This window comes from Mycobacterium sp. IDUB_24 (assembly GCF_055419385.1).
The window spans coordinates 793,674-908,760 of sequence record NZ_JBVAXO010000001.1 but is presented as its reverse complement, the minus strand read 5'-3'; the positions used below and the strand labels follow the sequence as shown (position 1 = coordinate 908,760).

The 115,087-nt window shown below is 66.3% G+C and carries 106 protein-coding genes, 3 tRNA genes and 1 pseudogene (3 of these 110 cut by a window edge); 46 read left to right on the top strand and 64 right to left on the bottom strand.

Going from position 1 to position 115,087, the window contains the following annotated elements; all coding sequences use genetic code 11:
- A protein-coding gene (locus ACZYZF_RS04480) for an MFS transporter (RefSeq protein WP_463834657.1) crosses the window boundary here: on the top strand, nt 1-26 show its final stretch. It extends 1,216 nt beyond the left edge of the window; 26 of the gene's 1,242 nt are visible here — the last part of the coding sequence; the start codon falls outside the window, past its left edge; its stop codon occupies nt 24-26.
- Here ACZYZF_RS04480 and ACZYZF_RS04475 read toward each other — a convergent pair.
- Nucleotides 1-457, bottom strand: a pseudogene (locus tag ACZYZF_RS04475) (nuclear transport factor 2 family protein); its annotated part reaches 23 nt to the left of the window's first position; the annotation flags it as partial. The gene ACZYZF_RS04480 and the pseudogene ACZYZF_RS04475 overlap by 49 nt on opposite strands.
- A gap of 55 nt (nt 458-512) precedes the next feature.
- Here ACZYZF_RS04475 and ACZYZF_RS04470 point away from each other — a divergent pair.
- The gene (locus ACZYZF_RS04470; protein WP_463835133.1) at nt 513-1,733 is read left to right on the top strand and encodes an acyl-CoA dehydrogenase family protein; all 1,221 of its coding nucleotides are present in this window, start codon (nt 513-515) and stop codon (nt 1,731-1,733) included.
- Nucleotides 1,730-2,536, top strand: a complete 807-nt coding sequence (locus ACZYZF_RS04465; RefSeq protein ID WP_463834656.1) for a tyrosine-protein phosphatase — start codon at nt 1,730-1,732, stop codon at nt 2,534-2,536. Before ACZYZF_RS04470 ends, ACZYZF_RS04465 begins: the two co-directional genes overlap by 4 nt.
- A gap of 76 nt (nt 2,537-2,612) precedes the next feature.
- On the opposite strand, the gene ACZYZF_RS04460 is transcribed toward ACZYZF_RS04465, so the two are convergent.
- Genes ACZYZF_RS04460 through ACZYZF_RS04435 form a run of 6 tightly spaced genes read right to left on the bottom strand, consistent with a single transcriptional unit; the run spans nt 2,613 to nt 6,898 of the window.
- Nucleotides 2,613-3,140, bottom strand: coding sequence for a YceI family protein (locus ACZYZF_RS04460; RefSeq protein WP_463834655.1), 528 nt, complete (start codon nt 3,138-3,140; stop codon nt 2,613-2,615).
- Nucleotides 3,137-3,640, bottom strand: a complete 504-nt coding sequence (locus ACZYZF_RS04455; RefSeq protein WP_463834654.1) for a DUF456 domain-containing protein — start codon at nt 3,638-3,640, stop codon at nt 3,137-3,139. The genes ACZYZF_RS04460 and ACZYZF_RS04455 overlap by 4 nt, the downstream gene beginning before the upstream one ends.
- Complete coding sequence (locus ACZYZF_RS04450; protein ID WP_463834652.1) at nt 3,637-4,359, bottom strand: class I SAM-dependent methyltransferase; 723 nt, start codon at nt 4,357-4,359, stop codon at nt 3,637-3,639. The genes ACZYZF_RS04455 and ACZYZF_RS04450 overlap by 4 nt, the downstream gene beginning before the upstream one ends.
- Nucleotides 4,360-4,368: 9 nt before the next feature.
- The gene (locus ACZYZF_RS04445) at nt 4,369-5,064 is read right to left on the bottom strand and encodes a haloacid dehalogenase type II (RefSeq protein WP_463834651.1); all 696 of its coding nucleotides are present in this window, start codon (nt 5,062-5,064) and stop codon (nt 4,369-4,371) included.
- A complete protein-coding gene (locus ACZYZF_RS04440) occupies nt 5,064-6,029 on the bottom strand; it encodes an NADPH:quinone oxidoreductase family protein (RefSeq protein ID WP_463834649.1) in 966 nt (321 codons plus the stop codon). The genes ACZYZF_RS04445 and ACZYZF_RS04440 overlap by 1 nt, the downstream gene beginning before the upstream one ends.
- A 5-nt stretch (nt 6,030-6,034) precedes the next feature.
- Nucleotides 6,035-6,898 (bottom strand): SDR family oxidoreductase, encoded by an 864-nt coding sequence (locus ACZYZF_RS04435; protein ID WP_044514433.1) that lies wholly within the window; start codon nt 6,896-6,898, stop codon nt 6,035-6,037.
- A 226-nt stretch (nt 6,899-7,124) separates the two neighbouring features.
- Here ACZYZF_RS04435 and ACZYZF_RS04430 point away from each other — a divergent pair, with 226 nt between their 5' ends.
- Together ACZYZF_RS04430 and ACZYZF_RS04425 are read left to right on the top strand one after the other, a co-directional pair.
- Nucleotides 7,125-7,292, top strand: coding sequence for a hypothetical protein (locus tag ACZYZF_RS04430; RefSeq protein WP_463743346.1), 168 nt, complete (start codon nt 7,125-7,127; stop codon nt 7,290-7,292).
- A gap of 113 nt (nt 7,293-7,405) precedes the next feature.
- Nucleotides 7,406-7,603: a hypothetical protein gene (locus ACZYZF_RS04425; protein ID WP_454787536.1), complete on the top strand. Its 198-nt coding sequence runs from the start codon at nt 7,406-7,408 to the stop codon at nt 7,601-7,603.
- Nucleotides 7,604-7,670: 67 nt separating this feature from the next.
- On the opposite strand, the gene ACZYZF_RS04420 is transcribed toward ACZYZF_RS04425, so the two are convergent.
- From ACZYZF_RS04420 to ACZYZF_RS04410, 3 genes are all read right to left on the bottom strand, one after another.
- On the bottom strand, nt 7,671-8,603 hold the full coding sequence (locus tag ACZYZF_RS04420; protein ID WP_463834647.1) for a class I SAM-dependent methyltransferase: 933 nt from the start codon (nt 8,601-8,603) through the stop codon (nt 7,671-7,673).
- Nucleotides 8,600-9,562, bottom strand: a complete 963-nt coding sequence (locus ACZYZF_RS04415; RefSeq protein WP_463834645.1) for an SAM-dependent methyltransferase — start codon at nt 9,560-9,562, stop codon at nt 8,600-8,602. The genes ACZYZF_RS04420 and ACZYZF_RS04415 overlap by 4 nt, the downstream gene beginning before the upstream one ends.
- 71 nt (nt 9,563-9,633) lie before the next feature.
- Nucleotides 9,634-10,269, bottom strand: a complete 636-nt coding sequence (locus ACZYZF_RS04410; protein WP_463743349.1) for a TetR/AcrR family transcriptional regulator — start codon at nt 10,267-10,269, stop codon at nt 9,634-9,636.
- A gap of 123 nt (nt 10,270-10,392) precedes the next feature.
- On the opposite strand from ACZYZF_RS04410, the gene ACZYZF_RS04405 reads away from it, so the two are divergent.
- Both ACZYZF_RS04405 and ACZYZF_RS04400 read left to right on the top strand, forming a co-directional pair.
- On the top strand, nt 10,393-10,968 hold the full coding sequence (locus tag ACZYZF_RS04405) for a TetR/AcrR family transcriptional regulator (protein WP_463834643.1): 576 nt from the start codon (nt 10,393-10,395) through the stop codon (nt 10,966-10,968).
- A gap of 11 nt (nt 10,969-10,979) precedes the next feature.
- On the top strand, nt 10,980-13,136 hold the full coding sequence (locus ACZYZF_RS04400) for an FUSC family protein (protein ID WP_463834642.1): 2,157 nt from the start codon (nt 10,980-10,982) through the stop codon (nt 13,134-13,136).
- A gap of 4 nt (nt 13,137-13,140) precedes the next feature.
- On the opposite strand, the gene ACZYZF_RS04395 is transcribed toward ACZYZF_RS04400, so the two are convergent.
- Both ACZYZF_RS04395 and ptsP read right to left on the bottom strand, forming a co-directional pair.
- A complete protein-coding gene (locus tag ACZYZF_RS04395) occupies nt 13,141-14,115 on the bottom strand; it encodes a pirin family protein (protein WP_463834641.1) in 975 nt (324 codons plus the stop codon).
- A 70-nt stretch (nt 14,116-14,185) separates the two neighbouring features.
- Nucleotides 14,186-15,868: a phosphoenolpyruvate--protein phosphotransferase gene (gene ptsP, locus ACZYZF_RS04390; RefSeq protein ID WP_463834639.1), complete on the bottom strand. Its 1,683-nt coding sequence runs from the start codon at nt 15,866-15,868 to the stop codon at nt 14,186-14,188.
- A gap of 102 nt (nt 15,869-15,970) precedes the next feature.
- Between ptsP and ACZYZF_RS04385 the strand changes: the two genes are divergently transcribed.
- Genes ACZYZF_RS04385 through ACZYZF_RS04370 form a run of 4 tightly spaced genes read left to right on the top strand, consistent with a single transcriptional unit; the run spans nt 15,971 to nt 20,005 of the window.
- Entirely contained in the window at nt 15,971-16,738 is a 768-nt protein-coding gene (locus tag ACZYZF_RS04385) for a DeoR/GlpR family DNA-binding transcription regulator (protein WP_463834638.1), read from the top strand.
- Nucleotides 16,735-17,703, top strand: a complete 969-nt coding sequence (locus ACZYZF_RS04380) for a 1-phosphofructokinase family hexose kinase (protein ID WP_463834637.1) — start codon at nt 16,735-16,737, stop codon at nt 17,701-17,703. The genes ACZYZF_RS04385 and ACZYZF_RS04380 overlap by 4 nt, the downstream gene beginning before the upstream one ends.
- Nucleotides 17,700-19,724, top strand: a complete 2,025-nt coding sequence (locus ACZYZF_RS04375; protein ID WP_463834635.1) for a PTS fructose transporter subunit IIABC — start codon at nt 17,700-17,702, stop codon at nt 19,722-19,724. Before ACZYZF_RS04380 ends, ACZYZF_RS04375 begins: the two co-directional genes overlap by 4 nt.
- Before the next feature lie 23 nt (nt 19,725-19,747).
- Nucleotides 19,748-20,005, top strand: a complete 258-nt coding sequence (locus tag ACZYZF_RS04370) for an HPr family phosphocarrier protein (RefSeq protein ID WP_064878625.1) — start codon at nt 19,748-19,750, stop codon at nt 20,003-20,005.
- 2 nt (nt 20,006-20,007) lie between these two features.
- On the opposite strand, the gene ACZYZF_RS04365 is transcribed toward ACZYZF_RS04370, so the two are convergent.
- On the bottom strand, nt 20,008-20,616 hold the full coding sequence (locus ACZYZF_RS04365) for a hypothetical protein (protein WP_463743357.1): 609 nt from the start codon (nt 20,614-20,616) through the stop codon (nt 20,008-20,010).
- 329 nt (nt 20,617-20,945) lie between these two features.
- On the opposite strand from ACZYZF_RS04365, the gene mycP reads away from it, so the two are divergent.
- The 7 genes from mycP (at nt 20,946) to ACZYZF_RS04330 (ending at nt 26,849) form a co-directional block, all read left to right on the top strand.
- Nucleotides 20,946-22,295, top strand: coding sequence for a type VII secretion-associated serine protease mycosin (gene mycP / locus ACZYZF_RS04360; protein ID WP_463743358.1), 1,350 nt, complete (start codon nt 20,946-20,948; stop codon nt 22,293-22,295).
- Complete coding sequence (gene eccE / locus ACZYZF_RS04355; protein ID WP_463743359.1) at nt 22,292-23,689, top strand: type VII secretion protein EccE; 1,398 nt, start codon at nt 22,292-22,294, stop codon at nt 23,687-23,689. The genes mycP and eccE overlap by 4 nt, the downstream gene beginning before the upstream one ends.
- A 46-nt stretch (nt 23,690-23,735) precedes the next feature.
- Nucleotides 23,736-24,074 carry a YbaB/EbfC family nucleoid-associated protein gene (locus ACZYZF_RS04350; RefSeq protein ID WP_463743360.1) on the top strand — a complete coding sequence of 113 codons (339 nt, stop codon included), beginning with the start codon at nt 23,736-23,738 and terminating at the stop codon, nt 24,072-24,074.
- A gap of 178 nt (nt 24,075-24,252) precedes the next feature.
- Entirely contained in the window at nt 24,253-24,969 is a 717-nt protein-coding gene (locus ACZYZF_RS04345) for a hypothetical protein (RefSeq protein WP_463743361.1), read from the top strand.
- A 155-nt stretch (nt 24,970-25,124) separates the two neighbouring features.
- Entirely contained in the window at nt 25,125-25,826 is a 702-nt protein-coding gene (locus ACZYZF_RS04340) for an EspA/EspE family type VII secretion system effector (protein ID WP_463743362.1), read from the top strand.
- Nucleotides 25,827-25,883: 57 nt separating this feature from the next.
- Nucleotides 25,884-26,201 (top strand): type VII secretion target, encoded by a 318-nt coding sequence (locus ACZYZF_RS04335; RefSeq protein ID WP_463743363.1) that lies wholly within the window; start codon nt 25,884-25,886, stop codon nt 26,199-26,201.
- Nucleotides 26,202-26,357: 156 nt separating this feature from the next.
- Complete coding sequence (locus tag ACZYZF_RS04330; RefSeq protein ID WP_463834633.1) at nt 26,358-26,849, top strand: transposase; 492 nt, start codon at nt 26,358-26,360, stop codon at nt 26,847-26,849.
- A gap of 318 nt (nt 26,850-27,167) precedes the next feature.
- On the opposite strand, the gene ACZYZF_RS04325 is transcribed toward ACZYZF_RS04330, so the two are convergent.
- From ACZYZF_RS04325 to ACZYZF_RS04235, 19 genes are all read right to left on the bottom strand, one after another.
- The gene (locus ACZYZF_RS04325) at nt 27,168-28,718 is read right to left on the bottom strand and encodes a PPE domain-containing protein (protein ID WP_463743365.1); all 1,551 of its coding nucleotides are present in this window, start codon (nt 28,716-28,718) and stop codon (nt 27,168-27,170) included.
- A 233-nt stretch (nt 28,719-28,951) separates the two neighbouring features.
- A complete protein-coding gene (locus ACZYZF_RS04320; protein WP_463834632.1) occupies nt 28,952-31,198 on the bottom strand; it encodes a hypothetical protein in 2,247 nt (748 codons plus the stop codon).
- Nucleotides 31,180-32,367, bottom strand: coding sequence for a hypothetical protein (locus tag ACZYZF_RS04315; protein WP_463834631.1), 1,188 nt, complete (start codon nt 32,365-32,367; stop codon nt 31,180-31,182). The genes ACZYZF_RS04320 and ACZYZF_RS04315 overlap by 19 nt, the downstream gene beginning before the upstream one ends.
- A 31-nt stretch (nt 32,368-32,398) precedes the next feature.
- The gene (locus ACZYZF_RS04310) at nt 32,399-33,214 is read right to left on the bottom strand and encodes a hypothetical protein (protein ID WP_463834629.1); all 816 of its coding nucleotides are present in this window, start codon (nt 33,212-33,214) and stop codon (nt 32,399-32,401) included.
- Nucleotides 33,215-33,704: 490 nt separating this feature from the next.
- The gene (locus tag ACZYZF_RS04305; protein ID WP_463743369.1) at nt 33,705-34,001 is read right to left on the bottom strand and encodes a DUF4333 domain-containing protein; all 297 of its coding nucleotides are present in this window, start codon (nt 33,999-34,001) and stop codon (nt 33,705-33,707) included.
- 484 nt (nt 34,002-34,485) lie between these two features.
- Entirely contained in the window at nt 34,486-36,018 is a 1,533-nt protein-coding gene (eccD, locus tag ACZYZF_RS04300; RefSeq protein WP_463743370.1) for a type VII secretion integral membrane protein EccD, read from the bottom strand.
- On the bottom strand, nt 36,015-37,442 hold the full coding sequence (locus ACZYZF_RS04295; RefSeq protein ID WP_463743371.1) for a MinD/ParA family ATP-binding protein: 1,428 nt from the start codon (nt 37,440-37,442) through the stop codon (nt 36,015-36,017). The genes eccD and ACZYZF_RS04295 overlap by 4 nt, the downstream gene beginning before the upstream one ends.
- 130 nt (nt 37,443-37,572) lie before the next feature.
- Nucleotides 37,573-37,860, bottom strand: coding sequence for a WXG100 family type VII secretion target (locus tag ACZYZF_RS04290; RefSeq protein WP_135451381.1), 288 nt, complete (start codon nt 37,858-37,860; stop codon nt 37,573-37,575).
- A 30-nt stretch (nt 37,861-37,890) separates the two neighbouring features.
- Nucleotides 37,891-38,193: a WXG100 family type VII secretion target gene (locus ACZYZF_RS04285; protein WP_463743372.1), complete on the bottom strand. Its 303-nt coding sequence runs from the start codon at nt 38,191-38,193 to the stop codon at nt 37,891-37,893.
- A 91-nt stretch (nt 38,194-38,284) separates the two neighbouring features.
- On the bottom strand, nt 38,285-39,613 hold the full coding sequence (locus ACZYZF_RS04280; RefSeq protein WP_463743373.1) for a PPE family protein: 1,329 nt from the start codon (nt 39,611-39,613) through the stop codon (nt 38,285-38,287).
- Between the two features lie 40 nt (nt 39,614-39,653).
- The gene (locus ACZYZF_RS04275) at nt 39,654-39,947 is read right to left on the bottom strand and encodes a PE family protein (RefSeq protein ID WP_463743374.1); all 294 of its coding nucleotides are present in this window, start codon (nt 39,945-39,947) and stop codon (nt 39,654-39,656) included.
- A gap of 158 nt (nt 39,948-40,105) precedes the next feature.
- Nucleotides 40,106-41,878 (bottom strand): type VII secretion protein EccCb, encoded by a 1,773-nt coding sequence (gene eccCb, locus ACZYZF_RS04270; protein ID WP_463743375.1) that lies wholly within the window; start codon nt 41,876-41,878, stop codon nt 40,106-40,108.
- Complete coding sequence (gene eccCa / locus ACZYZF_RS04265; protein WP_463743376.1) at nt 41,875-44,106, bottom strand: type VII secretion protein EccCa; 2,232 nt, start codon at nt 44,104-44,106, stop codon at nt 41,875-41,877. Before eccCa ends, eccCb begins: the two co-directional genes overlap by 4 nt.
- Nucleotides 44,103-45,545, bottom strand: a complete 1,443-nt coding sequence (gene eccB / locus ACZYZF_RS04260) for a type VII secretion protein EccB (RefSeq protein ID WP_463743377.1) — start codon at nt 45,543-45,545, stop codon at nt 44,103-44,105. Before eccB ends, eccCa begins: the two co-directional genes overlap by 4 nt.
- A gap of 3 nt (nt 45,546-45,548) precedes the next feature.
- Nucleotides 45,549-47,273, bottom strand: a complete 1,725-nt coding sequence (gene eccA / locus ACZYZF_RS04255; protein ID WP_463743378.1) for a type VII secretion AAA-ATPase EccA — start codon at nt 47,271-47,273, stop codon at nt 45,549-45,551.
- The gene (locus ACZYZF_RS04250; RefSeq protein ID WP_463743379.1) at nt 47,266-47,802 is read right to left on the bottom strand and encodes a YbaB/EbfC family DNA-binding protein; all 537 of its coding nucleotides are present in this window, start codon (nt 47,800-47,802) and stop codon (nt 47,266-47,268) included. Before ACZYZF_RS04250 ends, eccA begins: the two co-directional genes overlap by 8 nt.
- 14 nt (nt 47,803-47,816) lie before the next feature.
- Nucleotides 47,817-48,665, bottom strand: a complete 849-nt coding sequence (locus ACZYZF_RS04245; protein WP_463743380.1) for an ESX secretion-associated protein EspG — start codon at nt 48,663-48,665, stop codon at nt 47,817-47,819.
- 15 nt (nt 48,666-48,680) lie between these two features.
- On the bottom strand, nt 48,681-48,992 hold the full coding sequence (locus ACZYZF_RS04240; RefSeq protein ID WP_463743381.1) for a type VII secretion target: 312 nt from the start codon (nt 48,990-48,992) through the stop codon (nt 48,681-48,683).
- Nucleotides 48,993-49,023: 31 nt separating this feature from the next.
- Nucleotides 49,024-50,601 (bottom strand): EspA/EspE family type VII secretion system effector, encoded by a 1,578-nt coding sequence (locus tag ACZYZF_RS04235; protein ID WP_463834628.1) that lies wholly within the window; start codon nt 50,599-50,601, stop codon nt 49,024-49,026.
- Nucleotides 50,602-50,993: 392 nt separating this feature from the next.
- On the opposite strand from ACZYZF_RS04235, the gene ACZYZF_RS04230 reads away from it, so the two are divergent.
- A complete protein-coding gene (locus ACZYZF_RS04230; protein WP_463834626.1) occupies nt 50,994-52,514 on the top strand; it encodes a MinD/ParA family ATP-binding protein in 1,521 nt (506 codons plus the stop codon).
- Nucleotides 52,515-52,524: 10 nt separating this feature from the next.
- On the opposite strand, the gene ACZYZF_RS04225 is transcribed toward ACZYZF_RS04230, so the two are convergent.
- Nucleotides 52,525-53,316 (bottom strand): transcriptional regulator, encoded by a 792-nt coding sequence (locus ACZYZF_RS04225; RefSeq protein WP_463834625.1) that lies wholly within the window; start codon nt 53,314-53,316, stop codon nt 52,525-52,527.
- A gap of 385 nt (nt 53,317-53,701) precedes the next feature.
- On the opposite strand from ACZYZF_RS04225, the gene ACZYZF_RS04220 reads away from it, so the two are divergent.
- Nucleotides 53,702-53,995 (top strand): WhiB family transcriptional regulator, encoded by a 294-nt coding sequence (locus ACZYZF_RS04220; RefSeq protein WP_463743385.1) that lies wholly within the window; start codon nt 53,702-53,704, stop codon nt 53,993-53,995.
- Nucleotides 53,996-54,226: 231 nt separating this feature from the next.
- Here ACZYZF_RS04220 and ACZYZF_RS04215 read toward each other — a convergent pair whose 3' ends face one another.
- Nucleotides 54,227-54,493, bottom strand: coding sequence for a DivIVA domain-containing protein (locus ACZYZF_RS04215; RefSeq protein WP_463743386.1), 267 nt, complete (start codon nt 54,491-54,493; stop codon nt 54,227-54,229).
- A 45-nt stretch (nt 54,494-54,538) separates the two neighbouring features.
- Between ACZYZF_RS04215 and ACZYZF_RS04210 the strand changes: the two genes are divergently transcribed.
- Nucleotides 54,539-55,504: a pirin family protein gene (locus ACZYZF_RS04210; RefSeq protein ID WP_463834624.1), complete on the top strand. Its 966-nt coding sequence runs from the start codon at nt 54,539-54,541 to the stop codon at nt 55,502-55,504.
- Between the two features lie 4 nt (nt 55,505-55,508).
- Here ACZYZF_RS04210 and ACZYZF_RS04205 read toward each other — a convergent pair whose 3' ends face one another.
- The 4 genes from ACZYZF_RS04205 to ACZYZF_RS04190 form a co-directional block, all read right to left on the bottom strand.
- Entirely contained in the window at nt 55,509-56,018 is a 510-nt protein-coding gene (locus ACZYZF_RS04205; protein ID WP_463834622.1) for a pyridoxamine 5'-phosphate oxidase family protein, read from the bottom strand.
- Between the two features lie 83 nt (nt 56,019-56,101).
- Nucleotides 56,102-57,259, bottom strand: coding sequence for a hypothetical protein (locus ACZYZF_RS04200; RefSeq protein WP_463834621.1), 1,158 nt, complete (start codon nt 57,257-57,259; stop codon nt 56,102-56,104).
- A 1-nt stretch (nt 57,260) separates the two neighbouring features.
- On the bottom strand, nt 57,261-59,726 hold the full coding sequence (locus ACZYZF_RS04195; RefSeq protein WP_463834620.1) for a GAP1-N2 domain-containing protein: 2,466 nt from the start codon (nt 59,724-59,726) through the stop codon (nt 57,261-57,263).
- Nucleotides 59,723-61,651, bottom strand: coding sequence for a hypothetical protein (locus ACZYZF_RS04190; RefSeq protein ID WP_463743391.1), 1,929 nt, complete (start codon nt 61,649-61,651; stop codon nt 59,723-59,725). Before ACZYZF_RS04190 ends, ACZYZF_RS04195 begins: the two co-directional genes overlap by 4 nt.
- 196 nt (nt 61,652-61,847) lie before the next feature.
- Here ACZYZF_RS04190 and ACZYZF_RS04185 point away from each other — a divergent pair, with 196 nt between their 5' ends.
- The 3 genes from ACZYZF_RS04185 to rfbA all read left to right on the top strand — a co-directional run bounded on the left by ACZYZF_RS04185 (nt 61,848) and on the right by rfbA (nt 64,244).
- On the top strand, nt 61,848-62,489 hold the full coding sequence (locus tag ACZYZF_RS04185; RefSeq protein WP_463743392.1) for a nitroreductase family protein: 642 nt from the start codon (nt 61,848-61,850) through the stop codon (nt 62,487-62,489).
- A gap of 17 nt (nt 62,490-62,506) precedes the next feature.
- Nucleotides 62,507-63,280, top strand: coding sequence for a 4,5-DOPA-extradiol-dioxygenase (ygiD, locus tag ACZYZF_RS04180; RefSeq protein WP_463835132.1), 774 nt, complete (start codon nt 62,507-62,509; stop codon nt 63,278-63,280).
- Between the two features lie 97 nt (nt 63,281-63,377).
- On the top strand, nt 63,378-64,244 hold the full coding sequence (gene rfbA / locus ACZYZF_RS04175) for a glucose-1-phosphate thymidylyltransferase RfbA (protein WP_463834618.1): 867 nt from the start codon (nt 63,378-63,380) through the stop codon (nt 64,242-64,244).
- 13 nt (nt 64,245-64,257) lie between these two features.
- Here rfbA and ACZYZF_RS04170 read toward each other — a convergent pair whose 3' ends face one another.
- A complete protein-coding gene (locus ACZYZF_RS04170; RefSeq protein WP_463834617.1) occupies nt 64,258-65,172 on the bottom strand; it encodes a sensor domain-containing protein in 915 nt (304 codons plus the stop codon).
- 857 nt (nt 65,173-66,029) lie between these two features.
- A tRNA-Leu gene (locus ACZYZF_RS04165) sits at nt 66,030-66,112 on the bottom strand.
- 274 nt (nt 66,113-66,386) lie between these two features.
- Between ACZYZF_RS04165 and ACZYZF_RS04160 the strand changes: the two genes are divergently transcribed.
- The 7 genes from ACZYZF_RS04160 to pknB all read left to right on the top strand — a co-directional run bounded on the left by ACZYZF_RS04160 (nt 66,387) and on the right by pknB (nt 76,144).
- The gene (locus tag ACZYZF_RS04160; RefSeq protein WP_463834615.1) at nt 66,387-67,856 is read left to right on the top strand and encodes a DUF3662 and FHA domain-containing protein; all 1,470 of its coding nucleotides are present in this window, start codon (nt 66,387-66,389) and stop codon (nt 67,854-67,856) included.
- 132 nt (nt 67,857-67,988) lie between these two features.
- Nucleotides 67,989-68,456, top strand: a complete 468-nt coding sequence (locus ACZYZF_RS04155; protein WP_055119261.1) for an FHA domain-containing protein FhaB/FipA — start codon at nt 67,989-67,991, stop codon at nt 68,454-68,456.
- A 58-nt stretch (nt 68,457-68,514) separates the two neighbouring features.
- Nucleotides 68,515-70,044 (top strand): PP2C family protein-serine/threonine phosphatase, encoded by a 1,530-nt coding sequence (locus ACZYZF_RS04150; RefSeq protein WP_463743396.1) that lies wholly within the window; start codon nt 68,515-68,517, stop codon nt 70,042-70,044.
- Nucleotides 70,041-71,456: an FtsW/RodA/SpoVE family cell cycle protein gene (locus ACZYZF_RS04145; protein ID WP_463743397.1), complete on the top strand. Its 1,416-nt coding sequence runs from the start codon at nt 70,041-70,043 to the stop codon at nt 71,454-71,456. Before ACZYZF_RS04150 ends, ACZYZF_RS04145 begins: the two co-directional genes overlap by 4 nt.
- Nucleotides 71,453-72,931, top strand: a complete 1,479-nt coding sequence (gene pbpA / locus ACZYZF_RS04140) for a D,D-transpeptidase PbpA (RefSeq protein ID WP_463743398.1) — start codon at nt 71,453-71,455, stop codon at nt 72,929-72,931. Before ACZYZF_RS04145 ends, pbpA begins: the two co-directional genes overlap by 4 nt.
- A gap of 73 nt (nt 72,932-73,004) precedes the next feature.
- Entirely contained in the window at nt 73,005-74,276 is a 1,272-nt protein-coding gene (locus ACZYZF_RS04135; protein WP_463743399.1) for a protein kinase domain-containing protein, read from the top strand.
- On the top strand, nt 74,273-76,144 hold the full coding sequence (pknB, locus tag ACZYZF_RS04130) for a Stk1 family PASTA domain-containing Ser/Thr kinase (RefSeq protein ID WP_463743400.1): 1,872 nt from the start codon (nt 74,273-74,275) through the stop codon (nt 76,142-76,144). Before ACZYZF_RS04135 ends, pknB begins: the two co-directional genes overlap by 4 nt.
- Here pknB and ACZYZF_RS04125 read toward each other — a convergent pair.
- Nucleotides 76,122-76,796, bottom strand: coding sequence for an aminodeoxychorismate/anthranilate synthase component II (locus tag ACZYZF_RS04125; RefSeq protein ID WP_463834613.1), 675 nt, complete (start codon nt 76,794-76,796; stop codon nt 76,122-76,124). The two genes, pknB and ACZYZF_RS04125, sit on opposite strands and share 23 nt — an antisense overlap.
- A 31-nt stretch (nt 76,797-76,827) precedes the next feature.
- A complete protein-coding gene (locus ACZYZF_RS04120; RefSeq protein ID WP_463834611.1) occupies nt 76,828-77,577 on the bottom strand; it encodes a DUF881 domain-containing protein in 750 nt (249 codons plus the stop codon).
- Between the two features lie 94 nt (nt 77,578-77,671).
- Between ACZYZF_RS04120 and crgA the strand changes: the two genes are divergently transcribed.
- Both crgA and ACZYZF_RS04110 read left to right on the top strand, forming a co-directional pair.
- Nucleotides 77,672-77,956, top strand: a complete 285-nt coding sequence (crgA, locus tag ACZYZF_RS04115) for a cell division protein CrgA (protein ID WP_463743403.1) — start codon at nt 77,672-77,674, stop codon at nt 77,954-77,956.
- Between the two features lie 155 nt (nt 77,957-78,111).
- Nucleotides 78,112-78,537: a PH domain-containing protein gene (locus tag ACZYZF_RS04110; protein ID WP_463743404.1), complete on the top strand. Its 426-nt coding sequence runs from the start codon at nt 78,112-78,114 to the stop codon at nt 78,535-78,537.
- A gap of 75 nt (nt 78,538-78,612) precedes the next feature.
- Here ACZYZF_RS04110 and ACZYZF_RS04105 read toward each other — a convergent pair whose 3' ends face one another.
- Nucleotides 78,613-79,158, bottom strand: coding sequence for a peptidylprolyl isomerase (locus tag ACZYZF_RS04105; RefSeq protein WP_358021784.1), 546 nt, complete (start codon nt 79,156-79,158; stop codon nt 78,613-78,615).
- 135 nt (nt 79,159-79,293) lie between these two features.
- Here ACZYZF_RS04105 and cwsA point away from each other — a divergent pair, with 135 nt between their 5' ends.
- The gene (gene cwsA, locus ACZYZF_RS04100; RefSeq protein WP_463743405.1) at nt 79,294-79,692 is read left to right on the top strand and encodes a cell wall synthesis protein CwsA; all 399 of its coding nucleotides are present in this window, start codon (nt 79,294-79,296) and stop codon (nt 79,690-79,692) included.
- 15 nt (nt 79,693-79,707) lie between these two features.
- On the opposite strand, the gene ACZYZF_RS04095 is transcribed toward cwsA, so the two are convergent.
- The 13 genes from ACZYZF_RS04095 to dnaA all read right to left on the bottom strand — a co-directional run bounded on the left by ACZYZF_RS04095 (nt 79,708) and on the right by dnaA (nt 94,204).
- Nucleotides 79,708-80,112, bottom strand: a complete 405-nt coding sequence (locus tag ACZYZF_RS04095) for an Rv0361 family membrane protein (RefSeq protein WP_463834610.1) — start codon at nt 80,110-80,112, stop codon at nt 79,708-79,710.
- A 221-nt stretch (nt 80,113-80,333) separates the two neighbouring features.
- Complete coding sequence (locus ACZYZF_RS04090; protein WP_463834609.1) at nt 80,334-81,077, bottom strand: hypothetical protein; 744 nt, start codon at nt 81,075-81,077, stop codon at nt 80,334-80,336.
- A 5-nt stretch (nt 81,078-81,082) separates the two neighbouring features.
- Nucleotides 81,083-81,961 carry a hypothetical protein gene (locus ACZYZF_RS04085; protein ID WP_463834608.1) on the bottom strand — a complete coding sequence of 293 codons (879 nt, stop codon included), beginning with the start codon at nt 81,959-81,961 and terminating at the stop codon, nt 81,083-81,085.
- A 146-nt stretch (nt 81,962-82,107) separates the two neighbouring features.
- Nucleotides 82,108-82,180: transfer RNA gene (locus ACZYZF_RS04080), tRNA-Ala, on the bottom strand.
- Between the two features lie 153 nt (nt 82,181-82,333).
- A tRNA-Ile gene (locus ACZYZF_RS04075) sits at nt 82,334-82,407 on the bottom strand.
- A 56-nt stretch (nt 82,408-82,463) separates the two neighbouring features.
- Nucleotides 82,464-83,360 (bottom strand): DUF3566 domain-containing protein, encoded by an 897-nt coding sequence (locus tag ACZYZF_RS04070; RefSeq protein ID WP_463834606.1) that lies wholly within the window; start codon nt 83,358-83,360, stop codon nt 82,464-82,466.
- A 52-nt stretch (nt 83,361-83,412) separates the two neighbouring features.
- Complete coding sequence (gene gyrA / locus ACZYZF_RS04065) at nt 83,413-85,917, bottom strand: DNA gyrase subunit A (protein ID WP_463743410.1); 2,505 nt, start codon at nt 85,915-85,917, stop codon at nt 83,413-83,415.
- A 35-nt stretch (nt 85,918-85,952) separates the two neighbouring features.
- Nucleotides 85,953-87,965 (bottom strand): DNA topoisomerase (ATP-hydrolyzing) subunit B, encoded by a 2,013-nt coding sequence (gene gyrB / locus ACZYZF_RS04060; RefSeq protein ID WP_463834605.1) that lies wholly within the window; start codon nt 87,963-87,965, stop codon nt 85,953-85,955.
- Between the two features lie 221 nt (nt 87,966-88,186).
- Complete coding sequence (locus ACZYZF_RS04055; RefSeq protein ID WP_463834603.1) at nt 88,187-88,780, bottom strand: DUF721 family protein; 594 nt, start codon at nt 88,778-88,780, stop codon at nt 88,187-88,189.
- On the bottom strand, nt 88,777-89,931 hold the full coding sequence (gene recF, locus ACZYZF_RS04050) for a DNA replication/repair protein RecF (protein ID WP_463834602.1): 1,155 nt from the start codon (nt 89,929-89,931) through the stop codon (nt 88,777-88,779). Before recF ends, ACZYZF_RS04055 begins: the two co-directional genes overlap by 4 nt.
- An 11-nt stretch (nt 89,932-89,942) precedes the next feature.
- Complete coding sequence (gene gnd, locus ACZYZF_RS04045; RefSeq protein WP_463744146.1) at nt 89,943-90,869, bottom strand: phosphogluconate dehydrogenase (NAD(+)-dependent, decarboxylating); 927 nt, start codon at nt 90,867-90,869, stop codon at nt 89,943-89,945.
- Entirely contained in the window at nt 90,862-92,055 is a 1,194-nt protein-coding gene (dnaN, locus tag ACZYZF_RS04040; RefSeq protein ID WP_463743414.1) for a DNA polymerase III subunit beta, read from the bottom strand. The genes gnd and dnaN overlap by 8 nt, the downstream gene beginning before the upstream one ends.
- Before the next feature lie 622 nt (nt 92,056-92,677).
- Nucleotides 92,678-94,204, bottom strand: coding sequence for a chromosomal replication initiator protein DnaA (dnaA, locus tag ACZYZF_RS04035; protein WP_463834601.1), 1,527 nt, complete (start codon nt 94,202-94,204; stop codon nt 92,678-92,680).
- Nucleotides 94,205-94,714: 510 nt separating this feature from the next.
- On the opposite strand from dnaA, the gene rpmH reads away from it, so the two are divergent.
- The 11 genes from rpmH (at nt 94,715) to ACZYZF_RS03980 (ending at nt 102,365) form a co-directional block, all read left to right on the top strand.
- The gene (gene rpmH / locus ACZYZF_RS04030) at nt 94,715-94,858 is read left to right on the top strand and encodes a 50S ribosomal protein L34 (protein ID WP_055119217.1); all 144 of its coding nucleotides are present in this window, start codon (nt 94,715-94,717) and stop codon (nt 94,856-94,858) included.
- A gap of 21 nt (nt 94,859-94,879) precedes the next feature.
- Nucleotides 94,880-95,236, top strand: a complete 357-nt coding sequence (gene rnpA / locus ACZYZF_RS04025; protein ID WP_463834600.1) for a ribonuclease P protein component — start codon at nt 94,880-94,882, stop codon at nt 95,234-95,236.
- Nucleotides 95,233-95,589 carry a membrane protein insertion efficiency factor YidD gene (gene yidD / locus ACZYZF_RS04020; protein WP_463743417.1) on the top strand — a complete coding sequence of 119 codons (357 nt, stop codon included), beginning with the start codon at nt 95,233-95,235 and terminating at the stop codon, nt 95,587-95,589. The genes rnpA and yidD overlap by 4 nt, the downstream gene beginning before the upstream one ends.
- A 43-nt stretch (nt 95,590-95,632) precedes the next feature.
- Nucleotides 95,633-96,655 carry a membrane protein insertase YidC gene (gene yidC, locus ACZYZF_RS04015; protein ID WP_463744147.1) on the top strand — a complete coding sequence of 341 codons (1,023 nt, stop codon included), beginning with the start codon at nt 95,633-95,635 and terminating at the stop codon, nt 96,653-96,655.
- A 39-nt stretch (nt 96,656-96,694) separates the two neighbouring features.
- Entirely contained in the window at nt 96,695-97,237 is a 543-nt protein-coding gene (locus tag ACZYZF_RS04010) for a Jag family protein (RefSeq protein ID WP_463743418.1), read from the top strand.
- 73 nt (nt 97,238-97,310) lie between these two features.
- A complete protein-coding gene (rsmG, locus tag ACZYZF_RS04005; protein WP_463743419.1) occupies nt 97,311-98,027 on the top strand; it encodes a 16S rRNA (guanine(527)-N(7))-methyltransferase RsmG in 717 nt (238 codons plus the stop codon).
- 122 nt (nt 98,028-98,149) lie between these two features.
- Nucleotides 98,150-99,016 carry a ParA family protein gene (locus ACZYZF_RS04000; protein WP_463743420.1) on the top strand — a complete coding sequence of 289 codons (867 nt, stop codon included), beginning with the start codon at nt 98,150-98,152 and terminating at the stop codon, nt 99,014-99,016.
- A gap of 61 nt (nt 99,017-99,077) precedes the next feature.
- Entirely contained in the window at nt 99,078-100,121 is a 1,044-nt protein-coding gene (locus ACZYZF_RS03995; RefSeq protein WP_463743421.1) for a ParB/RepB/Spo0J family partition protein, read from the top strand.
- A gap of 222 nt (nt 100,122-100,343) precedes the next feature.
- Nucleotides 100,344-101,201: an acetyltransferase gene (locus ACZYZF_RS03990; RefSeq protein WP_463743422.1), complete on the top strand. Its 858-nt coding sequence runs from the start codon at nt 100,344-100,346 to the stop codon at nt 101,199-101,201.
- A gap of 211 nt (nt 101,202-101,412) precedes the next feature.
- Nucleotides 101,413-102,012 (top strand): TetR/AcrR family transcriptional regulator, encoded by a 600-nt coding sequence (locus ACZYZF_RS03985; protein WP_463834598.1) that lies wholly within the window; start codon nt 101,413-101,415, stop codon nt 102,010-102,012.
- Nucleotides 102,009-102,365: a DoxX family protein gene (locus ACZYZF_RS03980; RefSeq protein ID WP_463834596.1), complete on the top strand. Its 357-nt coding sequence runs from the start codon at nt 102,009-102,011 to the stop codon at nt 102,363-102,365. Before ACZYZF_RS03985 ends, ACZYZF_RS03980 begins: the two co-directional genes overlap by 4 nt.
- 58 nt (nt 102,366-102,423) lie before the next feature.
- Here the strand turns inward: ACZYZF_RS03980 and ACZYZF_RS03975 are convergent, their stop codons facing one another.
- From ACZYZF_RS03975 to ACZYZF_RS03940, 8 genes are all read right to left on the bottom strand, one after another.
- Entirely contained in the window at nt 102,424-103,617 is a 1,194-nt protein-coding gene (locus ACZYZF_RS03975) for an N-acetylmuramoyl-L-alanine amidase (RefSeq protein WP_463834595.1), read from the bottom strand.
- Nucleotides 103,618-103,728: 111 nt separating this feature from the next.
- A complete protein-coding gene (trxA, locus tag ACZYZF_RS03970) occupies nt 103,729-104,061 on the bottom strand; it encodes a thioredoxin (RefSeq protein ID WP_463743426.1) in 333 nt (110 codons plus the stop codon).
- Nucleotides 104,062-104,095: 34 nt separating this feature from the next.
- A complete protein-coding gene (gene trxB, locus ACZYZF_RS03965) occupies nt 104,096-105,031 on the bottom strand; it encodes a thioredoxin-disulfide reductase (protein WP_463743427.1) in 936 nt (311 codons plus the stop codon).
- Nucleotides 105,032-105,111: 80 nt separating this feature from the next.
- The gene (locus ACZYZF_RS03960) at nt 105,112-105,864 is read right to left on the bottom strand and encodes a hypothetical protein (protein WP_463743428.1); all 753 of its coding nucleotides are present in this window, start codon (nt 105,862-105,864) and stop codon (nt 105,112-105,114) included.
- On the bottom strand, nt 105,815-106,477 hold the full coding sequence (gene sigM / locus ACZYZF_RS03955) for an RNA polymerase sigma factor SigM (RefSeq protein WP_463743429.1): 663 nt from the start codon (nt 106,475-106,477) through the stop codon (nt 105,815-105,817). The genes ACZYZF_RS03960 and sigM overlap by 50 nt, the downstream gene beginning before the upstream one ends.
- A 99-nt stretch (nt 106,478-106,576) precedes the next feature.
- Nucleotides 106,577-110,260 carry a murein biosynthesis integral membrane protein MurJ gene (gene murJ, locus ACZYZF_RS03950; RefSeq protein WP_463743430.1) on the bottom strand — a complete coding sequence of 1,228 codons (3,684 nt, stop codon included), beginning with the start codon at nt 110,258-110,260 and terminating at the stop codon, nt 106,577-106,579.
- A complete protein-coding gene (locus ACZYZF_RS03945) occupies nt 110,260-112,761 on the bottom strand; it encodes a DUF6049 family protein (protein ID WP_463743431.1) in 2,502 nt (833 codons plus the stop codon). Before ACZYZF_RS03945 ends, murJ begins: the two co-directional genes overlap by 1 nt.
- Complete coding sequence (locus ACZYZF_RS03940) at nt 112,758-113,561, bottom strand: NUDIX hydrolase (RefSeq protein ID WP_463834593.1); 804 nt, start codon at nt 113,559-113,561, stop codon at nt 112,758-112,760. The genes ACZYZF_RS03945 and ACZYZF_RS03940 overlap by 4 nt, the downstream gene beginning before the upstream one ends.
- A gap of 84 nt (nt 113,562-113,645) precedes the next feature.
- On the opposite strand from ACZYZF_RS03940, the gene ACZYZF_RS03935 reads away from it, so the two are divergent.
- Nucleotides 113,646-115,087, top strand: the 5' portion of a protein-coding gene (locus ACZYZF_RS03935; protein WP_463834592.1) for a CCA tRNA nucleotidyltransferase. The gene runs 40 nt beyond the window's last position; only the first 1,442 of its 1,482 coding nucleotides appear in the window; the start codon lies at nt 113,646-113,648; the stop codon falls past the right edge of the window.

The window sequence follows — 115,087 nt, the reverse complement described above, 5'->3', positions numbered from 1 at the left end:
CCTCCTCCGGGCGCGGACCGAAGTAGCGCCGCTGCGACTCCTCGATCGCGACATCGTTGATGCTGGCCTCGCGGCGGGCCATCAAACCCTCGGGTGTGAACTGCCACAACTCATTTCCGTAACTGCGGTACCACTGGCCCGGTGCGTCGTGCCACTCGTACTGGAACCGCACCGCCATCCGGTTCTCCCGAAAACCCCACAGGCTCTTGCGCAGCACATAGTCCAATTCGCGTTCCCATTTCGCGGTCAGAAACTCCACGATCTGCTCGCGTCCGACGATGTGTAGGTCGCGGTTCCGCCACTGCGAATCGGCTGTATACGCCCGGCTGACCTTCTCCGGGTCACGCGTGTTCCATGCATCCTCGGCGGCTTGGACCTTCTGCACGGCTGTTTCGAGAGTGAAGGGCGGGAACGGCGGGCGGCTTTCGGGCGGGACGGGCGGGAAGCTTCCGGTCATGCCACCTTTCTACCTGTCTAACCATGTGGCTATCGTGGCTGGCATGGACTTCGCGCTGTCGGCCAAAGCGGCTGATTACCACTCCCGGCTCACCGACTTCATGACCGGGCATGTGCTGCCGGCCGAAGCCTCCTACCACGCCTATCGCGAAGAGAAGGGTCCCAAGGACCACACGGTTCCCCCGGTGGTCGAGGAGCTCAAGGTCAAGGCCCGCGAGCTCGGCCTGTGGAACCTGTTTTTGCCCTCGGAATCGGGCCTGACCAATCTGGAGTACGCGCCGCTGGCCGAACTGTCGGGTTGGAGCTTGGAGATCGCCCCGGAGGCTCTGAACTGTGCGGCGCCGGACACCGGGAACATGGAGACCCTGCACCTGTTCGCCACCGAGGCGCAGCGCAAGCAGTGGCTGGAGCCGCTATTGGCCGGCGAGATCCGCAGTGCGTTCGCGATGACCGAGCCGGCGGTGGCGTCCTCGGATGCCCGCAACATCGAGACCACGATGCTGCGCGACGGGTCCGACTACGTGATCAACGGCCGCAAGTGGTGGATCACCGGTGCGGCCGATCCGCGCTGCAAGATCCTGATCGTGATGGGCCGGACCAATCCCGATGCGGCGTCGCATCAGCAGCAGTCGATGATCCTGGTGCCCGTCGATACCCCCGGGGTCGACATTCAGCGTTCCCTGCCGGTGTTCGGTTGGCAGGACCAGCACGGGCACTGCGAGATCGTGTTCGACAATGTGCGGGTGCCTGCGGAGAACCTGCTGCATGAAGAGGGCAGCGGTTTCGCGATCGCCCAGGCCCGGCTGGGCCCGGGTCGCATCCATCACTGCATGCGTGCCCTCGGGGCGGCCGAGCGGGCGTTGGCATTGATGGTGGACCGGGTGCAGAAGCGCATCGCGTTCGGTAAGCCATTGGCCGAGCAGGGTGTGGTGCGTGAGTCGATTGCCAAGTCCCGCAATGAGATCGATCAGGCGCGGCTGCTGTGTGAGAAGGCTGCCTGGATGATCGACCAGGAGGGCAACAGGGCTGCCCACGTTCTGGTGTCACAGATCAAGTCGGTGGCCCCGCAGATCGCCTGCGACGTCATCGACCGGGCCATCCAGGTGCATGGCGCGGCCGGGGTCAGCGACGATGTTCCGCTGGCCCGACTGTATGCCTGGCACCGCGCGATGCGCCTGTTCGACGGACCCGACGAGGTGCACATGCGGACCATCGCGCGGGCCGAACTGGGCCGGGAGAGATCCCCGCTGGCGACGGCGGCGGTGACGGCGAAATGACCAGCAACGGAACCGACCTGGGCGAACTGGCGGGGGCATGGAACTTTCGGGACGTCGCCGAGGTCGCCGGTATCCGGCCGGGCCTGCTGTACCGCTCCAGTGAGTTGAGCCGGCTCACTGACGACGGTCGCGTGGCATTTCGCGGGCTGGGCATCACCGACGTCGCCGACCTCCGCTCGCATCAGGAGGTGGCACGGCGCGGGCCGGGCCAGGTCCCCGACGGCGTGACGGTGCACATGCTGCCGTTCCACCAGGACGACGACTCCGACCAGGACGCACCACACGAATCGACGTTTCAGCGGGTGATGGCCGAGTCACCCGACGGTGAGGACGTGTCCGCATCTGCGCGCCGCTACATGACCGAGGTCTATGAGGAGTTTCCGGGCCTACCCGGCGCACATACCGCTGTACGGCAGGTGATTTCGCTGCTCGCGGCGAACCGCCCGGTGATCGCGCACTGCTTCGCAGGCAAGGACCGGACGGGGTTCACGGTGGCGACGGTGCTCACCGCGGTCGGCGTGAAGCGCGACGCGGTCATCACCGATTTCCTGCGCAGCAACGACGCAACCTTCGCCCTGCGGGAACGCATCATGGAATCGGTACGGGCCCGCTCGGATTCGGCCGAGGCCATCACCTACGCCGAAGCCCGGTTGTCCGACGACGTGCTGGGCGTGCGTGAGGAGTACCTCGACGCGGCGTGGCGGAAGCTCGACGCGGCCTACGGGTCGGTGCAAGGTTTCCTCGAGGCGTCGGGGGTGTCTGCCGACGAACTCACCGCACTGCGGGCCAGGCTGGTCGGTTAGCGACTTTTCAGCGACAGTCGGGCACAACGCCTGTCACTTCGAAATCGGCACCTGCGACGGCTATGACCCGTCACCCTCAGGCCGGACGGGTCACCGCCAGACTCACCCCGACCTCATCAGCCACCTTCATCGCTCCCATCAGCATCGAGTACGGCTTGAGGCCGAAGTCGGTGTGGCGCACAGTTGCCGCGCCGAGCAGGGAATCGTCGGAAACCTCAACTTCGACGGTCTGCTCAGCGGAGCGGCCGGCAAGGTCGAGAACCCCCACGAGCCGGACCACAGAACCGGAGCGCTCGATCGATGTGGACCGGAAACGGGCCTGCGGAAATTTCTTTGCACGCAACGTCTTCAATGCATTGGATCGAATCAGAATCTTCTCGGCGCCCGACAACGGAGTCATACCGCCCTCGCCCCGCAGCACATCGAGAGAGTCGAGGTCAACCGTCACCTCGACTGCCGACGGGACCTCGCCATCCCAGTCCACCGTCGCTTGCCACGAGCGCATGGCGATGGTCAACCGATGTCCCATCCGGGACGCACTGCCCGTCACGCCGGTACGCAGCAGCAGTTCGCCCGCGTCGGGGCCCAGGGTCCACTGCGTCACGACACGATCACCAGACCCACCACCCAGGTGATGGTCGCGAGTAACGCTCCGGTCAGCTCGACGCCGACTGACAACGCAACGCCCCTGAGCGCGTGCACCGTTGACGTCCAGGCCCGCCGGTAGTCGCGGCGCGAGGCCAACTCGGCCAGGTACACACCGGCGACGAATCCGATCACCAACCCGATCACCGGGATGACGAAGAAGCCGATCAGGCCGAGTATCCCTCCGGCCACCAGGCTCCAGATCCCCACCTCGGCCGCCCGCATCCGCCGGACCGGCCACGCGTACTTGATCACCTCGGCCGTCACGAAGAACACGGCCGCGACGCCGAGCGTGACCCAAGCAACGGTGGCGTTCGTCCCGTCGTTGGCCTCCCAGATCGCCCACACCGCGATTGCGGCGAACACCAGGAATCCGCCGCCGGGCAGGACCGGCAGCACGATACCGAGAAGTCCGATGGCGATCACCAATGCGACAAGAACAATGCCGAGCGTGCTCACGGTTTCTGCCCGCGCACCCACTGCATGGTGCCCATGGACTTGGACCGCACCCTCTCCAGACCCAGCCCCTCGAACCGGTCGGCGAGCTCATCTTCGGAGAAGAAGCGCGCACCGCCCTTCGCCAAGAGCTTCGCCGGCCCCCGGGTGGTCGCCGTCGGCACCATGATCGCCATCCGTCCGCCGGGGCGCAGCACCCGCGCCATCTCCGCCAGTGCCGCCTCGGCGTCCGGGATCAACTGCAACACCGCGATCGACGTGATCGCATCGAAGACGTCGTCCCGGAACGGAAGCTTCTGGGCGTCGGCGCGCAGGAAGCCGACCTGGCGGCTCGCCTCGGCCTCGACCGCGCGGGCCAGCATGGGCTCGGAAATGTCCACACCGAACGCGAACCCGTCCAGCCCCGCCGACCGCGCCAGCGCGGCCGTCACATTGCCCGGACCGCTGCCGACATCGAGTGCGAGGCCGCCGGGCGGAATGTTCAGCCATTCGGTGGGCTCATGCCACGCCGTCATCAGCTTGCGGCCGATCCCCTGAGCGTTGTCGTAAAGCCGCGATCCGACCGGGGACGCCCACACCTTCTGGATGAATCCCGCGTTCTTCGGGGCGTCACTGCCGTCGCCCAAGAGGTCGAGATACCCCTTGCTGACATCCGGCTCGGCCGGCGGATCGATCAGGAGATCCAGGACCTTGCGTAGTGCCTGACTCGATGCGGTGTCCACACCTCTACGCTACGCACCAAGTTGGTCGGCAAGGTCACCAAAATCCGTCGCGACGATGTCGAAGTCGTCGGGTCCCACGGCATGCGGAGGATGATCCGGTGCGTACTCCAGCGGCCGCGCCACGTACGCCGTCCCCAACCCGGCCTCCCGGGCCGCCCGCAGGTCGGAGGGATGGGCCGCGACGAGGGTCAGCTCAGCGGGTGCGATGTCGAGCAACTCGGCGCAACCCTGGTAGGCCTCGGGGTCGGGCTTGTAATGCCGGAACAGTTCAGCGGAGATCACGCAATCCCATGGCAGCCCGGCATGTTTTGCCATGTTGGTGAGCAGTGAGACGTTGCCGTTGGACAACGTCGTGATGAGGTAGCGCTGCTTGAGCCGGGCCAGCCCCGCCACCGAGTCCGGCCACGGATCCAGCCGGTGCCAGGCCCGGTTGAGGTGATCGATCTCGGCAGCGTCTGCCTCGACACCGGCCTGCTCGAGCAGTGAGACCAGGATCGCGCGATGCAGATCGTCGATCCTGGTCCACGGCAGCTCACCGCGGCGCACCCGGTCCATCGCCGGGGCATAGCCGGCCCGCCAATTGTCGGCAAAGGCCGGCCAATCACGTTGCAGCCCGAGCTTTTCACCAAATGCCTCCAGCTCAGCGATAACGCTGGACCGCCAATCCACGACGGTGCCGAACACATCGAAGGCCAGGGCTTTCACTAAGGCTCCAGAACGAGTTTCCCGCGCACCGCACCACTGGCCAGTGCATCGAGCGCGGCCGCACCATCGGACAACGGGAACCGCACCGGTGGAGGCGGACGCAACCCGGCGGCCACCAACTTGGCCAGCTCGGCCCCGACCTGTGCTTGAGCCTCCGGCCGGCGCCGCACGAACTCGCCCCAGCCGACGCCGACCACGCTCACGTTGCGCAGCAGCAGCCGGTTGACCTTGACGGTCGGGATGCCGCTGCCCGCGGCGAATCCGATGACCAGCAGGCGACCTTCGGGAGCCAGCACGCGGATGGCGTCGTCGAAGGCCTCGCCGCCGATGGGGTCCACGACCAGATCGACGCCTTCACCGCCGGTGGCCTCCATGACTGCCTCGCGCCAGCCTTCGGCAAGCGGCAGCACCACATCGGCGCCGAGGGACGAGACGAACTCCTCGGCCCCGGACCGGTGCACCATCGCAATCACCTTGGCGCCCATGGCTTTCGCCAATTGGATCGATGCCGCGCCGATGCCTCCCGCCGAGCCGAGGACCAGGACGGTCTCCCCCGGCATCAGCCCGCCGCGACGGGCCAACGCGAACTGCATCGTGTAGTAGTTGCCCAGCAGCGATGCCGCCTGGCCGTCGTCGAGTCCGTCGGCGGTGGGGATCACGTTGGCCGGCAGGGCCGCCACCTGCTCGGCGTACCCGCCCAGCATCGTCATCGCCGACACCTGCTGGCCCGGAGTGAATCCTGAGCCCTCGGGCGCGGAGCGCACCGTTCCGGCCACCTCCATGCCGGGCGTGAACGGCGGTTCCAGCCGCAGCTGGTACTCACCGCGCAACAACAGCAGATCGGGGAAACAGACGCCGGCGGCGCCGACGTCGATGATCACCGCGTCCGAAGAGACGGGATCCGGCACGTCGACGTACGCCAGCCCGGCCGTACCGGTAAGAGCCTGCGCTACAAGCGCTTTCACTCTTTCTAACCCAGCTTGAAGCTGGCCTGCTGAGCGGCGGACAGATCGGTGATCTCGCCCCACTTGGCGGCGATGTCATCGACCGACGGCACCTCGGTGAAGGTGATGCCATCGTTCTGGAACAGCGCGGTGCGCTGCACCTTGCCGCCACCGACGATGAACACCGAGTCGGTGTCGGGCAGTTCCTCGGTCATCAGGTAAGCCACCACCGGGGCGACGTACTCGGGGGTGAGCTTCTCGAAGACCTCGGGCGGCAGGATGTCCTGCGTCATGCGGGTGGCGGCGATCGGGGCGACCGCGTTGGTCTTGATGTTGTACTTGGCGCCTTCCTGGGCCAGCGTGTTGATCAGGCCGACGAGGCCGAGCTTGGCGGCGCCGTAGTTGGCCTGACCGAAGTTGCCGAACAGGCCGCTGGTGGAAGTGGCGACGACGACGCGGCCGAAGCTCTGCTCGCGGAAGTGCGGCCATGCGGCGCGGATGACGTTGTAGCCGCCGTAGAGGTGAACCTTCAGCACGGCGTCCCACTGCTCGAACGTCATCTTGTGGAAGGTGCCGTCACGCAGGATGCCCGCGTTGCTCACCACGCCGTCGACCTTGCCGAACTCGTCGATCGCCGTCTTGATGATGTTCTCGGCGCCCGCCTGCTCGGCGACGCTGTCGTAGTTGGCGACGGCACGGCCACCGGCGGCCTTGATCTCGGCCACCACCTCATCGGCCATGTTGTGGCCGGCGCCGGAACCGTCGCGGGCGCCGCCGAGGTCGTTGACGACGACGCTGGCGCCCTCACGGGCCAGCGTCAGGGCGTACTCACGGCCCAGACCTCCACCGGCACCGGTGACGACGACGACGCGATCCTGCACTCCTGGCATGGGGATTCCTCCTCGATAACGGGCCGCAAAACGGCTCAGCTCCCCTCCTGTATACGGCGGGCGGATAACTACGGGCCAACCGGGTCGGCTACCGCTCATTCGGGCCCGGCTGACGTGTTTCTGCCAGCGAGCGGTCAATTGCCGCCAACGACGGCGATCCGGAAATCAACCGCTCGCGCCTTTAGTTGAACCAATCAAGAAAAGAGTTCGAGAAGAGGTAGTGAGAATGAAGAAGTTCGGATTCACCGCAATCGTCGCCAGCGGTCTGGCCGCCGCAGTTCTGGGCCTGGCCGGCCCGGCTTCCGCCGATGTGTCCCACCACGATTGGCTGAATCAGATCGGTCCGCACGTGACCGTGCCGCACGTCGACACCACTGTGCACCAGAGCCACTGAGGCTTCGCGGGTCCGGTGACCACCGTCACCCGGCCCGCGCGGTTTAACAGGAATAAACGCGCAGGTCAGCCGGTTGATTTATGCGGAAGTGTTCCCAAAAAGGATAGAAGTAAATGAAAAAGTTCGGAATTCCCGCAGTGCTTGTCAGCGGACTGGCCACGGCCCTTCTGGGGCTGGCCGCACCCGCCTCCGCCGGGGTCGACCACCACCTCTGGGTGCATCAGATGCATCAGAGGGCGACCGCTCCCCAGGTCGACACCACCGTCAAGCACACGAACGTGACTCGCACCAAGGCCACGTCGAACCGCTGATCGGCAACGAAAACGAAAGGGGCGCCCCACAATCGGGGCGCCCCTTTCGTTGTGTCAGAGGTCGGGCTCAGATCTTCTCGGCCGTGACGAACGTGGAGAACGCCCGGGTGTCGTCGTGTTCGATCTCGACGTAGCGGCCCAGCCGGCGCATCTCGTCGAGTGAGTGCACCCCCTCGGCCTGCCAACCGTGGGCACCCAGCCACTCGGCGACATCCGCACGGTCGGGATCCTCGTAGATCAGGTCCTGGATGTTGAGCGCCTGCTCCATGTTGAACTGCGCGGCGAAGCGTTCGAAACGTTCACGCATCTCCTCGCGGCGCTCGCTCGCCGAGATGCCGGCGGTCTCAGCGGCGATCTTGCTTCCCGGCGCGGACAACTCGGTGACGAGCTCGAACAGTCGATCCTGCGCATCGGCAGGCAGGTACATCAGCAGGCCCTCGGCCAGCCAAGCGGTCGGCTGCGCATCGTCAAATCCCGCTTCCCGCAATGCCTCAGGCCAATCCTGACGCAGGTCGATCGCCACCTCGCGACGCTGCGCAGACGGCTGCGCACCGTGGGCGGCCAGCGTTTCGGCCTTGTACTCCAGCACCTTGGGCTGATCGATCTCGAACACCGTCGTGCCGTCCGGCCACTCGAGCCGGTAAGCCCGGGAATCCAGGCCCGAGGCCAGGATGACGATCTGGCGGATGCCGGCCTTGGCGGCGTCGGCGAAGTACTGGTCGAAAAAGTGGGTACGCACCGCCTGGTAGCTGCCCATGTGCTCGAAGATCTTGGCGGCCTCGTCGTCCACTTCGGCGATCTTGGCGGCGACATCCTGATCCAGCAGCGTCTCCCAGAAACCGGTTCCGGCACCGGCGACCAGAACGGCCGCGTACGGGTCACGGATCAACGGGTTCTCTCGCCCGGTCTCCCCGGCCCGGGCGGCGGCGACCATCACGGCCGTCGACCCCACGCTGGTGGCGATGTCCCAGGTGTCGTCGTGGCTGCGAAGTGAGCTCATCGGGATTCTCCGTCCAATCGGGCGCGCAACAGCACGCTGTCCAAGCCGAGTTCAGCCAGTTCGTCGACGTCGGCCGCGCGACCCAACCGGGCCATCTCGTCGGCGCCGGCCACCGCCTCGACCTCCCAGCCGTGTGCGGCGAGCCATTCGGCAGCGTCGGTCCGCTCGTCACCGGTGTACATCAGCGCATCCACATCGATGTCCAACCCCAGCGAGCTACGCATGTGCTCGCCGCGGGCCCGTCGCGCAGCGCGCTTCTCTGCGGTGTAGCGCGCGGGATCGATGACGAACCCCTCGACCGCGACGCGACTGCCGGGTGCGCTGAGTGCGCCGACAAGCTCGAACAGCCGATCCTGGGCCTCGGCAGGCAGATACGGCAGGAGCCCCTCGGCCAGCCACGCTGTGGGCTGCTCAGTGTCGAAGCCCGCCTCGATCAGGGCGGCCGGCCAGTCGTCGCGGAGGTCGATCGGCACCGGGACATGCTCGGCGCGGGCGACGGCCTCGTGCGCCCGCAACGTCTCGGTCTTGTAGTGCAGCACCTTGGGCTGGTCGATCTCGTACACCGTGGTGCCGGCCGGCCAGTCCAGCCGGAACGCGCGCGAGTCCAGGCCCGCGGCCAGGATCACGACCTGGCGGATGCCGTCGTGGGTGACCTCGGTGAAGTAATCGTCGAAGTAGTGGGTGCGCACGGCCTGGTAGTTGCGGGCCATCTCGTGGATGCGATGAGCCTCCGGGTCGTCACCGATCCAGTGCGGTTCGCTACCGGCCAATTGCGCCCACGCCGGACCGGCGGCTGCCACGAGCAGGAAGGCGAACTCGTCGCGAATCAGCGGCTCGGCTTGCGCCGTCTCGGCGGCACGGGAGGCGGCAACCCCCAGCGCGGTCGCCCCGACGCTCTCGGTGATGTCCCAACTGTCGCCTTCGGCCCGACCCGGCCGTACCTCGCTCAGATCAGTCATTTGACAATCAATGCTACCGAAGAACTTAGCCAGTCTATGCGGTATGTGGGGCACCTCACGGCGCCGGCGCGTCAATCGCGCAGTTGCCAGAGCTTGTTCGCCATCAGCAGTTCGAACTTGTCGACGATCACGGCCACCTCGTCACGCTGCCCCACGTAACCGGCGTAAAAGCCCATCCCCCACATCACGGCCACCAGCATCTCCACGATGGCCGGAATGTCGGTGTCGGTGGTGAGCTCACCACCGGTGACGGCCTCATCGACTGCCCACTTGACGAATTCGCGCGAGCTACGCAACGCGTCGTGCTCCTCGGAGACGAGCTCGGGATGGCGCTGCGCTTCCAACACCGAGGTCACCAGGAACGCCGCCGCCGATCGGTCGGTGGACTCGGCATCCATCGCCGCGGCGAAAAACGCCGAAATCCGGTTCAGCAGGCTGGTGGCTTCGCGCGCCTTGGCAATGCCGGTGGCGATCACCTTCGCATTGGTCTGCTCGACCACGTCGCGGTACAGGACACGTTTGCTGCTGAAGTAGTGGTTGATTGCCGGACGGGTGAGATCCGCACGAATCGCGATTGCCTGAAATGTAGCTGCGTCGTAGCCAAGTTCGCTAAAAACTTCGCGGGCAGCACGCACGATGCGCTCACGGGTCTCCGCTGCCTTTGCTGCGGGAGGGCGTCCCGGTCCTCGGCTCGCTGTGTGGGCCACGATCAAATTGTGCCACACGTCACCTGAGAGCCAGGACGCCGTCATGTTTGAGTGCGTTATATGCGGCTGACCAGCAAAGCCCCGCTGCGCTCAAAAATCGATGACGAACTAGCGTGGTCCTTCATGGCGGGGGTTGTTTCACGGGAGTCGTACTTCGAAATCGGTCTGGACGTCTTGTCCGATCGCGGATACGGCGGCCTCAAACTGGCCGAGGTGTGCAACCGGCTGGGCGTGACAACCGGATCGTTCTATCACTACTTCCCCAGCTGGGCTTCCTACACGAAGGAATTGATCGCGCACTGGCAGGAAGCCCGCACCTTGCGAGTGGTCGAGATGGTGCGTGCCGACGAGGATCCGCACCACCGCATCGAGACCCTGATCGGCGAGACACTGGACCTGCCCTACGGCGCCGAGGCGGCGATCCGGGTGTGGAGCTCGCTGGATCCAGACGTCTACGCCGTCCAGGCCGAGGTCGATCAACTGCGCTTCGACATCCTCTTCGAATCCGCACTCGAGCTCATCGGCGACGAGCGCAACGCCCGGTACTTCGCGGCCTGGGGCGTCTATCTGATCGTCGGATTCGAGCAGAGCACCCTGCCGCGCGACTTCGAGGCCCTGCAGTGGATAACCACGCAGATGCGCGACGCGCTGGAATCGGGCCGCTTCACTCCGGCCACCGGATCTGATCAACCGGTCTAACATCGGCGATCATGCTGACCCCGGCGGAGATCTGGCGCCGGGGTGTTGATCGCCTTCGTGACTCATTACGCGCCAGGGATCCCGAGAACGACGCGCTGCGCCGCGCGGTGCGGGCCGCCATCGTCCTGCCCATCGCCGCCGCGATCGGCTTTGCCGTCGGCGGCGATTCCCAGACCCCGTTGTTCGCGATCTTCGGAGCGGTGTCCTTACTGATCACGGCGGACTTCCCGGGCAACCGGCCCGCCCGCGCTCTGGCCTACGGCGGCCTGGCCCTCAACGGGCTGGTACTGATCGTGCTGGGCACGGTCCTGGCCCCGTACCCGTGGCTGAGTGTGGCGGTGATGTTCGTCGTCGGTCTGGTGGTCACGTTCTCCGGGGTGCTCAGCGAGATCGTCGCCGCCGGACAACGCGCCACCCTGCTGCTGTTCGTGCTGCCGCTGTGCACACCCGTCGGCCCCATTCCCGACCGGCTGCTGGGCTGGCTGATCGCCCTGGTGGTGTGCGTCCCGGCCGCACTGTTCCTGTTCGCGCCGCGCCACCACGACGAGCTGCGCCGCGACGCGGCCCGGGTGTGCCGGCTGCTGGCCGACCGGCTGGAAGGCCGGGCCTCGGACCGCGACGTCACCCGCGCGATGAACGCGCTGTACGCGAGCTTCCTCGGCGCCGACTACCGCCCCGTCGCCCTCAGCGCGGGCAGCCGCGCACTGGTGCGCGTCGTCGACGATCTGGGCTGGATCTGCGACCAGGTCACCGACGAGACCGGCGAAATGCTCGGGGCCACGCGCGATCCCACGGTGCGGGTACTGCGCGACAGCGCCGCACTACTGACGATTCACGATCGGGCCGAGCGGGCCGCCCGCGAAGCCGATCTGCGCGCGGCCCTGGCCGAGCAGCGCACGGTGGCCCAGGGCAGTTACCGCGAGGACGTCACCCAGATCCTCGGCATGGCCGACGACGCGGCCGCGGCCAAGGTCGGCGGCGTCCTGCTGAACCGGCGCACCATCTCGGCGATCATCGCGGTCACCGGACGTGTGATCGGCAATGCGGCGCTGGCCGATGCCCGCCCGGTATGGGCCCGGGTGCTGGGCCGGCAGCTGCCGGAAACCGGGGCCGCGGATTGGGTGATGCCCGAGACCGTCGCGGTCGCCGCCATCACCCGCGGCCTGGTGGCGGCGCGCGCCGTGGTGCTGCGCAACAGCCTGCGTACGGGGCTGGGATTGGCCCTCGCGGTGGCGGTCACCCACGTGTTTCCGGTGCAGCATGGGTTCTGGGTGGTGCTGGGTGTGATGTCGGTGTTGCGCAGCAGCGCGCTGAACACCGGGACGCGCGTGCTGCGGGCGGTGGCCGGCACGACGATCGGCTTCATCCTCGGCGCCGTGCTCATCGAGTTCGTCGGCGTGGATCCGTTGGTGATGTGGATCCTGTTGCCGTTCGTGGCTTTCGGGTCTGCCTATGTGCCCAAGGTCGGATCGTTCATCGCCGGCCAGGCGGCGTTCACGATGATGGTGCTGATCAACTTCAACCTGATCGCACCGACCGGTTGGCGGGTGGGACTGGTCCGGGTCGAAGACGTCGTCGTGGGCGCACTCGTGGGGATCGTGGCTTCGGTGCTGCTGTGGCCGCGCGGAGCGACGGCGTCGGTGTCCACGGCGATCGACCAGGCCCGCGCGGTGGGCGCGCAATTCCTCAATGCTGCCGTCCTGCGGGTGACGCGGGGCGCTTCCGAGGCGGCCACCGACCGCGTGATCGCGCTCGGCCACGACACACTCACCGTCACGCGAACCGTTGACGACGCTGTGCGCCAATATCTTTCGGAGACCGGTGGGCCCACCGACCAACGCGCCCCTGCGGTGCGAGCGGCCAACCGGGTCATCCGGGTGAGGGCCGTCGCCGAACTGATCGCCGATGTTGTGCCACCGCCGCTCGGCGTCTATCCGCAGACCCGTTCGGTCATCGAACAGCACGCCGCGGCGATCTGCACCCGGCTCACCGGCGCGGACACCACGTCGGTACTGGTACCGATCGGGGAGAGCTTTGTGGTGTCCCTGCGTGCCGAAGCCACCGGAACCGATCTGGCGGTCTCGGCGGCCTTGCCGTTGGTAACGGCCGCAGCGCATCTCGGCGAGCTGGAGTTGCTTTACCCTCAGCCCGCCGAGTCGGTGAGTTAGTACGTCAGTTCAGCGGCCGGTGCGGCATCAGCGCATTCGGCGGAATCTGGCCGAACTTGCCCGCCTGGTAATCCTCCAGCGCCTGGATGAGCTCGGACTTCGAGTTCATCACGAATGGGCCGTAGTGGAAGACCGGTTCCCGAATCGGCCGGCCGCCCAGCAGCAGAACTTCCATCGCGGGCCGGTGCGAATCCTGCGTTTCCTCGGCCGACACCGTGATCCGGTCACCCGGCCCGAGCACAGCCAGCTGCCCCTGATGGATCGGGTGGCCGACCGAGCCGACGCTCCCGCGGCCGCTCAGTACGTACACCAGCGCATTGAAGTCCCGGTTCCATGGCAGGTTGAGCTGCGCACCCGGTTCAATCGTGGCGTGCGCCAGGGTGATCGGGGTGTGCGTGCTGCCCGGCCCCTGCTCGCCGTCGATCTCGCCGGCGATGATGCGGACCAACGCGCCACCGTCTTGAGAGGACAGCAGTTTGGCGTCGGTGCCCTCGATCGCCTGGTAACGGGGCGTCGCGAACTTGTCCTTCTTGGGCAGGTTCACCCACAGCTGGATGCCGTGGAACGTGCCGCCACTCTCGACGAGCTCGGCCGGCGGGGTCTCGATGTGCAGAATGCCGGATCCAGCCGTCATCCACTGGGTGGCGCCGTCGGTGATCAGGCCGCCGCCACCGTGTGAATCCTGGTGGGCGAACCGGCCGTCGATCATGTAGGTGACGGTTTCGAAGCCACGATGCGGGTGCCAATCGGTGCCTCGCGGCTCGCCGGGCTGGTACTCCACCTCACCCATCTGATCCATGTGGACGAATGGGTCGAGGTCGGCATCGCTCACGCCGGCGAAGGCGCGAACCACTGGGAATCCCTCGCCTTCGTATCCGCGCGGGCCGGTCGTGATCGAGCGGACCGGGCGTTCGGTTTCCGACGCGTGAGCTGCCGCGATGCGGGGCAGGGTCAAGGTGTCTGCGGTGATGGCTGGCATCTCTACCTCCTACTTGTGAAGTCTGATGACAGCTATAACCGGACTGCGGTCCGATTATTCCCCGGGTCCGTCAGTTGAGCGCGGCCGACGCGGCCTCACGGGCCTCTGCGGCTGTCGCGGTGTCGAGGACCGCCTCCGCCGCGGCGCGGCACTGCTGCAGCGTCACCTGCGCGAGCTTCGCACCCACCGCAGCGATGGCAGCCGGTGCCATCGACAACGACGTCACACCCAGGCCCACCAGCACGGCGGCCAACAACGGATCGGCCGCCGCCTCACCACACACTCCGACCGGCTTGCCCGCCGTCGCTCCGGCCCGCGCGGCCATCGCCACCAGCGCCAGCACCGCCGGCTGCCACGGATCGGTGAGCGCGGCCAGATCGGCCGACATCCGGTCGGCGGCCATCGTGTACTGCGCGAGGTCGTTGGTGCCGATCGACAGAAAGTCGACATGCTGCAGAATCTTGTCGGCCAACAGCGCCGCAGCGGGCACCTCGATCATCACGCCCGGCGTGAGCCCATACGAACGCGCTTGATCGGCAAAGCTTTTCGCCTCGGCCGCGGTGGCGATCATGGGCGCCATCACCCACGGCGGGTTGCCGGTTTGCTCGGCGGCCGCGGCGATCGCTTCTAGTTGATGTTTCAGCAGGGCGGGATTGGCGGCGGCGATCCGGATACCGCGCACGCCAAGTGCCGGGTTGGCCTCCTCCGGGTGGCCCGCGAACTTCAACGGCTTGTCGGAGCCCGCGTCGAGGGTGCGGACGACGACTTTCTTTCCGGCGAACGCGTCGAGGACCTCGCCGTAGATCGTGGCCTGTTCGTCGACGGTCGGCTCGGTGTCCCGGTTGAGGAAACACAGCTCGGTGCGGAACAGCCCGACGCCTTCGGCTGGGGTTCCCCGCGCTGTCCTGGCGGCCGCGCCGTCCTGCACGTTGGCCAGGATCGCGACGGTGTGACCGTCTGCCGTCGCGCCCGGACCAGTCCACTCCCGCGCAGCCAGGGCATCGCGTTGAGCGGCGGCGACTGCTTCTGCGGCTTCCGAGGCGTTGGGGTCAGCGGTCACCGTCCCCGCGGTGCCATCGAGAAGAACCATCACCCCAGCGGCGACCGAGTCGAGTCCGCCGACCGCCACGACGCACGGAATTCCGAGCTGGCGGGCAATGATCGCGGTGTGGCTGGTCGGCCCGCCCAGCGTGGTGGCCAGCCCGACCACCAGCTGCGGATCCAGCCCCGCAGTGTCGGCGGGCGCCAGATCCTCGGCGCACAGGATCGACGGGATAACCGGCAGCGGCACACCAGGTTCCGGCAGGCCGGACAGCTCGGCGATGACGCGATCGCGGATATCCCGCAGATCGGTGACGCGTTCGGCCATCAGCCCGCCGAGCTGGGTGAACAGTTCCACGAACTGGTCGACGGCCTCGGTCACGGCGCGGACCGCCGGAGCGCCCGCGGCAATCTTTTTGTCAGCAGCCCCCAGCCAGGCCCGGTCCTGGGCCAGCGTCGCGGTGGCGGCGAGAACTTCCGAGGCCGCGCCGGTTGCGTGCGCTGCCCGGTCCCTCAGCCGGGTGGCCACTTCCGTCGCCGCAGCCGCGAAACGCCCCGCCTCGGCCGGACGGTCCGCCTCAGCGATATCGCCGGCAGGTGCGTGAATCTCGGGGAGCCGGCTGACCCGAATCACCGGTGCGTACTGCACACCTGGGACCACGGGAACCCCACGCAACACGGTGGGTGATGCAACCGAGGATGTAGTGCTCATGTGAGCCAGATTACTAGAAACGATTGACAAGTCAACACAGTCAAGCGTAAAACAACATGTATCAACATTAGATCGGGCTCTAACCCACACAAACGGAGGCTCATGTACGCCGAGGAGCGCCAGCAGGCCATCGCCACGCTGGTCATGAGCAGGGGCCGCGCCTCTGTCGCCGAGCTGGCGCAAACCTACGACGTCACCACCGAGACCGTCCGCCGCGATCTGGCCGTGCTCGACAAAGCGGGCGTCGTGCGCCGCGTACACGGTGGGGCCGTACCGGCCCGGACGCTCCACCTCGTGGAAGCCGGCGTTGGCGAACGCGACACCACCCGAGCCGCGCAGAAAGACGCCATCGCCGCGGCCGCCGTCGACTTCTTCCCCGTCAGCGGTGCCAGCGTGCTACTCGATGCCGGGACCACCACCGCCCGCGTCGCCTCGCACTTGCCGGCGGACCGAGAACTCACCGTGGTGACCAACTCCGTGCCGATCGCCGGCCTCATCGCCCCCATGCCGACCGCCACCCTGCAATTGCTCGGCGGACGGGTCCGCGGCCTCACCCAGGCCGCCGTCGGCGAACAGGTGCTGCGCGTGCTCGAAACCCTGCGCGTCGACATCGCATTCATCGGCACCAACGCGATCAGCGTGCGGCACGGTCTGTCGACCCCGGACACCGAGGAAGCCGCCGTAAAGCGAGCCATGGTGCGAGCCGCGAATTACGTGGTGGTGGTCGCAGACTCATCGAAGGTCGGACAAGAGGACTTCGTCAGCTTCGCCCCCATCGACAGTGTCGACACCCTGATCACCGACAGCGAGATCTCCGCGGCCGACAGGGCAATGCTCACCGACCACGGCGTCGAGGTGGTGATCGCATGATCATCACCGTCACCCCGAACCCCAGCCTGGACCGCACCGTCACCGTGGGATCGCCGTTGACACGCGGCGCGGTGCAGCGCGTCGATTCCGTCACCGTCGAACCGGGCGGCAAGGGCATCAACGTGGCCCGTGCGCTGACCTTGGCCGGTGTCGCCGCCGAGGCGGTGCTGCCGGCCGCGGACTCTGACCCGCTACTCGCGGCGTTGCGTGGTCTGGGTATGCCTTTTGTGAGTGTGCCGATCACCGAGCCGGTCCGCACCAACGTGGCGATCACCGAATCCGACGGCACCACAACCAAACTCAATGAGCGCGGTGCGCTCGTGGACGCCGACGTTCTGGCGGCACTCACCAGCTGCGTGCGGGCCAAGGCTCAGGACGCGTCCTGGGTGGTGTTGTCCGGGTCCCTGCCACCCGGCATACCGGACGACTGGTACGCGCAAGTTGTGAGGCTGCTGGCACCGATCGGTTGCCGAGTGGCCGTCGACACCTCTGAGGCACCGTTGGCAGCGCTGGCCGCCGCGTTCGAGGTCGCCGCGCCCGACCTGATCAAACCCAACGCCGAGGAGTTGGCGGACCTGGCGGGGGTGTCGGCTTCCTATCTGGAAGACGCTGTCGCCCAGGGTGATATGTCTCTGGTCGTGGCGGCGGCTCGTGGTCTCGTCGCACGCGGTGTCGGTGCAGTGCTGGCGACGCTCGGCGCTGCCGGGGCAGTGCTGGTCGACGGCACCGGTGCCTGGCTGGCCACGCCGCCACCCATCGTTCCGCGCAGCACCGTCGGCGCGGGCGACGCCTCATTGGCCGGTTACCTTCGTGCCGCCGTCTCCGGCGCCGAAGCCCCGCAACGACTTCAGATGGCCGTCGCCTACGGCAGTGCCGCCGCGGCGCTCCCCGGATCAGCCCTACCCGGCCCGGCCCAACTCGACCTCGACGCAGTCCGTACCCACCCCATGAAGGTGTCGCTATGACTCAACCGATCATCACTCCCGATCTCGTCCTGCTCGACGTCGACGCAGGGGGCGACAAGGAAGCCGTCATCACCCGTCTGGTCGGCGCTTTGGGCGCGGCAGGCCGCACCAGCGATACCAAGGGCCTGGTGGGCGCCGCGATGGCCCGCGAAGCGCAGTCCGCCACCGGGCTCCCCGGCGGGATCGCGATTCCACACTGCCGCTCCCCATTCGTCGACACCCCCACGATCGGGTTCGCCCGGCTGTCCCCCAAAGTCGACTTCGGCGCCCCGGACGGCCCAGCCGATCTGGTGTTCTTGATCGCCGCACCGGAATCCGGTGGCGCCGAGCACATGAAGCTGCTGTCCAGTTTGGCCCGGGCGCTGGTCCGCAAGGACTTCGTGGAGTCGCTTCGGGACGCCGGCAGTGTCGATGAGGTGGTGACGCTCGTCGACGGTGTCGTGAACCCGGCGCCTGTTTCTGCTGCTCCTGCTGCTCCTGCTGCGGTTTCTGAGCCCGTCAAGGCGGCGTCGATCGTTGCGGTCACCGCCTGCCCCACCGGCATCGCCCACACCTACATGGCGGCCGATGCACTCAAACAGGCCGCCGAGGAAGCCGGAGTTGAACTGGCCGTCGAGACCCAGGGCTCGTCGGGAAGCACACCGCTGTCCGCGGCGACGATCGGCGCGGCGGACGCGGTCATCTTCGCCACCGACGTCGGGGTCAAGGACAAGCAGCGTTTCGCCGGCAAGCCCGTCATCGCCTCCGGCGTCAAGCGCGCCATCAACGAACCCGGAGTAATGATCTCCGAAGCCGTCAGTGCGGCAAGCAATCCCAAGGCACCTCGAGTGGCCGGGTCTGTTGACGAGGCCGCTCCGGCCGCATCGGGCGACGTGGGCTGGGGAACACGGATCCGGCAGATCCTGCTCACCGGCGTGAGCTACATGATCCCGTTCGTCGCGGCGGGCGGTCTGCTCATCGCGCTGGGCTTCCTGTTCGCCGGCTACGACATCGGCAATCCCGTTGAGGGCGCAGAACCACTGTCCTACGGGATGAACTCACTGGGCCACCACATCGCCGTCACCAACACGCTGGCCGACCTACCGCCCGGTGGCCTGACGCAGTATCTCGGGGCAGTGCTGTTCACGCTCGGCGGGCTGGCATTCATGTTCCTGGTACCAGCCCTGGCCGGCTACATCTCCTTCGCGATCGCCGACCGGCCCGGTATCGCACCGGGTTTCACCGCAGGTGCGGTCGCGGTGTTCGTTGGCGGCGGGTTCATCGGTGGCATCGTCGGCGGTTTGATCGCCGGGTTTGCCGCGCATTGGATCAGCTCCTTCAAAGTGCCGCAGTGGTTCCGGGGACTCATGCCCGTGGTCGTGATCCCGCTCGGCGCGTCACTGATTGTCGGCCTGCTGATGTTCCTGTTGCTCGGCCGACCGCTGGCCGCACTGACCACCGGCCTGACCAACTGGCTCAGCGGTATGACCGGAACCTCGGTCGTCATCCTCGGTGTCATTCTCGGTCTGATGATGTGCTTCGACCTCGGCGGCCCGGTCAACAAGGCGGCCTACGCATTTGCGACCGCGGGCCTCAACGTCGCCGACCCCGCCACACTCCGCATCATGGCCGCAGTGATGGCTGCCGGCATGGTTCCGCCGCTGGCGATGGCACTGGCGTCGACGCTGCGGCCGCGACTGTTCACCGAGCCAGAACGTGAAAACGGCCGCGCGGCATGGCTATTGGGCGCGTCCTTCATCTCCGAAGGCGCCATCCCGTTCGCCGCCGCCGATCCCCTGCGGGTGATCCCGTCGATGATGCTCGGCGGCGCCGTCACCGGCGGCCTGGTCATGGCCTTCGATGTCACGCTCAAGGCTCCGCACGGCGGCATCTTCGTGTTCTTCGCGATCGGTAACCTGCTGTGGTTCTTGGTCGCGCTGGTTCTCGGTACCGTCGTCGCCGCACTGGCCGTGGTTGCGGCCAAACAGTTCGCCAAACCCACCGTCGCCACGCCGGAAACACCGGCGCTGGCCACCACCTAAGTCACAACCCTGAGGAGAAAACCATGCCCAGCAAGACTGTCACCGTCGGTTCCGCCATCGGCCTGCACGCTCGCCCGGCCGCGATCATCGCCGAAGCTGTTGTCAACGCCGGAGTTCCGGTCACCCTGTCCATGGATGGCGGCGAACCCGTCGACGCCGGCTCGGCCCTGATGATCATGACGCTCGGAGCCGGCAATGGAGCTCAGGTGACCGTGGACTCGGACGACGCTGATGCGTTGGCCACGGTCGCGGGCTTGGTCGAGCAGGATTTGGACGCGTAGGGCTACCGCTCGGAGTGGCGGGCAATGAGTGCAAGTTCAGCCTCGTCGGCCTGCTCCGGAGTCGAAAACGGGACATTCGTCCCCACGAACTCCCGAGCCTCACGGAAGTCCATGCCCTGCTCGACGAACATGTTCACCGTGCCAACATGCAGCACCGCCGTCGCACGTTTGGCGGCCACCCCGGCCACGAACCGAATCTCGTCGGCCAACTGCGCCTCGGTCAGCGTGGTCACCTTCGGATCCAGGTCCACCTGGGCAACCGCTCCGTTGAGGAAGGCAGTGACAGTGACGGTACCCGGCGGGTTGACTATCTGGACCACCGGAATCTGCTCTTCGTCTTCGGGCTGATCCTCGCCGTCGATGGCGCCGAAGCCGTCGTCTGGGTCTTCGTCGGACTCGTGGCCGGAGTAGTCGTAGACCGCGTCCAGGTCGCCGCCGTCACCGCTGCCAGGGCCTAATTCGGGCGCAGCGTACTCGTGCAGAGCGTCGAGTCCTGATGCATCGTCGAGTACCGGGGTGCCGAAGTCGAACCCGTCGAGGCCGTTGTCGTCGGCGGGGTCGGCGGGGTCGGCGGTGTCGTCGTCCCAGTCGTCCGATCCGTGAGGCGTCATGCGTCAGTGATATCCCATTGCATTCCGCCCGTCGACGGTCGGTCAGTCAAAACCATGGGTTGATCAGCGATGGTCCCGTCTTCCCGATACGTCCTCCGGCTTTAGATGGCACTACGCCTCCCGTTGAGACCCCCTTCTTGCCGGGTGCAACACTCACTGCGGGCACAAAGCGTTATCAGCCTCACCTGGGCACCCTTATGATTGCCTGCGTGCAAATAGCCGGACGGCTTGACGTGAGACGATGCGTTTCTGAACAGGCCGGATATTGTTTGCTGAAAGTGCATCAGCACACTGCAAACGTGTCCGATGTCATTGGGGGAGTGTGAGGCGTGCAGCGCTTAGCCGTGTTGGTGCTGGCAGTTCTGTTGGCCCTTTTCAGTGCGCCGCCGGCGTTCGCAATCGATCCGCCGGCGATCGACGCCGCGGCCGTTCCTCCTGATGAGACCGGCCCCGACCAGCCGACTGAGCAGCGCAAGATATGCGCGACGCCGACGGTCATGCCGAATTCGAACTTCGCCGACAAGCCTTGGGCGGCGGACTACCTGAAGCTGGCCGAAGCGCAGAAATTCGCAACCGGCGCCGGCGTAACTGTCGCGGTGATCGACACCGGGGTCAACGGTTCACCCCGGGTTCCGGCCGAGCCGGGCGGCGATTTCGTCGACGCCGGCGGTAACGGAATGTCCGACTGTGATGCCCACGGGACCCTGACCGCGTCGATCATCGCCGGGCGGCCGTCCCCGACCGACGGATTCGTCGGTGTGGCCCCGGATGCGCGACTGATTTCGCTGCGTCAGACGTCGGTCGCGTTCCAGCCCAAGGGTTCGCGCCAAGATCCCAACGACCCCAACAGCACCCAGACCGCAGGCTCGATCCGCAGTTTGGCCCGCTCGGTGGTGCATGCCGCCAACCTGGGCGCGCAAGTGATCAACATCAGTGAGGCCGCCTGCTACAAGGTGACCCGCCGGATCGACGAGTCCAGCCTGGGCGCGGCCATCAACTACGCGGTGAACGTCAAGGGCGCAGTGATCGTGGTGGCCGCCGGTAACACCGGCCAGGACTGCACCCAGAACCCGCCGCCGGATCAGTCGCTTCCGGCCGATGCCCGCGGTTGGAAGGGCGTGCAGACGATCGTCAGCCCGGCCTGGTACGACCCGCTGGTGCTCACCGTCGGCAGCGTCAGCCAGAACGGTCAGCCGAGCAACTTCTCGATGTCGGGCCCGTGGTTGGGCGCGGCGGCTCCGGGCGAGAACCTCACTGCGCTCGGCTATGACGGCCAGCCGATCAATGCCACCCCCGGCGAGGACGGCCCGGTGCCGCTGAACGGCACGTCGTTCTCGGCCGCGTTCGTCTCCGGTCTGGCGGCGCTGGTCAAGCAGCGCTTCCCGGAGCTGACCCCGGCCCAGGTGATCAACCGGATCACGGCCACCGCACGCCATCCCGGCGGCGGCGTCGACAACTATGTCGGTGCCGGCGTGGTCGATCCGGTGGCCGCGCTGACCTGGGAGGTCCCGGAGGGACCGGCCAAGGCGCCCTTCCGCGTCAAGGAAGTTCCGCCGCCGGTGTACATCCCGCCGCCAGACCGTGGCCCGATCACCGGTGTGGTGGTCGCTGGGGCCGCACTGGCCCTGATCCTCGGGATCGCTGCGATGACCCGACGCGCACTGCGGCGGCGCCAATGAGCTTCCTGCGGCGGCATTTCGGCTTCCGATTCACCACGGGCCACGCCATCTGGGCGGCCACGCTGATCCCGGCGTGCATTGCGGTTTGTATGCACTTCAGGTTGCTGTGGCTGGGGATCACGCTGTCGGTGCTGATCGCAATCTTCTCGGTGCTCACCATCCGCGGATACCGGCTCACCGGCTGGGTCCGAGCGATCTTCGCGTGGCGGCGCCGCCACCGCAGTACCCCCGATGCGCCGTCGGAGCCTGCGGTCGGCGCCACCGTGATGCCCGGCGACCACGTCGCGGTGCGGTGGCAGGGCGACTACCTGGTCGCGGTGATCGAGCTGGTACCAAGGCCTTTCACGCCAACGGTGATCGTCAACGGCGGTGCCGTCTCCGACGACACCGTCAGCACCAAACTGGTCGAGAAGCTGCTGGCAGCGTACTGCCCTGACCTGGAAGCCGACATCGTCTCGGCCGGCTATCGGGTCGGCAAGACCGCTCCCGCGAGCCTCGTGGCCCTCTACGAGCAGGTGGTGGGCCCGTACCCGGCGCCGGCCAACCGGCGGACCTGGATTGTGGTTCGTGCCAACCCGGAGGAGACCCGACGCTCGGCCCAGCGACGCGACAGCGGGGTGTCCGGGCTCGCCCGGTACCTGGTGGCCTCGGCCACCCGTATCGCAGACCAGTTGGCCAGCAACGGGGTTGACGCACAGTGCTCGCGAAGCTTCGACGATTTCGACAAGGCCACCGAGATCTCCTTCGAGAAGGAGACCTGGTCGGTGATCAAGGGCCGCAGCACCTTTACCGCGGCCTACAACGCTCCCGGCGGCCCGGATGTCTGGTGGTCAGCGCGCGCCGACCACACCACTACCTGCGTGCGGGTCCGTCCCGGCGCCGCCCCGACAACAACGGTGCTGTTGACGACGTTGTCCAATCCGACGACGCCGCGCGGGTTTTCCTGCCTGTACGGCGGGCAGCGGGCGGCCCTTCAAGGCCTCACCCCGGTGACCGACAAGCATCATGAGCTGCCGATCGGTTCGGCCGGGGTGCTCGTCGGCGAGACCTCGGACCGCTACCCCGTGTACATGCCGTTCGACAACGTCGACGTCAGCATCAACCTCGGCGACGCGCGCCTGTTCACCCAGTTCGTCATCCGCTCCGCTGCATCCGGCGCCGTCGTGACCCTCGGGCCACAGTTCCGCGAGTTCGCCACGATGATCAACGGCCGCGTCGGGCGGGTGCCGCGCGTGGCGTGGCCGCACTCCACGACGTATCTGGGCCCGCATCAAGGCGTCGGCCGAGTGATCATGCGGCCCAACTTCATCGACACTCCCCGGCACCGTCAGCTGCCCATCACGTTGATCAACCCGCGTGAAGAGAGCCGCTATCAGATGGCGCTGGAGCAGTGACATCAAGCTTCCTGGGAGAGGGGTCCCAGAAAGGTCGGGAGGAACAATGACAGACGAGATACACCCGCAGGTCGCCGCGGTCCTGCGCCAAGCCCAGCAGCTCCAGTCCCTAATGGACGATCAGCTGCACAAGATGAACACCGAAACATTCACCGCGGCAGACGAAGCCAGGAGCGTCGAAGTCACGCTGAACGGGCACCATCATCTGATCGACGTCTACATCAAAGACGGCTTGTTGCGTCTGGGTGCCCAGGCCGTCGAACAACGGCTCAACGAAGCAATTCAAAAGGCTACGGCCGCAGCAACCACCTCGATCGAGGCCGACCGGGAACGGCTCGATGCCATGGTTGCGGAGTTGACGGAGGACGGTATGCCACGGGGCTGAGGTGTTCCGCGATCCGGTGTCGGCTTAACACCGTCGGCCACCGCAGGTCGCGAAGCTCCTTGTGCGCCAATCGCTGTCGGTCGCGTTATCCGGGCTCGCTCTGTGCCGGAGTTCACGCCCGGGCGTTGATTCAATGAGTTGAAACGGAGCTTACGTGGGTGGACTGAGAATATTTTCGATGGCGATCCTGGGCATCTGCGCCGTGGCGTGCGCAGGCTGGGCAGGATTTGCCCTGTACCAGGGTGATTACCTGACCGCGTTGATAGCCGTTGGGGCCACCATATTCTGGCTCGCACCTGCACGCGTCTGGCAGATTATGCCTACCGCCATCGCACGGGGCACCTGCGATGCCCAGGGGACCACGCTCCGTGTTGACAAGCGCGTCGACATCCTGCTGTTCATCGGTGTCATTGCCGGAGTGCTCGCCCTCGGCTCCGCCGGTGTGCTCGGGGCGATGAACAAACTTTTCATACCCCTGCCTCCCGATATTGGCCCTATGTTCGCCATGGCCTTTATCGGGCCAGCGTTGGTGTTCGCCGCTGCCCTAATGCTGACGGTTAAGCGCGGGGGCATCGGTTTCATCCGACTGACAGCTGACGGCTTCACGTTCGTCGAGGCATTCTCGACAAGCAGCGGTGAGTGGTCACAGGTGGTCGACATCGTAGATAGAGCACCCGACAGTGTGCCGGCCAAGAGTCCGCTGGTGATGGTGATGAGCGACGGCGATTTCAAGATGATCAAAGAGTCGTCGCTGTACTCCCCCAACGGAGCGGCGCTCCTGAAGTTCCTGCGGTTCTACTGGCTCAACGCCGAGTGTCGCTCGGAGCTCACCGATGACCGTGCACTTGAGCGGCTACGCCAGGTCCAACTGAACCCCAACTCCACAACGCTCTAGCTGTGCCTCCACCAGGAGCAAATGCTGCTGCGCGAGGAAATTTAGTGTGCGGTAGGCGCCCAGTCATTCCTTATGCTCTTAACCAACGACATTGAGAGAGAGCGCGAAACGTGGGATTTGTTGACGCATACTCCTGGGGCAACTGGGGTTACGGTATGTATGACCGCAGTGAGGGTCTCCAGAAAGACGACCGGCACGTCGGCTGGGGCATGGCGGGATACGGCAATGACGCGGTCGGCTTTCTTCAGCCCGCGGGCGAAGGCATTGCAAAGGCACTGGGCAACGCCCGCGCTGCTGAGGCAATGGCCACTCCGATCATCCAGGCAGGTCTGTTCGCCATGATGGCGATGTCCAATACGTGCGGATTCGGCGACCCGAACACAGGTGGTCAGTTCGACCAAGGCGCCACGAAGTTCGGGGAAGCTAAGAACAAGCTCGAATCAGCGGCCCGCCCAGCAAGCTGGGATGGCGATGCCGCCGACGCGTATGACGCTCGCAACCGTGAACATAGTTCGCGAGTCGATCGACTGAAGGAAGCCGACGAGGCGATCAAGAACGCCATCAAGAGCGAAGCCGAGCAGAATGACGTCACCCGCAAGATGCTGGACCGCTGCCAGACAGTTCTTGGTCTGTCTATCATCCCAGCCATCGCGCTGAACGCGGTTCCCGGTTGGGGCCAAGCCGCCTCGCTGGTGTTCCAAACCGCAGCGGTCGCCGGTACGTTGCCCCCCGCCGAGTGGAGGTATCTCGACCTCATCGATAACTCCGCCCGCAATGCCACGTTAATTCGACGCGCCGGCGCCACCTACGACGAGGTTGCTGCCCAAGCCGGAGACTGGCCTGGAGCCTGCCGTTAGCGTGATAAGCAACAACGTTTTTTGGCATTCCTCTGAGTACAACGAAGGGAGATCGGCGTGCCCGACGATCTGAACGTTCTCGCAGAAGACCTGAATGGGCGCGGCGGGACGCAACGTGACGCCGCCGGCGACTTCAGTGCCGCTGCCGCGGTCACCGACGGAGCGACCATGTCAGTCTTCGTGACCCACGGCCTGGCATGTTCAGTCGCCACTACGGCGCTCTATGAAGCGCAGGACTCGCGGACGGCCGCCACGCAGGCAATGAACAAGGTCTCCAACGAACTCGCCGAGGCACTCGACATAGGTGCTGCCGATTACCGGCGCACCGACCATAGCGAAGAGGGAAACCTCAACGGACAAATGCACCCACGTTGACCGTTGCCTTCACCTAGGTTTCGAACGAGAGCGGCTGATCGAAACCCACTGCCTGGCCCCACCGGACTTCCGTACACCCGGTGCAAGCGGCACATCGGTGCACGCCGTGCCTCAGGTACCGGCGCCCACTGGGTATCCATCGGCGAGTCCCGCGGAGTGCTAGGTACCGCCATCAGCGACGGCAAGTCTCGTGGGTTCTGCGCAAGTTTTGGCATGTTGAAAGAGCGTGGCCTGTCCGAGGTGTGTCTGGCCATGTCGGACTTCCTAGCCGGGCTCAAAGGTGCTGTGACCCACGGATTCACCAACGCTCGCGGCGGGTTTTGGGTGGATTTCATACGCAACCTGCACACCGCGGTGGCGGTCAAACGCCCGCAGCAGTCAGCTTCCCTGCGTTCGCCGCATTCTCGCCGGCCCGTGGCAGAGGAACTAGTCGGACAATCCGATCGAACGGCTCACCAAGGACATCAAACGCCACGCCATCGCAGTGGGAAAGTCGCCAACTCGGGCAGCGTTCACCATCGAGCCCACCCACGACGGATGGCAAGCCGCCTCGCCGCTAGCGCTCCGATGTCTCCAGGACGATTACGCCCTGTCATCGCAGCCAAGAACACCAGGGCGACACTTAGCGATCAACACCAAATCACCTAGCGGTCAACATGACTCATTGATCGCGCGCGTGAACGGCGCCGGATCCGAAGCTCATTGCTCGTTGGGACGCGGCCACCGTCCACGTGCGCCACGCACACCCGTTGGTGCATACATTTCGCCCCCGAAGTTGCAGGACGTCCATCTTCGGGAGGCCTCGACACCTATCTCCCGCAGCGACACGCCCGCTCTGCAAAGAAAACGAAAGAACCGCCTCACCCACGCATGCAGCGGCGGGGGCTCGCGAGTCACTCCCCGAACCCCCGACTAAGCCGAGATCTTCGACCGCCCAAGGCGAAAACCTAGCGCCCTGCCCTGCGGCTACTTCTTGGTGTCCTTCGCATCCGGGCGTGCACGCCGGCCGATAACCGCCTCGGTGTATGCACGGTCTTCCTTGTAGAGGTCCTCGTCCTCCGAAAGGTTCGGGTTGCGGCGCTTCTCCTTGCCCTGGCCTTGCCCATGGCCGCCGCCCATGCCCCCCATACCGCCGCCCATACCGCCGGCGCCAGTGCCGCCGGGCGCACCGGGGACTCCGCCGCCTGCGCCTCGGGCACCGGACGGAGACGCCGCCACAGAGTCTGCTCCGACGGCAGGCCCAAGCGGCCCGGCGGGCATACCGCCGCCCATGCCACCGCCACCCCCGCCGGCGCTGGCCGGCTTTAGGCTCGGCTCCTCGAGACCCGGCATCTCAGGCATGCCCTCGGTTCCCTTGGGTAGACCACCACTCGGCATGCCGCCGGATGGTGCCCCACCGCCCGACGGCGAGCCGCTCCCCTGCCCACCCGACGGTGATCCACTGCCGCTGGGAGAGCCTGATTCGGGTTTCTCACCTGCCGAGGGATCGAGGCTGGCAGGCGACACGGACGGTATTTCGGGCACCTGGGGTGTCCCGCCCGTGTCAGTTGGACCGCCCGGGCCTGACAAATCCCCTGGGCCGGTCCCGGGGATCTCCGGCACCTGGGTGCCGGGGCGCGTTCCGACATCGTTGGACTTTATCTTTGGCAGACCACTAATCTGCGGCGGCCCGCCTGGCCGTATTTGTGTGAGGTTGATGTTGTTTTCGTAGTTATTGCGGTCATACTCCGACTGGTACTGAAAGTTGGACCAATCGATTGGGTTCAGCCACCCATTTCCGTCCACTTCCACGTCGTGCATGTTGGGGTGAACGCTGGCAAGTTGCTTGTGCGCCGAGAGAAGTTTCCCTGCCTCTATGGACAGGTTTTTGCACTCGTTCCCCATATCGTTCCACCACGAACGGAGGCGCAGCAAAGCATTCTTACAGGCTACGCCAGCGTCCCCCTCCCAATTACCCACCTCTAGCGGGATGTTGGCCTCAACCCAGTTATTTAAGCTGGTTTGATACTGTGCCCAACTACTCTGGAATGCTTCCACCCGCTGCATCGCTTCCGGATCACCGTGTTCATTAATCGCACGTGCCGCGGTTGTCCACTTAGCCCATTGATCGTCCGGCGAGGAAGGGTAGCCCCCATACTCAATTTTCGGTACATCGATATCGTCGATTGGTTTAGGGGTTACTGGTTCAATCGGTGGCGCCTTGCTGGAGTCGGTGCCCTGAGTCCCCAGTACTTTGGCGCTCCGCTCGTCCATTTCGGTGTAGGCAGCGGCCGCTGATCTGAGGGAAAGGATGAGACGTTTCGTCTCCGCGTCTCCTGCCTTAAGTGCCGTCATCAGTATCCCAGTACTATTCTTGAGCTGGTTGACGGCTTCCTTGGTCTCCGGCAGGGCGGCATCCGGAACGTCTAGTCCGTACGGATCACTAGGATGTTGTTTATCCGGCCCGTCGTAGCGGGGTTCCGACATTTGTTCAGCGGCCGCAGTCAGTGACTCCGCGATGACCTTGAAATTACCCACTGCAAATCAATCCTCTCTGCACCTGCAACTCAGCCGTGCGGCCGGAAATGCCCATGTCAATACCGTATCCACTGTGCGAGTACCTGGCTTCACCCAATTGAGCTTCGAATCTCGGCAAATAACGGGGAAAGCGGTTCAAATGCGCGCACTGAACCAGTGACCGGCGAGATCTTTTTAGACTGGTCCCATCCATAGGGGGCATTCGTCTAACTACTCTCATCGCCGTCACTTTCCTACGCACCAACGGCATCTGCGGCCAACTGGCCTACGTGCTGCCAATAAATAAACTCCGCGACGGCTCGGCGTTGGTCGTCTGCCGACACTGAGGTATGCGCGTCGTAGAGGGCCTGCTCCTGTGCATGCACGGCGTAGGCGGAGAATCCCTTCAGATGCGCCTCGCCCCGGTTGGCGGATCTGCTGATTACCGGGGCCCACACGTCCTCCCACAACTGCAGCCTCTGAAGCTCATCAGGCGGAGCCGCTTCCACCGGTGCAGGGGGCAGCACCTTCACCAGATCGCCGTCCCCGATCTGAGCCAGCCGCGCAGCAATCTGCGGGGCGATCACCTGCAGGCGGTCTCGACCAGCCATCTTGCCGCTGGCCGGGATGTCCTGCGGGGTCAACAGTTCTCGGTGCACACCGGAATCGCTGTTGAACTGCCCTTCGAATCCAATCAACGCCCGCAGCTTCGTGTCGTGGTGCTGTACCCAACCCAGCAGCGCCACAGCCGGATAGGTCGCCCAACCAGCGCGCTCATTCGGCGGGATCGATTCGTCAGCGCTCGCCATCACCACAGACTCGGGCAGACGGACCTGCGCCGGCATATAGGCCAATCCATAGTTATTGGCCACCACAATCCGCCCATCCTGGGTGACTGCCGTGACCCAGTGGAAGAAGGGATCCTCCTTGTTGAGCATGTCAGGCGCGTTGAGTGCGGCGGCAACCCTGCGTGCCAACTCCAACGGGTCGGAACCTGACCGCTTCGCAGCGTTCTGGGCAGCATCGCGCTCTGCGCGCGCTGCGGACACCGGAATGGGCGCGACTTGAGCGCCGCCGGCGATGTTCGCGGGCGGTGCCGGGGGCGGTACGACTGAGGGCGGCGGGGCCACTGGCGCGGCCGGAGGCGCGGTCGGCGGAGGTCCGAGAGGCATCGACGGCATTCCGCCACCCATGCCCATCGAACCGCCCGCCGGTGGCCCTTGTACCGGCGCCGCAGGGGCCTGTGCGCCAGTCAGTGAGGTCGGCGCCGAATGGGTACTCGCTGGTGCCATCGCATCGCTTGCCGGAACCGCGGGGGCCGGCGCCAACGGCGGCGCACCAGTCGAAGCAGCATGAACCGGCGTCCCCGCCGAATCCGCAAACCCCTTCGAGAAGGCCTGCAACGGATCTGTCGGCGCCGCACCGGTTGGTGCTTGGCCTGCTGCCTGCGACGCGCTCGCGGCTTGGTCCATACCACTGCCTAGGCCACCGCTCAACGGACTGGGGGCGCTTGGAGCGCCGGTGCCTCCAGTTGAGAGGTTCGGGGAACCACCCGTTGGCGGCGACGCCGCGCTCGTTACGCCGGACGTTGCGGGAGATGGTGGCGCGGCCGATGCCGGCGGTTTATTACTCACCTGTGGGACCTGGGGCTGAACGACTGGCGGCGGCGCGAATTCTGAACTGCCCGGTTTTTCGCCTTCAACAGGGGTCGCAGTGCCAACGATTTCATTGGCAACTTGGTCCACCGGCGTGTTCCCGGTAGCGGCCGGCCGTGCACCCTCCTGCGGCTTAACAACGTTCGCTACAGGCTGGACAGCTTGAGGGACTGGCGGAGCCACCGAACTCTCAGGCCGTTCCCCCTCAACGGGGTTTGCGGCGAAGAAAGCAGGTATGTCTCCTTCGGCTGGCTTAACCTTGCCTTCGTCAGGCTTATCACGAGCTTTCTCGAAATCTTCTTTGCCCTTTATCGGCGGCTCTGCGGACACGCCCTCCTTACCCGAGGCGGTGTCGGCCCCCCACTGAACAATCGATTTGTTGGACTCGTATGCGTAACCCTGGATCTTACTGATCGGGCCGTCCGCATTCTCTCCATTAGCCGCTTTAACTGTTTCGTCAATAACGTTCACCGCGGCATCTACGGTGCCAACAATCGCTTCTTTAACCCTGCCAATAAGGCCGACAGCTTCCCCGCACCACCCGGTGGCCGCAGTGAGCTGCTGCTCGTGCACTTCCATAGCCTTAGTGTGAGTGTCGACCTTGGCGTTGGCGGCAGTCGCCGATACACCTGCCCAGTTATTTTCGCTCTTGAGATACGTCTGACCAGACTGCCATCCTTCTTTTGCACCGGTCAGCTCTTTATGGACGGCGCCCAATTTTGCGCTGCGGTCGGCGAATACCGATGCGTTTGTCTCGGGCCACGCCCCTGGGCCGACCATTTTATCTCGATAGCCACCGGACGGTCTATCGTCCTTTTCGCTATCCATCATGATGCAGCCTTGCAAGCCCACATAATACTATTCACCAGGTATGTCGACGTCGCGGACAAAGAATTATCAGCTGGCGCGTAATTTGGAAGGGCGGCGACAAACGCACGGCGATACTGTGCAGCTAGTACAGCGGCGTCTTCAAACGTCGCATTTCCGCTTGCGCGCCCCAAACGTTCAAGCTCGTCAGCACTGGTGGACATCACAGGCCCGACTGCTTCTATTACCGATTTTTGTTCAGGTGTCCATTCCTTGGACGGAATGTTGGGATCGATCGCACGCCACGCCGACACTTCGCTTGCGAATTTCTTGGCGGACGTTTCCCACTCTGCACATACCGGAGCAGCTGTGGTAATGAACCGTTGAGACATATCTGGAATATTGCGATCCGAGGGCACTTCAGACGGAGCTTCGGGTACTGATAGCAACGGAGCAACGGCGGCGGCAGAATGGTAGATGATGGCGGAACATATGCCGCCTAGAGCCGAGGATATTCCATCTGCCACTGCTGCAATATTATCGTCTTTTGCGACATATGAAGGCACGCGTTCAGCAAATGTGTTTGCGTAGACTACAAATTGTCCATAGAGCGCTCGCATTATCCGATGGGGAGTTTTCTTGACAAGATTTGCTGTCTTATCTGCGGCACTGGTCATACCCTTCGCAACGGTCTCATACATAGTGCGTTGCTCAGGCGTCCACGCGGTGAGTGGGATCTGATAGTCACGGTCTGCCCATTTCACCGACTCTTCTGTGCTGGCGAGTGCGCGCGCGATACCGCCCCACGCCTCACAAGTCGGGTCTTCCGTGATGATGTTGACGGGCCCGGTGTCGTCAGCGCTGGCGAATTCGGATGTGGAGCCATTCGCCCCGGCATTCGATGGACCATTCCCACCACTGTCAGGTTTGACGACGAGCACGGTGACGACCACGGCCAGTGCGATCGCCAACACCACAGCCAGTCCACCGAGAATCCACTTGGCTTTTCCGCCACCGCCACCGCTCGGCGGCGGTGGACCGCCAGCCCACTGTTGCTGCGGACCCCACGGCGGCGGACCACCAGGCGGCGGGCCGACCGGGCCACCGGACTGCTGCTGCCACGGTTGCGGCGCACCACCGCCAGGCTGACCGCCACCACCCATCGGCGGTTGCTGCCCAAACGAACCCGGCGGGGGAGGCAAACTCATTGGCACACCTTCGACTCAGTCACGGATACGGTCACAACACAATCGCAGGATCAGAGGGCGCTCGTCGCGGTCCGGCCGCGACTGGCGGTGACGCAGCGTCCGGTGCCGACGTACTAGGTGCAGGGGCGGGTTGCGCCGCGGGCGGCGAAGAGACTGGGGCTCGATCTGCCGGCGCGGACTCCGCCGAAGCGCCCTGGGACGCCTGAGCTTCTCGGTCTTGCTCCTCGCGGCGTTTTTCCCGTTCGTCCTCGAGTTTCTCGCGCTCGTCACGCTCGTCGGGTTTGTCGGCGTCAGGCTGTCCGGCCCCCGCAGGTCCGCCACCGGGTTTGCCCGCCGCGGAGTCAGCGCCCTGACCCATTCCGCCGGTCATCTGGCCGATCTGCTGCACACCCTGCATGACCGCCTGCGGTATCTGGCCGGCCATCTGAGCCATCTGCATCGGAACCTGGGCTGCCATCTGAGCCATCTGCATCGGCATCTGCATCATCTGCTGCAACTGCTGCAATCCCTCCGCGCCACCACCGGCACCGGATCCGCTGCCCGCGCCCGTACCGCTGCCCAGCCCCGTCGCCTGCACCTGCCCGGCGATCTGCTGATCGGACTGCTCATACTTATCCGCAGCCGCTTGAATATTCTTCGCCGTGGCTTGTGCGTCAGTCTTGGTCTGGCCGACACCATCGATGAACGGCGCCTCAACCTTCTGGGTTCGGGCGGCCAATGCTTCCGACATCGGATCCGTGCCTTGTGCCGTAAATCGCTCCGGTGGCGCGGGAATGGCGCCGGCACTGGACTCCATCGATGCGCCGTGAGTCCGCACCTCACCCGGATTGACCTTCAGTCCACTCATCGGCATCCCCAATCGCCCGATATGCCAACCGCATCCACACTGGACAGCTCGCCAGCATTCACATCACGACCAGCTATTGCTGTCACCGACAACAACGAAGCCTGGGCCGCGGGGGCGACGCCCCACGCGGCGGCGTGCACGTCATGCACCGAAATCGAGCGAAGCTCAGCGCTGATGTTGCCGTGTCCCGGTGACGCCACTCGGTCAATCACCTCGCCAAACTCCCCCGCAGCGCGCGAACCCCGGCTCACCAGCCCAGACACGCCCATAATGTGGTCCCCTCCACCAAATAGCTCAGCAAAAGACTACCTGAGGTGCAAGTACCCCGAATACGCAAATCTGCGGCGCCCGCTTCTGCGACCAGAGGTCGCGATGTTCGCCCGGCGACCGGAAATCCGCGCCGCATCGGTGTTCAAACCATCAGCCGACGCCACAGCTGCGGATCCGACACCGACCGCGGTTCGCGATCGCCGCTCAGCGCGCCACCCGCCTACCCCATCGGCTTGTCGGCAACCTTCACATCGAACTTGACGTTGTCCCCGTCAACCGAGGTGGCGGTGACCGTCACCCCATACTTCGTTCCACCGGCAGTCAGTACGCATTTCTGCGTCGCTTCAACTTTCGCCGGCAAAGTGCCGTCGCACACCACGGAATCCGCCTTCTCCCCCACCTGGGCTTCCAGCTTCTCCTTGACGGTCTTGCCCAACTGCTCTTTGCTGATCCCCGGGCTGGTGCCAGCTTCGACGTGAGCCGAACATGCCCCGAGTAGGCCGGCTGCAACAACCATTGCAGCAGCGGCGCATGTGCGGACATTTGAAGTCATTGTCATTCTGATTCGCTCCCCCGGCGTTGTTCGCCGATTCCACATCGTCGCGGAACCTCTTGGGCAGCAGCCTAACCCGCGACCACACATGGCAGGCGCGGAAATTCTTTGAGAGGGCACCAGCACCGAGATCACCTGTGACGTCACCGAACTCGCATCAAACAATGTCAGCTGCGTTGGCATGAGGCAGACCGCATCACAGACACCGATCAACTCGACCGGCGCAGTGGGCGCCACCGCTCACCGCTTTTCGTCCAGCAGGGTCTCGGCGCGATCCAACGGGCTCTCGTGGGGTTCTTGAGTTACGTGGGCAGGAACGCCCGCCCGTCCGATGCCTTAAAAAGGTCTGCGCCGCAAACTGAGCGGGCTTGTGGCGGCGGCCGGCAACCGGGCTGCTGCTGAGCGAACGCCGTAGTCGCCGCAAGAAACGGCCCCTACCCCGTAAACCTCAGTGCAAACGCAGGTTCCGGAGCAGGTCGTAGACGCCGGCGATCCACAGCAGCAACGGAATCACCGCGGCGATGGCAGCACCGTCGCCCAGTTCCAGGATCCGCTTGGTCACCGGGGACACGCGGCGCACACCATCGGTGGCACCGACGGCGATCACCGCAACCAACCCGAGCGCCGTGTAGATCGCCAGCACCAGCCAGGCGCTACCGGGATTCCACAGGCACAAGCGCACCATCACACCGGTGGGCACGGCAATCGCCGCCGCGAGCAGCGCCCAGGAGCACCACCGCTCGGCATAGAGCCGCGAGCGGAAGCCGCAGATCACAGCCACCAGGGCGGCCACGATCATGCTGTGGATGAAGAAATGTCCTTGCACCACAACGGCGATCGCGCCGACCGACAGCACGAGCGCACCGGCCGAAAGGAAGCCGATCAACAGCTGGCGGGTGAGCAGGCTGCGTTCCTGTAGCCGTGCAGCCGATTCCGGCACCGAGGCGATGATCGCCTTCCACGTGGGCGAAGCCTCGTCGACCTCGTCGGGGGTGATGACCGGGTCGAGCAGCTCGTCGTTGGACACCGTCTCACCGGGCGCCGGGATCGGCGGCAGGGCGATACGGGCCACGGCGACAGTGAGTTTGGCGGCGTTGGTGACCACGATCAACCCGAACGCGATGGCGCCGGCCGGCACCCACGCGGCTCCGCCGTAACCGACGGCGATCGCCGCGCCGGTGATGGCGATCGCCAGCACTGCCAGGAACGAGGCCACATCGGCCCGACGACGCGGCCCGCCACGGGTCGCCAACGTCAACAGCAGCACCACCGCGCCCGCACCCGCGAGCTGTGGCGCACCAAGAGAATCGGCGTCATAGGGCAATGGCACGGCCAGCGCCGCGGCACCGCCGAGCACGATTGTCGCGGCCAACAGCAGGCTCTCGGCCAAATCCAAATTCTGGTAACGGTTCTGCGCGGCGAAGCTGCCGCCGAGCAAGCCCAGGCCGAACAACCCCAGCGCGAGCGCCCACCACCAGCCCTGGCCTGCCCCGCTCCAGGACACCAGCGACATGGCGGTGATGACGGTGGCTACCACCGGAATGGCAATGCCGACAAAGCGATTCAGTGCCGTGCGGTCGAAGATCGGCGATTCGTCGAGCACCGCGATCGCGTCGATCACGTCCTCAACCAGCGGGCGGTACCGCTCGGTACGGCTGACCGAAACCAAGGTCAGCAACGAGCCGTCGACCACCCCGGCATCGTCCAGGGATTCGTCGGCCTTCAGCGGCGGCGCACCCGGACGGGCGAACGCCCACATGCCCTGCTCGGAGAAGTCGAAACCAGCGAGGGTGTCCTTCGGAGTGTCCTCCAGCAATTCGCCCAGGACACTGACGGTTTCGTCGATGTAGGTCTCGATCGGCGCCGTGGCCGGCAACACCAGGTCCGTCATCCGCTTACCGGTGAGGATGGTGACCCTGGTGGTGGACGGCCTGCCGGGCGTCGCGTTCGACGTGTCAGCGGCAGCTGTGGTCGCGGTCAACGCCGTTCAAGCCTGTCGAAATCGTCGGACAGCGCAGCGGCCAGTTCGGTGATGCGGCGCTGGAACGTGTCGCTGAGCAGCTCGAGCTGAATCTCGGTGCCCGCGGCGACGTGCTTGTCCCACGGCAGCACGACGACCCGACCCGGGGGGACGTGCCGTTCGAACTGCTGCACCAGATCCTCGACGTCAACGTTCGGCTTACCCGGCGTGACGTGGTTGATGACGACGCAGGACCGGCCGAGCAGATCCTGATATCCGTTCTGGCGCAACCAGTCCATCGTGATGGCGGCCTGCCGGGCCCCGTCGATCGAGGCGCTGGCCACGATGACCATGCCCGACACGGTGGACAGCACGCCACGGGAAGCCTTCTGGAACAGGCCCGCACCACAGTCGGCGAGGACGAGGTTGTAGTAGCGCGACACCACGGCGGTGGCGCCCTTCCAGTCATCGTCGTTGAACTCGCGCTGCGCACCGCTGTAGTCCTCGGACGACAGCACCTCGAGGTTCGCCCCATTCATGCTCGTGTAGGCACGAATGTCGTTGTAGCGCGACAGTTCCTGGTCGGCGAGCAGATCCGAGATCGTCGCCGCAGACTGACGCCCGGCCCGGTCGGCCAGGTTGCCGCCGTCCGGATCGGCGTCGATCGCCAGGATGCGGTCGCCGCGGACCTTGGCCATGGCCGATCCGAGCGCGACCGTGACCGCGGTCTTGCCGACGCCGCCCTTCAGACCGAACACGCCGATCTGGTAGGAGTCGCGCGCATTACGCCGAATCCGGCTGTGCAGTTCAAGTTCGTAGACCTCATCGGGCGACAGACCGAGGTTGATCCGCGTCGTGAGATACAGCCAGTGCCGCCATCCGCGCTGGGACGGCATCTTCACTCCGGTCTTGACACCGACGTGCGACAACGCGTCGATCGCGCGGTGGTTGCCCATCGTGGCGGCCGAAGTGGGGCCGGGCGCGGCCGGCGTCGGGATGGCCTGCCCCGCTCGCCACTGGCCACTGACCTCGGGATCGAGGTCGGCGAACTGCGACGGCGCCGGGCCGGGCGCGACGCGCGGGGCCGGACCGGGCATGGCGCGCGCCTGCTCGTGCCGTGCGCCCTGGCCGAACTGCTGCTGCTGCGGGGCCCGCAACATGGAATTCTGCGGCCACTGCGGCGCACTCGCCGGCGGCGGCGGCATGGGCGCAGGCATCTGCTGCGCGGTCTCCGCGTGCCGCGGCTGCGCTGCGGCCTGAGTCTGGGTGGAGGCCGTGGGGGCCACGGGCACATCCGTGGAACTGGTTTCCCCAACCGGGACCGGCGGTGGCGCCGCTGCGGCGGCGGCCTTCAGGATGGCATCTCTGTCCACGATCGCCGTGGCGTCGTCGACCGGTTTACCCGGTTCCGACGAGTGAAAGAGCCGGTCATAGTCGGCCGACATGGGGACCCCTCAGATAGTCAAAAACAGATGGTTAGATCTTTACACCCAAGCACAAGTGGTGGGCGGGTTCGGGCCATCATCAGATAGTCCGAACACCCGCCCACCAAAGCATGCTTGTTGCCTCGTAGTACTAGGCAAACATCCCCGAGACGCCGGCCTCGGTCTGCGCCATGGTCTGCCCCGCCTCGCTGATGGTCTGCGCGAGGTTCTGCAGCGCCTGGTTCAGCTCGTTGGAGGTGCTGTCCCAACGGGTCTGAACGGCCTGGTAGGCCTCCGAACCCGAGCCGCCCCACGCCGAGGCGAGCGAGGCCAGCGAACCCTTGCCCTCGTCCAGCAGGCCGGCGGTGGTGCCGACGGCGCCCTGGATCTCGCTTGCTCCGCCTTCGATGCCTGCGAAGTTCCAAACCTGTTCGGTCATGTCTTGTCTCCTTTACTAGTGGTCTGTAGGTCAGATCTGCATCGACGAGGCCAGGTTGCCGGCCTGATCGTCGTCGGTGCTGGAGTACTGGGTACCCGAGGTGTGGATGTTGGTCGAGATCTCGTTCAGCTCCTGGATCTGCTTGTCAGCAGCCTCATGGAAACGGATCAGCGCCTGCTGAGCAGCCGTACCGGCCTGGCCCTGCATCTGGGCAGCCAAGGTGCCACCGGTCGACTCGACCTGAGCGATCACGCTCTTGAGCTCACCCGAGATGCGCTCGAAATTAGCAGCCTCCTTGGCGAGGACGGCGGCATCTGTATTCATCTGTGCCATTTTGGATTCCCCTTATTTTTCCTTTGTCCTCACCAGAGAAAATTGGCGAGTCCTCCGGCCGGGTGGCCGGAAAGTCTGTGTGGTGGACGACTTACCAGTCGTCGTCTCCGTCATCTGTCTGGTCGTACGTGAGCGCTGTCGGTGCCACCAATCCGTCCTTGGTGGCGGCGCTCTGCTCTTCCTTGTTCTTGGCGGCGTGCACCGGTGCCCCGCCACCTCCGCCGGCGCCACTGCCCACCGGCGCCACCGGTCCCGCGGCGCCGGCCGCGGAAGCGAACGCGCCAGGCTTGGCCTCCCCGCTGATCCCCAACATGCTGGACAACAGCGCCGTACGCGGCGGAGATCCGAGTGCGCCCGGCAGCGATGCCGCGCGCACCAGACCCGAACCCGAACTCGGGCCCGTCCCCCCGGCCAGCGGATGGTTCGAGAAGGGCGACGCCCCCATCAGCCCCATCTGCATGCCCTTGTCACTGCCCCCCATGCTGGAGAACTGGCTGACCATCTGGGTCACCTGTTGCAAAGGCTGCGTCATCGCCTGCATCGGGCTCTGGAGCATCTGCGGGATCTGTCCCGCGATCTGCCCCGCCTGCTGCCCCATCTGCATGGCCATCTGCATGCCCTGCTGCATGGGGTTCTTCTCCGTCGGGTCCTTCTCCTGCTGCCCGGCGTTCTCCCCCTTGCCCGCCGCACCGACCGCCCGCTGCTCGGCATGGTTGGCCTGCGCAGCAGCATTGCCGACAGCCAATTTCATCGACGACAACGTGGATATGGCGCTGATCGCTTCCATCGTCGCGTTGCGGGCGACGCCGATGGCCGTTCGCGGCGCCGTCGACGCGATCGCCGCTGCAGCGGTCGTCTCACCGATCCCTGGCATCACGATCGGCTGCATCGGCACGAACGGCTCGAACAGCAGGTTGGCGGTGGTTTCGGCGTGATACGCCTCCATCGCACCGGCAGCCTGGTTCCACATCCGGACGAAGTAGTCCATCTCGTTCAACCCGATCGGCATCGTGTTGATACCGAGGAAGTTGGTGGCGTTCAGGACTGCGTTCGTGACGTGGTTCTGCTCGATCTCCGGAATGGGCGGAGTGGTCGTCAGAGCCAGGGTGTACGAGCTCGCCTGGGCGCTTGCCTGCAACGCCCGCTTCTGCGCCTGCAGCACCATGGTCCGCAGCCACATGATCATCGGCATCGTTGCGGAAACGGCGCGTTCACTTGCCGCGCCGCTCCACACCGAGGTCAGGGTGCTCAGCGCCGCAGCCAGCTCGTCGGCCTGGGTCTCCAGCAGGATGGCCAGACCTTCCCACCCCGCGGTCGCCTGAAGCATCGGCGCCGGGCCGGCACCCAACATCAAGCGCGCGGTGTTGACCTCTGGCGGCATTGCAAACCAGGTCGGTGGAACCGGTGGTGCCATGACCATTGCTGGACGACCCTATCTCTGACGATTTGCCGGCAGGCGGCTAGAGCGTGGTGGCCTGAGCTGCGTCGACCGCGTTGTAGATACCCGCGGCCTCCTGGATGGCAGCGCCGGCCCGGGTGAGTTCCTCCTGCGCGAACGAATTCGCCGCAAGAGCTTCGACGCCCTCGCTGGCGAAGGCCATCGCAGCCATTACCGAGACCTCGTCAGCGCCGGCCGGAACCAGCGCGGTGACGGCCGCAGTAGCGGTGGTGCCGCCGGCCAGACCGCGGGCCGCGTTTGCGATCACCTGTGCCGCAACACCTTCGGCGCCCGGGTTGTGCATCATCGGTTGCATTTGCCTGCTCCCCTGTTTCGATTACCAATAACCAGGGACAAGCACCCAAAGGCGACGTGGCAGAAGTTTGCCATGTCGTCAAGAGATCTGTCCCCCGATCTCTTTGCTGGCGGGCCGCCGCCAGCGTTGCTGAGTGCGTTGGATAAATACTAACTGCCCTATTGGGGTGCTGCGAACACTTCTTCTTCGGGTGGATCGACATAGGCCGCCTGAATGACTTCCTTGCCTTCCGGCGCGACCATGAATGCCTGGCCAGGCGGCCTTTTCTTGACGATGATCTCCCGGGACGGGAAGTCGTTCTTCTCGCCGGAAAGGAACAAGGTCGGCGAACCGGCGCCATAGGCGGCACCCACGAACTTATCCATCGTCGCCCGGTGCGCCAGGCTCATCTGGCACGTCACGATGACGTGCAGCCCGATATCTGCCGCGGCCGGCAGTAACGGACCCAACGGCGCCATCGGCGACAACATGCCCGCGGCCGCGGTGATCATGTGCCAGTCGTCGACCAGCAGCACGATGTCCGGACCGCTCCACCACGACCGCGACCGCAGTTGCGAGGTGGTGAGGTCCGCCGGTGGCAACCGCTTCTTCAGGTTGGTGGCCAGCGCCTTGATCGACTCCTCCAGCGACGCGCTGTTGCGGTTGATCGCGCCGGCTGCCAGCAGATGCGACTCGGGCACCGCGTCGAGCAGGCCCGACCGGTAGTCGGCCAGCATGAACCGCACCTGGTCGGGACTGTTGCGACTGCAGATCGCCTTGGCCACTGCATGCGCGATGGTGGTCTTCCCCGACTTCGGAGCACCGAAGATCAGCAGATGCGGGGTCATGTTCATCTGGTTGTAGGCAACCGCGAGGTCCGACTCGCGCACCCCCAGCGGCACCTGCCAGCGAGTCCGGTAATCGGAATCGGCTCCCGGCGGGTTCGGGTCGAGCTGATGCAGGTAGATCTTCTCCGGCAGCACCCGCACCTGCGGCGCCTGGTCGGTGTACCGCGAGGCCACTTCCCGCACCGCCGCCGTGATCGCGTCGACGATGTTGGCGGAACTGTGCACACCGTCCAGCCGGGGAACACCGATCATCAGGTGATGCTTCTCGAGGGAGACGGCGCGGCCCGGCCGGTTGGCCGGGATGTCCCGGGTGATCCGGTCGATCTGGGTCTCATTCACATCGCCCAGCCGGAACTCGATCTTGGTGCCCAGGTAGTCACGCACGCGTGACTTGAGCTCGGTCCAGCGCGGGGTCGAGATGATGACGTGCACGCCGTACGCCAGGCCCTGGCCGGCCAGATCCTGCACTGCCGGTTCCAGATCGGGGAAATCCGCCACGAACGCCGGCCAGCCGTCGATCACGAGGAAGACGTCACCGAAGGGATCCTGCGCGGCCGGATTGTTCGGGTCCTCCCGCATCTCGCGATAGGCCGAGACCGAGCCCACCCGGTATTGCTTGAACACCTGCTCCCGGGCCCTGAGCACGGCCTTCACCTCGGCCACCACCCGGTTGACCCGGTCCGGTTCGGCACGGGTGGCCACGCCGCCCACGTGCGGCAGGTCTTCCATGTACATCAGGCCACCGCCGCCGAGGTCGATGCAGTAGAACTGCACCTGCCGCGGCGTATGGGTCGCCGCTGCCGACAGCATCAGGGTCTGGAGGAAGGTCGACTTGCCGGTCTGCGGGGCACCGCCGATCGCGATGTTGCCGCCGGCCGCCGAGACGTCGACGCCCCAGATGTCCTGTCGGTGCCTGCGCGGCTCGTCCATGATTCCCAACGGGAAGCGCAGTGGCTGACGCTGGTAGTCGCGCTCGAGCAACTCGTTGACCGGAGTCGGATCGGTCAGCGGCGGCAGCCACATCTTGTAAGCGCGGCTCTCACCGGTGCCCAACTGCCCGAGGACGACCTCACGCAGGACCCTCGGTTCGGCATCTGTACTCATGAGGTCACCGCCGTATCAAAAATCGGTGTCGTCGTGAACTGATGAATCCGCAGCCGGGCCTGACGCTGCGAGCGTGGCCTGACCTCGCCGTCGGCCGACTCCTCGACCTCGGGCACGTAGTTGGCTCCGGTCCAGAGGGTGCTGAACTTCACCGGGTCCTCCATACCCACCCGCAGGAAGCCCACGCCGCTCTCCTTGTTGGTGATGTACTGCGCCTCGGGCGTCCCGATCACCGCCTTGGACTCGGAAGAGCTGGTGGTACGCAACGCAATTCGGTAGGTGAGGTTCGGCTCGAGCTTGTCGATCCGAACGCCGCCGGTGTTCAGCGACTGGGTGGCCAGCAGCAGGTGCACGCGCAGCGACCGGCCCACGCGGCAGATTCGGTCGAACAGCTGGATGAAGTCGGGGTGGTTCTGCAGGAGTTCGGCGAACTCGTCGACCACCACGAACAGCGTCGGCAACGGCGGGAGATCCGCGCCGCGCTCGCGATGCTTCTCGTACTCGGCCACACCGGACAGCGCACCCGCGGCACCCACCTGCATACCGGCCTGACGCAGGATCTGCTGGCGCCGGTCGAGTTCACCGGTGAGCACCTCGCCCATACGGCCGACCAGCTCGGCTTCCTCTTCCATGTTGGTGACGACGGCCGCGGTGTGCGGCAGCTTCTCCATACCGAGGAAGGTCGAACCGCCCTTGAAGTCGGTGAGCAGCAGGTTGATCTGGTCGGGATGGTGGGTGGCCACCAGCGACAGGATCATGGTGCGCAGGAACTCCGACTTACCCGAACCGGTGGTTCCGATGAGCATCCCGTGCGGGCCGGCGCCGAACTCCGCGCCCTCCTTGATGTCCAGCTTCATGACCTCGCCGGACTTCAGCTCGTGGCCGAACGGGATCTTGAGCCGGTCGCGGTCGGTGTCGGTGAACATCCGCCAGCGGGCCGGGGTCACCTCCTCGACCGACTTGGCGCCCACCAGATGGTGCCATTCCTTGGAGACCTTCTTCTGCACCCGGACGTTCTTGTCGATGATCGTTCCGGTGATCGACCAGCCCGCCAGCTTGCGGGCGATCCGGCCCGCCTGCGCCGGGGTCATCCGGTCGACGACCCGCGTGACTTCGCGGTAGTTCTGGTTCGGCAATTTATCGTCGGCCGTCCCGTCCGCGTCGACCCGCAACCGGTACGCCGACCCCCGGTGATTTCCGAGGGTGAGCACGGTGACCCCGGCCCGGCCGTCGACAGGGAAGCCGGCCTTGCCGCCGGTCAGGTCCACCACGATCACGTACGGGCCACCGGGCGCGGCGTCGGCGCTGTGCGGGCCGCGCGCGGTCAGATCGCTCAGACCGTCGGGGCGGGTGTAGACCAGGCGGGTGGGCCCGGCCGCATCGGTATCGGTCTGGTGCTGTACGTGCGGCAGCCACTTGAGCCACGCCCACTTCGGGTCTTCCGGGTTGTCGGTGAGCACCCGGATCTGCAGCAGGTCCGGCGGATGGAATACCGCCAGATGACAGATCATCGCGGTCAGCATCGCCGAGGCGCCGTCGGCGTCTCCGCCCACGGCGATCGTCGGGAATGTCCGCAGCTGAACAAGTTTCGGGCAATCGTGGATCAGGCCGTGGGTACGCAGGAACTTGGTGACCCACATGTGGCTGACCGGTTCCAGGTGAGGCTGCGGCGCGCCCTGCGGACCGGCCAGCTCACCGCTGGTGTTCGGCTTGAGCAGGCGGTCCACCGCGATCTCGGCGCCGATGCCGATGCGGGTGGCGGCGTAGAAGTCGGAGTTGGCCTGACGCGACCACTGCCGGTGGGTGCCGATGATCGACAAAAGATCGTCGGGATGCGGTGCGTGGTAACCGAAGAACGCGACCTGAGCCGACGCCGACGACGTCACCCGCGTGCGCAGGCCGGCGAGGTACCGCAGGTATTCCTTACGGTCGGCGTTGATCTCGGGGACCTTTTTGCCCCCGCCGCCGCCACCGCCCATCATGCCGACGGTGCCCATGATCATCATCAACGGCATCATCAGCATGTACGGGGACAGCTGACGCACCCCGGTGAAGATCATGATCGCGATCATGCCGAGCATGCAGCCGCCCATGACCCAGGGCATGGCCTTCTGCATGCCCGACGGCGGGATCTCGATACCGAGGTCATCCGGTGCGGCGACGTTGATCTCGCCCGGTGTCAGTCGCGGCCCCCGCTTGATGGTGGGGGTGAACTTCTTGGTTGTCATGAGCCTTGCTTGCTTTCCACTTTGCGCGGATGGGGGTCGGCAGGCAGCGTGTCGTGCTCAAGCAGCGCCGCTTCCTTCGACAACACCGGGCCCTCCACCAGCAGCCCGACGACCTGCCACGGCGCGTTCACCGAACCGGACAGGCCCAGATTCTTCGCGGCATCGTCATTGGCGATGCCGTACCGCACTCCTTGCGGGTCGATGTAGTACAGGCTCTCGCCCACCCGGGGATCCGGTGACTGCAGCCGCACGAACTGGCCGCCTTCGATGTACACCGTTGCGTCACCGCCGATCTGGTCGATGCCGGTGCCGACCGCCGACGACGGGAGCGGCAACCGCCGGCCGGCGATCACGGTGGTCTTGGGTGCCTGATCGCCCGGTTCCCGCTGCCAGGCCCAGCACAGCACCGGCGAGTCCTGACGCAGCAGCACCTCGAGCGGCTTGTCTGGCAACGGCGAGGCGTAGACCTGCTCGGCGATCTTGGCGACCTGGCTGGCCTCCACCGACGGCGGCTTCATCAGGCCGTATGAGTTGGTGGCGCGCAGCGCCGCCGCTGTGGTCTCGTTGACTCGGGCCACCCCGTCCGGCAACACCACATAGTGCTGCGGATCGGATTCGGTGGCCGTCTGGAACACCGAGCCGATCACCAAATTGTCCGGCAGCCCAAAGGTATTCGGTGCTCCGGCGGCCGGAATTCCCGGCAGCTGCCAGGGCCCGCGATTGGCCAGCGCGTTGAACAGCCCTTCCGAGACCGGCGTGGCCTTCGCGGTGACCGGGATGCCCACAGCCGAGCTGATCGCCCGGTCCGACAGGTCGATGCTGTGCCTGCCGTCCTGGGTGACCAGCCAGTTGCCACCCTCGAAGGACACCAGCATGCCCTGGTTCGGGCGCATCGGGCCGACCGCGGTATCCGTTGCCAGCGACCTGATCAGAACCGAGGACTCCACCTTGGGCGCCGAGCTGTCGGGCTTGGCCACGGTGTCGCACAACGTCCACCGCGAGGCGGGCGCACCGGTCGGCGTGGCATACGGCGCACCGGGAATACCGATCGGCTGGCCCTTGGGCAACCGGTTCAGCTCCTCGGACTTCACCGCGGACGGGGTACCGGAATTACCGAGCGCCAGCCGCGCCGAGGTCAGGTTGTACACCGGGCGAAGCAGATTGCTTCCGGGCAGCATCACGTAGAGCTGATTGGTGGTGCGGTCCACCAACAACTGATCGCTGCCCTGCTTGCCCAGCGGCTTGAAGTACGCCATCAACCCGGCGCCGAGGCAGATCAGTACCGACACCACGACGCCGGCGAACACCGCACGGCTGTAGAACTGCAGCGGATCGTCGAACATCCGGGTGTCGCGGCGCACGATCGCGTGCTCGACGCGACGCAGCAGAAAGCGCCAGCCGCTGACCTGGACCTTGGTGGTGAGCCGGAAGCCTGCCATCGCTTATTCGCCGATATTCAGGCGACTGTGAACCGCCGCGATCGCCGCCGACATGTCGTCTCCGTTGACCTCGCTGAGCTGCTCGACGCCCAGGCTCTCGAAGTCCAGCGACCGGGACAGCCGCATGTCACGGTTCTGCTCACCGGCTTCCACCAGCTGCCGTGCGTAACGACCGTTACCGGCGATGTCCAGCGCGGGCTTGTTGTTGAGCGTGCGCTGGCTCAACAACGAGGCCGCCTCGTTGACCCGCTTGCAGGCATCGTCATCGAGCCACGAATCATTGGCCTTGGCAATGACTTTGGAGATCTCGACGATGTCGTCGGGCGAGTACGAGTCGAACTCGATACGGGTGGCGAACCGGGAACGCAGACCGTCGTTGGCCTCCAACAAGCGGTCGATGTCATTGCTGTAACCGGCGATGATGACCACCAGACGGTCACGGTCGTTCTCCATCCGGGCCAGCAGGGTGTCCAGCGCCTCCGTACCGAACGGGTCGGCACGGCCGTCGCGCTCCTGCACCAGGGTGTAAGCCTCGTCGATGAACAGCACGCCCCCCAGGGCACGGTCGATCGTCTTGGCCGTCTTCACCGCCGACTGGCCCTCGTACTCCGCGACGAAATCCTTACGCGAGGTTTCGATCAGCTTCGGCTCGGCGATCACGCCGAGCCCGGCCAGGATGTTGGCCACCACGCGCGCGATCGTCGTCTTACCCGTACCGGGCGGACCCGCGAAGATCATGTGCTTGGAGGTCTGGGCCACCTTCATGCCGCGCGCGGCCCGGATCCGCGCCATCTGCGTCGCCGCCCGGTACGCCTCGATCTGCTCCTTGACCCGGCTCAGACCGATCTGCTTGTCCAGCTCGGCCTGCGCCTCGGCCAGCAGCTTGTCCCGCCCGGAGGTATCGGCCACCACGCTGGACGGATCCCACGGATCGGTGCGGGCAGCGATCTTCTCAGCGGTCGTGGTCTCCAGCCGGTAAGCCGGATCACGCAGTGCTGCAGTAACTTTGGGCTCAGGGTAGTTCGCCTGCAACCATTCCAGGAGAACCTGGGCGGATTCCTCGTTGCCCTGGGCGCGCCGGGCCATCGCCAGGAACCAGGCGATGGCGCGTGAGCAGGCCGCCGCTGCGGGCGTACCGTCCGCGGCGGTGAGGCGCCGGTCCGCCTCGGTGAACAGCCCCAGGTTGGCTGCCGCCACGCCGTGGGCCACACCTGCCGCGGCAGCAAGGAACGTGTCCGGCCACTGGTCGGCGCCGCGCACCTGATCGATCACATCGGTCCAGCGTTGCGCCGCACCGTAGACCACCGCCTTGACCCAGGACACCAGGTGCTCGGACCCGCCGGCGGGGGCATCGTCCAAGGCCTCCATCGCGTCGGCGAAGTTACCCTCGGCCGCCTCCTGGACCGCGAAGCCCAGGGTGATCGCCAACGGCGAGTTGATCGGGTAGGAGATGTCCTTCCCGTAGATGCCGCCGATCGGGATCCGCGCGCCGACACCGTTCATCGAGATCTCGGCGGTACCGGCCAGTTGACCGAAGTTCGAACGTGAATACCAGGCCCGGAACAACGTCACCCGGTCGGTGTCTCCGCAGCGGATCCGACCGACCCACGCATCACAGGCGGTTTCGTCGTAATTGGTTATCTCGGTGAATATCTCGAGTGAGCGGGCCGGCGAGCCGGACAGCATGCCGACCGCGCTACCGAACATTCCAGCAAGGTGGTCAGCCATCGTCGCCTCCATAGCGGGTCGAAAAGACCTGGGCCCGAGCATCATCGGCTTGCTCCGGGGTGGGCAGATCCAGGTCACGGGTCAGAAAGTCGCGGGTCGCCGCGTCGTCGTGTCCATGCTCCCGCATTCCCGCGAGCATGAACGAGTACTGGGCGGACTTGGCCTGTTGAGCAGCCAGACCCGCGATCACCAGGATCTCCTCGGCGAGATCCCGTTCGGTCAGGGTGGTGACTTTCGGTGCCAACTCGATCTGGTGCACCCGGCCGTCCATGAACGCCGTCACCGTGACGGTTTCGGGCGGGTTGGTGACGGTGAACAGCGGCACCGTGAGTTGGTCGTCTTCAGCAGCGGGCACGTCCGAGAACCCGTCGCCGGATACCGCATCGTCAGCCGGCACGAAGTCGTCATAGGTCCCGAGCGCGTCGAGGCCCGCCGCGTTCGATGCGTCGTCCGCGTACGAGGAGTCCAGCGCCGAGAGGTCGTCATAGTCGTCATCGTCGTCCGGAGAATGTGGCGGAAAGTCACCCACCGTGGCGGCCTCTTTCAGTACGCGTAGGAGCTGTCCGGATCAGACTTGTCGAACCATGAAGCCGACGGCAGGAATTCGATCAAACCGTCCAAAGCCCGCTGCAGATTGTCCTTGGTCCCGGTCAGGAAGCTGCCGTAGAGCTCGCCGTTCACCCGGCGCGGGATGGACACGATGCGTCCCTGCTTCGAGTCGAGCACGCCCGCGGCCACGTCTACCTGAGCGATCGTGCCGCCCGGATTGCGCTCGGACACCACGAGCTCCACCCAGCTCTCCGGCTCGGAGATGATGTTCGCGTAGACCCGCGCCGAGGTCGGCGGGATCCCGTAGCCGGTCAGCTCGTCGGCGGTCCGGCAATTCGCCAGCGTCGCCGCAACCCCGGTCAAAGGCTCGACGCTGGCCGGCAGCCCCTCGCCGAGCACGGTCATCACCATGCCGGCCAGACCCACCTGGGCGGCAACCCGCTGCAGCACCAGCATGTCGTTGTCGCGGGCCGCGACCACATGCCGACCGCCCTTGCGGCACACCACGAACCGGATCATCTTGCCGCCCGCGTCGCGACGCCACCAGCGCCCCTCCAGCGTGCGCTCGGGCCGGCTCAGCGTGTCGAGCATCGCCGCCACCTCGGGGTGCGGGTTACCGAAGACATCCAGCACGCCCTGGGCCGTGAGGTCACGGCCCACCTGTTCCCACACGATGTTCCGCAGATCGGGCTGCGGAATGTTCAACCGGATTCCCATCGAGGGCGGGAAATCGCTCAGCCCCAGCTTGTCCGCGACCACCAGGATCCCGTCGATGGTCAGCTCGACGCCGACGACATCGTCGATCGCCTGGGCATTCGCGTCTGCGCTGTAAGGAGTAGTCATGCGTCTGCTCCCCCTCTACCGAACGGTTCCACGGAGGGCACCGGACATCGCCGAATCCGTCCGGTCGTACCCGGCCGCCGCGCGGGAGAGCTTCGCTCCGAGGTCACGCGACACACTGGCCAGACAAGTTCCCGCAGCTCGACGCGCGTTGAGCGCGGCCGCGACGGCTGAGGCCGTCGACGACGAAATCGGCCCATGAGTGAGGCGTACCGCGGCGTCGACACCCTCGACCACGCCGGTCGCCACAGTCAGGCTGGTTGCAGCCTGGCCCTGCTTGGCCGATAGCTCCTGTAAATGCGCGGTGGCAACCCGCAAATCACCCGCCATGAAATTCCCCTCGATCCCTGTCCCCGAATTCTTACCTGTCGATCACGGCCGCAGATCCGGGTACACCGCGATCTAATGTAGCCGCCGCTGCCACATGCAGCTGGCCCTGCTCGAAATCCGCCCCGACATGCACCGGAGCCGGACCAGCCGCGGCACCGCCGGCGGCCATGGCCTCCAGGTCGGGCGGCAGCGTCTTGGCGGCCTCGTCATCCGCGCCGGCACCCAGCGGATCGGCAGGCGCGCCCGCAGAATCCGTGGCGGGCAGACCACCGGCCTCACCCTCCTCGGGCTCGCCCACTCGGTCCTCGCCGTCCTCGCCGTCCTTCTCGCGGTCCTTGTCGTGCTCGTCTTTCTCGTCGTCCTCGTCGCGACCGTCCCGATCCTCGTCGTCCCGGCCGTCCCGGCCGTCAGTGTCGACGCCGGGGCTGTCCGACGCCTTGTCGAGCTGGTCGGCGACGGGACCGCCCGCTTGCCCGGCCGCCTGGCTGGCCATCTGCGCCGCCTGCGTCCCGGCCTGGGTGGCCGCCTGCGCAGCCTGTCCGGCAGCCTGGGTGATGCCGCCGAGTATTCCGCTCAACGGGCTGACCAGTGAGCCCAGGATCCCGCCGAGGGCGCCGGCCGCATTCGTCGCCGCATCCTGCGACGGGGACCCCGTACCTGACATGCCGGCGGGCATCGAAGGCGTCGACGGAGCACCTCCTCCTCCGCCTATCCCTCCGCCGGTCGAGGGGGCACCGCCGCCCCCACCCGCCGGAACAGCTCCACCCGACGGAGCACCGCTGACCGACGGAGCACCATCGCCGCCAGTGGGTCCTCCCGGATCCGTGGCCCCGGGATCTTCCGGCGCGGTGGGTAGCTGAGGCTCTCCGGCCGGCGGCTCGAACTCCGCACCGGTGGGGGTGGCGCCGCCGGCCAAGGTTTCGTACTGCGTCGCTGCGGTCTGCAATACGGCCGCGTTCTCATCGATGTGACCGCACAGAGTCCGCAGATCGCTGTGGGACTCGCCGACGGCCTTGGCGACCATCGCGAACTCCGCCGTCATCTGGGCGGCCGGCCCGAAACCCGGAACGATTCCCGCGCTCGTGGTGAGCAGGCTCATCGCGCCCAGCCAGTCAGAGTGTCCGTCGAGACTGTCGCGGGTAGCCGCTATCTGGCCGGCTTCGGTGGACAGCACCCCGGCCACCATGGTGTCCAACCCGAGCATCGTCTGGACCCGGCCGACCTGTTCGCCGTTGCGGCCCGCGTAAGCACTGGCCCCGCTGCTGTCCCAGCTGTCGTCGGGGAAAGCCGACACCAACACCTGCCCTACCGCGCCCATCTTGTCGGCCCCCGCACCGAAACGTTGCCCGTTCTCCGGATCGCCCACTCCGGTGCTGCGCTTCATCGACTCGATGGTCTGCTGACCGGCTACCAGGATCGGCGACCGGGCGGCTCTGATCAGACGCCGACCGATCTGCGATGCGAAGAAGTTGGCGGCCTGCTGGCTGAGATCGGCGCCGACGGTGTTGCGAACGATGAACTCTCCGACCTTCGCGGCTCGCTCGGTCCACTTCAGATTGTTCTCGATCACGCCTTTGCCGATATCGGCAATATCCCCCAGCAGTCCCATACCCCGCATCCCCTTCGCCGGAACAGAGATTACCAGCGCATCCGACCCGGTCAGCGCACCAATTTCGCGCCTCCGACGGGCTCCGGACGACCGTCTTCTGACCCGTTCCGACCACTACTAATGGCAGTGAACGGCCACTTTTCCGGAAGCACCCGAAGGGCTGGGCGGCATGTTCGTGCGGCGTCCCCGGGGCGTCGGCCAAAGGGCAGTTCGGACTGTCTCCGGGCACACCGCCCACCCCCTTTTCCACCCACCACGGGGTTTGCCATCAAAATTTGCTACGCCGTTAGTTCGGCCGGATTACGGGCGGATCATGCAAGCCGGACGGGTTGTAGTCGATACTTGAACACGGTCAAAGTTCCCTTACGTGAGTTCGATGAGGAGATTCAGGCGTGCCCGACCCCGACGACACCTTGCGTAGAGAGCTCGGCTGGACGGGGCCGGAGGAATCACACTTCGAACCCGACACCCGGCCGACCCGCCGCAAACCACCCGAGCCGCCGCCGTCGATACCTGGACGGCCCCCGGTGGATTTCATGCCGTCGAAGGCCCCGGCCAGTTCCGACTCCGACGATTCGAGCCCATCGCAAGTCGTCCCCGTCGACCGCGACGCCGAGCGCGCCCGCAGCACCTTCCGGGAGGCGCCCCCCGCACCGCCGGCAGCGCCGGCACCGCCGCAGCAACAGGCGCCGCCGCCTCCTCCTGCCCCGCCCGCGCCTCCGCAACAACCGCACGACACCCATCAGGCACCGCCCAACCAGGCACCACCGAACATGGGCCATCCCGAACACCGGCCGGATGCGTGGGAGCAGAACCCGCCCGGCTGGCAGCTCCCGTCGCAGCGTCCGCCCGGTCCCGGGGGCCCGCCACCGCAGCGGCCCTACGGACCACCACCCGGTCAGCCCTGGCCCGCCGAGGGCGGATTCGCACCGGACCCGGGAATGCCCGCACCCGGCGTACCGCCCCTGCCGACCGGGTCCTACGCCGACCGCATCCGGGTCAATGACCTGGTTCCGCCGAAGCGTCAGCCACCGAGCAGCGGTTGGCGGCTGTTCGTGTACCGGGCCACGTTCGGAATGGTCAATCCCGGCCCGTCGCCGGAAGACCTTCGGGTCGCCGAGCTGGAGACCAAGATCAAGGGACTCCTGCGCGGCCACTACAAGGTCGGGGTGATGGGCAAGGGCGGGGTCGGCAAGACCACCGTCTCGGCCAGCGTCGGCTCGATCTTCGCCCAGTTGCGCCAGGACGACCGCGTGGTGGCCATCGACGCCGACACGTCATTCGGCAAGCTCGGCAGCCGCGTCGACCCCCAGGCCCAGAGTTCGTACTGGGAGCTGGCCAACGACAAGCACCTGGACTCGTTCGCCGACGTGCGCAGCCGCGTCGGTACCAACGCCGCGGGGCTTTTCGTCCTGGCGGGCGAGGGCACCCCGGCCCGCCGCCGGGTGCTGGACGCGGCCATCTACCGCGAGGCCACCACCCGTCTCGACCGGCACTTCTCCATCTCGGTGGTGGACTGCAGTTCCACCATGGACTCGCCGGTGACCCAGGAGGTCCTGCGCGACCTCGACGGTTTGATCGTGGTGTCCTCCCCGTGGGTCGACGGTGCCGCCACCGCCGGGCAGACGCTGGACTGGCTCGCAGCCCACGAGATGACGGAACTGCTGCAGCGCACCGTGGTGGTGCTCAACGACTCCGACGGCCACGCCGACAAACGCACCCGGACGATCCTGGCCGGACAGTTCTCGGGTCAGGGCCAGCGGGTGATCGAGGTCCCGTTCGACGGGCATCTGCGGCCCGGCGGCGTCGTCGACCCGCGGGAGATGTCGACGCCGACCCGGCGCCGGTTCCTGGAGATCGCCGCGGCGCTGGCCGAGCACTTCCCCACCCATGACGAGCGACGGGACCGCTGACAGGGCGTGCTCAGCGCATCGCGCCGATCAGCGCCTCCAGGGCATGGACGGCGGCCGCGTCGACCGGGTACTCGGCCTCGGCGCGCGCCACGATGTCCTCGGAAACGCCTGCGGCCGTAGCAGTTTCACTGATCGTGAGATTCGACTGCCGGCGCGCGGCATACAGCCGCTGCCCGAGCGTGGCACCGGGCGCGGTGGCGGCAAGGGTGGTCAGCTCATCGATCTGGCGCCGCACCGCACTGAGCGCCTTGATCAGTGCCGGGGTCACCATGCTGAGCCGCGCCGCACGGGCAGCCACCGCCTCGAGCTGACGCAGGTCAGCCAGTACCGACGTGACCCGCGGCGTGAACTCCGGTGCCCCGACGGCCGGCAACGTGGCGATCGTCGACTCTAGGGTGCTCACCGCGGTCAGGACCGCCTGGGCAATCAGGGGTACCTCGTCGCTGGCCGGCGGGGTGGTCGCCAATCGCACGGCGGCAGGTTGCGCGGTGACCACAGTTGGCGGCTCGACGTGCGCCGGAGCAGGCATGGTCGGATCGGGTACCGGCCCACCCTGTCGCAACCGGGCGATCGTGCCCGGCGGCCAACGCAACACCTCTTCGAGCTTGAGCCGGGTGCGCTCGCGGGGCCAGCTGCGGCCTTTCTCGAACGCGATGAGCGCTCCGGCGTTGATGATTCCGTCGGCGGCCAAGCTGCGCTGACTGATGTCCAGTTCGCGGCGCCTCGCTGCGGCTGCAGCGCCAGCGCGAATAAGTCCGACATCGAACTCACCAGTGGCGAGATCGTACTCAGCGTCGGTCATACGGGGCTGTTCCTCGCCGATGTGCTCGGCTTCAGCGCTAGTGCCGAAGCGGTTGCCGGGACCTCTCAATCCTAACCCCAGACCGAAGCACCGCTACACCTTGGTTTCTTTTCATCTGTAGCAAACAACCTCGACGCTACGGCTTCTCGGCCGGACGAACCGCAGCCCTGCTACGGGTACATCGAAGTACCCATAGGCGGTCTGACGTGCACATTTGGATCCATACCGACTTTCCGCTGGTGATTACGCATCGTTACCAATGCAAATTTCCGTAGCGTTGCACCGCTGCGGTTTCGTTCAAACTGTTGCATCGCTACGGTTGTTCCTATAGCGTTCCCCTCACCGCGGTACACACCGCAACAGGAGCCCTCACAGGAGCAGCAGCATGAACGCACTCATGGCCAACGGCATCCCGCTCGGTATCTGCACCAGCAACCCGGAGCGGTGGACCTCCGCCCCCGACGACCAGGCCAAGGTCATCTGCCGGGAATGCCCGCGGCGCTGGCTTTGCGCCCGCGAGGCCTGCGAACTGCCCCGCGCTGAAGGACTTTGGGCCGGCATCATGGTCCCCGAGGCGGGCCGTGGCCGCAGCTTCGCGCTCAAACAGCTGCGATCGCTGGCCGAGCGCAACGGCTACCCGGTGCGCAAGCTCGGCCTGGTCTTCCCCGAAGCCGCCTGATCCGCTCACGCAACAGGGGTTTCACCAGTTCTTCTGGCCTTCTCCCTGCCGATTCGAGGGGACGGCAGGGCGGGGGCGAGTTTCCACTGGGGGAGGAATAGGGGCCCGGGGTGTGTCGTTACACCCTCGGACGGTGTCGGGCATTGCCCCGGGCCCCACACCAGAACCGTCGCTTCGAGCGACCACTCGCCGCGAGGCGCAGTGCCGGCACCGTCCCCTTCTTCTTCTTCGCTACCGCTCGAGCGTGACGACCACCGCATCGAGCAAACTGTCCACTTCGTCTTCGTCATAGCCGCGCTGAAACATCGGCGGCTTCGGGAACACGATGTTGCGGACATCATCGGGTCCCAGGTGCCCGCGCCCGTCGAGCCGGCGGGCGACCAACGCCAGAAAATCGTCGACCGACTTCTTGTCGTAACCCCGCTTGCCCAGCGGCGGCTTCGAAAATTCGGTGCTGCGAACACTTTCGGCAGTCAGTCCCCCGGTCATGCCGGACATGCTAACCGCGCGCCGGTTCGGCCGAACGCGGTTACCGTGAGGTTCATGAGCAACACCGACACCGCGCCTGCCGAAGTCACGTGCGCCAACTCGGAGTTCACCGGGGTGTTGCACCCGCGGGAGGTGCCGCTGGGCGGACCGCGCGCGATCCTGGTCCGGCGCACCCTGCCGCAACGGGACCGGTCCATGATCGGTGCCTGGTGTTTCGCCGACCACTACGGCCCGCACGACATCCGGACCAGCAGAGGCATGGACGTACCGCCCCATCCGCATACTGGATTACAAACGGTCAGTTGGCTTTTCGATGGCCTCATCGAACACCGCGACAGCGCCGGAGTCCACGCCATGGTCCGACCGGGCGAGCTCAACCTGATGACGGCCGGCGCCGGGATCTGCCACTCGGAGGTCTCGATGCCCGAGGCGCCGATCCTGCACGGCGTGCAGCTGTGGGTGGCCCTGCCCGATGCCGCCCGCGACACCGGACGCGACTTCGCGCACTACGCACCGCCACCGCGGACCGTCGACAGCGCCACCCTCCGGGTGTTCCTCGGCGAGTTGGCCCCGTCGCAGTCGCCGGTGCACACCTTCACGCCGCTGCTGGGCGCGCAGATCGACCTCGAGCCGGGCGCCGAGCTGACGCTCGACGTCGACCCGTCCTTCGAACATGGCGTACTGCTCGATCAAGGTGCGATCGAGGTGTGCGGCACGACGCTGGCGGTCGCCGATCTGGGATATCAGGCCCCCGGGCGTAGGCAGCTGCAGTTGGTCAACCGCGGCGTGGGTCCCGCCCGGGCGCTCCTGCTCGGCGGGCCACCGTTCACCGAGGAACTGGTGATGTGGTGGAACTTCGTCGGCCGCAGCCACGACGACATCGCGACCTACCGCGAACTCTGGCAGGCCGACGATGCACGCTTCGGCGATGTGCAGGGTTACCGCGGCAACATCGCGCGGCTACCCGCCCCGCCCTTACCGAACGGACGGCTCAAGCCCCGTCCGCGTCCGGCGGGCTAGGCGTTCAGGTACTCGCCCCCAAATACTGCGCCGTACTGCCGCCCACCGGCATCTCGGGCAGCCCGAGCTTGCGGTGGTCCCAGCTGCGCAGCCGGCTGGGCACCACCCGCACCGCGATGCGGTTGTTCATCATCTGGTCGACGAATGGGCGCATCTCCTCGGTGTAGGGACCGGTGTAGCGCTCCCACACGCTGATACCCACGCGCAGAATGGTTTCCGGATCGTCGACGATCTCGGCGTCCCCGTCGATCGACACCCCGCGCAGCGTGTTGTAGGTGTCGCCGTCCTCGATCATCACCGTGATGGTGGGGTCGCGACGCAGGTTGACCGCCTTCTGAGACTTGGCTTTCGTCTCGAACCAGATCTCACCGTCGAGCACCGCGTACCACATGGCGACCAGGTGAGGCCGGCCGCTGGGCAGCACCGTGGCCATCGTCGCGGTCCGGCTGTGCTCGATGAATTCGGCGATCTCATCGTCGCTCATGACGATCTTCGTGCGCTCGTTCTTGCCCACCTGTCACCTCTCTGATCGGTCAGCCCACCATAGCCACGGCCGCACAGTCACCCGCGAACGCGGTCGGTTACCTGGCCGACGGGCTACAACACACCGAACTGTGAGGTCACCCAACGCACCGGATCCACGCACCGGAACGGGGCAATACCTCTGGCGTGCAACCGGTTTCCGGTGGGCGGATGCCCGAGTGCGGACACCGCGAAGTACCGGCTGGCCAGCCGCGCACCCGCGGACGGGTTCTCCACGGCCGCCACGATCGAGCCGCCGTGCAGGCGGACCAGCAGGCTGCGCACCTCCTGGTCGAGCAGTTGAGCGTCGACGTCGTCGTACTGCTTGCCATCGGAGGTGTCCCGCAGGAAGGCGGCTCCCCCGTTGGACATGACGAGCGCCCACTCCGAACCCTGCACGTCGCGCAGCGCCCGCAAAACGTCGAACTTGGACAGGATCACCGCCAGCTTGGGCTGACCCGGGTTGACCGCCAACAGCAGATTGCCCAGGACGGAACGGGGCTCTCCACCGCTGAACGGCTGGGGCGGCAGGAGATCCTGCAACTGATCGCGGATGGCCTTGACCCGCAGCGGGTCGAACATGAAGAACACCGCATCGGCGTGGCTGAAGAACTGGAAGGGCGGCGCGCGAAGGTCACCGTTCTCCAGGTCCTCCCCCGCCACGTCGCGAAGTACCAGGAACCGGCGCACGCCGTGCCAGACACCGATCGAGAACACCAGGGGCTCACGCTGATTCGGGGCCTGGGTGTGCACTGTCGGGGTGGGGGGCAACAGGCCCCGCTGCACATACAGCGGCCCCTCGTAATTGGTCGCGTAGTTCTGGGCGGTGGCCCGGGTGACCGGTTCCAACACCACACCGAACCGCTCGCAGAGCAGTTCCAACTGCTTGATCAGCACGGCGATGTAGAGGCTCTTGCCCGTCGCCCGCGCGCCGGCCAGCGCGATGCAGATGGCATGGCCCTCCCGAAAACCCTCGGGGAGGGTGAAGTGGCAGACCGGACATATCTCCACCGCGGCGCCCTGCAACGCCCGGTTCGCCTCCGACGGCGGCGGCGGCGGACCGTTGTAGCCCGGGCTCCGGGTCCAGGTGTACAGCGGGCCGCAATCGGCGGGTGCACCCACGTAGGCCGAGGCGACATCGTCGCGGTACCGGGTACCACCGGCCTGGGCAGGCAGCGTCCACAGATGGTTGTTGGGACTCAACAAGGTGAAGCAACGCGGGCATTTACTCATGTCAGCCCCGGCTCCCCCTCAGTCGCTCCGCCAGCGACGGACTCTCGCTTCGCCGCGTCAGCAACCTGTTCACCATCTTTCGGTACCCGCGCATCGTCCCCTCAGAAGAATCACCCGACAACTGCGCCATCAACACCACCACGGACTCGGCGTCGGCGCCTCCCATGGTGGCAGCCAGCTTCCCGGCCAGCACGCCCGCGAGCTGATCCACCGGATCAAGGACATAGGCGGCGGACTCGGCTGCCGCGGTACGCAACAGGCTGACCGCCACCACCGTCACCGGCGCCAGCAGACCACCGTCGACGAGCGGTAGTACGCGCGCCACCGCCTTTGCGCCGCTGCCGGTTTCGGCCGCCAACGCGTTGCACGCCGGCGGATACGGCTGCCCGCCGAGCACACCCAACAGCGCGAACGCGAGCAGCCGCACCGAGCAATCCGGGTGGACCGACTCGGGTTCCACCTCGGCCAGCACCTGACCCCACAGCGGCACATAAGAGCTCTGGTGGGTCTGCAGGTAGCGCTGCTGCAGCCAGTCCCGCGGCTCGATGTGGCGAACCGCCGCGCAGGCCACCACCACACCGTCGCCGTCGTCGTTGTCGTCGATCACCTTGCCGGCCAACTGATACAGCGCGGCCGAATCCGCGGCACCCACGAGCGTGCGTACCGCAGCCCGGCCCGGCAGCGGTTCGGCACCGACGGCCAGCAGCAGATCCGACGGATTCCAGACCGAGGCCGCCGCGGCGGCCTCGAACTTTTCCGGCTCGGTCAGCCGCAGCCACCACAACTGCGCACCGGCATCACCCGGGTACCGAGCTCCGCGACGACGCGACCGCAACCCGCGCAGGGCAGCGCGGATCCACACCGAATCCCAGGGCTGGGCACGGGCGAGTTCGGCGGGCTCGGGCACCGGACCGGCATCGGCGAGCCAGTCCAGGAGGTCGTCGCCGATGGCGCTGCCGTCGGAATCGCCGTCGCGCAGCAACCATGCGCCCAACGACAGCCGATCGGCGGCGCCAATCGAACCGCGCACCCCCGGATCGGCCAGGCCGGGCACCACATCGGTGACCAACGCCGTCTGCAGGCGATCATCGACGACGCCGGCCCGCAACAGGAGGTCAACGACCCTCAGCAACCGGTCGGCGCCCAGCTGACGGGCCCGATCCAGGGCCGGCCCGATGGCCACCCGTAACGACGAAGGCGTTGGTTTCCCGTGAAACATTCTCGGCCCCAACGGGATTGGTCCGTCTTGGGCCATCCACGCGTCATCGACGATGGCCCGGGCGAAGTAGGTGGCGTCGGCGTACGTCGCCCCGGCCCCGTCCGGCAACTCGTGCCGCACCCGCCAGGCGTCGGCTGTGGTGACACCTACCACGGCCGAGAGCACATCGGCGATGATGTGGGCGGCCTCGGACCCGACCAGCGCACCCGCCGGAGAATACGCGGCGATCACCTCGTAGGCCTCGGCCTGGGCGTCGGCGAATTCCGGGTGTCCGGCCACCGCCATCGCGATCGGCCAGGCCGGATGCAGCCCGTCGTCGCGTACCTGGCTGGACAACGTGTCGATGTCATCGAGAACCCCGCGCGCCGAGGCCACATCGAGCAGCACCACCTGCGCCATCACCGACCACCGGGTCACCTCGATCCGGTGCCCGCCCGCCGTGCGGTGCGGATCGCCGCCGAGCTCACCCAGCGACACGTTCTCGGATTCGCTGATCAGCACCAGGCCCGGTTCGACCGCGGAAAGGTCCTCGATCGGCACCGCGCTCAGCACCTGACCGCCGTGCAGCGCAACCTGCTCGGCGCGATCGAACGTGGAAAAGCTCAGCCTCGCCGCGGTTCCCGGCGACATCAGGAAACTCACCAAACCGATCCACTGTGCCGCCGCGTCCGGGGACTGCACACCCAGCACCACGGGCGGCCCACCCTCCAGCGCCGCAGCCACCGCATCCAGGAGCGCGAACAGCGTCGCCAGCCGCCAGGTGGTGGTATCCAGTGCGAACGCGACCGCACTGTCCTTGGTCACCGCAGCGCCCAGCTCCGGCAGGTCCCCGGGGAGTTCGGCACGGGCCACCGCGGCGGCGCCGTATGGCTGCAGCCAATGCGGCGACCGCCAACGCTGGATCGCCCGGCAGCGTGGATGGGTGTCGGGCGCGCGATCCAACAGCACGTGGGCGAACACGTTGCCCGGCCGGCCCGTGCTGTCCGACCCGGCCGGAAAGGTGTGCCAGTAGCCGGCGCCGTCAGGGCCGTGACGGTAGGCCAGCCGGCGCGGACCCTGCTCGAGCTGCTCGGGGGTGGGGAAATCAGGCGGCTGCCCCACCGGCCGGAAGACCGTGTGCACCCCGGCCATCAGCGCCTGCGTCTCTTCGGGCGTGAGCCCACCGCTGGTTTCCTTCAGCTGCCAGCCACCTGTGGTCCCGACGGCATCGAAAGACGTGTAGGCGAGCTGGCCGTAGCGCGACGTCATAACACCGTCGCGGTGAGCTGCAAGGTCTGCGCCGGCGGGTCCAGCAATGCGACGGTGCGCAGCTGGAGCGGGTCGGTGATATTCAGGAACAGCCGGATCCAGCCGTGCAGGCCACTGACGTTGGCGGCCCACAGTTCGCCGGCGCCCGACGCCGTCGCCGCCGTCCAGCGCAGATGTTTGGACGGGTGATCCGCCAACTGCCCCTGCGCGTCCAGCGGCGCGACGTCGACCGGTTGACCGTCGTGCACGCTCAGCGGCATCCGCTGCGGGTTGTTGACCAGAACGAACGCCGGCGAGCCCGGCACTTCGTATTCCGAACGCACCGCGACGGTCGCCGTGGTGGGGTAACCGGCTGCGTCGCGCCCGATCCGCACCGCGTACTGCAGCCTCAACATGCCGGCGTACTCGATGCTGGCCACCGGCCCGGTGACCCGTCGCCCACCGGAGAACGCGACCGGCGCCAGGTGCAGTGAACATCCGCCCACCGGAAGTTCACCGGTCAGGTGCATGCCGCCGTACTTTTCGTAGTCCTCCAACGAGATCTCGAAGGACCTGCCGGTCAGTCCGGTCCGGGGGTCGTGCCCCTTGGGTGCCAGGGTCGCCACGACGCCGGCCGCGCCGGCCGGCCATTCGAACGTCAACACCTGCTTGTTGCAGTACTCGACGAGTTCGACATCGCGGATGGTTCCGGTGTGTACCGCCGACACGGTGCGGCCCAGCACGGCCCGCCCGGCCAGGATCGTCACCGGCGTGACGTAAGCCCGGCTCCATCCCTGCGGCCAGGGCACCCCGGTCATCAGCGTGCGGTTACCGCCGTCGGGTTGCGCCTGATTCGCCACCGGCCGCTGCAGCCGCAGGTCCGGGGCCAGCCCCACCTGCTCGAGCGCGTTCTCGGGAAGTTCGGTGGACACCCCACCGGCGCTGGGACCGGTCTGGCTGAGATAGACGGCCACCTCTGCTCCGGGAGACGCCCAGGACACGTCGAACGACTCACCGTCGAAGGCGGTGTCCACCGAGATGTCGGTGACCGCCGCCAGTACCGCCGACACCTCGACGTCGGCGTCGACCGGCTCGGACAGCTGCACGACCCCGTCGACGTCGACCGCGGCCCGCACCCGGTAGCGATAGCGCATACCCCGGGCGGCCCCCGAGTCGACGAAACCGGTCCGGTGCTCACCGTCGGCAAGAATCCGGTAGCGCGACTCGTCGATCACCGGCCCGTCGACCTCATCGAGCGGGATGCGGTACACGTGTACGGAGCTCGCCGCGGGCGGCGCCGTCCACTTCCCGATCACCAGGCCGCCGTCCTCCCGGATGGACACGTCACCGGGCAGGGCGACCAGCACCCCGCCGGCATGCAGCACCGGCCGAGTGCTCAGGGCATCCGCGCGCGAAGTTCCGGTGATGACCCAGACCTGGTAATAGCGCACGGGTCCGGTCAACGGCCGATCGTCACTGGCTGCCGACAACGGCGTCGCGGCAACGAGGTCGGCGTTCTCCGGTGATCGGGGCGCCCGGTCCTCGGCACTGACGACCCGGTACAGCACCACTCCCCCGTTGGCCTGGTAGTCGGGCCAACTCAATTCGACGACCCCGGGACGAGTCTCGCCGTGGCGGAACGCGATCGGGTGCACGTCACCGGCTGCAGACGACGCCGGCTGCGGCGGACTGCCCGGGGCCCCGGATTCCAGCTCGGCGAGCAGCCGGGCCATCTCCTCGGCGTGCTCGGCGACCGAGCCGGGCAACATCTCGCGGATCTGCTCGACGTCGGTGCGCCCGGACCGGAGCACGAGCCGCAGATGGGCTTCCTTGAAACTGCGAGCCGCGACCGCGCCGGAATCGACCAGCTGCTGACGCCAGGCCAGCAACGGCGCCAGCCGGGGATCCGCGTCGTCGGAATCGTCGACGGGATACAGATCGGGCATCAGAACACCAAATCCCCGCCGGACATGAGCGCTACGCTCACCTGCTCCGGCAGCTCGAACAGCGCGAACTCCTGAAGTGTCAGACCCACACTGGCCTGCACACCCGGAAACGCTACCGCAGCAGCGGCCTGGTCACCGCCACATGGTGAGCCGGGCCGATGCGATGGGTTTGTGGGCCGAGGCATAACTTCGACACATGCCTTCTGCCAGCTCGCCGGCCAGCGACGACGTGTGGGAAGTGATGTCGACAGCGCGGACCATCCGGCGCTTCACCGAGGAACCGGTCGACGACGCGACGCTGACCCGCTGCCTGCAGGCCGCGGTGTGGGCGCCGTCGGGAGCGAATGCCCAGGCCTGGCGATTTGTCGTACTGCGTTCGGCCGAGCAGCGGGCAGTCGTCGCGAAGGCGGCCGCGCAGGCCCTGAGTGTCATCGAACCCGTGTACGGCATGACCCGGCCTACGCCCGACGACACCAGCCGGCGCGCCAAGAACAACCGGGCCACCTACGAATTGCACGACCGGGCAGGCGAGTTCACCTCGGTGCTGTTCACTCAACAGCGCTTCCCCACCGCCTCGGAACTGCTGCTCGGCGGATCGATCTTTCCGGCCATGCAGAACTTCCTGCTCGCAGCGCGGGCGCAGGGGCTGGGCGCGTGCCTGACCAGTTGGGCGTCCTACGGCGGTGAACCACTGCTGCGCGAGGCGGTCGGGGTGCCCGAGGACTGGATGTTGGCCGGCCACGTCGTGGTGGGCTGGCCGCGCGGTTCCCACGGGCCGGTGCGACGACGCCCGGTCGAGGAACTGGTTTGCCTGGATCATTGGGAGAACCCGATATGACCGGCTTGACCGGACTGATGCCCGCGGCGTTCATCGGGCATGGCAGTCCGATGAACGCGGTCGAGTCCAACCGATTCACCGAGGCATGGCGCAGTTTCGGGCAGACCGCGCCGCGGCCGCGGGCGATCCTGGTGATCAGTGCGCACTGGTACATCAACGCGACCGCGGTCACGGCGATGACGCGTCCGCGCACCATCCACGATTTCTACGGATTCCCGCGTGAACTGTTCGAGGTCCAGTACCCGGCGCCGGGGTTGCCGGAGCTGGCCGAGGAGGTCAGCGACGTGGTGAAGCCGACCTGGGTGGGTGCCGATATGGACAGCTGGGGCATCGACCACGGCACCTGGTCGGTGCTGGTACACGCCTTTCCCGACGCGGCCATACCTGTTGTGCAACTGGCGATCAACGCCAACGAGCCGGCCGAATACCACCTGCGGCTCGGGGCCAAGCTGGCGCCACTACGTGAGCGCGGTGTGCTGATCGTGGGCAGCGGCAACATCGTGCACAACCTCGCCGGCATGGACCCCGGCCGCCCCGAGGACGGCTTCGCCTGGGCCAAGCGGTTCGACGACGCCGCACGAGAACAACTCACCCACTCCCCCGCCGACGCCCTCGAGCTCGAGGCGCATCCGGACTACGCGGCCGCCGTTCCCACCACCGACCACTTCATCCCGATGCTGTACTTCGCCGGGCTTGCCGGTGCCGCAGCAGATTCCGGCCTGGCGGTAGACACCCTGGTCACCGGCTACACCTACGGGTCGTTGTCGATGACGTCGTACGTACTGCGCTAGGCAGTCAATTCGTCGAACCTGCGCTGACGGGCACGCTATGGTGACGGGCGTGTTGGGCCATGACAAGCGAGTAAACCCCGTCGGGGTGTAGGCGAGCGTGCGCGGAATCATCCTGGCCGGCGGCTCCGGCACAAGACTTCATCCGATCACGACGGGCGTCAGCAAGCAGCTGCTGCCGGTGTACGACAAACCGCTCATCTACTACCCGCTGTCCACTCTAATCATGGCCGGCATTCGCGACATCCTGGTGATCACCACCCCCGTCGACGCCCCGGCGTTCCAGCGGCTTCTGGGTGACGGCTCGGCCTTCGGGGTGAACCTGACCTACGCAGTCCAACAACAGCCCGAGGGCCTGGCGCAAGCCTTTATCATCGGTGCCGAGCACATCGGCACCGATTCCGTGGCACTTGTGTTGGGCGACAACGTCTTCTACGGCCCCGGCCTGGGAACGAGCCTGCGGCGCTTCCAAAATGTCAGCGGCGGAGCGATATTCGCCTATTGGGTGGCGAACCCGACGGCCTACGGCGTCGTCGAATTCGACTCCAACGGCTCGGCGCTGTCGCTGGAAGAGAAGCCTGTCGTCCCCAAATCCCAGTACGCGGTCCCCGGGCTGTACTTCTACGACAACGACGTCATAGAAATAGCGCGATCGCTCCATAAATCGGCTCGCGGCGAATACGAGATCACCGGGATCAATCAGACCTACCTGAGCCAGGGCCGGCTGGCCGTCGAGGTACTGGCCCGCGGCACCGCGTGGCTGGACACCGGCACCTTCGACTCGTTGCTCGACGCCAGTGACTACGTCCGCACCATCGAACGCCGCCAGGGACTCAAAATCGGTGTACCCGAGGAGATCGCGTGGCGCGAGGGCTACATCGACGACGCCCAGCTGGCCGCGCGCGCCAAAGAGCTGCCCAAGTCCGGATACGGCGACTACCTGCTGGAGCTTTTGGCGCGCAAGTAGGTGCGGGAACCGATCAGCTTTTGCCGTTGATCTTCGCGCCGATCTCGCGAGCTACCGATAAGCCGGCCGTCACGTTGTCGCGTGTGCAGCCCCGGACATCGACGACCACATTGGCCCTCCGAGACACCGCGCGACTACATGTGATCGCATTGTCAGCCCCGGTGGTGTCGGTGAAAATCGACATGTTCAGGAACTCTTTGTCCTTGTCCTCACCATTGCCGGTGGTTTTCACCGTGTCGGTGCCCAGCCCGTCGTAGGTGGCGTTGAGTGTCTTGAATCGACAAGTCGTCCAGTCGGAGGCCTGCCTTTGGAACGCCGCCTGCGCGGCCGCCTCGTCAGGGAACAACACCGCGGCCTGAACCAAGTGGAATCCCGTCGCGCCTTGCACGGTCTGGATTGCCACGCCCGTGTAGCCGGAATCGGCATATGTCGATTGGGCACCGGGAGCCCAGACACCCGCGCAGTTCGGGGGCGTGACGGGATCGGTGGACAGTGACGTCTCGACCGGACCGGCCGTCAAGCCCGAAATATAAAGCTTCTTCTCGACCTCACTGGCAGACAACAGCACCCCCGCCAACTCCGGCGCCTCTACGGTGCCGTCAGCGCCGGGCAGCGCAGCCGTTGTCGAGGTGGTCGCCGGGCTCTTCGACGTCGTCTTTGTGGACCCCGACGATTCTGCGGTGGTGGTGCCGGTCGCGAGCGGGCCATCACTCGACTCATCACTGTCGCCCAGATTGCTTGCGACAACGACGATCGCCAGCACCAGCACAAGCACACCGGCAATCGCACCCCCGATGATCCACGGCCCTTTGTTGTTGGGCGGCTGGCTATACGGCGCGTTCATCATGGGCGGTGCGTTCCACGGACCGGGTTGACCGGCCTGCCACTGCCCGCCGACCATCGGAGGCTGCGGATACGACGATGGCACCGATCCCTGCGGAGGGCCCGTAGGGTTCCAGGGTGACTGCGGCGGTACCGGCTGGTTGCCAGGCCACCCACCGCCACTGCCCTGGAATGGGTCGTTTCCACTGGGATTCAATTGGTCCTCCATATCTTGTTGTGAACGAGCTCGAGCTGCGTGCCCACGTCGCGGGCCCCGTATCAGGCCCTGTTCGTCGCCGACGTCGAACACGATCGACAGCGTGGCCAGCGGTTGACTTCGCCCCGTTGCGGCGCGTAAAGGTGTGGCCCGTACCGGACGGATGGCGGCGTCGCGGAATACACGAGCGGGGCAGATCCAAACCCCTGCGGGAAGGATCTGCGAAAGGCCGGAAGAAACATCCCGCCATGGGTCATCGGTCTGCCCGACCCTCGATCAGGCACGACCCAGCACCTTATTCGTCCCGTCCCGGGCCGGCGCTCCGCCGCATACCGAACAGCGCCATCGACTCCCCCGGTCCTGTGGTGCTCTCAACAACCGGCATCAGCCTATCCCTGCCGATCACCCGTTCAGGACACCAAACTGACGAGCCTCAGCTCTGCCTTCCACGACATGACGTCTGGCAGAGAGGGATTCGCCACGCACGTCGGACAAGGCTTCGGCTTCGTCGGGCTCGTGCCGGGTTCGATACGGGATAGCCGAGGAGACTGCTGTGATGATGCCGACCACATCGCTTACCAGGCGGCGGTGTCGTTTCCTGGACGGCCTGGCCGCCCACGACTTCTATGACAGTCAGCAGCGCTCCGATCTGGCCCGCGCCAATGGCCGCCCCCACAAAGCACTAAGGTCACGAACCATTTCTGGTTCGTGACCTTAGTGATTGCGATTCGTAGAACCGCTCTCTGTGGGCGAAGGGGGACTTGAACCCCCACGTCCCGAAGGACACTGGCACCTGAAGCCAGCGCGTCTGCCATTCCGCCACTCGCCCGAATGACCGAGGCAGCGTAACACTGCGGGCGCGCCGTTCCCAAACCGCCCGATCAGCGGGGCGATCGGGTGTCCTTCAGACTGTCAGGAAATCCTTAACCTCATCTAGATCAGGTCACTGACCTGCATCGATCGGATTCTCAGAGTTCTGTTGGTCCCGCATTTGGGCACTGGGCCGATACCATGCTTGTGAGCAGTGTGGCCAGTGCGACACGCGGGAGCACGGGTGGCCGTGTCGAGGCGACGTACGACAACGAGAAAAGGCGGGCGGTGACATGGGTCTGGTCGACCGCATCGAACGCAAACTCGAGTCGACCGTCGGCGATGCGTTCGCCCGGGTCTTCGGCGGCTCGATAGTGCCGCAGGAAGTAGAGACGGCGTTGTGCCGGGAAGCCGAGTCCCGGGCCCGTACCGTGGCCGGTGGACAAGTTTTGGCACCGAACGCCTACGTAATTACGCTCAGTGGCACTGACTATAAGAAGGTAAGCGCCGATACTGACCTGACCTCGACCGCGTTCGCCAAACATCTGGGGGGATTCATCCGTGATCAGGGGTGGCAAACGTATGGTGATGTGGTCGTTAGATTCGAGCAATCACCGAACTTGCACACCGGACAGTTCCGCGCACATGGCGCGGTTAACCCCGATTCGACCGCTGGCGAATCCGCGCGAGCCCACGGCGACCATGCGTTCACCACAGAATCAGGAGAACCACCTATGACCGATAACCCGAATTACCGCGGCGGCCAGGGACAAGGGCGGCCCGGCGACGACTATTACGACGACCGTTACGGCCACCCTCAGGATGACCCCCGCGGCGGGCAGTACCCACCGGAGCAAGGCGGTTACCCGCCGCCGGATCAGGGCGGCTACCCCCCGCCGGATCAGGCCGGTTATCCCCCGCAGCGCGGCGGATACGGCGGGGACCGCGGTGGCTACCCCGACCAGGGCGGTTACCCGGACCAGGGCGGCTACCCCGATCAAGCCGGCTACCCCGATCAAGGTGGTTACCCGGATCAGGGCGGTTACCCTCCGCAGTCCTACGAGCAGCCGCGCCCGCCCGCCGGCTACGGCGGCCCGCAAGGCGGCGGTTATGACCGCGGCTACGGCGGCCCGCAAGGCGGCGGCTACGCCCAGCCCCCGCAGCCCCCTCAGGGTGGTCAACCCGGTTACGGCGGCGAGCCCGACTACGGACGTCCGGACCCCCGCCAGGGCGGCGGCTACCCCGAGCCGGGCGGTTACGGCGGCGGCCAGCCCTACGGGCGCCAGGAATACGGCCAGCAGCAGGATTACGGCCGCGGCTACGCGGAGCCCGCGCAGGGTGGCGGTTACGCGGAGCCCGGCTACGGCGAGCCGGGTGGCTACGCCGGCGGCGACTACGGCGCACCGCAAGGCGGCCAGCCCGGTTACGGCGCCCCCCAGGGCGGCTACGGCGAGCCGGGTGGCTACGCCGCAGGCGGCGCTGCGGTCACCCTCCAGCTCGACGACGGCAGTGGCCGCACCTACCAGCTCCGCGAAGGCGCCAACGTCATCGGCCGCGGTCAGGACGCGCAGTTCCGTCTGCCCGATACCGGAGTCTCACGCCGGCATCTCGAGATCCGGTGGGACGGTCAGGTCGCGTTGCTCTCGGACCTCAACTCCACCAACGGCACCACGGTGAACAACGCACCGGTGCAGGAGTGGCAGTTGGCGGACGGCGACGTGATCCGGCTGGGCCATTCCGAGATCATCGTGCGCGTGCACTGAGCCTGGCGAGACCGGACACACCTGAGTGGCAAGCACCCCGCTTCGCCCTCACGGCGAACGCTGTCCAAGTATCGTGACGTTGCCGACGGTAGCTGGGCAATACCAGTGGGGCGGATACGGAGAGGACGTCAGATGCAGGGGTTAGTGCTGCAACTGACGCGCGTCGGATTCCTCCTGCTGTTGTGGCTGTTCATCTGGTCGGTGCTGCGCATCCTGCGGACCGATATCTATGCGCCCACGGGCGCGGTGATGGTGCGCCGGGGGTTGGCTCTCCGCGGCTCGCTGCTACCGAGTCGGGACGGACGCCATATCGCGCGGCAATTGGTGGTCACCGAGGGCGCGCTGGCCGGTACCCGCATCACGTTGGGTGCCCAGCCGGTGCTGATCGGCCGCGCCGACGACTCCACTCTGGTGCTCACCGATGATTACGCTTCGACGCGCCACGCCCGTCTCTCGCCACGAGGTTCGGAGTGGTACGTCGAGGACCTAGGATCGACCAACGGCACATACCTTGACAGGGCGAAGGTGACAACAGCGGTAAGGGTTTCGATCGGGACGCCGGTCCGAATCGGTAAGACGGTAATCGAGTTACGTCCGTGACGCCGCGCACGCGAGGAGCAGATCGGACACCACGCATGCGAGGAGCACGAGAAACACCATGACCCTCGTACTCCGATATGCCGCGCGAAGTGATCGCGGGCTGGTTCGCGCCAACAATGAGGACTCGGTGTACGCCGGGGCTCGGTTGCTGGCGTTGGCCGACGGCATGGGTGGCCACGCCGCGGGTGAAGTGGCCTCACAGTTGGTCATCGCGGCGCTCGCACATCTCGACGACGACGAGCCCGGCGGCGACCTGCTGGGCAAGCTCAACACGGCTGTCGCCCAGGGCAACTCCGCGATCGCGGCCCACGTGGAAGCCGATCCGGAACTCGAGGGCATGGGCACCACGCTGACTGCGATCCTGTTCGCGGGCAACCGGCTCGGCCTGCTCCACATCGGCGATTCCCGGGGCTACCTGCTCCGCGACGGTGAGCTCACCCAGATCACCAAGGACGACACCTTCGTCCAGACCCTGGTCGACGAGGGCCGGATCACCGCCGAGGAAGCTCACAGCCATCCACAGCGCTCGCTGATCATGCGGGCGCTGACCGGCCACGAGGTCGAGCCGACCCTGATCGTGCGCGAGGCCAAGGCCGGCGATCGCTACATGCTCTGCTCGGACGGCCTGTCCGATCCGGTCAGCCACGAGACCATCCACGAGGCGCTCCAGATCGAGGACGTCGCCGAGAGCGCCGACCGGTTGATCGAGTTGGCGCTCCGCGGAGGCGGACCGGACAACGTGACCGTGGTGGTCGCCGACGTCGTCGACTACGACTACGGACAGACGCAGCCGATCCTGGCCGGCGCGGTGTCGGGGGACGACGACCAGAGCGTGCCGCCGGACACGGCTGCCGGACGGGCTTCGGCGTTCAACCCTCGACGCAACGAGCCCAAGCGAGTGGTGCCCCAGCCGGCCGAGCCCGACCGCAAGCCACGGTCGCGACGCCGGGTCGTCATCGCCGCCGTGCTGCTCGTGCTGGTGCTCATCGGCGGGCTGGCGATCGGCCGGGAGATCCTCCGCAACAACTACTACGTCGCCGAACATGACGGCACGGTGTCGATCATGCGCGGGGTACAGGGCTCGTTCCTGGGCATCTCCCTGCAAGAGCCGTACCGCCTGGGCTGTCTCAACGCCCGCAACGAACTCTCGCTGATCAGCGTCGACCAGGACCGGAGCCGTCTCGACTGCCGGCTGATGGCCGTCGACGACCTGCGCCCGTCCGAGCGCACCTCGGTGACCGCGGGCCTGCCCGGCGGCACACAGGACGAGGCCATCAAGCAGATCAACGACATGGCCCACGGCTCGGTCCTGCCGGTGTGTGCACCGCGCACCGCGCCGACGACATCGAAGACCACGCCGCCGCCCAGTCCCTCACCGTCACCGTCGCCGTCACCCGGTGCTGCACCGGCTCCGGCGCCCGGCGCGGAGACGCCGGCACCCGAGACACCCGCGCCTGAATCCCCGGCGCCGGGGGCTCCCGGGACCTCCGTCGTCCCGGCCCCGGTTCTACCGACACCGTCGCCGACCGTCACCGCACTGCCGCCCCCACCACAAGAACCGGGGAAGAACTGCCGAGCCGTGTCATGACGACTCAACCCCAGTCGCCGGTCACCGTCACGCCGCCGCTACCCAATCGGCGCAACGCGGAACTCCTGCTTCTGGGGTTCGCAGCCTTCATCACCACCATCGCGCTGCTGATCGTCGAGGCCAACCAGGAGCAGGGCCTGCGCTGGGACCTGGTCGGCTACGTGGTGGCCTTCATCGCCCTTATGGGCGTCGCCCACCTGGCAATCCGCCGGTTCGCTCCCTACGCCGACCCGCTGCTGCTGCCGGTCGTGGCGCTGCTCAACGGGCTGGGCCTGGTGATGATCCACCGGCTCGACCTGGCCAAGGGTGAGACGGCAACCGATGGCCTGGGCGGCACCGCCAACCAGCAGATGATGTGGCTGCTGATCGCCGTGATCGGCTTCACCGTCGTGGTCGCGCTGCTGACCGATCACCGCATGCTGGCCCGGTACGGGTATATCTGTGCGCTGACCGGCCTTGTGCTGCTTGTCATTCCGGCGTTGCTGCCGGCGAGGTACTCCGAACAGTACGGCGCCAAGATCTGGATCCAGTTCCCCGGCTTCTCGATTCAGCCCGCCGAGTTCTCCAAGATCCTGCTGCTGATCTTCTTCGCCGCGGTGCTGGTGGCCAAGCGCGATCTGTTCACCAGTGCGGGGAAACATTTCTTCGGACTCGACCTGCCACGGCCCCGCGACCTGGCTCCCCTGCTGCTGGCCTGGGCCGCCTCGGTGGGCGTGATGGTCTTCGAAAAGGATTTGGGCACTTCACTTCTGCTGTACGCATCGTTTCTGGTGCTGGTCTATGTGGCTACCGAGCGGCTGAGCTGGGTGGTGATCGGCCTGGCCCTGTTCGCCGCGGGAAGCATTGTGGCGTACCAGGTTTTCGGCCACGTTCGGGTGCGGGTGGAGACCTGGCTGGACCCGTTCGCCGATCCTGACGGCGCCGGCTACCAGATCGTGCAGTCCCTGTTCAGCTTCGCCACGGGCGGCATCTTCGGCACCGGTCTGGGCAATGGACAACCCGGAACAGTGCCCGCCGCGGCCACCGACTTCATCATCGCCGCGGTCGGCGAAGAGCTCGGATTGGTCGGGCTCGCAGGCGTTCTCATGCTCTACACGGTCTTCATCATCCGCGGGATGCGGACCGCGATCGCGGTGCGCGACAGCTTCGGCAAGCTGCTGGCCGCCGGTCTCGCCGCGACCCTGGCCATCCAGTTGTTCATCGTGGTCGGCGGCGTCACCAAGCTGATCCCCTTGACCGGCCTGACCACGCCGTGGATGTCCTACGGTGGCTCCTCGCTGCTGGCCAACTACATCCTGCTGGCCATCCTGGTGCGTATCTCACATTCCGCACGCCGGCCGATCACGACGACACCGGCGCCCAACCCCACGCCCATCGCCGCGGCCAGCACCGAGGTGATCGAGAAGGTATGAACACCTCCCTGCGCCGGGTGGCAGTCACGATCATGGTGCTGATCGTGCTGCTGTTGGCCAACGCCACGATCACCCAGGTCTTCACGGCCGACGGGTTACGCGCCGACCCGCGCAATCAGCGGGTGCTGCTCGACGAGTACTCGCGGCAGCGGGGCCAGATCACCGCGGGCGGCCAGCTGCTGGCCTACTCGGAGGCCACCGACGGCCGGTTCCGATTCCTGCGCACCTACCCCAATCCCGAGGTCTACGCCCCCATCACCGGGTTCTACTCACTGGGCTACTCCAGCACCGGGCTGGAGCGGGCCGAGGACACCATTCTCAACGGCTCCGATGAGCGGCTGTTCGGCCGCCGGCTGGCCGATTTCTTCACCGGCCGCGACCCGCGCGGCGGCAACGTCGACACCACCATCAATCCACAGGTGCAGCAGGCAGCCTGGGACGCGCTGCAGCACGGCTGCAGCGACGGCCCCTGCAAGGGCTCCGTGGTGGCCCTGGAACCGTCGACAGGCAAGATCCTTGCCATGGCGTCGTCTCCGTCGTACGACCCGAACCAGTTAGCCACCCACGACCTCAACGCCCAGAGCCAGGCCTGGCAGCAGTTGCGCGACAACGAGCAGTCCCCACTGCTCAACCGCGCCATCTCGGAGACCTACCCGCCGGGCTCGACGTTCAAGGTGATCACCACGGCCGCGGCCCTCCAGGCCGGCGCCACCCCGGACACCCAACTCACCGCGGCATCGCGGATCCCGCTGCCCGACAGCACCGCGACGCTGGAGAATTTCGGCGGGTCCTCATGCGGTCCCGGTCCCACCGCATCGCTCCGCGAGGCGTTCGCCAAATCGTGCAACACCGCTTTCGTTCAGCTCGGCCTCAACACCGGCGCCGACAAGCTCAAGTCCACCGCCCAGGCCTTCGGACTCGACGAGGCCCCGCCGGCCATTCCGCTGCAGGTGGCCGAATCGACCACCGGACCGATTACGGATGCGGCGGCACTGGGTATGTCCAGCATCGGGCAGCGTGATGTCGCGTTGACGCCCCTGCAGAACGCCCAGGTGGCTGCCACCATCGCGAATGACGGCATCGCCATGCGCCCGTATCTTGTGGATAGCCTAAAAGGACCCGACCTGGCCACGATCGCCACCACGGCGCCCGCCCAAGAGCGCCGGGCGGTGTCACCCCAGGTCGCAGCTACACTTACGGACTTGATGGTCGCCGCCGAGCAGGTGACTCAGCAGAAGGGAGCCATCGCCGGCGTGCAGATCGCTTCTAAGACCGGTACGGCAGAGCACGGGACGGATCCCCGTAACACTCCGCCGCATGCCTGGTACATCGCATTCGCACCGGCCAGCGACCCCAAGGTCGCGGTCTCGGTGTTGATCGAGGACGGCGGGGACCGGTTGTCGGCCACCGGCGGCGCACTCGCCGCCCCGATCGGACGCGCCACCATTGCGGCGGCGCTGCGGGAGGGTTCATGAGTCCGCGAAGGCGACCCCGAGTGAGGATCGCAGCGAGGGACGAGCGAGGACCGGAGCGAGTGGGAGTCGAGCTATGAGCCCTCGCGTTGGAGTCACGCTGTCCGGGCGGTACCGGTTGCAGCGGCTGATCGCCACGGGTGGCATGGGTCAGGTCTGGGAGGCTGTCGACTCCCGGCTCGGACGACGTGTCGCGGTCAAGGTGCTCAAGGCCGAGTTCTCCACCGATGCCGAGTTCGTCGAGCGGTTCCGGGCCGAGGCCCGCACGGTGGCCATGCTCAACCACCCCGGCATCGCCAGCGTGTACGACTACGGCGAGACCGATATCGACGGCGAGGGCCGCACCGCGTACCTGGTGATGGAGCTCGTCAACGGTGAGCCGCTGAACTCGGTGATCAAGCGCACCGGGCGGCTGTCGCTCCGGCATGCGCTGGACATGCTCGAGCAGACCGGCCGGGCGCTACAGGTGGCCCACACCGCCGGGCTCGTGCACCGCGACGTCAAGCCCGGCAACATCCTCATCACTCCGACCGGCCAGGTGAAACTCACCGACTTCGGCATCGCCAAGGCCGTCGACGCCGCCCCGGTCACCCAGACCGGCATGGTGATGGGCACCGCCCAGTACATCGCCCCGGAGCAGGCCCTCGGCCACGATGCCACCGCCGCCAGCGACGTCTATGCGCTGGGAGTCGTTGGCTACGAATCGGTTTCGGGCAAGCGTCCGTTCACCGGCGACGGTGCGCTGACGGTCGCGATGAAGCACATCAAGGAAACCCCGCCGCCGCTGCCCGCCGACCTGCCGCCCAATGTGCGCGAGCTGATCGAGATCACCCTGGTGAAGAACCCCGGGATGCGCTACAAGTCGGGTGGTCCGTTCGCCGATGCCGTCGCCGCGGTGCGTTCCGGCCGCCGTCCTCCGCGTCCGAACCAGGCTCCGACGCTCGGTCGGGCCGCTCCGGCCGCGGTTCCGTCGGCGGCGCAGGCCCGCGCCGCAGCCGACCTCACCGGTCGCACCCCGGTGACCGCCACCCGGGCCAGGCCGACCACGGCCGCGCACCGGCCCGCACCGGCTCCGCGACGCACGTTCTCGTCGGGTCAACGGGCACTGCTGTGGGCCGCCGGGGTACTCGGCGCACTCGCCATCGTGATCGCCATCCTGATCGTCCTCAATGCGCAGGACCGCAAAGATCAGCAGCAGTCACCGTCGCCCACGGTCACCGACACGGTGACCCAGACGACGCCTTTCCAGACGCCGGCAGCGTTGCCGGACCTGGCATTCCACGCGATCGTGCCTCGGGGAGCCGACGCTCAGGTTGTCCCGAAAGCACCGGAACAGATAATGCGATGACAACGCCTCAGCACCTCTCCGACCGATATGAACTCGGTGAAATCCTTGGCTTCGGCGGCATGTCCGAAGTTCACATCGCACGCGATACGCGGTTGCACCGCGATGTCGCGGTCAAGGTCCTGCGCGCCGATCTGGCCCGCGATCCCAGCTTCTACCTGCGTTTCCGCCGTGAGGCGCAGAACGCGGCCGCGCTGAACCATCCCGCGATCGTGGCGGTGTACGACACGGGTGAGGCCGAGACACCCAACGGGCCGCTGCCTTACATCGTCATGGAGTACGTCGACGGTGTGACGCTGCGCGACATCGTGCACACCGAGGGTCCGATCCCGCCGCGGCGTGCGATCGAGATCATCGCCGATGCCTGCCAGGCGCTGAACTTCAGCCACCAGCACGGCATCGTGCACCGGGACGTCAAGCCGGCCAACATCATGATCAGCAAGGCCAACGCTGTGAAGGTGATGGACTTCGGCATCGCGCGCGCCCTTGCCGATACCGGTAACAGCGTCACGCAGACCGCCGCAGTGATCGGCACCGCCCAGTACCTTTCGCCCGAGCAGGCCCGCGGTGAAACCGTCGACGCCCGCTCCGATGTCTACTCGCTGGGCTGTGTGCTCTACGAAATCCTCACGGGCGAGCCACCTTTCATCGGTGATTCGCCCGTCGCGGTGGCTTATCAGCATGTCCGCGAGGACCCGACTCCGCCATCGAGTCGGCACACCGGTATCTCACCGGAACTCGATGCCGTGGTGCTCAAGGCTCTGGCCAAGAACCCGGACAACCGCTATCAGACCGCGGCCGATATGCGTACGGATCTGATCCGAGTGCACAGCGGTGAGGCCCCCGAGGCTCCGAAGGTGTTCACCGAGTCCGAGCGGACGTCGATGATGAACTCCGGGCCGATATTGACCCAGGGGGGCGGTGCGCCCACCCAGAACGTCGTGGTGCCCCGCCCCGCCGATCGCAATACCTCAGTGGCCCGTTGGCTGATCGCAGTCGCGGTACTAGCGGTGCTGACGGTGGTCGTGACGGTCGCGATCAACATGTTCGACGGCAAGCCACGCGATGTGCAGGTGCCCGACGTGAGCGGTCAGCGTTCGGCCGACGCCGTCGCCACCCTGCAGAACCGGGGCTTCAAGACGCGCACCGAGGGCAAGGAAGACAACAAGGTTCCGCCGGAGTACGTGATCGGCACCGACCCGTCCGCCAACAGCATGGCGGCCGCCGGCGACGAGATCACCGTCAACGTCTCTCGCGGGCCGGAGCAGCGGGTGGTCCCCGACGTGGCCGGTCTGTCCCCGTCCCAGGCCCGCCAGAAGCTCAAGGACGCCGGGTTCGAGAAGGTCAAGGAGTCGGCGAGCCCGTCGACTCCGGATCAGAAGGGCCGCGTGCTCGCCACCAACCCGCCGGCCAACCAGACGGCGGGGATCATCTACGAGATCACGCTTGTCGTGGGGTCAGGCCCGGAGGACACTTCGGTTCCCGACTGCAAGGGTCAGAGCGCCGACGTGTGCAAGCAGATTCTGACCGCGTCGGGATTCACCAACACGGTGGTCATCGAGGTCGACAACACCGCGCCTCCGGGACAGGTGGTGGATACCGAGCCGACCTCCGGTACGTCGGTACCCAAGGACACGCCGATCCAGATCCATGTGTCCAAGGGCAACCAGTTCGTCATGCCCAACCTGGTCGGACAGTTCTGGGATGACGCTTACCAGCGTCTGAGCGCGCTGGGTTGGACCGGCGTGCTCGACAAGGGGCCGGACGTCCGCGACAGCGGTCAGCGCACCAACGCGGTCGTCACCCAGAGTCCGCCGGCGGGCGCCGGGGTGAACTTCGGAGCGAAGATCACGCTGAGCTTCGCGTCGTAGCGGCCGCCACGGCGCGGGCCACCTCGGCCTCGAGGGCGGCCACCAGGCGCTCTTCCGGGGCGGCGCCGCACACGCCCAGCCAGTTGGCCAGCATGCGGTGCCCGCCCTGGGTCAGGATCGACTCCGGGTGGAACTGCACACCGTGTATCGGCAGCTCGCGGTGGCGCACGGCCATGATGACGCCGCTGTCGGTCTGCCCGATCACCTCGAGCTCGTCCGGCACGGTTTCGGGCAGGATCGTCAGCGAGTGGTAGCGGGTCGCGGTGAACGGGTCCGGGAGGCCTTTGAGCACCCCGGCGCCGGAGTGGTGCACGACGCTGGTCTTGCCGTGCAGCAGTTCGGGTGCGCGGTCGACGGTGCCGCCGAACGCCACCCCGATGGCCTGGTGGCCGAGACAGACGCCCAGTAGGGGAGTGCCGGCCGCAGCGCATGCGTGGACCAGCGGGATCGTCGCGCCGGCTCGTTCCGGAGTGCCGGGACCGGGGCTCAGCAGCACGCAGTCGAAATCGGCTGCCACCGTGGCGAGGTCGGCGTCGGTGGCCAGGCGCTCATCGTCGTTCCGCCACACCTGCGCGTCCACCCCGAGCTGACCCAGGTACTGGACCAGGTTGAACACGAAGCTGTCATAGTTGTCGACGACCAGAACCCGCATCGACTTAGGCTACCGGCCCCAAAAACCGTGCTTAATAGCCGACTCGGCCCGCGGGTTTCGCGTAACGCATCCGCAACGGCTCGGTGTGCCCGGTCAGCTCGATATCGGCCCGGGGCTCTTCGACATAGCCCAATCCGAAGCGCACCACGTACTGCTTGTAAAGGGTGACGTACGGGGCGGCGGCCAGGGCCGCCTGCATGGCCGGGGCATCGCCGATCGCGGTGATGACGTAGGGCGGGCTGTAGGTGCGGCCGTTGAGCAGGAGGGTATTGCCGACACAGCGGGGCGCCGAGGTCGCGATGATGCGTTGGTCCTGCATCTGGATGCCCTCGGCACCGGCACTCCAGAGTGCATTCAGGACGGCCTGGATGTCCTGTTGGTGCACCACGAGGTCGTCGGGGGAGGCATCGCGCGGGAAGCGGCCCTGGGCGTCGCGCTGGGCGTCGTTGAGAGTGACCACCAGGCCCGGCCCCCGCATGGGCACCGTGCCGGCATCGACAGCCAGTTGCGCCGAACGCCTGGTGATGGCGTCGAGCGCCGCGTGGGAGCTGGGTGATCCGCCGTGATGGCTGTCGATCTCGGAGGCCAGCGAATCACGCTGGGCCGTCAGCCGGTCGACGGACTGCTGGGCCTCACGCACCAGGTCGACGAGCCGGGGCGCATCGCTGCGCCGAATCTCGTCACCACCGGACACGCCGTGCGTGGCGGCCAGCAGCACGCCGGCGGCCAGGCAGACCACCGGGACGCCGAAGCGCCAGGGGGATCGATCCGGTTGGTCCATCGCAGTCTCTCTCCGACGTGCAGCTACGTTAGGCTCGTGAGGCATCCTGCCTCATCGTCGCACCGTGTGACGCCGACTGTCCGCGAAGGTACCCATGCCCAAGTCCAAAGTCCGTAAGAAGAACGATTTCACCGTCAAGCAGGTGAGCCGGACCCCGGTCAAGGTGAAAGCCGGACCGTCGAGTGTGTGGTTCGTCGCGCTGTTCATCGGTCTCATGCTGTTCGGCCTGTTGTGGCTGCTGGTTTTCCAGCTGGCCGCGACCAACCCCGTGGACACCCCGTCCTTCCTCCAATGGATGGCCGATATGGGTCCGTGGAACTACGCGGTCGCATTTGCCTTCATGATCACCGGACTGTTGCTCACCATGCGTTGGCGCTGACCGGAAAACGGACGATAATGAATTCATCTTACGTTTTCAGCGTTACCAGCTCAGCAACGTCGACGATGCTCAATCACATCGTTGTGATTCATCCCCATTGGGGATAGCACCTGTGGATAACTCCATTAGACGCGGTAAGAGGGTGTGAAGAGCCCGTGCAGCAAACTCGATGGAGCCCACCCGCCGCTGGAGTCGCAGGTTGCGCCATAGCCGGAGCGGCGATGGCTATCGCAGCTGTGACCGTGATCACAGACCCGCCCGGACGTGTTCTTGCCGGCATAGCTGGCGTGGGATTGCTCACGTTCGCAACATTGTCGTGGCGGGCTCGGCCGAAACTGGCAATCAACCAAGACAGTCTCACGTTCGCCGGTTGGTGGCGCACCCGGACATATCGTCGTAATGAGATCGTGAAGATCCGCATCACCGAGTTCCGCCGCATCGCCCGCAAGGTCCGGCTGCTCGAGATCGAGACGATCGATGACCGGCTCGCGGTCCTCACGCGGTGGGACCTGGGAACCGACCCCCTCGACGTCCTCGACGCGCTGACTCAGGCCGGCTTCTCGGCCCCGCAAGCCGACTGAGGAAGCACCCCACACAACACGCGACGCCCCCGGCTTCCGGGGGCGTCGCGCATTGGTATGTGCGGGGGATACCCGTTACGACACGGTGATCGATTCGACGACGACCGGATCGGTCGGGCGGTCAGAACGATCGGTGGGGGTGGACGCGATCGCGTCGACCACCTTCTGCGACTCGGGATCGACAACCTCACCGAAGATGGTGTGGCGCCGGTTCAGGTGCGGCGTCTGGCCGACCGTGATGAAGAACTGCGAGCCGTTGGTGCCCGGCCCGGCGTTGGCCATGGCCAGCAGGTAGGGCTTGTCGAACTGGAGCTCAGGGTGGAACTCGTCGGCGAACTTGTAGCCGGCGTCGCCGCGGCCGGTGCCCGTCGGGTCGCCGCCCTGGATCATGAAGCCGTCGATCACCCGGTGGAAGATGACGCCGTCGTAGAACGGACCGGAGGTGCCGCCCGAGGCGTTCTCGGTGGTGTAGTCCTTGGTGCCCTGCGCCAAGCCGACGAAGTTGGCCACGGTCTTGGGAGCGTGGTTTCCGAACAGTGCGATCTTGATGTCGCCGCGGTTGGTGTGCAGTGTCGCCGTCGCGGTCTGAATGGGGCTCGTCACGGCTACCCAGTCTGCCATCCCGGCCCGCGGCAACGGTCAGATACCCCACCAAGCGCCCCAGACTCGCGCAGAGATGGCAGTCTGGTTCTCAGCCGACATACGGCCCACTCAGGCCTGTCGCCCACGTCCCGCCAGTGTCCAGAAAGGTGCCAGATGACCGCGAACGTCGATACCCGGTTGGCCCCCCGTCAGCGCCTAGCCCGCGGCTTGAAATACAGCACGGTCGGTCCGGTCGACGTGACCCGCGGCGTGGTGGGCCTGAGCGCCGACACCGTGTCTGCCGTTGCGTCCGGTCTGCGCAAGCGCTACGAGTCGGGCAAGCTGCGTCGCCAACTCACCGCGGCCGCACAGGCTGTGGCCGCGCTGCCCGAGGTGCTGCAAGAGGCGGCCGCAGACCCAGAACCCAAGCGGCGTCACCGCCGGCTGGTGATCGCCGGCGTCGCCGCAGCGGTCCTGGCCGGTGGGGCCGTGGCGTTCTCGATCGTGCGGCGGTCCAACCGGCCCGAGCCGTCACCGCTGCCGCCCAGCGTCGAGGTCAACCCGAAACCCTGACGCCACTGCGCCCGGCTATTTGTTGAACTGCTCCTCGGCCGGGTCGCACACCTTCCACGCCCCTGATTCTTTGCGCAAGAACAGAGACCCGGAGTGGTTGGACTTCGGTCGCAGGAATTCGACCTGCGCCACATCGCCTTTCACCGTGACATCGGTGACGTCGAACGGCTCACTGCTGTCCTTGGCACCCGGGCCGGAGTCGACAGGATCGAACCCGTCACCGTCGGTGACCAGGTCGCGCTCTTCCTCGCAGAGTGCCGCCAGGAACTTGTCCTGATCCTGGGTGTCTATCGCGTCGGCGAACTGGGCAGCGGCATCCTTGATCGCCCCTTCATCCCGGCTCCGCGAGTACCACACCCAGCCCCCGGCACCACACAGGACCAGTACCACCGGTATGGCGATCGCCAACGCAATCAGCAACTTGGACCTGCGTCGACTGCCGTCCTGCGGTGGTGGCTGCTGCTGGTACCCCGGCCACTGTTGCGGATATCCCGGTGGCGGGTACCCAGGTGGGGGATAGGGCGCTGGCTGCCCGTAACCCGTTGGCGGGTAAGGCGATTGCTGTGGCACCCAGCCGGGCGACCCGAAAGGATTCGAGCCGCCGCCGAACGGGGGCGGCACCGGCGACGCTGGTCCCGTCATCACACAGCCAACCGGCGTGTCATGAGCTCGTCCAGTTCGGTGCCGAAATCTTTCGGCGGATCGACGTCACCGTCGTATACGAGAGCAACCTGCCCGATTTCCAAATCCGGTGACGTGCAGTAGAAGAGGTGCCCCACGTCCTTGGTGAACACCACCAGACGGGTCGACTCGATCCGTCGGTACCTCTCCCCGTGATAGCCGGTGTCATACCCACCCTCGTACCCATCCATCCAGCCGGGGATGCCTTCGGGCCATTCCCCGTATTCGGCGAACGTCTCGAAGTCAGACGGCCGCATCACGCCGTAGGACTCCCAGTCCGTCGCGGTGAATCCAGCGTGGGTGCCGCGCAGAAAATTCTGCACCGGCGCCGGGAAGGTATCCCAGAACCGGGGGGTGTCACCGAAAGTGGCCGGATCCCACGCCATCCAGCACACGTGGCCTTCCTCTCCGTACTTGACGACGTAGACCAGCACGAAGAACCGGCTCTTGGGGTTGTCGACCCAGAAGACACGCACGTCGACGAGCTGATCGCGGAGCACCTCGGCGAACCGCGGGATCATCGCCAGAAAGCCGTCGTCCCAGTGCGACAACGCCGCCCGGCAGCGTTCCTCGGCGCTGTTGCCGACCAACACCGGGCGCCAGCGATCCGGAACCTCGGCGGCCCGCGAAGAATCCGGCGCGATCAACTCCGCCTTGCCTTTTGGCGTCAACTCGGCCGCCACCTGATCGAAGTCGATCTCCACGCGACTCATCCTCCGTTGGCCTTGACGAGGTTGTTGACGATGTCCTGCAGCTGATTCCTGGTTTCGTTCTGTAGCTGTATCTGTTTTCCCGCCCAATTCGCGTCCGCCTTGGGCAGCATGCGGGCGGCACTCCCGGAGTTTTTTGCCGCGTTGGCGGTCCAGGACAGCCATTGGTAGTTCAGCGGCAGTTGCGACAGCAGGTACATCTGATCGGCGGTCAACTTCAGGAACCCTGGGAGCTTGATCAGCTCGGCCAGCGGAACGATGTGGTCTGGCGAAACTTTCGCGTCGCCGGCCCTTGTTTCTCCGATTCTCTGACCCGGATAGACCGGATCGGGTGCGCCCGGTCGAGGTGCGGCCTTCCCGGCGAGGCGGGCATCCTTCGGAACGTTCCCCGGGTTGCCGTCGCGTAGCGCGTCATACAGTGGCCGTTCCGGCGCGTCTCTGGGGACTACTTCTCGATTTCCCTTGCGAGCAGGCGCCGGCTGGTAGCCCGCCGGAATACCCTTCTTCGCATTATCGATCGCGAGCCGTTGAGCGGCTGTCGGCGTCGCCAGCTGCAGTCCTGACGGGTCTTTTGGTGTCAGTCCGGCGACCGCGGCCTCACACGCGTCCACCCGCGGCATGAACGCGCTACGTTCCGCCTCCAGCTGTGCCTTCTCGGCATTGAAGGCATCGACCGCGGCGCCGTCGTAGGTGTTGACGCTGCCCTTGCGGTTGTTGTGATCGGCCGCGCGCTGAGTCCACGACGCGAGCTGGGCGGCGACGTCGGGGCACACCCTGTCGAAGGTGTCGGCACGGGCCACGGCCAGCCCGGGCCCGTCGATCGTCGATGACCACAGCAGCCCCACTGCGAACACCAGCGCGAGCAGGATGCTCACCATTCTGCGGACCACCGCTTGCCCCCCCGACTGCCCCAAAACTCCCAGCCACATTCAAGCACGCAGGTTGTGGCCGGACTGTCGTCAGGAACAAGAAAAGCGGCCCCGGGCAACTGCCACCGGAACCGCTTCGACCTGATCTTTGATTGTGGAGCCTAGGAGATTCGAACTCCTGACATCTGCCTTGCAAAGGCAGCGCTCTACCAACTGAGCTAAGGCCCCTCATTCGGCCGAGGTGGCTCATCTGCCAAGTCGTGCCAAACCTCTTCACCGTGTCGTGATCGCCATACGATCACCGCGACGGCTGCGATGCCGGCGACGAACATGAACCGCATGGCACAACCTCTCGGTGATCACCGGCTACACCGGGTGTCGTGGGCCTAGGAGGACTCGAACCTCCGACCTCTTCGTTATCAGCGAAGCGCTCTAACCGCCTGAGCTATAGGCCCGAATATTGGGATCGACCGAGCGCAGAGATTACCGCACCGGAGCGCAGAGTCCCAAATCAATCCCGGTCGGCAAGCGTTACCTCGACCCCGCCGACCAGATCGGTGGTCAGGTTGTAGATGAAGGCCCCGATGGTCGCCATCGCACACAACACGACGATATTGACCAGGCCGACCAGCGCGGCCCCGCCGAAGATCGTTCCGCTGGAGACCAATTCGCCTCCCGAGGCGCCGCTGGCGCTGGTCAGGAGGTCGCCGACATTGCTGTTGAGCTTGCTCCACACACCCATGGCGCCGAGCACCAGGTACAGGAAGGCCACCGCGATCATCCAGACGAAGAACAACACCACCGACAACACCAGTGAGACCTTGAGCACAGTCCACGGGTCGACCCGGCGGATCTGCATGCTGGCCCGGACCGGGCCCTGATGCGAGCCGCGGTTGGCAACCTGGATCCGGGTGGTCGGGCTGTTGCTCGAGTTTCTGGCCGCCGGCGCCTCAGGGGCTGCCTTGCGTTGCGGGGTGCGCGGTGCGGGCCCGGACAGGTCCGGAATCTCGCTCGCATAAGCCTCGGGCCGCACCGGTTCGTTGCGCGTAGCCGACGGAGTGGGCGTGGCCGGCCGGGCCGGGCGGGCCTGCTGCTCGGTGTCCTTGATCTCGGTGCCGGCTACGAAGCGCTGCAACCGGGCTTCCACACCGGGGGAGTGGGAGCCCGGAGTACGGGCGCTTTCCTCACGCGTCTCGGTCGCCGGCTGGGGCGTGGTGCGGCCGGTGCCGCGCTGCCACGGCGGCGCCTCACCGGTCTCGGTGATCTGGCCGCCACCGGCGGCGGCACGGGCCTGCGTCCCGGCGGCTTTGCTCGTGGCCGGGCCGGCCTCGGCCCCGGTACCTGAGCCGTTGGAGCTGCCGGGCCGGTCGCCCGCTCGCGGGTACCCCGGCTCGTTCGGTGAACTCACCTAACAGCTCCTTACCTCAGGCCGAGGTCCGGGTCGGGCCTCAGCGACAACGTCACTCTTCGTCGGACTCAGCCTCGTCCGGTTCCGAGTCCTCCTCGGCGTTGCGCGCAATCGCAATCAGTGTGTCGCCCTCGCCGAGGTTCATCAAGCGAACGCCCTTGGTCTGGCGCCCAGCCTTGCGAACCTGACGTGCGGCGGTCCGGATGACGCCACCCCCGGAGGTGATGGCGTACAGCTCCGTCTCGTCATCGACGATCAGCGCTCCGACCAGACTGCCACGTTTGCGGTCGTACTGGATCGTCAGGATCCCCTTGCCGCCCCGGCCCTGCGGGCTGTACTCCTCGATCGCAGTCCGCTTGGCGTAGCCACCGGACGTCGCTACCAGCAGGAATGTGTCCGGTTGGACCACGTTGAGGGATAGCAGCTTGTCTTCCTCGTTGAACCGCATGCCCTGCACACCGGAGGTGGCGCGGCCCATCGGTCGCAGCGCCTCATCGGTTGCGGAGAAGCGGATCGACTGGCCCTTGGCGCTGACCAGAAGCAGGTCGTCCTCGGCCGAGCACAGCACGGCGCCGACGAGCTCGTCGCCGTCGCGCAGATTGACGGCCACGATGCCGCCGGAGCGGTTGGAGTCGAAGTCCACCAGCCTGGACTTCTTCACCAGACCGTTGCGGGTGGCCAGCACCAGATACGGCGCATCCTCGTAGCTCTTGATCTGGATGACCTGGGCGATGCGCTCCTCGGGCTGGAAGGCCAGCAGGTTCGCCACGTGCTGACCGCGCGCGGTGCGCGAGGTTTCCGGGAGCTCGTAGGCCTTGGCCCGGTACACCCGGCCCTGTGTCGTGAAGAACAGGATCCAGTCGTGGGTGGAGCAGACGAAGAAGTGGTTGACGATGTCGTCGGCCTTCAGCCCCGCCCCCTGCACACCCTTGCCGCCGCGTTTCTGGCTGCGGTAGAGGTCGGTCTTGGTCCGCTTGGCATACCCCGTCTCGGTGATCGTGACGACGACATCCTCACGCGCGATCAGATCCTCGTCGCTGACCTCACCGTCGGCCGGCATGATGCGGGTCCGGCGATCGTCGCCATGCTTCTCGACGATTTCCGCGAGTTCGTCGTGGACGATCGCCCGCTGTCGTTCCGGCTTCGCCAGAATGTCCTCGAGGTCCGCGATCTCGGCTTCGATCTTTGCCAGGTCGTCGACGATCTTCTGCCGCTCCAGGGCAGCCAACCGACGCAGCTGCATGTCCAGGATCGCCTGGGCCTGGATCTCGTCGATGTCGAGCAGCTCGATCAGGCCGGCCCGGGCGATTTCGACGGTCTGGGACGCCCGGATCAGAGCGATCACCTCGTCGAGCGCGTCGAGCGCCTTGACCAGGCCGCGCAGGATGTGGGCCCGCTCATTGGCCTTGCGCAACCGGTAGCGGGTGCGCCGCACGATGACGTCGAGTTGGTGTGCGACGTAGTACCGGATCATCTGGTCCAGCCGCAGTGTGCGAGGCACCCCGTCGACGATCGACAGCATGTTGGCGCCGAAGCTGGTCTGCAGCTGGGTGTGCTTGTAGAGGTTGTTCAGCACGACCTTGGCGACGGCATCGCGCTTGAGCTCCACCACAATTCGCAAACCGACGCGATCGCTGGACTGGTCCTCGATGTTGGAGATACCGGCCAGCTTGCCGTCCCTGACCTGCTCGGCGATCGAGGTGATGAAGTTGTCGTGGTTGACCTGGTACGGCAGTTCGGTGATGACGATGCCGGTGCGGCCTCGGCTGTCCTCTTCGATCTCCACCACACCGCGCATCCGGATGGAGCCGCGGCCGGTGGTGTAAGCATCGTGGATGCCCTGAGATCCGACGATCAGGCCGTGGGTGGGGAAGTCCGGACCCTTGACCCGCTCGCACACCGCGGTCAGCGTGGCCTCTTCATCGGCTTCGTGGTTCTCGAGGCACCAGTACACCGCCTCGGCCAACTCCCGCAGGTTGTGCGGCGGAATGTTGGTGGCCATGCCGACGGCGATACCGCCCGAGCCGTTGGCCAGCAGGTTCGGGAACCGGCTCGGCAGCACCGTGGGTTCCTGCACGCGGCCGTCGTAGTTGGGGATGAATTCGACTGTTTCCTCGTCGATTTCACGCAACATCTCCATGGCCAGCGGAGTCAGCCGCGCCTCGGTGTACCGCATGGCTGCCGCGGGATCGTTACCCGGCGAGCCGAAGTTTCCCTGGCCGTCGACCAATGGGTAGCGCAACGACCAGGGCTGGGCCATCCGGACCAGGGTGTCGTAGATCGAGGAGTCGCCGTGCGGGTGGTAGTTACCCATGGTCTCGGCGACCGAACGCGCCGACTTGGCGTGGCTGCGGTCCGGGCGGAAGCCCGAGTCATACATCGCGTAGAGCACGCGGCGGTGCACGGGCTTGAGACCGTCACGCACCTCTGGGAGGGCTCGGCCGACGATCACGCTCATGGCGTAATCGATGTAGCTGCGCTGCATCTCGTGCTGAATGTCGACCGGTTCGATGCGGTCGCCGGCTTCGCCGCCGGGCGGCAAGGTGGTGTCAGTCATGTGATCCTCGGTTGTTTATCTAGCCGGTGGATGTCTTAAACGTCAAGAAAGCGAACGTCTTTGGCGTTGCGCGTGATGAAACTGCGCCGCGCTTCGACGTCTTCACCCATGAGAATCGAGAAGAGTTCGTCGGCGGCCGCGGCATCGTCGAGCGTCACCTGACGCAATACCCGCACCGAGGGATCCATGGTGGTCTCCCACAGTTCCTTGGCGTCCATCTCACCCAGACCCTTGTAACGCTGGATACCGTCATCGACGTTGATCCGCTTGCCCGCGGCCTTACCCGCCTCCAACAACCCGTCACGCTCACGGTCGGAATACGCGAACTCCGGTTCCTGACGCTGCCACTTGAGCTTGTACAACGGCGGCTGGGCCAAGAAGATATGCCCGTGCTCGACCAGCGGTTTCATGAAACGAAACAGCAGCGTCAACAACAACGTCGAGATGTGCTGACCATCCACATCGGCATCAGCCATCAACACGATCTTGTGATACCGCAGCTTGGCCAGATCGAACTCGTCATGGATACCGGTACCCAGGGCGGTGATGATCGCCTGGACTTCGGTGTTCTTCAAAACCCGGTCGATACGGGCCTTCTCGACGTTGATGATCTTGCCGCGCAACGGCAGGATCGCCTGGAACATCGAGTCCCGGCCACTCTTGGCCGAGCCGCCGGCCGAATCACCCTCCACCACATACAGTTCGGACTTCGTCGGATCGGTAGAGCGGCAGTCGGCCAACTTGCCCGGCAGCCCACCGATGTCGGTCGCGCTCTTGCGACGCACCAGTTCACGGGCCTTGCGGGCGGCGATACGGGCCTGTGCTGACGAAACAGCCTTGTTCACAACGGTTTTGGCCTCGGCAGGATTGGCCTCGAACCAGTGGGTCAGCTGCTCATTGCAGATCTTCTGCACAAACGACTTCACCTCGGTATTGCCGAGCTTGGTCTTGGTCTGTCCTTCGAACTGCGGTTGAGCCACCTTCACCGAAATCACCGCGGCCAGGCCCTCACGGATGTCATCACCGGTGAGGTTCGGATCCTTGTCCTTGAGAAGCTTCTTGTCCTTGGCGTACTTGTTCACCACGGTGGTCAACGCCGCACGGAAACCCTCCTCGTGCGTACCACCCTCATGAGTGTTGATCGTGTTGGCGAACGTGTGCACCGACTCGGAGTAGCCGGCGTTCCACTGCATCGCGATCTCGACCTCGTGACCGGTGCCCTTACCGTCGAAATCGATCACGCTGGGCTGAATGGCGGTTTTGGTGCGGTTGATGTGTTTGACGAAGTCGACCAGACCGCCCGGGTAGTGGAACGTCCGGTGCTTCACCTTGTGGGGTGCGGCGGCCTCGGCCGCCGTCTCCTCCGCGGTTTTGGGGGCGGCGGCGGTGTCGGCCACGACCTCGTCGACGACCTCGGCCTGAGTCACCCGTTCATCGGTGAGCTCGATGGTCAGGCCCTTGTTGAGGAATGCCATCTCCTGCAGACGCCGGGCGATGGTCTCGAAGTCGTACACCGTGGTTTCGAAAACATTCGGGTCCGCCCAGAACCGGATGGTGGTGCCGGTCTCCTTGGTCTTCTCACCTTTTTTCAGAGTCCCCGGGACCGAATTGTCGTAGGTCTGGAACCACTCGTAGCCGTCGGTGCGGACGTCCGCTTCCAACCGCGTCGACAGGGCGTTCACCACCGAGACGCCGACGCCGTGCAGGCCGCCCGACACCTGGTAGGCGCCTTCTTCGAACTTGCCGCCCGCGTGCAGCACCGTCATCACGACGTCGATGGTCGGGATGCCGGTGGCATGCATGGCCACCGGGATGCCACGGCCGTCGTCGGTGACCTGAACGCCGCCGTCCTCGAGGATTCGCACGTCGACCTTGTTGGCGAACCCGGCCATCGCCTCATCTACCGCGTTGTCGACGACCTCCCACACGAGATGGTGCAAGCCACGTTCGCCGGTGGAGCCGATATACATGCCGGGGCGTTTACGAACGGCTTCGAGGCCTTCCAGCACTTTGATCGAGTCGGCACCGTACTGATTCTGGGCAGCCACGTCGGACGCGTCTCCTTGGGGTTCGCGGGAGGCGGTTGCGTCACCGCCCTGCAGATCTCGCCACAGTCTACCGGTCGAGACGGACAGGGCCGACTCTGTAGCGGCGTTTTCACCTACCTAACCGCGCCGTGCGCGGAATTTTTCGGGTGTCGGTGCCTCCGGACGGTCCAGAAGATCGCTTTCGGCCGTCTCGAAGCTCTCAGCGCAATGTCGTCAGAGGCCTAGCCGTAAGTGTCGCGGGGACCGCGGCCGGACACGTGATACCGACCTTTCCGCCACGACGGTCCGACCGGACCCACGATCTTCAACGAGGTCACCACCCCGTCGCCCACGGCGGCGGCGATCTTGGCGAGCAACTGGGACTGCACCATTCGAAGTTGAGTGGCCCACGCCGTCGACTCCGCCGAGACCGTCAGGACCCCTTCATTCAGGCCGGTGGGTTCGGCATGGTCGGCGATCTGGTCACCCACCACGGCCCGCCACCGACCGAACACCGAACCCTCGGCGACCCTCGAGCCCCAGCCCCGCACCTTGGCCAGATCCTGGGTCGCAGAACCGAGCGGTTGGGGATCGCGGCCATCGGGACCCGGCCCCGACCATCTGCGGCGACGACCGACGTTTCCCGCCACCCGCCGCACCGGGGCGCTGCGGCCCCGACCGACGTCCTTACCCTGGCTGCGGGCCGCGCCTCGAGCCTCTTCGAGTGTCCGCCGCACCAGATCCATGCCACGCATGCGGGCCAGATCATCGGGCGACACCGCCGGGGCCGGGTCCCGAGATACCTGGTCGGGGGATTCTTCGGGTTTGTCCGTCATGTCTGCACCACCGATATCCGGCCCTGGTCGCCTTCGCTCATCCTGATCTCGACGCGGTTGACCTCCCAGTCCTGCGGGATGTCCTCACCGACCGCCGCGGTGACCAGAACCTGTTCGGCCTCGCCGGCCACCGCGGCCAAGGCCTGGCGGCGAGCAGTGTCCAGCTCCGCGAAGACGTCGTCGAGCAGCAGCACCGGATCGACCCCGTCCGACCGCAGCAATTCGTAGGCGCCCAATCGCAGCGCCAAGGCCATCGACCACGATTCCCCATGGCTGGCAAAGCCTTTGGCAGGTTGGTCACCGAGCCACAGCTCGAGATCGTCGCGGTGCGGGCCCACCAGACAGACTCCACGATCCAACTCCGCGTCGCGACGGCGGCTCAATCCGTCCAGGAGCGCCGCCTCATAGAACTCGACGGACTCGAGACCGGGAGCGTTCGCGATGGCCTCCACACCGGAGCGGTACCGGATTGCCGCGGGCCGGCTCGAGGGTGCCAACAATTGATAGGCCTTCTGCACCTCCGGGTGCAGCTGCTCGACCAGCGCGATGCGCGCGGCGATCAGCGCCGCTCCGTGGGCGGCCAGGTGTCCGTCCCACACATCGAGGGTGTCCAGCACGCTGCGATCGCCTCGATAGCGTGCTCCCGCAGCGGTTTTCAGCAGTGCGGTGCGTTGACGGACCACCTTGTCGTAGTCGGCCCGGATACCGGCGATGGTCGGTCGGCGGGTGGTGGCCAGCTCGTCCAGATAGCGGCGCCGTTCACCCGGATCGCCACGCACCAGTGCAAGGTCCTCCGGGCTGAACAGCACCGCGCGCAGGACACCGAGTATCTCGCGCGGTGACCGTACCGGTGACCGGTTCAACCGAGCCTTGTTAGCCCGGCCGTTGGTGATCTCGAGGTCGATCGCCAGCTCACGGCCCTCGTTGACGACGATGCTCGAGACGATCGCCCGCTGCTCGCCGGCCCGGATCAACGGTGCGTCGGATGCCACCCGATGGGACCCGAGCGTGGCGCAATACCACAGTGCCTCAACGAGATTCGTTTTTCCGAAACCGTTCGGACCGACAAATACGGTCCGCCCGGGCTCCAGCTCGAGCTCGACGTTGGCCCAGGACCGGTAGTCGGTCAGCCCCAGGTGGCGGACATACATCGGAATCGCACCTAACCGGACTCGCTGATCCGGTGCACAGCGTGGCCACCGAACTGGTTGCGCAGTGCCGACACTGCCTTCATGGTGGGGGAGTCCTCTTGCCTCGAGGCGAACCGGGCGAACAACGACGCCGCGATCACCGGCATCGGAACCCGGTGGCTGATGGCCTCTTCCACGGTCCAGCGACCTTCCCCGGAATCCTCGGTATACCCGCTGATCGCGGCGAATCCCGGGTCTTCCTTGAGCGCCTTCGCCAACAGCTGCTGCAGCCACGACCGCACCACAGTGCCGTTGGTCCAAGCCTGGATCACTGCCTGTGGATCGGTGATCAGTTCCTCGGCCGACAACAGCTCGTATCCCTCGGCGTAGGCGTGCATCAAGCCGTACTCGATGCCGTTGTGCACCATCTTGGCGTAATGACCGGCGCCCACCGGACCGGCGTGGACGAAACCGTCGGCCACATCACCCTCCGGACGCAGCGTGTCGAAGATCGGCATGGCTCGAGCCACGTCGGTGTCACTGCCACCGACCATCAACCCGTAACCTTCCGTCAAACCCCAGACGCCGCCGGACACCCCGGCATCGATGAAGTTGATCCCGGCTTCGCCCAACAACTTTGCGTGGGGACCGTCTTCGGTGTACCTCGAGTTGCCGCCGTCGATCACCAGATCACCGGGACCCAGCACACCGGCCAGCGCGGCGATGGTCTCGCGCGTCACCGTGCCCGACGGCACCATCACCCAGACGATCCGAGGTGCCTCGAGGGCTCCGGCCAGATCGGCCAGGCCAGCCACGTCGCTGACTTCCGGACGAGGGTCGTAACCCACAACCTCGTGGCCGCCGGCGCGCAGGCGCTCGCGCATGTTGAAGCCCATCTTGCCCAGGCCGACCAACCCCAGTTGCATGTGCGCCCTTTCTCGACCGCGCCGGTCAGCCAGGAAGGCGAACCGGCATCAACAGATAGACGTAATCGGTTTTGGCGGCCGGGAACGGACCCGAACCACCGCCGGTACCACCATCCTCGTCCGTGGGACGCAGTACGGCCGGGCGACTCGGCGTGGTGAAACCGAAAGTCACCCGTTCCGAATGCAGGGAACTCAACCCGTCGGTGAGATAGGTCGGGTTGAACGCGATGGTCAGCGGGTCGCCGGCGAACTCCACCGGCAGGTCCTCTTCGGCGCGACCCACATCGTCGGCGCCGGCCGAGAGACGCAGTACATCTTCGCCGAATTCCATCCGGATCTGGGCGCCCCGGTCGGCCACGAGCGCCACACGCTTGATCGCCTCGGTGAGCTCGGCCACTGCGATCGTGGCCACCGCGGTGTGCTCGCTCGGCAGCAGCTGACGGAACTTCGGGAACTCGGCATCCAACAGCCGTGTGGTGCTGCGCTTGCCGTTACTGCGGATACCGAGCAAGCCGTCTTTACCGACCGACTCGCCGGAGCCCAGCGACAGGTGCACCTGGTTGCCGTCGGTGCCGGCCTTGGCCGCCTCGGCCAGCGTCTTCGCCGGGACCAGCACGGCCGCCTCGACGTCGGTGGCACTCGTTTCCCAGGTCAGCTCACGCACGGCCAGCCGGAACCGGTCGGTGGCGGCCAAAACCACTGCTTCACCGGAGATCTCGACGCGGATGCCCGTCAGCATCGGCAGGGTGTCGTCCCGGCCGGCGGCAACGGCCACCTGGCCGATGGCCTCGGCGAACAGATCGGACGACACGACTCCGGTCTCGTCCGGCAGGGCCGGCAACGTCGGGTAGTCCTCCACGGCCAGGGTCGGCAGCGAGAACCTGGCACTGCCACAGGTCAGGGCCACCCGGGTGCCTTCCACGCTGAGCTCGACCGGTTTGGCCGGCAATGCCTTGGTGATGTCCGAGAGCAACCGTCCGGATACCAAAACGCTTCCAGGAGAAGCGATTTCGGCACTCACACGCACCTCTGCGGAAACCTCGTAGTCGAAGCCGGAGATGGTCAGGCCATCATCGGTGCCGGTCAGCAGCACCCCGGCCAGGACCGGGATGGTGGGCCGGGTCGGCAGATTGCGGGCCACCCAGGCCACCGCGTCCGCGAAGTCCTCACGCACCACGCGGAACTTCAAGTCGGTCAGCCCAGCCGTCGTCGTCGCCACGTGCTATGCGCCCCTTCGATGATCCCCATAACGAGCTCTACCAGCGTCTTCCCAGAACACCACCATGCAGCATCGCGCTGAATGACAAAGCTGGAAACCGCCGTCGATGAACCACCGTAGAGCTTTCCGCATCAACTTGAAAGCTAATCCACCGGGGTGACATGCGGACTTGTATGTGCTTCTCGAGCCGGCTCGGACGGGAGGTTTCGTCCGGTGTCCCCAGGCCCCTCTTCTAGAAAGAACTCTTAGAAGATATTTGAGTAACAGTATTAGGTCCTGTGAAAACTGGGGATGAACGGGTGTTTGCCCAGTACCCCAGGTGTGTCGCAATGTGAGTCGGCTGTGGAGACCGGTGCACGGACCGGCCGCCGCGTGTGGACAGATGACATTGTGTGGATGAGTTTGTCATTCATCCCGTGGTTTGCCCGCAGGTTGTACACAGCAGTATCCACAGCGGTCGGCTGTGACTTGTGAGGCGTTTTGGGACGGAAGTTGTTACAAGATTTTTCGCCGGACAGGCTTGAAGAGACCACGATGTGAGACACGGAGACGCCCGGGCGCGCAGGATCGAAGGCCGGCACGCGGTGCTCGAGCACCGATCCGGGCGGGACTGCGGGGTGATTCAGCGCTTGGCGCGCTGACGGATCCGGGTGGTGAGTTCCTTCACGTGGTCGAAAACCTCACGTCGCTCGGCCATCTCACCGCGTATCTTCTTCTCCGCGTACATGACCGTGGTGTGATCACGCCCGAATGCCTGGCCGATCTTGGGCAGAGACAGATCGGTGAGCTCACGGCACAGATACATGGCGATCTGGCGTGACTGCGCCAGCGCCCGCGTCTTGCCGGGTCCGCGCAGCTCCTCGACCGTGGTCTCGAAGTACTCGGCAGTGGCCGCCATGATCGCGGCGGTGCTGATCTGCATGGTCGTGGCGTCGGCGATCAGATCGCGCAACACGACCTCGGCCAGTGACTTGTCGATCCGGGTCTTGTTGAGCGAGGCGAACGCGGTGACGCGGATCAGCGCACCCTCGAGCTCGCGGATATTCCGTTCGATACTGCTGGCGATGAGCTCGAGGACGTCATCGGGCACGTCGAGGCGATCCATCTGCGCCTTCTTACGAAGGATCGCGATGCGGGTCTCGAGCTCGGGCGGCTGCACATCGGTGATCAGGCCCCACTCGAAGCGGGTACGCAGCCGGTCCTCCAGAGTGGCCAGCTGCTTGGGCGGCCGGTCCGAGGAGATGACGATCTGCTTGTTGGCGTTGTGCAGGGTGTTGAAGGTGTGGAAGAACTCTTCCTGGATACCTTCCTTACCCTCGATGAACTGGATGTCGTCCACCAGCAGGATGTCGATGTCGCGGTAACTGCGCTTGAAGGAAGCCTTGCGGTCGTCGCGCAACGAGTTGATGAAGTCGTTCGTGAATTCCTCGGTGGAGACGTACTTCACCCGCATGCCGGGGAAGAGACGCTGCGCATAGTTTCCGGCGGCGTGCAGCAGATGCGTCTTGCCGAGGCCGGATTCACCCCAGATGAACAACGGGTTGTAGGCGCGAGCGGGTGCCTCGGCGATGGCCAGCGTCGCCGCATGGGCGAAGCGGTTGGACGCACCGATGACGAACGTGTCGAAGGTGTAGCGGCGGTTGAGATTGACGGCGTTGTCGTCACTGACCGTGGAATCCCGCTGCGGACTGCTGAAGTAGGTCGGCCAGGTCTCTTCCGCGCTGGCCTTGGCTGCGCGGTCGTCGTCGATCTCGTCGGTGTCGGCGGCCGACGTTGAAGCGGTCACGTCAGGTTGCGCGTCGGCGTTGGACCCGGCATCAGCCGCGCCGGCGCGGTCGTCCTCGGATTCCTCGGGCGGAGTGGCGATGCGGACGCCCAGCTCGACCCGCTCACCCAGCTTCCGGCTGAGTGCGCTGATGATCGGCTCGCGAAGGTGCCGTTCGATCTCGTTCTGGACAAACGGGGTGGGAACCGACAGCAGAGCAAACCCCTCGGCGATGACGAGGGGTTTTACCAGCTTGAGCCAGGCCCTTTGCTGGGGAGTCAGTGGCGGGAGAGCCGGATCACCGTCTGCCCCACGATCGCCGTTGAGTTCGGCGACGACGCTGTTCCAGATTGCGACGAATGGTGGATCGGGGTCAGCTGGCAACGACTGTTCCCCCTTAGAGGTGCCTCGAGGTCGACCCGGTGACGACCAAAAAGAACGATGACGAACTGTCCACATATTTATCCACAGCTTGTGGAGAAAGGACAGTCGTCGTCGCTCTGTTGTCTGTTTTGAGAGTGTCGTGGCCGGCTTCGTCACATACTGCGAGCGTGTGCCGCGCCGCGATCTCTCGCTTCATTTTCCGGGGCCGGTCCAGGCTCGGAACGGCATTGCCAGAAGCTAACAGTTTTCTCTCGATGTGCCAACAGTTCTGCAACATCGGATACCGACCATGTCAGTGGGTCGGCGCAGGTTTGACCGAGGGAAATCTCATCAGTACCCTCGAGCAGTCGCCCGCACGTGGCGATACGGCTGCGCCCGGGAGGTTCCGGAGAACGCGCCGGTTAGTAAAGCACGACGGACGAGCTTAAACAGAGCTTGCACGGTAACCGTTTTCGGCGACACCTCGGTGGCGGCGGAGGCAGGTGCCAAACGGAACAAGGAGAGATTGCCGTGGCCAAGGGCAAGCGGACCTACCAGCCCAACAACCGTCGCCGTGCGCGCGTGCATGGGTTCCGGCTGCGGATGCGCACTCGCGCCGGCCGCGCCATCGTCGCCAACCGTCGTGGCAAGGGCCGTCGCGCACTTACTGCGTGATTCGACGCAGGATCTAGCGCGGTGCTTCCGGCTCGAAACCGGATGAGGCGGTCCGCGGAGTTCAGTGCCACCGTCAGTCGTGGCGTGCGTGCGGTTCAACCTGATGTTGTCGTACACGCGCTAAACGACGGGACGGACGCAACCGGCCCGCGGGTCGGTCTGATCGTGTCCAAAGCCGTCGGGAACGCCGTGGAGCGTCATCGGGTGTCCCGGCGGCTGCGTCATGCCGCCCGCACCGTCATACCTCGCCTGGATGCCACTGACCTTGTGGTGATCCGGGCTCGCGCCGGCAGCGGTGATGCGCCGTCGCCACGGTTGGAGCAGCAGTTGCAGCGCGCACTCGAGCGCCTCGAGGCGCGGCGCAGGACTTCACCATGATCCGCAGGGCGGGCGCTGGTGTGTCCCGCGGTGCGATCTTCCTGATTCAGCTCTACCGCCACACCATCTCTCCGCTTCGACCGCCATCGTGCCGGTTCATGCCGACCTGCAGCCAATACGCGGTCGATGCCCTCACCGAGTACGGCTTTTTCCGTGGTGCGTGGCTGACGTTGATCCGGCTGCTCAAATGTGGACCGTGGCACCCGGGCGGATGGGATCCGATCCCGGACCGGTGCCCTCACGATCACGAGTCCGTCAGTTCTGACGAGACCGTCTCTGGCGGGATCGCTGCCGCCGAAAACCTGGTCTGGGATACCCCAGCGAAGCGAGGGGAGAGCAAGTCGCGTGTTTAATTGGTTCAGCCTGGACATCATCTATTACCCGGTGTCGGCGATCATGTGGGTTTGGTACAAGGCATTCGCCTTCGTGCTCGGCCCGGAGAACTTCTTCGCCTGGGCGCTGTCGGTGATGTTCCTCGTCTTCACCCTGCGCGCGATCCTCTACAAGCCGTTCGTCAAGCAGATCCGCACCACGCGGCAGATGCAGGAACTGCAGCCACAGATCAAGGCGCTGCAGAAGAAGTACGGCAAGGACCGTCAGCGCATGGCACTGGAGATGCAGAAGCTCCAACGTGAGCACGGATTCAACCCGATCCTGGGCTGCCTGCCGATGCTGGCGCAGGTGCCGGTGTTCCTCGGGCTGTACCACGTGCTGATGTCCTTCAACCGGACACAGACCGGCATCGGCCGGTTGGGGTTGTCGGTGGAGGAGAACCGCAGCCTGGCGAACTATGTCTTCAGTGCGACCGACGTGAGCCACTTCCTGGACGCGAACCTTTTCGGTGCGCCGCTGGGCGCCACCATGGTGCAGCAGCACGGTCTCGAGGCGTTCACGGAATTCAACCGATTTGCCGTCGTTCTGGTCGGCGTACCGATCATGATCCTGGCGGGCATCGCCACGCACTTCAACAGCCGCGCTTCGGTGGCCCGCCAGAGCGTCGAGGCCGCTGCCAACCCGCAGACCGCGATGATGAACAAACTCGCGCTCTACGTGTTCCCGCTCGGTGTGGTGGTCGGTGGACCGTTCCTGCCGCTGGCCGTGATCATCTACTGGCTGTCCAACAACATCTGGACCTACGGTCAGCAGCATTACGTCTTCGGGATGATCGAGAAGGAAGAAGAAGCCAAGAAGGCGGAGGCGATCGAGCGTCGTTCGGCGAACGCGCCGGCGCCCGGAGCGAAACCGAATCGCCCACGTAAGGCCGACGCTGCGAGTGCGACGGCCGCTACGGAGGATGCCGAGTCGGAGCCCGATGCGGCTGAGGCGAAAGACCAGAAGGACGCGGCAGGTGAATCGGCAGCCCCGAGCGTGAACCGCACGCCCAAGCCCGGTGCACGCCCCAAGAAGCGGAAACGGTGACCAGTTCTCACACTGGCTACAAGTAGGGAGAAGACGGATATGACGGACGCACAGACGACCGAGCCCGGCGCCGAGCTGGAGGAGGACATCCAGTCCGCGCCCAAGAGCGAGGCCGACTTGGAGGAGCGACTGGTCGCGGAAGGCGAGATCGCCGGCGACTATCTCGAGGAGCTGTTGGATCTGCTCGACTTCGATGGCGACATCGATTTGGATGTAGAAGGCGACCGCGCCGTGGTGAGCATCGACGGCGGTGGCGATCTGAGCAAGCTGGTCGGCCGCAAGGGTGAGGTGCTGGATGCCCTCCAGGAGCTGACCCGGCTGGCAGTGCATCAGAAGACCGGTGAGCGCAGCCGGCTGATGCTGGACATCGCACGGTGGCGTCGTCGTCGTCGTGACGAGCTGGCAGCCCTGGGCGACAAGGTGGCCCATCGCGTGCTGGAGTCGGGGGAGCGCGAGGAGCTCGCGCCCATGACTCCGTTCGAGCGCAAGATCGTGCACGACGCAGTGGCCGCGGTCGACGGTGTCCGCAGCGAGAGCGAAGGCGTGGAGCCCTCACGCCGTGTCGTTGTGTTGGTTGACTGAGCACTGCTTGGCTGAGGTTTAGTTACAAAGGTGTAGTTCGATTGCGGCGACGGTGCCGTAGGGAGTTCGGAGGATGTTTCACGTGAAACATGGACCGGTCCCCGCGGCACCGGACGCCGCGGCGGAGGTCTTCGGAGATCGTCTGGAGACCGCCGAACGGTACGCGGCAATATTGACCGGTGCCGGTGTCGAGTGGGGATTGATCGGTCCGCGTGAAGTGGACCGGCTCTGGGATCGACACATTCTCAATAGCTCTGCTCTCGGAGAGCTCCTGGCTCCCGATGAGCGCGTCGCCGACATCGGCAGCGGCGCCGGCCTCCCGGGTATACCGTTGGCCTTGGCGCGCCCCGATGTACATGTCACGTTGATCGAGCCGCTGCTGCGACGCAGCGAGTTTCTCCGTGAGGCGGTCGATGAATTGGGGCTGGACGTGGAGGTGGTCCGCGGTCGGGCCGAGGACTCCGACGTTCGTAAAGCCGTTGGCGAGTTGGATGTGGTGACATCGCGTGCGGTTGCCTCGCTGGACAAGTTGACGCGATGGAGCATGCCGCTGCTACGCGTGGATGGAAGGATGCTCGCCCTCAAAGGCGAGCGCGCCGAGGCTGAGATCGAGGAGCACCGGCGTGTGATGACTTCTCTGGGTGCAGTCGATGCCAGGGTGGTGAAATGTGGCGCGAACTATTTGGACCCGCCCGTAACCGTCGTCGCCGTGCGGCGCGGAGCGGTGAAGCCGGCCAGCCGGTCTACGGGCAGAGCCTCCGGGTCACGGGGGAGATCGGGCAGGAGATGAGGATGGGTTCTGATCGGCAGGTAGCCGCTGGCGCGGGTGCTGCGCGCGCGGTTTCACGTGAAACCGTTTCACGTGAAACATGGAAGAACAACGGCGGGACTCCGTGGTCCACGGACGCCAGCATGGACACCCCGATTGCCGCCGAGGCGGAGCAGGCCACTCGCGTGCTACACACCTCGCACGGGCAGCTTCCCCGGCCGGCACGCCAACGTGTATTCACGATCGCGAACCAGAAGGGCGGTGTGGGTAAGACGACCACCGCGGTCAATGTCGCCGCCGCGCTCGCACTGCAAGGGTTGCGAACGTTGGTGATCGACCTCGACCCGCAGGGCAACGCCAGCACGGCGTTGGGTATCGAGCACCGTCCCGGCACTCCGTCGTCCTACGAGGTGCTCATCGGAGACATCCCGGTGGAGGAAGCTCTCCAGCAGAGCCCGCATAGCGAACGGTTGTTCTGCATTCCCGCCACGATCGATCTGGCCGGTGCTGAGATCGAGTTGGTCAGCATGGTGGCCCGCGAGGGTCGGCTGCGGGGGGCACTTGCGGCTCTCGCCAACCACAACTTCGACTACGTCTTCATCGACTGCCCGCCGTCCCTCGGGTTGCTGACCATCAATGCTCTGGTGGCAGCGCCCGAGGTGCTGATCCCGATCCAGTGCGAGTACTACGCGCTGGAAGGTGTGGGACAGCTGCTGCGCAACATCGAGATGGTGAAGGCGCATCTCAACCCGGAGCTGTCGGTGTCCACCGTGATACTGACGATGTACGACGGGCGGACAAAGCTGGCCGATCAGGTTGCCGAGGATGTCCGCGAGCACTTCGGCGACAAGGTGTTGCGCACGGTCATCCCGCGGAGCGTGAAGGTGTCGGAGGCCCCCGGGTACGGGATGACGATCCTCGATTACGATCCGGGATCCCGCGGTGCGTTGAGCTATCTCGACGCGAGCCGCGAGATCGCCGAGCGTGGGGCACCGCCCCGCGCGCAGTAGGTGCCAGTAACCAACACCCAGTAGACAAACAGCGGACGGCAGCAATGAGCAGGAGACGACCATGAATCAGCCGGCACGGAAGCGGAGTGGCCTAGGCAGAGGACTGGCAGCCCTCATTCCGACCGGTCCTGCGGAGGATGGCACCGACGCCCTGAGCCCCAGGATCGGCGCGACTGCAGCCGACGTTCTACTCGGCCCGGCGTCGACCGCAGACGGCGCGGGGACGGCGGCGGACGTCACGACGTCCCCCGGGCCGGACGGGTCAGATCCGGTCCTCACCGCCGGTGAGGTCGGCGCGACGTATCGCGAGATCGATCCCAACCTGATTCAGCCGAACCCGCGTCAGCCACGTCAGGTGTTCGACGAGGAGGCGCTGAGCGAGCTGGTGCACTCCATCCGCGAGTTCGGATTGATGCAGCCGATCGTGGTCCGGGCCGTCGAGGAAAACGGTGAATCCCACTACCAGTTGGTGATGGGTGAGCGGCGCTGGCGAGCTGCCCAACAGGCTGGCTTGGAGGCCATTCCGGCGATCGTCCGGGAGACCGCCGACGACAGCATGCTGCGCGACGCACTGCTGGAGAACATCCACCGGGTACAGCTCAACCCGTTGGAAGAGGCCGCTGCCTACCAACAGCTGCTAGACGAATTCGAAGTCACTCACGATGAGCTCGCCGCCCGGATCGGTCGTTCGCGTCCGTTGATCTCCAACATGATCCGGCTGCTGCGCCTTCCGATCGCCGTGCAGCGGCGCGTGGCGGCGGGAGTGCTGTCCGCGGGACACGCTCGGGCGCTGCTCGCCCTGGAGGGGGGAGCGGAGAAGCAGGAAGAGCTGGCCGCCCGAATCATCGCCGAGGGGATGTCGGTGCGCGCCACCGAGGAGGCCGTGACGCTGGCCAACCGCGACGGCAACACCACGCCGCCGGCACCCCGGCGCAAGCCGATTCAGATGCCTGGTCTGCAGGACGTTGCTGAGCGGCTGTCGTCGGCCTTCGATACGCGGGTCACCGTGAGCCTCGGCAAACGGAAAGGCAAGATCGTGGTCGAGTTCGGGTCGGTCGACGACCTACAGCGCATTGTCGAAATTATGAGCGCCGAAGACCACTGACAACCCACGACCAAGGACACCGGGTTGTTCCGTCACTGTGACACATCAGTGATCAAGGCCGGTAGTTACGAGCGCCACATAGCGCAATGTAACTGTGCGACATAGCATTTCACTTCAGAGGCGGAACCCGATGAGAATTCCAGGGCACAGTGAACCGGCTCCGGCGGACTCTCCTATCCTTGAGGGGCAGCCACGCACAAAGTGTGAAAGCCAGGGACCTCAGTGACAGCACGTATCACGCCGCTTCGGCTCGAGGGCTTCGAGCAGCTGCCCAAGCATGCTCGGCGTTGTGTGTTCTGGGAAGTCGACCCGTCCACGGTGGATGACGATCACCTGGCAGACCCCGAATTCGAAAAAGAAGCCTGGCTCTCGATGGTGATGCTCGAATGGGGATCGTGCGGTCAGCTCGCGGTGACCGCACGCGACGACGGATCGGAAGAGCCCGGTGCTGGGGGAGACCGTCGCGCCGACGCCGATATCGATACGGTCCCAGCCGGCCCTACCGGGCGGGGCACAGGTGACGATTGGACCGCGCCAGCGGTCATCGACGATCCCTGCCTCGGCTTTGCGTTCTACGCGCCGCCGGGAGCGGTACCACGGGCACGGCTTTTCCCCACCGCTCCGGTGAGCGCAGACGCGGTTCTTTTGACCGCGGTCGGGGTGGAGTGCGCCGAGGCCCGTGACCTGTTGTCGCAGAGTCTGCTTGCCGCAGTCGTGAATGATCTGGTGCGACGCGGAGTTCGGGCATTGGAGGCGTTCGGCTACACCGCGGCCCTGACAGAGATGGTCGACTCCGGCAAGCTTCCTGAGGAGTTGTCCCGGGTGGTGGCGGTGCTGGGGGACTGCTCTGTCGACGAGTGCATGCTGACATCGGATTTTCTCGAAGACGTGGGCTTCACCGTGGTGGCTCCACACCCGTACTTCCCGCGCCTGCGCCTTGAACTGGACAAGGGACTGGGCTGGAAGGCCGAGGTGGAGGCCGCACTCGAGCGGTTGATGGAGCGCGCACAGCTGGAGATGCCAATCGGCGCCGGAATGCCGGGGGCCGCCGTCGGCGCCAAAAGCTCTGGGCAGCAGTAGAAATCGACCGCCCGCCCACCTGCTGACCATCGGTCTGGGGCAGGGTGCCCGCAGATCGAGCGTGATCAACCGCACTGGCGCCTTACGAACAAGGCTCCACGGCAACGGATCTCACCAAAGCAATCCCGGGTAGAAGATTGCGATACGCCGCCGGACCGGACTTTGGGCGGGTACTTGCGCGACCGGGGCAGAGCCGACTAATGTCCTGAACATGTTCAGTGAACATGTTCAGTCGAGGGCCGACGCCAAGGCCAACACCCGTGAGCGAGTTCTCGCTGCCGCCGATCGCCTGTTTCGGGAACACGGCTTCGCCGAGACCACGGTGCGTCGGATCGCGGCCGAGGCAGGTGTGAGCGTCGGCAGCGTCATGGGTGTCGGCGACAAAGACGGGCTGCTGATCGCGATCGTTGACCAGTGGATCGCGGCGGTGCACGAGGCCCGGGATCGGAACCAGCATGTACCCCCGCTCACGAAAGCCGAAGCAGCGCAGAGGCTCATCACCACTGTGGAACCGTTCGTCGCGTACTTCCAGTCCGACCGCGACCTCGCGCGTGAGTACGCCGCGATCGTCGCGCGCGGCCGGCACAAGTCGCGCACATTCACCGAATTGGCCGACGAGCTGGTAGCAGATTTCGAAAACATCTTTGCGGCGGCCGGTCACACCGATTCCCCGGCCGCCGCGCGCACGCTCTACCTCGCCTACCTCGGTGTGTTCCGTGCGGCGTCGGGAGGCGCCTTCGACGAGTCCGCCGCGCCCGACCGCTTCGCCGAAGCGGTCGATCTGATTCTCGGAAAGGGAGTTCCACAATGATCGACACTCCGCACCTGCCCCCGCTGACCATCGCGCTGGCAGTGGGGCTGCTCGGCGACGCCCTCATGTCGATCCGGCCGCCCAAGTTCATCCGGGACTGCCTCGACGGCGTGCGTTTCCCGCGCGACTGGTGGTGGACGCTGATCGTCATCAAGGTGGGTGCTGCTGCGGGGCTACTCGTTGGCCTGCACTACCCGGGTGTCGGATTCGCCGCGAACGTCGGCGTGGTCATGTATTTCGTGTGCGCGGTGATCGCTCACCTGCGCGCCGGATTCCTCAACTCCACCTTCTGGGTGAATTGCCTTGGCATGTTGGTGTTCTCGGGCGTAGTCCTCGCGGTGTCCTACGCATAGCACATCGGCCGAAAGCTCAAGTAGAACCGGCGCTCACGCGCTCAAGTAGAACCGGCGCTCACGCGCCGCGACCCGCCTGTTGCTCGACCGACAACTCATGAGCCAACAGCTCGGCGAAGGTGAAAGTTCCTGTGGGCCTGTCGTTCTTGCCCAACAGATACAGGCGCTTGACCGCCGCCAGGATGCCTTCGGCGATCGCGTCACGAGTGTGGGTGGACAGCAACAGCCCGCGATCATGTGGATTGGTGATGTAGCCGATGTCCACCTCGACGGTGGGCATCCGGGTCAGCCGGAGCAGATCCCAGGTGCGGCCGTGCGACCGGCAGTCACGTAACCCGGTGCGGGCCACCACTTCCCGCTGAATGAAGTCGGCCAGGTTACGGCCGATGGTCGACACCGAACCGTGGGAATTCCCGAAGTGGAACGAGGCCACGCCATTTGCCGAGGGGGAGCGTTGACTCTCACAGCGCAGACTGATCATCAGGTCCGCGCCCACCCGGTTGGCGGTGGCGGCGCGTTCGGCGTTCAGTGGGCTGCGGTTGGCCGGCCGTGAGATGAACGTCTCCATGCCGATCGCGGTCATCCGGCCTTCCAGCCGACTTGCCAAGTCCCACAAGATGTCTGCTTCGCTGATCGGACCGTCGGGCCCGTTCATGATCATCCCGTGATCGGAGCCGCCGCGGCCCGGATCGATGATGACGTGCTTACCTGACAGCTGCGGTCCCGAGCGCCGGACCAGTTCTTCTTCCCGGATCGCGTGCGGCGACCCACCGGTGACCCGAGAACCCAGGAAATACAACGACCGCAATGTTTCCGGTCCACAGATTCCGTCGGGGTACAGCCCGTACTCACGCTGGTAAGAGGACAACCCGTTGTGGGTCTGCAGACCGAAATGCCCATCGACCATGCCGGTATAGAAACCGAGGTCCTGTAGGCGGGCCTGCAGGGTGGCCACGTCGTCGCCGTACATGGGCGCGCCGAACTGGTGGGTCAGGGTGCGGGCACCGAGCCGGTAGGAAGCTTCGCGCAGGGCGCGATAGGTGGCCTCTCCGACGATTCCGTCGACCAACAGGCCCCGGTGCTGCTGAAATGCCCGGACGGCGCGGTCGAGCTCGTCATCGAATGCGTCGAGCGCAACATGTCTACCGGTGCTCAGATCCTCGTCAGGGTTGTCGATCAGACCTAACGCGGCCAAGGCTGCCCGTATCTCGGTGACTGCTCCGCCACGGTCACCGCGACGCAGACTCGACATTCGGCCCCTCCATGCTGGTGTCCGGCCATCTGCCGGTCTAGCTAGCCAGCATTGTCTCAGATTTCGGCCACAATCCGGAAAACGCCAGGCGTATCCGGGGTGTGTGGGATGTCAGAGTGCGTCGGCGAGTTCCCGCAGCAGTGCGGCCTTACCCTTGGCGCCGACGATGCGCTTGACCGGTGCGCCGTCCTTGAACAGGATCAGCGTCGGGATGGACACCACCTGAAAGTCACGTGCGGTGGCCGGGTTGGCGTCGACGTCGATCTTGGCGACCCGCAACTCACCGGCCTTCTCGCCGGCGATCTCCTCGAGCACCGGGGCGACCATCTTGCACGGGCCGCACCAGGTGGCCCAGAAATCCACCAGTACCGGTGTGCTGCTGGTCAGGACGTCGTCGGCGAACGAATCGTCGGTGACCGTTACTGTTGCGCTATCCGCACTCATGGAGCTCTCCTGTCGGGCCGAAATCTATTGGGGGTCAGTCGTTGTCGGCGAGCCAACGCTCGGTGTCGATGGCGGCCGAACAGCCGCTGCCCGCGGCGGTGATGGCCTGGCGGTAGGTGTGGTCGACGAGGTCGCCCGCGGCGAACACTCCGTCGAGCGTGGTCGCCGTGGTACGGCCGACCACGTTCACGTAGCCCTCGTCGTCGAGGTCGATCTGGCCGCGCACGAGTTCCGAGCGGGGGTCATGACCGATCGCGACGAACACCCCGGTGACCTCGAGCTTGGACTCCTCGCCGGTGACGGTGTCGCGCAACCGGACACCGGTGACCTTCGGATCGCCCTCGATCTGGGTGATCTCGGTATTGGTCAGGAAGGTGATCTTGTCGTTGGCCCGGGCCCGCTCGAGCATGATCTTGGAGGCGCGGAACTCGTCGCGGCGGTGGATCAGGGTGACGCTGCGGGCGAACCGGGTGAGGAACGTGGCCTCTTCCATCGCCGAGTCGCCGCCGCCGACCACGATGATGTCCTCGTCGCGGAAGAAGAAGCCGTCGCAGGTGGCGCAGGTGCTCACGCCCATGCCGGTCAGGGCTTCCTCGCCGGGCACACCGAGGTGCCGCGCTGCGGCACCCATTGCCAGAATCACGGACCGGGCCTGGTGGGTCTCGTCGCCGACGGTGACCGATTTGACCGGGCCGGTGAGGTCGACGGCGTCGACGTCCTCCATGCGCAGATCCGCACCGAAGCGCAGGGCCTGCTCGCGCATCTCGTCCATCAGCTCGGGGCCGGTGATGCCCTCACGGAACCCCGGGTAGTTCTCCACCTCGGTGGTGGTCATCAGCGCGCCGCCGAACTGCGTGCCCTCGAACACCAGCGGCTTGAGCTGGGCGCGGGCAGCGTAGATGGCTGCGGTGTAACCGGCGGGGCCGGAACCGATGATGATGACGTCGTGAACCGTCGCTGAGGAGGACATGTAAGCCTTTCTGCCGTACTCGGCACGGGTTGCAACGTCAGCCTAGGCCCGATGTGTTCCCAGGTGAGTTCAAGGACAGACTACGGACGCTTCACCGGACGTTTCACCACGGTGTCGGCCAGTGACCCGGCATGAGCGGCGTCGCAGTCGGAGGCGAGGACCACGGCGTCGATGGTGTTGGGCGTGCCCGGTGGCCTGGGGGGTACCAACACCAGCACACCGCTCCGACCGGCCACGTCGATCGGGCGAGCGCCGAGAACCGGGACGCCGGCGGGGTAGCCCAGTGCGGACAGGCAAGCGGAGCGGCGTTGCGGGTCGGTCAACGGACCGAGATCGGGCGGGACCGACAAGAGCCCCTGGATCTGGGGTTCGGACAGAGCTATCGCGGCACGGGGCGGTGAGACTGTGATCCGGCCGAGGCTGGTCATCGTCGAAGGGGCGTGGCCCGTGGGGCGCACCAGGACAATCCCGCCGACGACGGCGGCCACCACGGCCGCACCTGCCCCGGCGGCGGCGCCGATCGACTTCCAGCGAAGGCCGGACGGCGCCCGCGGGGTCGGCTCGGCGCGCAGTGCCTCGGTCAGGCGGGCACTCACTTCGGCAGGCACCGGGGGAGCCGAGGCCGTGTCTCGGCCCAGCTCGGCCAGGTCGCGGCGTACCCGGTCGAGGGCGGCCAGGGTGTTCTTGGCCTCCGGCCCGGCCAGCGGGTCGGTGCGCACACGCCGGCGAATCTGCGCGGCGGTGTCGTCGTCGAGGAGGCCGGCCTGCAGGTCGGCGAGCAGCTCAGCAGGTATCGGACCGTCCGACGGCACTCGGGGTGTGCTGCCGTTCATCGCCTTCAAAATACTGGAGCAGGCCGGCCAGCTTGTGCCTGGCGCGGGAACACCGGCTCTTCACGGTGCCCTCCGCCACGCCGAGGAGCAGCGCCGTCTCGGCCACCGAATAGCCCTGCATGTCGACGGCCACCACCGCGGCGCGCTGCTCCAGCGGCAGCTGCATGAGCGCCCGCTCCACCACCATCGTGGTTGCCACCCGGGGCGCTGGGTCGCCGGCCGGGTCGCGCAGCTGAACGAGATGGTCGAGGTCGTGTTCGGACGCGGTCGGCTGGTTGCGTGACCGGCGAACCCGGTCCAGGCAGGCGTTCACCACGATTCGGTACAGCCAGCTGCTGACCGCCGAGTCGTGCCGGAACGACGCGGCCGTGCGGTGCGCCGACAGCAACGCGTCCTGGACAGCGTCGTCGGCGTCCTCGTGGTGATGGCTGGTGAGAAACGCCAACCGGCGTAGCTGGCTGTGATGCCGGTGGACGAGTTCCTCGAATGCGTAGCGGTCCCCGGCGACGTGGGCGGCCAGCAGTTCGGCATCAGAACGCGTGGCTGCCCCATCTTCGCGGTGCCCCCGCTGCGTCCCTGTGACCGGCTTACCGGTCCCCCCGAACCTTCCCACACGCTGAACTTAAACGCTGCGCGGTACAGGCCCGGACACTTGTTTGCCGGGCTTGCTATATCGCCAGGTCAACAAGCTATCCGGGCTGGGGATGACAGCTCAGGAGGCTGCTTTGAGAGTGATCTCGGAGATGTCGGTGCGACTCTTGCCGTCCACGGTGCCCAGCGTCGAGATCCACACCAGCACGTAGGAGGTGGACGACGCTTTGTTCACCGAGATGGTGTTGGAGCCGGGCTTGAGCGGTGTCGTCGGGCTCAGTTCGGTGGTGTCCGACAGGGACGACGGGGTAGCCGTCTGGGCCGAGCGGATCTGGACCGAGGTGCCGGTGCTGGTCACGTTGAGGGTGACCGAGCCGATCGTCGTCGGCTGCGGCAGTTGCAGCATCAGGCCGACGCCGTTCTTGAACCCGGGGAACGGGGCTGGGTCCGAATACGTGTCGGTGGACCACGCGGTGCCGGTATTGCCGTCGATGGCCTGCCCGGCCGTGGCGGGCGAATCGGCTTCACCTTCGGGTGAGAACACGGTTGCCCGTACGGGTTTCACCGTGCTTCCGGTGGCGGCCGACGAATCGCCCTGATTCTCTTCACTATTCGACGACGGTGCATTCAGGCCGAGTTCGTCGCGGTTGAGTCCCCCGCCGACGTCACCGAATATGCTGTTGAGGACCGAAGCCAGCACCAGCAGCGCCACCAAGATGATGGCGGCGCCCACACTCACCCCGATGATGACGCCCTTGCGGCGCCGGGCCTCGGCGGCTTCGTGTTCCTCTGGGGTCTCGTGCGCGCGGACCGGAGCGGCCGGGACGGGCGTCTCCTCGACCGAACCCAGCAGCTCGGTACGATCGGCGATCGCGGTGGCCTGTTGTAGCAGGTTCAAAAGGGTTGGAGCGCTTCGAATTCCACCACCAGGCTGGACCGCGCGGGCGGCCGCCGCTGAGATCTGGAACGGGATGTCGCGGTCGACGGCGCGTGGTTCGACCGGCTGCCCGGCCGGATCCAGGGCGGCAGGCTCCAACCCGCTACGTGATCCGGACTCCGGCAGCGGCCAGCGGTTGACCAGCAGCGCGTACAGCGCCGCGCCGATGCCGCGGATGTCGTCATCGGGCGTGGCGTCGGGCATGGTGGCCGGGAAGGCCAGTGCCACATCGCCTTCGATGCTCACCCGCACCCGGCCGGGGTGATCGATCGACAGGGCCACTCCGGCGCGGTGCGCGGCCTCGGCGGCGGCGGCGAGCGACTGGATGGCGCGCGCCCCGCCGATCGGGGAGGGAGAGGTATCCGCGACCTCGGCCAGCGAGCCGCCGCGAATCCACTCCGAGACGATCAGCCCGCCCGATCCGCTGTGAGCCACATCGAGGACCCGCGCGATACCGGGAACGTCGATACGGCTGAGTTTGAGGGTGCGCGAGAGGATCTCCTGCACCTGCGCGTCGGGCATGGTGGCATCCGGGTCGACGAAGGTCAGCGCCACCTGGCGGTCCAGCGCGGTGTCGAGCGCCTGCCAGAACTGCAGGTGCGGCGGACCGCCGTGGAACACCAGAAGCCGGTAGCGGCCCTCGGCGATGGTGGCCCCGGGGATGAGGTGCACATCGCCATCGGCCGTTTCCAGGGCGGCGTCGTGCGGCGGGGCGAACGAAATCGGCTCGCGCGTCGGATCGCCACCGTAGTCGGTGGTCGACCGGGCCGCCCCGTTCGAGCGGCTCGCGGCGGGTTCGCCGGATCCGGGGCCCTCGTCCGACGGCGTGGCAGGCTCGGGGGGTGTCACGTCCGGGTGGAACTCGTCGGCGGCCGGGCGCGGCAACTTCGTCGTATCGGTTGTCATCCCGGAACTCGAGGTGTCGTCCAGTGCCGGGCCGTCCGCAGATTCGTCGGTCACCGGTGATCCTTTCCACATCCCCGCTCCGGCAACGCCTGCCGGAGTCCCGCCCCCGGCGGCTGCCGGGCTTGACGGCCACTCAGTGGGAGAAGAATTCCTCTGATCAGGGTACGTGACGGGCCCCGCAGGATGAGGCCCGACGGGCGGCGCAATTGTTTGCATGGCTACCTGTCCGGCTGCCGGCTGAGGTGCGAGACGCCCCCGTCCGAGCCGGCGGCGGACCATGGCCAGCGCAGACTGCGCCTCCGGAACCCGGGCGGCGAGCATCACGCCGGCGATGATCGGGACCATGATCACGCCGAGTGCAACCAGGCGCAGCAACGAACCCGCGGCGCCGGCATGCTCGGTCAGCGAGTCCAGCCCGAGCAGTCGGTCGGCGGCATGGGCCACCAGGCCGGCGATCAACGACGCCGCGATGGTCACCAGGATCGTGCGGATCACCGCGTCGCGCAGCAGCCGGCCCCCGCGCGGACGCAGGTCGGATTTCAGCAGCACGTAACCCATCACGGCTCCGGCCATGAATCCCAGTCCGTTGGCCAGTCCGAGGTAACCGGCCACCATGTTGGGGTTGTCGGTCAGGTGGGGCGCGATGATCGAACCGATGATCTTGACGGCGGTGATCACCACGACGATGCCGATCGGTGTCCACGGCTTCTCCCGCGCGTAGAACACCCGCAGCTGCAGCAGTACCAGCGCATAGGGGATGAGCGTGAAGGCCGACAGCGTGATCGCCATGCCGAGGTAGCCGGCGTCGGTGGCGCTGAAGTTGCCGTAGGCGAACAGTGCGCTGCCGATGGCGGGCCCGCCGACGGTCATCATGGCCACCACCGGGATCAGCGTCACCATGGTGAGCCGGGTGGCCAGGGAGTAATCGTCGAGCACGGCCGGGATGTTGTCGGCGGCCGCATTGCGGCTGAGGCGCGGCATCACCACGGTCAGCACGGTGACGCCGATCATCCCGAACGGCAGCATCAACACCAGCCAGGTGTAGTTGTAAATGGCGGGCCCGGTGTCGGCTGCCCCGCTGGCGATCTGATTGCCGACGATCAGGCCGATCTGGCTGATGAGCACATACAGCACCATGGCCGCGGCCATCGTGCCGAATTTCTTGAGGCGGGCGTCGATGCCCCACAGCGGCCTCAGGCTGATCCGCTCGGCGCGGATCGCCGCGAGCAGCACCGCGGCTTGGGCGACCACGCCCAGGGTGGTGCCGATTCCGAGGACCAACAGCTTGGCCGTACCCATGTGGGGCGGATCGATCGAGAACTCCCCGGGCACCAGGACGAAGAGGCCCAAGGTCACGATCGCCACCACGTTGTTGACCACCGGGGCCCACGCCGGCGGACCGAACACATTGCGGGTGTTGAGGATCGCCATGAAGACCGACGACAGGCCGTAGAACAACACCTGCGGCAAGAGCAGGTAGGCGAATGCGGTGGTCAGCGGATTGTTGACCTTCGGATCGCTGCCCAACATCAGCCGCACCAGTAGTGGCGCGCACAGCACCGAGAGCACGGTGGTGACCAACAGCAGCGTGGTGGCCAGGGTCACCAGCCGCCGCACGAACGCGGTGCCGCCGTCGGGGTCGTCGCGTTCGGCGCGGGCGAGGACCGGCACGAAGATCGCGGTGAAGGTAGCTTCCAACACCAGCGCGGCCACCATGTTGGGGAGCTGGTTGGCCACCGAGAACGAACTGGTCAACGCTCCGCCGAGCAGAGCCATCAGCAGAACGAACCGGAAGAACCCGGTGATGCGGGAGATCAGCGTGGCGAAGGCCATGCCCCACGACCGTGACACCACTGCGGCGTCGGACAGCTCGGCGCGCCCGGCGGGGCGGATCGGGCCGGTCGCATGCGGAATCCGCCGCGGGCCCGGTGGCCGGGCCGCTGGTTGGTCGGGCGAGGTCATCAGGGCCGGTCCGGACTCGTCGCGGGCACCGGCGGGGAAGGCGGGGTGTCGGGCCCGCCGTCGGTGCTGACGTCATTGGTGAACGCCATGGCGACGTCGAGCGGGTCAGGGTGTTCGCCCGGCGGAATGAGGTCCGCGCGGTCGGGCTGGCCGCGGAAGCGGTGCCACAACCGGCGTCCGGCGAGCGCCACCAACACGGCCCCGGCCGAGAGCGTGATGAAGAACAGCACCTTGCCGTAGGCGTTGGAATGCACTGACAACCGGACGGGCTCACCGAGCGTCAGGCCGTCGGTGGTCTGGAGGCTCACGTCGACGGCCACCCGCTGGGTGAAGTGCACCTCGATCGGTACCCGCAGGGGCAGATAGCCGGGCGGCAGCTCGATCTCGCCCATGTCGGTGACGCTCATGCCGGGAGGTGCGTCGACGTGGAGCCGGACCCGTACCGGCACCGGCAGGTCATTCCGCAGCGCCAGCGGCAGCGGACTGCGCTCGGTGGCCAGCGTGTAGGCCCCGCCGGGGTTGACGATCCGCACCGCGCCGAACATGTCGTTCACACTGCGGTTGACGGTCTGCAACCGCTGCTCGGCCAACCCTTCGCGGGCCTCCGGTGGCACCGACTGGCTCAGCGCCCGCAGCGTGTCCTCCCGCAGCGGTGCGGTGTACTGCATGCCGGTCAGCCCGGTGCGCTCATCGGTGGTCAGCGCGGCGGTCAGCCCCCACAGCCGGCTGATCACCGCCGCGATGCCGCCGCTGATGTTCTCGTCGACGCCACTGCGGGGGTTGCCGAGGGAATCCGGCGGCGGGGGTTGTACGGGTTCGGGTGGCACGGCGTTGCTTTCGGCGATCACCGCGGGCAGTGGGCGCGGCACAGCCAGCCCGGCGTGGATCGTGGTGGCCACCGAGGTCAGGATGGCCTGCGCGTCGTCGGCGTCCAGCGACCACACCAACGGTGGCATCAGGATCTGGGTCCGCGGTTCCTCGGTGGGCGTGAGCCCCCGCCACAGCAGTGCGCCCAGAGCATCCTGACGGCGCGCGGTCTGCGAGTCGTGACGGACCGGGATCTCCAGCGACGGGTCCAGGTAGGACGGCGCCACCGGGTCGGTGCCGGCACCGGCAAGGGCGGCACCCACGGCCGGGTCGAATCCGGCCGCCACCACCTCGGGCCCGTATCGCAGCGGCGTGACATCGGCGGTCTCGGGGGCGCCGGTAGCCGAGTCCTGGGCGGTGATCTGGGTGGCCGAGATGGCGACTGTCTGGCCCTGGGCCGCCAGCAGGTCCAGGGCGGGGCCGGTGAGCGGCCCGTCGCCCAGGATGCTGGCACCCCGGATCGAGGTGGCGCCCAGGATCTGATCGACGATGTCGCCGGCACCGTTGGTCGCGATCGCGCTCAAACCCGGGTCGCCGACCCGTTGAAGTGCGGTCAGGTCGGCCTGCGCGTAGTTGGTCGGTGCGACGCACAGCCGCCCGGCCAGGGCGCGCAGGCGGTTCAGCCAACCGACGGCCGCTTCCTGGCCGGTGCCGGGCCGCGTCGGGGTGCGGGCACCGGCGTCGGGTCCGTCGTTGACGACGTAGCCGCCGGTCATCGCGTTGACCGTGACGAGCAGATCGGGATCGACGGCAAGACACAAGGTGGCACGCATCTGGCCGCCGGAGTCGACGGTCGGTCCGGTGGCGAAGTCGGCGGCCGCCAGCAGGGTGTCGAGGCGCCCGCCCGGGGCCAGGGACGCGGCGAGGCTGTCGTCGACAAGGCGCACCGGCGTGGTGCCGCCGGGGGCGCCCGGGGCCAGCCGGGGCCGGTCGGCCAGCGGCCAGAGCATGGTCATCCGCACCGGCTGCGAGGTGTCGGGCGGTACCACCGAGTTGAGCGTGTCCGCGGCCGACATCGGATATTCACCGGCGTCGGGCGCATTGCCTTCTGGCCGGTCGGGCGGCACCCCGAGGACCGGCAGCAGGAAGCGGGCGTCGTCGAGCTTGGCGGGAGCACCGTAGTCCGGTGTCCCGTTGACGTTGAGCAGCACGGGGTAGACACCGGGTTCGGTGATGTGCAGCGATCCCGGGCCTTCGGCGCGCAGCGGATAGGACAATGTGAAGGCAACCGATTGGCCGCGCTGCATCTCGGGTGCCACGGTGACGAAGTCGGCTACGGGCTCGAATCGGTCGACGTCCCCGGTGAGGTCGGTGCGTAGCTGACTCGATGAAGTCACCGCCCGCGCGTGTTCCATCCGGATGTCCACATCGCGCACCGGACGGTCACCGACGTTGAGCACCGCCCCGCTGACCGTCAGCACTGTTTCGCTGGTGGTCGTGACGACGTCGGGGGTGACGCGGTCGATGCGGATCTGGAGGAACGGAGTCGCTCCCGGTTCACTTGCGCCTGCGCGGGGCAGAAGGACTGGCAGCGCGGCGGTGGACCACACCGAGAACAACAACATCACCGCCACAAGCACCACTGTGTGCGCCAGGAGGGAAACCCCTCGGCGCACCACCGGGGCCGCGGTCACGGACCCTGTCCGCATCCGTTCGTGCGCCGGCGGGGCTGGGGTTGTGCGGGTTCGTCGCGGCGGTGACTGCGGGCGTGCGAGTGGGTCTGGGGACGCCGCCGGGGCGCGCTGCGGGGCAGTGGCGGCAGAGCGCCCGGTCCGTCGGTGTGCAGCTTGTCGATGAGCTCGCCGGCCACCTCGGCGAGCTTGCGCTCGTCGGCGTACGCCAGGCGGGACGCCAGATCCCGCAGCGGGACCCAGGCGACCTCGGTCACCTCGACGTCGTCGTCGGAGAGCTCGCCGCCCTGGAAGCGCAGAAGGTAGTGATGCACGGTCTTGTGGACGCGGCGTCCCTCGGTGACGAACCAGTAGTCGATGCTGCCGAGCGCGGCCAGCACGTCGCCGCGGATGCCGGTCTCTTCGGCAACCTCACGGATCGCGGTCTGCTCGGCCGTTTCGCCGAGTTCGATATGCCCCTTGGGCAAGGACCACAGCATCCGGCCGCGCCGGTCGACCCGGCCGATCAACGCTGCCACCTGGGTGTCCTTGGGGCCGTCGATTCCGTCGATGACCAGACCTCCGGCCGAGGTCTCGTGCACGGTGCGTAGCCGCTCCGGTGGCCGACGCGGCCGCGACTTGTGTTGCTTGGACTGGTCACGCGGGGTCGGCGCGGGATTGGCCGCATCGACGGTTGCTTCGCTGGTGGCGGCGGCATCGTTGGTCTGATCACCCGCCGGCGGTCCCGCCGCCCTTTGTGCACGACGACGGCCACGACGCCGGCTGCGGCGCCGTCGTGGTTTGGCCTGTTCGCCGTCCGACACCCAAGCGATAGTAGCTGCCACGAGGTTGGCCTCCTGCCGCACTCGCCGGTTGTGACCACACCGGGAGCATTAGGCTCATCGAACGTGTCCGACGCTGTTGTTACTGATGCCGAATTGCTGGCCGGCGCACTGGTCTCCCTGAACCACCGCGCCGAGGTGCTCCGCGCACTCGGCGTGTTGTTCGCTGAAGCGGGCCACGAGCTGTATCTGGTCGGCGGAAGTGTGCGCGATGCGCTGCTGGGCCGGCTGACCGATCACAGTGATCTCGATTTCACCACCGATGCCCGTCCCGAGCAGATGCTGAAGTTTCTGCGGCCGTGGGCCGATGCGCTGTGGGATACCGGGATCGCATTCGGCACGATCGGTGTGGGCAAGCGCGTGGGCAAGGTTGAGCACCGCCTCGAGATCACCACGTTCCGTGCCGACAGTTATGACCAGGTGTCGCGGAATCCGACAGTGGAGTTCGGCGACAACCTCGACGACGACCTGGTGCGCCGCGACTTCACCGTGAACGCCATGGCGGTGCGCATCGCACCAGATCAGCCAGGCGGGGTCGGCGACTTCATCGACCCCTTGGGCGGTTTGGCGGCGGTGCAGGCCAAGGTGCTCGACACCCCGTCGGCGCCGGAGGTGTCGTTCGGGGACGATCCGCTGCGGATGTTGCGCGCTGCCCGATTTGTTTCGCAGCTCGGGTTCGGGGTGGCGCCGCGGGTGCTCGAGGCGCTGCTGGAGATGGCCCCGCAGCTGGAGCGCATCACCGTCGAGCGGGTCGCGGCCGAACTGGACAAGCTACTGCTGGGTGCCGATCCGGTGGCCGGTGTCGATCTGATGGTGCAGACGGGGCTGGGCGAGGTGGTGCTGCCCGAGGTCGGCGAGATGCGGATGGCCATCGACGAACACCATCAGCACAAGGACGTGTACTGGCATTCGCTGACGGTTCTGCGACAGGCAGTGGAACTTGAGGGTTCTGAAGGCCCCGACCTCGTATTGCGTTGGGCCGCACTGCTGCACGACATCGGCAAGCCGGGCACGCGCAAGCACGAATCCGACGGCGGCGTCAGCTTTCACCACCACGAGGTGGTCGGAGCGAAGATGGCCCGTAAGCGGATGCGGGCGCTCAAGTACTCCAAGCAGATGGTCGACGATGTGTCGCAGCTGGTGTACCTGCATCTGCGGTTCCACGGCTACGCCGACGACAAGGGCACGGGCAAGTGGACCGACTCGGCGGTGCGTCGCTATGTCACCGATGCCGGTCCGCTGCTGAGCCGGCTGCACAAGCTGGTCCGGGCCGACTGCACGACGCGGAACAAGCGCCGTGCCGCACGGCTGCAGGCCAACTACGACGATCTGGAGAACCGGATCGCCGAACTGGCGGCCAAGGAGGACCTGCAGCGGGTCCGGCCGGATCTCGACGGCAACGAGATCATGGAGATCCTCGGGATCCCGGCGGGCCCCCAGGTGGGCGAGGCCTGGAAGTACCTCAAAGAGCTGCGGCTCGACCACGGACCGCTGTCCCGTGAGCAGGC

Bases quoted from the DNA above. Each gene is read 5' to 3' on its own strand.
- murJ (WP_463743430.1), bottom strand. From the start codon at position 110,260: ATGACCTCGCCCGACCAACCAGCGGCCCGGCCACCGGGCCCGCGGCGG.
- ACZYZF_RS04385 (WP_463834638.1), top strand. From the start codon at position 15,971: ATGTACGCCGAGGAGCGCCAGCAGGCCATCGCCACGCTGGTCATGAGC.
- ACZYZF_RS03995 (WP_463743421.1), top strand. From the start codon at position 99,078: ATGAATCAGCCGGCACGGAAGCGGAGTGGCCTAGGCAGAGGACTGGCA.
- ACZYZF_RS04215 (WP_463743386.1), bottom strand. From the start codon at position 54,493: ATGTCCGGCATGACCGGGGGACTGACTGCCGAAAGTGTTCGCAGCACC.
- ACZYZF_RS03985 (WP_463834598.1), top strand. From the start codon at position 101,413: ATGTTCAGTGAACATGTTCAGTCGAGGGCCGACGCCAAGGCCAACACC.
- ACZYZF_RS04400 (WP_463834642.1), top strand. From the start codon at position 10,980: ATGCTGACCCCGGCGGAGATCTGGCGCCGGGGTGTTGATCGCCTTCGT.
- ACZYZF_RS04465 (WP_463834656.1), top strand. From the start codon at position 1,730: ATGACCAGCAACGGAACCGACCTGGGCGAACTGGCGGGGGCATGGAAC.
- ACZYZF_RS04365 (WP_463743357.1), bottom strand. From the start codon at position 20,616: ATGACGCCTCACGGATCGGACGACTGGGACGACGACACCGCCGACCCC.
- ACZYZF_RS04000 (WP_463743420.1), top strand. From the start codon at position 98,150: ATGGACACCCCGATTGCCGCCGAGGCGGAGCAGGCCACTCGCGTGCTA.
- ACZYZF_RS03960 (WP_463743428.1), bottom strand. From the start codon at position 105,864: ATGAACGGCAGCACACCCCGAGTGCCGTCGGACGGTCCGATACCTGCT.
- ACZYZF_RS04105 (WP_358021784.1), bottom strand. From the start codon at position 79,158: ATGGCAGACTGGGTAGCCGTGACGAGCCCCATTCAGACCGCGACGGCG.
- ACZYZF_RS04370 (WP_064878625.1), top strand. From the start codon at position 19,748: ATGCCCAGCAAGACTGTCACCGTCGGTTCCGCCATCGGCCTGCACGCT.
- rsmG (WP_463743419.1), top strand. From the start codon at position 97,311: ATGTTTCACGTGAAACATGGACCGGTCCCCGCGGCACCGGACGCCGCG.
- ACZYZF_RS04375 (WP_463834635.1), top strand. From the start codon at position 17,700: ATGACTCAACCGATCATCACTCCCGATCTCGTCCTGCTCGACGTCGAC.
- recF (WP_463834602.1), bottom strand. From the start codon at position 89,931: ATGTATGTCCGCCACCTGGGGCTGACCGACTACCGGTCCTGGGCCAAC.
- ACZYZF_RS03975 (WP_463834595.1), bottom strand. From the start codon at position 103,617: ATGTCGAGTCTGCGTCGCGGTGACCGTGGCGGAGCAGTCACCGAGATA.
- ACZYZF_RS04225 (WP_463834625.1), bottom strand. From the start codon at position 53,316: ATGACCGACGCTGAGTACGATCTCGCCACTGGTGAGTTCGATGTCGGA.
- ACZYZF_RS04305 (WP_463743369.1), bottom strand. From the start codon at position 34,001: ATGGTTGTTGCAGCCGGCCTACTCGGGGCATGTTCGGCTCACGTCGAA.
- yidC (WP_463744147.1), top strand. From the start codon at position 95,633: ATGTGGGTTTGGTACAAGGCATTCGCCTTCGTGCTCGGCCCGGAGAAC.
- trxA (WP_463743426.1), bottom strand. From the start codon at position 104,061: ATGAGTGCGGATAGCGCAACAGTAACGGTCACCGACGATTCGTTCGCC.
- ACZYZF_RS04315 (WP_463834631.1), bottom strand. From the start codon at position 32,367: ATGAGTTTGCCTCCCCCGCCGGGTTCGTTTGGGCAGCAACCGCCGATG.
- ACZYZF_RS04415 (WP_463834645.1), bottom strand. From the start codon at position 9,562: ATGACTGATCTGAGCGAGGTACGGCCGGGTCGGGCCGAAGGCGACAGT.
- ACZYZF_RS04420 (WP_463834647.1), bottom strand. From the start codon at position 8,603: ATGAGCTCACTTCGCAGCCACGACGACACCTGGGACATCGCCACCAGC.
- ACZYZF_RS04120 (WP_463834611.1), bottom strand. From the start codon at position 77,577: ATGGACCAACCGGATCGATCCCCCTGGCGCTTCGGCGTCCCGGTGGTC.
- ACZYZF_RS04275 (WP_463743374.1), bottom strand. From the start codon at position 39,947: ATGCAACCGATGATGCACAACCCGGGCGCCGAAGGTGTTGCGGCACAG.
- ACZYZF_RS04160 (WP_463834615.1), top strand. From the start codon at position 66,387: ATGGGTCTGGTCGACCGCATCGAACGCAAACTCGAGTCGACCGTCGGC.
- ACZYZF_RS04220 (WP_463743385.1), top strand. From the start codon at position 53,702: ATGAACGCACTCATGGCCAACGGCATCCCGCTCGGTATCTGCACCAGC.
- ACZYZF_RS04430 (WP_463743346.1), top strand. From the start codon at position 7,125: ATGAAGAAGTTCGGATTCACCGCAATCGTCGCCAGCGGTCTGGCCGCC.
- ACZYZF_RS04310 (WP_463834629.1), bottom strand. From the start codon at position 33,214: ATGAGTGGACTGAAGGTCAATCCGGGTGAGGTGCGGACTCACGGCGCA.
- eccCa (WP_463743376.1), bottom strand. From the start codon at position 44,106: ATGACAACCAAGAAGTTCACCCCCACCATCAAGCGGGGGCCGCGACTG.
- ACZYZF_RS04295 (WP_463743371.1), bottom strand. From the start codon at position 37,442: ATGTCGGCCGACTATGACCGGCTCTTTCACTCGTCGGAACCGGGTAAA.
- ACZYZF_RS04150 (WP_463743396.1), top strand. From the start codon at position 68,515: ATGACCCTCGTACTCCGATATGCCGCGCGAAGTGATCGCGGGCTGGTT.
- ACZYZF_RS04235 (WP_463834628.1), bottom strand. From the start codon at position 50,601: ATGGGACTGCTGGGGGATATTGCCGATATCGGCAAAGGCGTGATCGAG.
- ACZYZF_RS04280 (WP_463743373.1), bottom strand. From the start codon at position 39,613: ATGGTCATGGCACCACCGGTTCCACCGACCTGGTTTGCAATGCCGCCA.
- ACZYZF_RS04200 (WP_463834621.1), bottom strand. From the start codon at position 57,259: ATGAGTAAATGCCCGCGTTGCTTCACCTTGTTGAGTCCCAACAACCAT.
- cwsA (WP_463743405.1), top strand. From the start codon at position 79,294: ATGACCGCGAACGTCGATACCCGGTTGGCCCCCCGTCAGCGCCTAGCC.
- ACZYZF_RS03980 (WP_463834596.1), top strand. From the start codon at position 102,009: ATGATCGACACTCCGCACCTGCCCCCGCTGACCATCGCGCTGGCAGTG.
- ACZYZF_RS04290 (WP_135451381.1), bottom strand. From the start codon at position 37,860: ATGACCGAACAGGTTTGGAACTTCGCAGGCATCGAAGGCGGAGCAAGC.
- ACZYZF_RS04350 (WP_463743360.1), top strand. From the start codon at position 23,736: ATGACAGACGAGATACACCCGCAGGTCGCCGCGGTCCTGCGCCAAGCC.
- ACZYZF_RS04195 (WP_463834620.1), bottom strand. From the start codon at position 59,726: ATGACGTCGCGCTACGGCCAGCTCGCCTACACGTCTTTCGATGCCGTC.
- ACZYZF_RS04245 (WP_463743380.1), bottom strand. From the start codon at position 48,665: ATGACTACTCCTTACAGCGCAGACGCGAATGCCCAGGCGATCGACGAT.
- ygiD (WP_463835132.1), top strand. From the start codon at position 62,507: ATGCCCGCGGCGTTCATCGGGCATGGCAGTCCGATGAACGCGGTCGAG.
- ACZYZF_RS04405 (WP_463834643.1), top strand. From the start codon at position 10,393: ATGGCGGGGGTTGTTTCACGGGAGTCGTACTTCGAAATCGGTCTGGAC.
- ACZYZF_RS04210 (WP_463834624.1), top strand. From the start codon at position 54,539: ATGAGCAACACCGACACCGCGCCTGCCGAAGTCACGTGCGCCAACTCG.
- yidD (WP_463743417.1), top strand. From the start codon at position 95,233: ATGATCCGCAGGGCGGGCGCTGGTGTGTCCCGCGGTGCGATCTTCCTG.
- trxB (WP_463743427.1), bottom strand. From the start codon at position 105,031: ATGTCCTCCTCAGCGACGGTTCACGACGTCATCATCATCGGTTCCGGC.
- ACZYZF_RS04285 (WP_463743372.1), bottom strand. From the start codon at position 38,193: ATGGCACAGATGAATACAGATGCCGCCGTCCTCGCCAAGGAGGCTGCT.
- ACZYZF_RS04345 (WP_463743361.1), top strand. From the start codon at position 24,253: ATGGCGATCCTGGGCATCTGCGCCGTGGCGTGCGCAGGCTGGGCAGGA.
- ACZYZF_RS04135 (WP_463743399.1), top strand. From the start codon at position 73,005: ATGAGCCCTCGCGTTGGAGTCACGCTGTCCGGGCGGTACCGGTTGCAG.
- pbpA (WP_463743398.1), top strand. From the start codon at position 71,453: ATGAACACCTCCCTGCGCCGGGTGGCAGTCACGATCATGGTGCTGATC.
- ACZYZF_RS04435 (WP_044514433.1), bottom strand. From the start codon at position 6,898: ATGCCAGGAGTGCAGGATCGCGTCGTCGTCGTCACCGGTGCCGGTGGA.
- ACZYZF_RS04425 (WP_454787536.1), top strand. From the start codon at position 7,406: ATGAAAAAGTTCGGAATTCCCGCAGTGCTTGTCAGCGGACTGGCCACG.
- gyrA (WP_463743410.1), bottom strand. From the start codon at position 85,917: ATGACTGACACCACCTTGCCGCCCGGCGGCGAAGCCGGCGACCGCATC.
- eccA (WP_463743378.1), bottom strand. From the start codon at position 47,273: ATGGCTGACCACCTTGCTGGAATGTTCGGTAGCGCGGTCGGCATGCTG.
- eccCb (WP_463743375.1), bottom strand. From the start codon at position 41,878: ATGAGTACAGATGCCGAACCGAGGGTCCTGCGTGAGGTCGTCCTCGGG.
- ACZYZF_RS04155 (WP_055119261.1), top strand. From the start codon at position 67,989: ATGCAGGGGTTAGTGCTGCAACTGACGCGCGTCGGATTCCTCCTGCTG.
- pknB (WP_463743400.1), top strand. From the start codon at position 74,273: ATGACAACGCCTCAGCACCTCTCCGACCGATATGAACTCGGTGAAATC.
- ACZYZF_RS04190 (WP_463743391.1), bottom strand. From the start codon at position 61,651: ATGCCCGATCTGTATCCCGTCGACGATTCCGACGACGCGGATCCCCGG.
- ACZYZF_RS04185 (WP_463743392.1), top strand. From the start codon at position 61,848: ATGCCTTCTGCCAGCTCGCCGGCCAGCGACGACGTGTGGGAAGTGATG.
- ACZYZF_RS04145 (WP_463743397.1), top strand. From the start codon at position 70,041: ATGACGACTCAACCCCAGTCGCCGGTCACCGTCACGCCGCCGCTACCC.
- ACZYZF_RS04380 (WP_463834637.1), top strand. From the start codon at position 16,735: ATGATCATCACCGTCACCCCGAACCCCAGCCTGGACCGCACCGTCACC.
- ACZYZF_RS04055 (WP_463834603.1), bottom strand. From the start codon at position 88,780: ATGACGGACAAACCCGAAGAATCCCCCGACCAGGTATCTCGGGACCCG.
- ACZYZF_RS04395 (WP_463834641.1), bottom strand. From the start codon at position 14,115: ATGCCAGCCATCACCGCAGACACCTTGACCCTGCCCCGCATCGCGGCA.
- eccE (WP_463743359.1), top strand. From the start codon at position 22,292: ATGAGCTTCCTGCGGCGGCATTTCGGCTTCCGATTCACCACGGGCCAC.
- ACZYZF_RS04240 (WP_463743381.1), bottom strand. From the start codon at position 48,992: ATGGCGGGTGATTTGCGGGTTGCCACCGCGCATTTACAGGAGCTATCG.
- ptsP (WP_463834639.1), bottom strand. From the start codon at position 15,868: ATGAGCACTACATCCTCGGTTGCATCACCCACCGTGTTGCGTGGGGTT.
- ACZYZF_RS04340 (WP_463743362.1), top strand. From the start codon at position 25,125: ATGTATGACCGCAGTGAGGGTCTCCAGAAAGACGACCGGCACGTCGGC.
- ACZYZF_RS04085 (WP_463834608.1), bottom strand. From the start codon at position 81,961: ATGGTGAGCATCCTGCTCGCGCTGGTGTTCGCAGTGGGGCTGCTGTGG.
- crgA (WP_463743403.1), top strand. From the start codon at position 77,672: ATGCCCAAGTCCAAAGTCCGTAAGAAGAACGATTTCACCGTCAAGCAG.
- ACZYZF_RS04125 (WP_463834613.1), bottom strand. From the start codon at position 76,796: ATGCGGGTTCTGGTCGTCGACAACTATGACAGCTTCGTGTTCAACCTG.
- ACZYZF_RS04010 (WP_463743418.1), top strand. From the start codon at position 96,695: ATGACGGACGCACAGACGACCGAGCCCGGCGCCGAGCTGGAGGAGGAC.
- eccB (WP_463743377.1), bottom strand. From the start codon at position 45,545: ATGGCAGGCTTCCGGCTCACCACCAAGGTCCAGGTCAGCGGCTGGCGC.